103 protein-coding genes and 2 riboswitches (1 of these 105 only partly in view) are annotated in these 115343 nt (G+C 57.0%); of the genes, 23 read left to right on the plus strand and 80 right to left on the minus strand.

Annotated elements, in window-relative coordinates; translation table 11 throughout:
* The 3 genes from EV586_RS14230 to EV586_RS14240 all read right to left on the minus strand — a co-directional run.
* Positions 1 to 1794, minus strand: the 5' portion of a protein-coding gene (locus EV586_RS14230; protein ID WP_132945782.1) for a M4 family metallopeptidase. Its footprint begins 597 nt before the window's first position; 1794 of the gene's 2391 nt are visible here — the first part of the coding sequence; it begins with the start codon at positions 1792 to 1794; its stop codon lies off the left edge, out of view.
* Positions 1795 to 1976: 182 nt separating this feature from the next.
* Positions 1977 to 2744 carry a 2,4-dienoyl-CoA reductase gene (gene fadH / locus EV586_RS14235; protein WP_132945783.1) on the minus strand — a complete coding sequence of 256 codons (768 nt, stop codon included), beginning with the start codon at positions 2742 to 2744 and terminating at the stop codon, positions 1977 to 1979.
* Between the two features lie 163 nt (positions 2745 to 2907).
* Positions 2908 to 3717 (minus strand): DUF92 domain-containing protein, encoded by an 810-nt coding sequence (locus EV586_RS14240; protein WP_132945784.1) that lies wholly within the window; start codon positions 3715 to 3717, stop codon positions 2908 to 2910.
* 203 nt (positions 3718 to 3920) lie between these two features.
* Between EV586_RS14240 and EV586_RS14245 the strand changes: the two genes are divergently transcribed.
* The gene (locus tag EV586_RS14245; protein ID WP_132945785.1) at positions 3921 to 4232 is read left to right on the plus strand and encodes a zinc ribbon-containing protein; all 312 of its coding nucleotides are present in this window, start codon (positions 3921 to 3923) and stop codon (positions 4230 to 4232) included.
* Positions 4233 to 4320: 88 nt separating this feature from the next.
* On the opposite strand, the gene EV586_RS14250 is transcribed toward EV586_RS14245, so the two are convergent.
* From EV586_RS14250 to EV586_RS14270, 5 genes are all read right to left on the minus strand, one after another.
* A complete protein-coding gene (locus EV586_RS14250; RefSeq protein ID WP_132945786.1) occupies positions 4321 to 4920 on the minus strand; it encodes a C39 family peptidase in 600 nt (199 codons plus the stop codon).
* A 31-nt stretch (positions 4921 to 4951) separates the two neighbouring features.
* Positions 4952 to 5422: a hypothetical protein gene (locus EV586_RS14255; protein ID WP_132945787.1), complete on the minus strand. Its 471-nt coding sequence runs from the start codon at positions 5420 to 5422 to the stop codon at positions 4952 to 4954.
* A gap of 531 nt (positions 5423 to 5953) precedes the next feature.
* Positions 5954 to 7312 carry a SpoVR family protein gene (locus EV586_RS14260; RefSeq protein ID WP_132945788.1) on the minus strand — a complete coding sequence of 453 codons (1359 nt, stop codon included), beginning with the start codon at positions 7310 to 7312 and terminating at the stop codon, positions 5954 to 5956.
* Positions 7313 to 7329: 17 nt separating this feature from the next.
* Positions 7330 to 8502 carry a sporulation protein YhbH gene (gene yhbH, locus EV586_RS14265; RefSeq protein ID WP_132945789.1) on the minus strand — a complete coding sequence of 391 codons (1173 nt, stop codon included), beginning with the start codon at positions 8500 to 8502 and terminating at the stop codon, positions 7330 to 7332.
* Positions 8503 to 8597: 95 nt separating this feature from the next.
* Complete coding sequence (locus tag EV586_RS14270) at positions 8598 to 10496, minus strand: PrkA family serine protein kinase (RefSeq protein WP_132945790.1); 1899 nt, start codon at positions 10494 to 10496, stop codon at positions 8598 to 8600.
* Between the two features lie 285 nt (positions 10497 to 10781).
* Between EV586_RS14270 and EV586_RS14275 the strand changes: the two genes are divergently transcribed.
* Complete coding sequence (locus EV586_RS14275) at positions 10782 to 11351, plus strand: TetR/AcrR family transcriptional regulator (protein ID WP_165898606.1); 570 nt, start codon at positions 10782 to 10784, stop codon at positions 11349 to 11351.
* A gap of 67 nt (positions 11352 to 11418) precedes the next feature.
* On the opposite strand, the gene EV586_RS14280 is transcribed toward EV586_RS14275, so the two are convergent.
* The 7 genes from EV586_RS14280 to EV586_RS14310 form a co-directional block, all read right to left on the minus strand.
* Positions 11419 to 13494, minus strand: coding sequence for a YhgE/Pip family protein (locus EV586_RS14280; RefSeq protein ID WP_165898607.1), 2076 nt, complete (start codon positions 13492 to 13494; stop codon positions 11419 to 11421).
* Positions 13491 to 14117, minus strand: coding sequence for an ATP-binding cassette domain-containing protein (locus tag EV586_RS14285; RefSeq protein WP_165898608.1), 627 nt, complete (start codon positions 14115 to 14117; stop codon positions 13491 to 13493). Before EV586_RS14285 ends, EV586_RS14280 begins: the two co-directional genes overlap by 4 nt.
* A 153-nt stretch (positions 14118 to 14270) precedes the next feature.
* The gene (locus tag EV586_RS14290; protein WP_132945794.1) at positions 14271 to 15563 is read right to left on the minus strand and encodes a tetratricopeptide repeat protein; all 1293 of its coding nucleotides are present in this window, start codon (positions 15561 to 15563) and stop codon (positions 14271 to 14273) included.
* Positions 15564 to 15791: 228 nt separating this feature from the next.
* A complete protein-coding gene (locus EV586_RS14295; RefSeq protein WP_132945795.1) occupies positions 15792 to 16511 on the minus strand; it encodes an HAD family hydrolase in 720 nt (239 codons plus the stop codon).
* 32 nt (positions 16512 to 16543) lie between these two features.
* Positions 16544 to 17002, minus strand: coding sequence for a tRNA (uridine(34)/cytosine(34)/5-carboxymethylaminomethyluridine(34)-2'-O)-methyltransferase TrmL (gene trmL, locus EV586_RS14300; RefSeq protein WP_132945796.1), 459 nt, complete (start codon positions 17000 to 17002; stop codon positions 16544 to 16546).
* 107 nt (positions 17003 to 17109) lie between these two features.
* Positions 17110 to 17907 (minus strand): HD-GYP domain-containing protein, encoded by a 798-nt coding sequence (locus EV586_RS14305; protein ID WP_132945797.1) that lies wholly within the window; start codon positions 17905 to 17907, stop codon positions 17110 to 17112.
* A 133-nt stretch (positions 17908 to 18040) separates the two neighbouring features.
* Entirely contained in the window at positions 18041 to 18991 is a 951-nt protein-coding gene (locus tag EV586_RS14310) for an amidase domain-containing protein (RefSeq protein ID WP_132945798.1), read from the minus strand.
* 200 nt (positions 18992 to 19191) lie between these two features.
* Between EV586_RS14310 and EV586_RS14315 the strand changes: the two genes are divergently transcribed.
* The 4 genes from EV586_RS14315 to EV586_RS14330 all read left to right on the plus strand — a co-directional run bounded on the left by EV586_RS14315 (position 19192) and on the right by EV586_RS14330 (position 24663).
* Positions 19192 to 19938: an IclR family transcriptional regulator gene (locus tag EV586_RS14315; RefSeq protein ID WP_132945799.1), complete on the plus strand. Its 747-nt coding sequence runs from the start codon at positions 19192 to 19194 to the stop codon at positions 19936 to 19938.
* Positions 19939 to 20049: 111 nt separating this feature from the next.
* Positions 20050 to 21990 carry an aconitate hydratase gene (locus tag EV586_RS14320; protein ID WP_132945800.1) on the plus strand — a complete coding sequence of 647 codons (1941 nt, stop codon included), beginning with the start codon at positions 20050 to 20052 and terminating at the stop codon, positions 21988 to 21990.
* Positions 21991 to 22100: 110 nt separating this feature from the next.
* Entirely contained in the window at positions 22101 to 23177 is a 1077-nt protein-coding gene (locus EV586_RS14325; protein ID WP_132945801.1) for an isocitrate/isopropylmalate family dehydrogenase, read from the plus strand.
* Positions 23178 to 23292: 115 nt separating this feature from the next.
* Positions 23293 to 24663 (plus strand): CotS family spore coat protein, encoded by a 1371-nt coding sequence (locus tag EV586_RS14330; protein WP_132945802.1) that lies wholly within the window; start codon positions 23293 to 23295, stop codon positions 24661 to 24663.
* A 37-nt stretch (positions 24664 to 24700) separates the two neighbouring features.
* Here the strand turns inward: EV586_RS14330 and EV586_RS14335 are convergent, their stop codons facing one another.
* The 5 genes from EV586_RS14335 to EV586_RS14355 form a co-directional block, all read right to left on the minus strand.
* A complete protein-coding gene (locus tag EV586_RS14335; protein WP_132945953.1) occupies positions 24701 to 25156 on the minus strand; it encodes a 2-thiouracil desulfurase family protein in 456 nt (151 codons plus the stop codon).
* 108 nt (positions 25157 to 25264) lie between these two features.
* Complete coding sequence (gene queG / locus EV586_RS14340) at positions 25265 to 26470, minus strand: tRNA epoxyqueuosine(34) reductase QueG (protein WP_243653046.1); 1206 nt, start codon at positions 26468 to 26470, stop codon at positions 25265 to 25267.
* Positions 26427 to 26858, minus strand: a complete 432-nt coding sequence (gene rnhA, locus EV586_RS14345) for a ribonuclease HI (RefSeq protein WP_207893918.1) — start codon at positions 26856 to 26858, stop codon at positions 26427 to 26429. Before rnhA ends, queG begins: the two co-directional genes overlap by 44 nt.
* The gene (locus EV586_RS21635; RefSeq protein WP_132945804.1) at positions 26858 to 27466 is read right to left on the minus strand and encodes a TetR/AcrR family transcriptional regulator; all 609 of its coding nucleotides are present in this window, start codon (positions 27464 to 27466) and stop codon (positions 26858 to 26860) included. Before EV586_RS21635 ends, rnhA begins: the two co-directional genes overlap by 1 nt.
* Entirely contained in the window at positions 27459 to 28625 is a 1167-nt protein-coding gene (locus EV586_RS14355; RefSeq protein WP_132945805.1) for a YhgE/Pip domain-containing protein, read from the minus strand. The genes EV586_RS21635 and EV586_RS14355 overlap by 8 nt, the downstream gene beginning before the upstream one ends.
* Positions 28626 to 28777: 152 nt before the next feature.
* Between EV586_RS14355 and EV586_RS14360 the strand changes: the two genes are divergently transcribed.
* Both EV586_RS14360 and EV586_RS14365 read left to right on the plus strand, forming a co-directional pair.
* Positions 28778 to 29977: an aminotransferase class I/II-fold pyridoxal phosphate-dependent enzyme gene (locus EV586_RS14360; protein ID WP_132945806.1), complete on the plus strand. Its 1200-nt coding sequence runs from the start codon at positions 28778 to 28780 to the stop codon at positions 29975 to 29977.
* A gap of 70 nt (positions 29978 to 30047) precedes the next feature.
* Complete coding sequence (locus EV586_RS14365; protein WP_132945807.1) at positions 30048 to 30716, plus strand: hypothetical protein; 669 nt, start codon at positions 30048 to 30050, stop codon at positions 30714 to 30716.
* Positions 30717 to 30763: 47 nt separating this feature from the next.
* On the opposite strand, the gene EV586_RS14370 is transcribed toward EV586_RS14365, so the two are convergent.
* The 5 genes from EV586_RS14370 to EV586_RS14390 all read right to left on the minus strand — a co-directional run bounded on the left by EV586_RS14370 (position 30764) and on the right by EV586_RS14390 (position 33516).
* Positions 30764 to 31099: a phage holin, LLH family gene (locus EV586_RS14370; RefSeq protein ID WP_132945808.1), complete on the minus strand. Its 336-nt coding sequence runs from the start codon at positions 31097 to 31099 to the stop codon at positions 30764 to 30766.
* A gap of 7 nt (positions 31100 to 31106) precedes the next feature.
* Positions 31107 to 31877, minus strand: coding sequence for an N-acetylmuramoyl-L-alanine amidase (locus EV586_RS14375; protein ID WP_165898609.1), 771 nt, complete (start codon positions 31875 to 31877; stop codon positions 31107 to 31109).
* A gap of 36 nt (positions 31878 to 31913) precedes the next feature.
* Positions 31914 to 32486 (minus strand): N-acetylmuramoyl-L-alanine amidase family protein, encoded by a 573-nt coding sequence (locus EV586_RS14380; RefSeq protein ID WP_132945809.1) that lies wholly within the window; start codon positions 32484 to 32486, stop codon positions 31914 to 31916.
* Positions 32487 to 32601: 115 nt separating this feature from the next.
* Entirely contained in the window at positions 32602 to 32814 is a 213-nt protein-coding gene (locus EV586_RS14385; RefSeq protein ID WP_132945810.1) for a hypothetical protein, read from the minus strand.
* Positions 32815 to 32913: 99 nt separating this feature from the next.
* Complete coding sequence (locus tag EV586_RS14390; RefSeq protein WP_132945811.1) at positions 32914 to 33516, minus strand: DUF2140 family protein; 603 nt, start codon at positions 33514 to 33516, stop codon at positions 32914 to 32916.
* A 110-nt stretch (positions 33517 to 33626) separates the two neighbouring features.
* On the opposite strand from EV586_RS14390, the gene EV586_RS14395 reads away from it, so the two are divergent.
* Positions 33627 to 33947 carry a DUF2614 family zinc ribbon-containing protein gene (locus EV586_RS14395; protein WP_132945812.1) on the plus strand — a complete coding sequence of 107 codons (321 nt, stop codon included), beginning with the start codon at positions 33627 to 33629 and terminating at the stop codon, positions 33945 to 33947.
* Positions 33948 to 33977: 30 nt separating this feature from the next.
* Here the strand turns inward: EV586_RS14395 and nth are convergent, their stop codons facing one another.
* The 3 genes from nth to EV586_RS14410 form a co-directional block, all read right to left on the minus strand.
* Positions 33978 to 34652, minus strand: coding sequence for an endonuclease III (gene nth / locus EV586_RS14400; RefSeq protein WP_132945813.1), 675 nt, complete (start codon positions 34650 to 34652; stop codon positions 33978 to 33980).
* Complete coding sequence (locus EV586_RS14405; RefSeq protein WP_132945814.1) at positions 34649 to 36079, minus strand: bifunctional metallophosphatase/5'-nucleotidase; 1431 nt, start codon at positions 36077 to 36079, stop codon at positions 34649 to 34651. The genes nth and EV586_RS14405 overlap by 4 nt, the downstream gene beginning before the upstream one ends.
* Positions 36080 to 36149: 70 nt before the next feature.
* Positions 36150 to 36329 carry a hypothetical protein gene (locus EV586_RS14410; protein WP_132945815.1) on the minus strand — a complete coding sequence of 60 codons (180 nt, stop codon included), beginning with the start codon at positions 36327 to 36329 and terminating at the stop codon, positions 36150 to 36152.
* Between the two features lie 107 nt (positions 36330 to 36436).
* On the opposite strand from EV586_RS14410, the gene EV586_RS14415 reads away from it, so the two are divergent.
* Positions 36437 to 36919, plus strand: coding sequence for a CBO0543 family protein (locus EV586_RS14415; RefSeq protein WP_132945816.1), 483 nt, complete (start codon positions 36437 to 36439; stop codon positions 36917 to 36919).
* A 95-nt stretch (positions 36920 to 37014) separates the two neighbouring features.
* Here EV586_RS14415 and EV586_RS14420 read toward each other — a convergent pair whose 3' ends face one another.
* The 4 genes from EV586_RS14420 to EV586_RS14435 form a co-directional block, all read right to left on the minus strand.
* The gene (locus tag EV586_RS14420; RefSeq protein ID WP_132945817.1) at positions 37015 to 37290 is read right to left on the minus strand and encodes a hypothetical protein; all 276 of its coding nucleotides are present in this window, start codon (positions 37288 to 37290) and stop codon (positions 37015 to 37017) included.
* A 15-nt stretch (positions 37291 to 37305) separates the two neighbouring features.
* The gene (locus EV586_RS14425; protein ID WP_132945818.1) at positions 37306 to 38391 is read right to left on the minus strand and encodes a tetratricopeptide repeat protein; all 1086 of its coding nucleotides are present in this window, start codon (positions 38389 to 38391) and stop codon (positions 37306 to 37308) included.
* Positions 38392 to 38668: 277 nt separating this feature from the next.
* Entirely contained in the window at positions 38669 to 39301 is a 633-nt protein-coding gene (locus tag EV586_RS14430) for a YktB family protein (RefSeq protein ID WP_132945819.1), read from the minus strand.
* A gap of 14 nt (positions 39302 to 39315) precedes the next feature.
* On the minus strand, positions 39316 to 40266 hold the full coding sequence (locus EV586_RS14435) for a D-2-hydroxyacid dehydrogenase (RefSeq protein WP_165898610.1): 951 nt from the start codon (positions 40264 to 40266) through the stop codon (positions 39316 to 39318).
* Between the two features lie 117 nt (positions 40267 to 40383).
* Between EV586_RS14435 and EV586_RS14440 the strand changes: the two genes are divergently transcribed.
* Positions 40384 to 41265 (plus strand): complex I NDUFA9 subunit family protein, encoded by an 882-nt coding sequence (locus EV586_RS14440; RefSeq protein ID WP_132945821.1) that lies wholly within the window; start codon positions 40384 to 40386, stop codon positions 41263 to 41265.
* Here the strand turns inward: EV586_RS14440 and EV586_RS14445 are convergent, their stop codons facing one another.
* Positions 41266 to 41796, minus strand: a complete 531-nt coding sequence (locus tag EV586_RS14445) for a mismatch-specific DNA-glycosylase (protein WP_132945822.1) — start codon at positions 41794 to 41796, stop codon at positions 41266 to 41268.
* Between the two features lie 64 nt (positions 41797 to 41860).
* Here EV586_RS14445 and EV586_RS14450 point away from each other — a divergent pair, with 64 nt between their 5' ends.
* Positions 41861 to 42196, plus strand: coding sequence for a cupin domain-containing protein (locus tag EV586_RS14450; protein ID WP_132945823.1), 336 nt, complete (start codon positions 41861 to 41863; stop codon positions 42194 to 42196).
* Between the two features lie 119 nt (positions 42197 to 42315).
* On the opposite strand, the gene EV586_RS14455 is transcribed toward EV586_RS14450, so the two are convergent.
* The 7 genes from EV586_RS14455 to EV586_RS14485 form a co-directional block, all read right to left on the minus strand.
* Positions 42316 to 42681: a hypothetical protein gene (locus EV586_RS14455; RefSeq protein ID WP_132945824.1), complete on the minus strand. Its 366-nt coding sequence runs from the start codon at positions 42679 to 42681 to the stop codon at positions 42316 to 42318.
* 122 nt (positions 42682 to 42803) lie between these two features.
* Positions 42804 to 43802: a biotin synthase BioB gene (bioB, locus tag EV586_RS14460; RefSeq protein ID WP_481937765.1), complete on the minus strand. Its 999-nt coding sequence runs from the start codon at positions 43800 to 43802 to the stop codon at positions 42804 to 42806.
* Between the two features lie 10 nt (positions 43803 to 43812).
* Positions 43813 to 44493 (minus strand): dethiobiotin synthase, encoded by a 681-nt coding sequence (bioD, locus tag EV586_RS14465; protein WP_132945826.1) that lies wholly within the window; start codon positions 44491 to 44493, stop codon positions 43813 to 43815.
* Positions 44445 to 45665, minus strand: coding sequence for an 8-amino-7-oxononanoate synthase (bioF, locus tag EV586_RS14470; RefSeq protein WP_132945827.1), 1221 nt, complete (start codon positions 45663 to 45665; stop codon positions 44445 to 44447). Before bioF ends, bioD begins: the two co-directional genes overlap by 49 nt.
* Complete coding sequence (bioA, locus tag EV586_RS14475) at positions 45655 to 47070, minus strand: adenosylmethionine--8-amino-7-oxononanoate transaminase (RefSeq protein WP_207893913.1); 1416 nt, start codon at positions 47068 to 47070, stop codon at positions 45655 to 45657. Before bioA ends, bioF begins: the two co-directional genes overlap by 11 nt.
* A complete protein-coding gene (locus tag EV586_RS14480) occupies positions 47064 to 47861 on the minus strand; it encodes a 6-carboxyhexanoate--CoA ligase (protein WP_132945829.1) in 798 nt (265 codons plus the stop codon). The genes bioA and EV586_RS14480 overlap by 7 nt, the downstream gene beginning before the upstream one ends.
* A gap of 147 nt (positions 47862 to 48008) precedes the next feature.
* Entirely contained in the window at positions 48009 to 48533 is a 525-nt protein-coding gene (locus tag EV586_RS14485) for an MgtC/SapB family protein (protein ID WP_243653047.1), read from the minus strand.
* A 173-nt stretch (positions 48534 to 48706) separates the two neighbouring features.
* Here EV586_RS14485 and EV586_RS14490 point away from each other — a divergent pair, with 173 nt between their 5' ends.
* A complete protein-coding gene (locus tag EV586_RS14490) occupies positions 48707 to 48844 on the plus strand; it encodes a YvrJ family protein (RefSeq protein WP_087455181.1) in 138 nt (45 codons plus the stop codon).
* 149 nt (positions 48845 to 48993) lie between these two features.
* Here the strand turns inward: EV586_RS14490 and EV586_RS14495 are convergent, their stop codons facing one another.
* The 4 genes from EV586_RS14495 to EV586_RS14510 all read right to left on the minus strand — a co-directional run bounded on the left by EV586_RS14495 (position 48994) and on the right by EV586_RS14510 (position 51461).
* Positions 48994 to 49245, minus strand: coding sequence for a helix-turn-helix domain-containing protein (locus EV586_RS14495; protein WP_165898611.1), 252 nt, complete (start codon positions 49243 to 49245; stop codon positions 48994 to 48996).
* Positions 49246 to 49250: 5 nt separating this feature from the next.
* Positions 49251 to 49805: an RNA polymerase sigma factor gene (locus EV586_RS14500; RefSeq protein WP_132945831.1), complete on the minus strand. Its 555-nt coding sequence runs from the start codon at positions 49803 to 49805 to the stop codon at positions 49251 to 49253.
* Positions 49806 to 50075: 270 nt separating this feature from the next.
* Positions 50076 to 50498, minus strand: coding sequence for a ferritin family protein (locus tag EV586_RS14505; RefSeq protein ID WP_165898612.1), 423 nt, complete (start codon positions 50496 to 50498; stop codon positions 50076 to 50078).
* A 153-nt stretch (positions 50499 to 50651) separates the two neighbouring features.
* On the minus strand, positions 50652 to 51461 hold the full coding sequence (locus tag EV586_RS14510) for a Cof-type HAD-IIB family hydrolase (RefSeq protein WP_132945833.1): 810 nt from the start codon (positions 51459 to 51461) through the stop codon (positions 50652 to 50654).
* A gap of 182 nt (positions 51462 to 51643) precedes the next feature.
* Between EV586_RS14510 and EV586_RS14515 the strand changes: the two genes are divergently transcribed.
* The gene (locus tag EV586_RS14515) at positions 51644 to 52258 is read left to right on the plus strand and encodes an RsfA family transcriptional regulator (protein WP_132945834.1); all 615 of its coding nucleotides are present in this window, start codon (positions 51644 to 51646) and stop codon (positions 52256 to 52258) included.
* Between the two features lie 33 nt (positions 52259 to 52291).
* Here the strand turns inward: EV586_RS14515 and EV586_RS14520 are convergent, their stop codons facing one another.
* The 13 genes from EV586_RS14520 to EV586_RS14580 form a co-directional block, all read right to left on the minus strand.
* Positions 52292 to 53827 carry an S-layer homology domain-containing protein gene (locus tag EV586_RS14520; protein ID WP_132945835.1) on the minus strand — a complete coding sequence of 512 codons (1536 nt, stop codon included), beginning with the start codon at positions 53825 to 53827 and terminating at the stop codon, positions 52292 to 52294.
* Positions 53808 to 54533: an ECF transporter S component gene (locus EV586_RS14525; RefSeq protein WP_132945836.1), complete on the minus strand. Its 726-nt coding sequence runs from the start codon at positions 54531 to 54533 to the stop codon at positions 53808 to 53810. Before EV586_RS14525 ends, EV586_RS14520 begins: the two co-directional genes overlap by 20 nt.
* A gap of 78 nt (positions 54534 to 54611) precedes the next feature.
* Positions 54612 to 56318 (minus strand): ABC transporter ATP-binding protein, encoded by a 1707-nt coding sequence (locus EV586_RS14530; protein ID WP_132945837.1) that lies wholly within the window; start codon positions 56316 to 56318, stop codon positions 54612 to 54614.
* The gene (locus tag EV586_RS14535; RefSeq protein WP_132945838.1) at positions 56319 to 57194 is read right to left on the minus strand and encodes an energy-coupling factor transporter transmembrane component T family protein; all 876 of its coding nucleotides are present in this window, start codon (positions 57192 to 57194) and stop codon (positions 56319 to 56321) included.
* On the minus strand, positions 57191 to 58474 hold the full coding sequence (locus EV586_RS14540) for a DUF4430 domain-containing protein (RefSeq protein ID WP_165898613.1): 1284 nt from the start codon (positions 58472 to 58474) through the stop codon (positions 57191 to 57193). The genes EV586_RS14535 and EV586_RS14540 overlap by 4 nt, the downstream gene beginning before the upstream one ends.
* A gap of 81 nt (positions 58475 to 58555) precedes the next feature.
* On the minus strand, positions 58556 to 59848 hold the full coding sequence (locus tag EV586_RS14545) for an S-layer homology domain-containing protein (protein ID WP_165898614.1): 1293 nt from the start codon (positions 59846 to 59848) through the stop codon (positions 58556 to 58558).
* 145 nt (positions 59849 to 59993) lie between these two features.
* Positions 59994 to 60184, minus strand: a riboswitch (cobalamin riboswitch).
* Between the two features lie 30 nt (positions 60185 to 60214).
* Positions 60215 to 60583 (minus strand): hypothetical protein, encoded by a 369-nt coding sequence (locus EV586_RS14550; RefSeq protein ID WP_132945841.1) that lies wholly within the window; start codon positions 60581 to 60583, stop codon positions 60215 to 60217.
* A 69-nt stretch (positions 60584 to 60652) separates the two neighbouring features.
* The gene (gene fabL, locus EV586_RS14555; RefSeq protein WP_132945842.1) at positions 60653 to 61411 is read right to left on the minus strand and encodes an enoyl-[acyl-carrier-protein] reductase FabL; all 759 of its coding nucleotides are present in this window, start codon (positions 61409 to 61411) and stop codon (positions 60653 to 60655) included.
* A 97-nt stretch (positions 61412 to 61508) separates the two neighbouring features.
* Positions 61509 to 65993: an SdrD B-like domain-containing protein gene (locus tag EV586_RS14560; RefSeq protein ID WP_132945843.1), complete on the minus strand. Its 4485-nt coding sequence runs from the start codon at positions 65991 to 65993 to the stop codon at positions 61509 to 61511.
* An 18-nt stretch (positions 65994 to 66011) separates the two neighbouring features.
* Entirely contained in the window at positions 66012 to 66560 is a 549-nt protein-coding gene (locus EV586_RS14565; RefSeq protein ID WP_165898615.1) for a class D sortase, read from the minus strand.
* 338 nt (positions 66561 to 66898) lie between these two features.
* The gene (locus tag EV586_RS14570; RefSeq protein WP_132945845.1) at positions 66899 to 67444 is read right to left on the minus strand and encodes a hypothetical protein; all 546 of its coding nucleotides are present in this window, start codon (positions 67442 to 67444) and stop codon (positions 66899 to 66901) included.
* Positions 67445 to 67524: 80 nt separating this feature from the next.
* The gene (locus EV586_RS14575; protein WP_132945846.1) at positions 67525 to 67965 is read right to left on the minus strand and encodes a hypothetical protein; all 441 of its coding nucleotides are present in this window, start codon (positions 67963 to 67965) and stop codon (positions 67525 to 67527) included.
* A gap of 67 nt (positions 67966 to 68032) precedes the next feature.
* Positions 68033 to 68548, minus strand: a complete 516-nt coding sequence (locus tag EV586_RS14580) for a DUF402 domain-containing protein (RefSeq protein ID WP_165898616.1) — start codon at positions 68546 to 68548, stop codon at positions 68033 to 68035.
* 118 nt (positions 68549 to 68666) lie between these two features.
* Between EV586_RS14580 and EV586_RS14585 the strand changes: the two genes are divergently transcribed.
* Positions 68667 to 69488 carry a metallophosphoesterase gene (locus EV586_RS14585; RefSeq protein WP_132945848.1) on the plus strand — a complete coding sequence of 274 codons (822 nt, stop codon included), beginning with the start codon at positions 68667 to 68669 and terminating at the stop codon, positions 69486 to 69488.
* 34 nt (positions 69489 to 69522) lie between these two features.
* On the opposite strand, the gene EV586_RS14590 is transcribed toward EV586_RS14585, so the two are convergent.
* The 4 genes from EV586_RS14590 to EV586_RS14605 all read right to left on the minus strand — a co-directional run bounded on the left by EV586_RS14590 (position 69523) and on the right by EV586_RS14605 (position 72768).
* A complete protein-coding gene (locus EV586_RS14590) occupies positions 69523 to 70956 on the minus strand; it encodes an NAD-dependent succinate-semialdehyde dehydrogenase (RefSeq protein ID WP_132945849.1) in 1434 nt (477 codons plus the stop codon).
* A gap of 18 nt (positions 70957 to 70974) precedes the next feature.
* Positions 70975 to 71406, minus strand: coding sequence for a hypothetical protein (locus tag EV586_RS14595; protein WP_132945850.1), 432 nt, complete (start codon positions 71404 to 71406; stop codon positions 70975 to 70977).
* 66 nt (positions 71407 to 71472) lie between these two features.
* Positions 71473 to 72210 (minus strand): YidC/Oxa1 family membrane protein insertase, encoded by a 738-nt coding sequence (locus EV586_RS14600; protein WP_132945851.1) that lies wholly within the window; start codon positions 72208 to 72210, stop codon positions 71473 to 71475.
* A 45-nt stretch (positions 72211 to 72255) separates the two neighbouring features.
* A complete protein-coding gene (locus EV586_RS14605; RefSeq protein WP_132945852.1) occupies positions 72256 to 72768 on the minus strand; it encodes a DUF4178 domain-containing protein in 513 nt (170 codons plus the stop codon).
* A 196-nt stretch (positions 72769 to 72964) separates the two neighbouring features.
* On the opposite strand from EV586_RS14605, the gene fabI reads away from it, so the two are divergent.
* On the plus strand, positions 72965 to 73735 hold the full coding sequence (gene fabI, locus EV586_RS14610; RefSeq protein WP_132945853.1) for an enoyl-ACP reductase FabI: 771 nt from the start codon (positions 72965 to 72967) through the stop codon (positions 73733 to 73735).
* Between the two features lie 134 nt (positions 73736 to 73869).
* On the opposite strand, the gene EV586_RS21190 is transcribed toward fabI, so the two are convergent.
* The gene (locus EV586_RS21190; protein ID WP_165898617.1) at positions 73870 to 74022 is read right to left on the minus strand and encodes a hypothetical protein; all 153 of its coding nucleotides are present in this window, start codon (positions 74020 to 74022) and stop codon (positions 73870 to 73872) included.
* 225 nt (positions 74023 to 74247) lie between these two features.
* On the opposite strand from EV586_RS21190, the gene EV586_RS14615 reads away from it, so the two are divergent.
* The 4 genes from EV586_RS14615 (at position 74248) to EV586_RS14630 (ending at position 78868) form a co-directional block, all read left to right on the plus strand.
* Complete coding sequence (locus EV586_RS14615) at positions 74248 to 74472, plus strand: hypothetical protein (RefSeq protein ID WP_132945854.1); 225 nt, start codon at positions 74248 to 74250, stop codon at positions 74470 to 74472.
* A gap of 714 nt (positions 74473 to 75186) precedes the next feature.
* Positions 75187 to 75756: a flavoprotein gene (locus EV586_RS14620; protein WP_132945855.1), complete on the plus strand. Its 570-nt coding sequence runs from the start codon at positions 75187 to 75189 to the stop codon at positions 75754 to 75756.
* The gene (locus EV586_RS14625) at positions 75749 to 76984 is read left to right on the plus strand and encodes an MFS transporter (RefSeq protein ID WP_132945856.1); all 1236 of its coding nucleotides are present in this window, start codon (positions 75749 to 75751) and stop codon (positions 76982 to 76984) included. The genes EV586_RS14620 and EV586_RS14625 overlap by 8 nt, the downstream gene beginning before the upstream one ends.
* A gap of 12 nt (positions 76985 to 76996) precedes the next feature.
* A complete protein-coding gene (locus EV586_RS14630) occupies positions 76997 to 78868 on the plus strand; it encodes a tetratricopeptide repeat protein (RefSeq protein ID WP_132945857.1) in 1872 nt (623 codons plus the stop codon).
* Between the two features lie 103 nt (positions 78869 to 78971).
* Here the strand turns inward: EV586_RS14630 and EV586_RS14635 are convergent, their stop codons facing one another.
* The gene (locus tag EV586_RS14635) at positions 78972 to 79205 is read right to left on the minus strand and encodes a hypothetical protein (RefSeq protein ID WP_132945858.1); all 234 of its coding nucleotides are present in this window, start codon (positions 79203 to 79205) and stop codon (positions 78972 to 78974) included.
* 158 nt (positions 79206 to 79363) lie between these two features.
* Between EV586_RS14635 and EV586_RS14640 the strand changes: the two genes are divergently transcribed.
* Positions 79364 to 80392: a glycosyltransferase gene (locus tag EV586_RS14640; RefSeq protein ID WP_132945859.1), complete on the plus strand. Its 1029-nt coding sequence runs from the start codon at positions 79364 to 79366 to the stop codon at positions 80390 to 80392.
* Between the two features lie 90 nt (positions 80393 to 80482).
* Here EV586_RS14640 and EV586_RS14645 read toward each other — a convergent pair whose 3' ends face one another.
* Positions 80483 to 81913: a tyrosine-protein kinase domain-containing protein gene (locus tag EV586_RS14645; protein ID WP_132945860.1), complete on the minus strand. Its 1431-nt coding sequence runs from the start codon at positions 81911 to 81913 to the stop codon at positions 80483 to 80485.
* A 15-nt stretch (positions 81914 to 81928) separates the two neighbouring features.
* A complete protein-coding gene (locus tag EV586_RS14650; RefSeq protein WP_132945861.1) occupies positions 81929 to 82807 on the minus strand; it encodes a flagellar basal body-associated FliL family protein in 879 nt (292 codons plus the stop codon).
* Between the two features lie 239 nt (positions 82808 to 83046).
* Positions 83047 to 83137: riboswitch (cyclic di-GMP riboswitch) on the plus strand.
* Here EV586_RS14650 and EV586_RS14655 point away from each other — a divergent pair.
* Positions 83118 to 83462, plus strand: coding sequence for a hypothetical protein (locus EV586_RS14655; protein WP_165898618.1), 345 nt, complete (start codon positions 83118 to 83120; stop codon positions 83460 to 83462). (Overlaps the previous riboswitch by 20 nt.)
* 122 nt (positions 83463 to 83584) lie before the next feature.
* Here EV586_RS14655 and EV586_RS14660 read toward each other — a convergent pair whose 3' ends face one another.
* The 6 genes from EV586_RS14660 to EV586_RS14685 form a co-directional block, all read right to left on the minus strand.
* Entirely contained in the window at positions 83585 to 84469 is an 885-nt protein-coding gene (locus EV586_RS14660) for a YitT family protein (protein ID WP_132945863.1), read from the minus strand.
* A gap of 101 nt (positions 84470 to 84570) precedes the next feature.
* Positions 84571 to 85302, minus strand: coding sequence for a FadR/GntR family transcriptional regulator (locus tag EV586_RS14665; RefSeq protein WP_132945864.1), 732 nt, complete (start codon positions 85300 to 85302; stop codon positions 84571 to 84573).
* Between the two features lie 54 nt (positions 85303 to 85356).
* Complete coding sequence (locus tag EV586_RS14670; protein WP_165898619.1) at positions 85357 to 86001, minus strand: SGNH/GDSL hydrolase family protein; 645 nt, start codon at positions 85999 to 86001, stop codon at positions 85357 to 85359.
* 250 nt (positions 86002 to 86251) lie between these two features.
* On the minus strand, positions 86252 to 87349 hold the full coding sequence (locus EV586_RS14675; protein WP_132945866.1) for a serine hydrolase domain-containing protein: 1098 nt from the start codon (positions 87347 to 87349) through the stop codon (positions 86252 to 86254).
* A 107-nt stretch (positions 87350 to 87456) separates the two neighbouring features.
* Positions 87457 to 94530: a non-ribosomal peptide synthetase gene (locus tag EV586_RS14680; RefSeq protein WP_132945867.1), complete on the minus strand. Its 7074-nt coding sequence runs from the start codon at positions 94528 to 94530 to the stop codon at positions 87457 to 87459.
* A 127-nt stretch (positions 94531 to 94657) separates the two neighbouring features.
* The gene (locus EV586_RS14685; RefSeq protein ID WP_132945868.1) at positions 94658 to 95302 is read right to left on the minus strand and encodes a Bax inhibitor-1/YccA family protein; all 645 of its coding nucleotides are present in this window, start codon (positions 95300 to 95302) and stop codon (positions 94658 to 94660) included.
* A gap of 377 nt (positions 95303 to 95679) precedes the next feature.
* On the opposite strand from EV586_RS14685, the gene EV586_RS14690 reads away from it, so the two are divergent.
* Positions 95680 to 95949 carry a hypothetical protein gene (locus tag EV586_RS14690; RefSeq protein WP_132945869.1) on the plus strand — a complete coding sequence of 90 codons (270 nt, stop codon included), beginning with the start codon at positions 95680 to 95682 and terminating at the stop codon, positions 95947 to 95949.
* 649 nt (positions 95950 to 96598) lie between these two features.
* On the opposite strand, the gene EV586_RS14695 is transcribed toward EV586_RS14690, so the two are convergent.
* The 9 genes from EV586_RS14695 to dpdE form a co-directional block, all read right to left on the minus strand.
* Positions 96599 to 97003, minus strand: coding sequence for a hypothetical protein (locus tag EV586_RS14695; RefSeq protein WP_132945870.1), 405 nt, complete (start codon positions 97001 to 97003; stop codon positions 96599 to 96601).
* 308 nt (positions 97004 to 97311) lie between these two features.
* The gene (gene dpdD, locus EV586_RS14700) at positions 97312 to 99549 is read right to left on the minus strand and encodes a protein DpdD (RefSeq protein WP_132945871.1); all 2238 of its coding nucleotides are present in this window, start codon (positions 99547 to 99549) and stop codon (positions 97312 to 97314) included.
* Positions 99546 to 100076, minus strand: coding sequence for a phospholipase D-like domain-containing protein DpdK (gene dpdK, locus EV586_RS14705; protein WP_132945872.1), 531 nt, complete (start codon positions 100074 to 100076; stop codon positions 99546 to 99548). The genes dpdD and dpdK overlap by 4 nt, the downstream gene beginning before the upstream one ends.
* A complete protein-coding gene (dpdJ, locus tag EV586_RS14710; RefSeq protein ID WP_132945873.1) occupies positions 100073 to 104662 on the minus strand; it encodes a protein DpdJ in 4590 nt (1529 codons plus the stop codon). Before dpdJ ends, dpdK begins: the two co-directional genes overlap by 4 nt.
* Before the next feature lie 5 nt (positions 104663 to 104667).
* Positions 104668 to 105408, minus strand: a complete 741-nt coding sequence (locus tag EV586_RS14715) for a hypothetical protein (RefSeq protein ID WP_132945874.1) — start codon at positions 105406 to 105408, stop codon at positions 104668 to 104670.
* Complete coding sequence (gene dpdH, locus EV586_RS14720; protein WP_132945875.1) at positions 105405 to 108533, minus strand: protein DpdH; 3129 nt, start codon at positions 108531 to 108533, stop codon at positions 105405 to 105407. The genes EV586_RS14715 and dpdH overlap by 4 nt, the downstream gene beginning before the upstream one ends.
* 5 nt (positions 108534 to 108538) lie before the next feature.
* On the minus strand, positions 108539 to 109447 hold the full coding sequence (dpdG, locus tag EV586_RS14725; RefSeq protein ID WP_132945876.1) for a protein DpdG: 909 nt from the start codon (positions 109445 to 109447) through the stop codon (positions 108539 to 108541).
* Entirely contained in the window at positions 109444 to 111912 is a 2469-nt protein-coding gene (gene dpdF / locus EV586_RS14730) for a protein DpdF (RefSeq protein ID WP_132945877.1), read from the minus strand. Before dpdF ends, dpdG begins: the two co-directional genes overlap by 4 nt.
* Positions 111905 to 115207 carry a protein DpdE gene (gene dpdE / locus EV586_RS14735; protein WP_165898620.1) on the minus strand — a complete coding sequence of 1101 codons (3303 nt, stop codon included), beginning with the start codon at positions 115205 to 115207 and terminating at the stop codon, positions 111905 to 111907. The genes dpdF and dpdE overlap by 8 nt, the downstream gene beginning before the upstream one ends.
* Positions 115208 to 115343: the final 136 nt, after the last annotated feature.

The raw sequence follows: 115343 nt of genomic DNA on the forward strand, positions 1-115343 counted from the left end.
GGAGATCGTGCCGGAAGCGCTGGTCGTGAATTTGAACCAGTCTTGGTCGGACGACGTGGAGATCTTGCCGTTGTAGACGGTGCCGGACGTGATCGGGCCGTACGCCGTCGCGCGGGAATCGTTCGGCTCATAGGCGTCGCCGGTGTTCGGTACGCCGACGCCGACAGCGGTCCATGCGTTGCTGACAGCGGTCACCTCTGCGGAGCTGGCGCCAAACAGGTCGGTCGCCGCTTGCACGGTGGCGTTTTTCGCGTCGATGAACTGCGAGTTTGAAGTCAGGTATTGCGTCAGGGCGCGGTACCAGACTTTTCCCGCGTTGTCACGGGTGATGCCGCTGGTGGTGACGAAGTTGTAGAACGCTTTGTTCGGGATGCCGGAGTTGGTGTGCACGCCGCCGTTGTCGCTGGAGGTGTTCACATATTGATCCATGTGTGCCGGATCGCCGTACAGCGTCGGGTTGGACATCGAGCGCAGTGCATCGTTAGCAATGCCCGGCGTGTAGATGTCTTCGCCGACCAGCCAGAGGTCGTCCGGCTTGTTTTCGATCAGGTTGCCCAGCACGTCCGACCAGGACTCGTTGAGCGCGCCAGACTGGTAGGAGTAGACGAGGTTTGCCGTGCGTTCGGTCACCCCGTGGGTGATCTCGTGGCCGACGACGTCGAGCGCTGCGGAGAAGGCGATAAAATCTCGGCCGTCGCCGTCGCCATACACCATCTGCGTGCCGTCCCAGAAAGCGTTGACGTAGTTGCGGCCGTAGTGCACGGTCGATTTCATCGTGCCGCCGACGCCGTCATACGAGTTGCGGTTGTGCTTGTTGTAGTAGTAGTCGTAGACTTGGCCGGAGTGATAGTGCGCATCCACAGCAGCCGGGTCGGTCCACACGTTGTCCGCATCGGTCATCAGCGTGCCCGGGTAGGTCGAAGTGTAGTTGGCGGTGTAGGTTTCGATCTTGCCGCCAGTTGCAAACATCGGCTTGCTGACGTCGCGCAGATAGTAGCCGCCGGAGTAGGAGTCGGTGTTCAGCGAGCGGGTTGCTCCGTTGACGCCGGTGCCGGTGCCGACCGCATGGGCATGAGCCGATTTGTTCAGCTTGTCAACCACTTTGCCGGTCTGTGCATCCACAAACACATCCCAATAGGCCGGCGCTGCTCCTTCCGTCGTGGAGAGTGTGACGAGATAGATGAGATGGTACTTGCCGTTTTTCGCCTGATAGAAATACTTGTCGCCTTTGGCGATGCTAAAGTTCTGGATGCCGGATAGCCCGGTATTAGCTTTGGCAGCAGCGATCGCTTCATCGACGCTGAGCTTTTCTTTCGCTTTCACGTCGGAGCGCTTCACTTCCGGATCGTAGTAGCCATTGATCGAGGTGACCACGCCGTTTTTGTCAGCGTGTACGATCAGCTCGTGACCGAAGACCGGAATGCCTTGGAACTGCTGTTGGAACTTGAACATCTTGGTGCCGAGCTCGTCTTGGGCCGAGGTGAGCAGGCTCAGCTCGCCTGTCGCCGAGTCCATGTCGAAGATCGATTTGTTCTCTTCGAGGAACGACACCGCATCGTTTGCGTTGCTCAGTTTCTTGTCGGACAGCTTGCCGGTCACAAACGTCGGAACGCCCTTGTTGTCGTTCCAAGAGACCGCTTGCGGCGCAATCTTCGAGAGCGCCTGCACTTGCTTCTCTTTTTTGTCGATCGCTTTGTCTTTGCCGGCCGGTGCGGCCGAGGCGTTTCCTGCAGCCAAAGTCAGCACCATGGTGGACATGACGGCAAACGCCGTCACTTTGTTAATCCGGGACATATAAATGACCCCCCTTTTTTTATCTGCGGAAATTCAAGGAATATTCTTCCTAATAAAAATAATATAACGATTTCAATCAAATGTAAACTAGGAATCACAATTTTTTATTAAATTAAAAACGACATTTTTCGTTCCCGCACGTCGAAAAAATGAAAGGCCCCTTGCAGAAGGGGCCTTTCGTATTAGAACGGCATGCGGTTGAGCCATTGCCCGCCATCCATCGTGATCGTGTCACCATTGATATACTCCGCTTGCGGCGAGAGCAGGAAGTAGGCGAGGTTGGCGATCTCCTCGACGCGTCCGAGACGGCCGAGCGGAACGGATTCCAGCGTCGCTTGGTGCATCGCTTCGGACAGGAACAGCTTTTCCGCGCCTCCCGTCTCGGCGATCGGGCCCGGCGCGATGGCGTTGACACGGATGCCGTAGCGGCTGCCCCACTCGACAGCCAGGGTCCGGGTCAGCGACTGCACGCCCGCTTTTGCTGCCGCCGAGTGAGCGACGCCGGCGCCGGCCGTCCAGGCGTAGGTGGCGAGCATGTTCAAGATGCTGCCTTTCTGCCCGTTTTCGATCCACTCTTTGCCCACCGCCTGCGAGCAGTAGAACGTGCCGTTGAGCACGATGTTGATCACCGAGTTCCAGGCGTTGATCGACATCTTCTCAGCCGGGACGATGAAGTTGCCCGCCGCATTGTTGACGAGAAAATCGATGCTGCCAAAAGCGTCCTTGGTCTCCTTGACCATCTTTTGCACCAGTTCCGGGTCGCGCACGTCCATCTCGACGGTCAACACCTGTCCGCCGCCAAGCGCTTCGATCTCCCCTTTCGCCGCCTCCAGCTTCTCTTTCGTCCGGCCGGTGATGACGACGTTCATGCCTTCTTGCGCGAACTTTTTCGCCATCGCTTTGCCCATGCCGCTGCTGCCGCCTGTGACGATTGCCACCTTGTCTTTCACAAGAACTCCTCCTTAGCAACGCTGCGTTTTATACTGACTAGTTCGACTAAAAAAACCAAAAACCTCTCCCGCATCGGGAGAGGTTATGATCGGCAGCAGACATTTATTTCTCCAGCTAGCAACTGGCTGGTTGCAGGGAAGTACAGATCCGCTTTGTCCTTTTTTACAGATTGTAAAACAAGATGTAACACCAGACCGCAACCGCGCCGCCAAACGCGGAAGCAGCGAGGTTGACCAGATCGTTCGACAAAAAGGGAAGGCCGCGCAGATGCAGGGTCGGCGTTTTGCAATGCTCGCGCCGCTCCGTCTCCTTGCCGCAGACAGGGCATTTGAACATCGCTTGCAGGGTCGCGCCGAGCAGCGAGTCGAACAGCGATCCGAAAAGTCCCGCCGCGCCGCCGATCCAGAGCAGCGCATAGCGGTGCTCCGCGAGGTCGGTGCCGAGCGACAAGCCCCAGGCCGATCCGCCGATGAACAGTCCGCCAAGCAGTGAAGCCAGCAGCCCGAGACCCGACACACCGCCCGAGGTGCCCGGCGCCACCTGGCGCAGCGTCAATAAAAAGCGCGGCGGTCGTTTGCTGAGACCGCCGACCTCGGTCGCCCAAGTATCGGCGTTCACCGTCGCCATCACGCCCAGAAACGCCCACCACCACAGCGGATGCGGCCAGAGCCAGGCCAGCAGGCAAAGCAGCACGCCAAGCCCGCCGTTGGCAAAGACCTGTCCGGCATCCCGTCGGCCGGTCTTTTCATAGTTGGCTTCCAGTTCGGACTTGGCGTTCGTTTTCCATTTCGTGAGCAAGGTGGAGGAGAGGAAAAACAAGATCAACGTGCCGAACCACGGCAAGCTGCCCGCCCCATACAGCACCGTGCCGACCAGCACGGCTGCCAGCGCACCGGACAGCGTCAGCGACCGTTTTTGATAAGCCAAAAAGGCGATCAGCGCGCTCCCGCAGAGCCCGAGTATCCAATTCATAGACCCCGCTCCTTACAGTCAGATTTGATTCATTATACACTAATTTTATTACCTAAAAAATATTGAAAACAGGACTTAAATTTGCTAGAATATGAGCTAGAGAAACCAACCTGTCCACTTGTGATCATTCTTCACGAGTAATGATAACTCTTCCGCACTGCGGAATCCTCAGGTATAGTGGAAGAAAAGGGAGGGAATGCCTCATGAATTCGAACATCTTGCGCTATGTACAAGAAGCCAAAGAAAACTTTGACCGAACGGTCGACTGCAAACACACCGCCTTCGATGATCTCTATCCGTTCATGCTGGAAGATCCGAACTTCTTTTGGTACAAGCGGCACGCAGCTTGGTCGCGCCTGCTGATGACCGTCGAGATCGCGGAACGTGAAGGCATGGAATGGCGCGAGCTGTTCAAACCCCTTCAGCAAGCGATGGTCTCCAACAAAGTCTTAAACCGCAAAGTGCTCGACTACTGGCTCGAACCGAGCATCACCGAAGTCGTCGAATCCGAATAGCACCACTCACCACACAAACAAGCCCGCTTCCGATGGAAGCGGGCTTTTCGTATCGCTTGCACGCTGTGACTTGCGTTCGCATACAAAGTCAAACGTTTTCCGCTCTGGCCGTCACGGCCTGTTTGCCGAGCAGTTCCCAGCGCTGTTCGAACAGGTCGCGGGGGTATTGCTCCGTCTGGCCGGTGTCCGGGTCGTTGATGTACACGTGCGCCTCGTCATACCCGATCATCAGCATGCAGTGCTGCGGCGAGATCCAGCGGACCTCGGCGCCGTCTTCCTCTTGCCAGACGTCCGTCTCACGGCCTTCGCGCAGCTTGAGCGTCGCCCAGACGATGACCGGACACCCGGCGTCGAGCGCCTCGTACACGCGCCCGATCGTACCGCCGCTGAGATCTTGCACCCTGCCCGGCAGGTAGGTATCCAGCAGCGCGGCGACCGGCCCGTGAAACACGCCGTAGCTCTCCTTCGTAAACGGGTCGCCGACAAATCCCTTGTTCGGATTGCCCCCGTACAGCTTGCCATCCACTTCGTGCGGCAGCGGAACTTTCGGCAGCGCACGGGCGATGTCGGTGTTCGCAGTCTCCACCCCCGCCCAGTTCAGCAGCATCGCCATCGCCGTCGCTTCACAACCGGTCGGCAACACCGGATATTGATAGATCACCGGAATCCCTTTGATCATATTCCCCATGTCGCTCTCTCCCTTTCAACCGTTCAGCCGTTCAGCAGTACTGCCCGTGCTCGTCGATGCCGATCGGGAAATACGGCAGTTTGGAAACGATGCGGTACAGCCCGTCATGCTCCTCCGCCAGCCAGTCGACCGTGAAATCCTTCGGGTTGGCGTGCGTCATGCCGTTAAAAAATTCGTCTTCGTCCCGCGCCGTCAACTGCGCTTCTTCCTGCACCATCGCCGCGTCTTCGCTGCCTTCTTCCAGTTCCTCTTCGATGTCCATCGCTTCGAACTGGGCGTTCAGCTTGTCGCAGGCGATCCAGTATTTGCGAAACACCGCGATCACCCGACCGGCCACCGCGACCGGCTGCCACGCTTCGGCCATCCATTTTTCCAATTCCTCTTCGCTGGTGAATTCAGCCCGGTTGCGCTCCCGGATCCGCTCGCGGCGTCCTTCCTCATCAGCCACGGCCTGTCCCAGCTCCGCCGCATACGCTTCAAACAGTTCTCTGTACGGATTCATAAAAGATAGCTCCTTCCAAGCAACAGTTCTTCAACTGTTCTCCATCACTTCATCTTTGTCCAATTCTACGCGTTTTATGAAAAACGTGCCAGCAGAAAGCAAAACGCTCTGCCCAAGGGCAGAGCGTCATTTGTAGATGATCTTGGAAAGTCGTACTGCATTTTCATACTGTGAAACGCCTTAGCAATCACATTTAATTACGGGAACGACTCCCGAAAAACCTTTCAGTCCCCTATATGTCGGGTCTGCATTGTTACCGACCTCGATCAACATGAGAAAACTCAGACGTGGCGCGGCTTGACGAGACGCTTCGTCCCGTCTGATTTAGCCATTTTTTCGAGGATCGACTTTTTGCATCAAAAGGCGGGGGATCCTCGAAAATCAGTTTCTGCTCCTCTTAGTATTTCCATTTCCAGTATAACTGATGCAAGGTGTGGAGAGAATAGAAGTTTTGAATTTGCTCTCCCACTGAAAGCAAAACGCCCTGCCGGGCCGGCAGAGCGTCATTTGCTGTATTTCCAAAGTTGCGAGTCATTGAAATCGGCGGTGATTCTTCTTGCCGTCGTGGGTGAAGACCACAGCCCGGCCGTCAAGTACCGTCTCCAGATGCACCGTACGGCCCCAGAGATTGTGTACGTGAGGCAGCGTTTTTTCGAGGTATTTCACGTCGAGCTCCGTCCCGTCAAAATGGTGCTTGATGTACAGCTCGCCGTTTTTTAAATAGTCGCCATCCTGCACGGTCAGCACCGGGAACCCGCCGTTGACGCGGGAGGCGCAGAGCATGTCGCGCACTTTCTCCCAGTCTTTCTCGACGATCTTCCACTCGTTGCCGACTTTTTGGTAGAGGTAGAGGTCCATCTCGTCGCACAGCTCTTGGGTCAGGTAGTTGCGCAGGAACGACGAGTCAGACTCGATCTCGCGGATCTCCCACATCGCGTCCCGTCCGAAGCGCTTCTCGATATCCTCCCACATCTTCAAGCCGACATGATAGGGATTGAGCGACATGCGCGACGGCATGATCACCCCGGCGTTCATCTTCGCAAACTCCAGCGTCTCCCCTTCGGTCAGATCGAGCTCGCGCATGATCCGCAAATGCCAGTATGTCGCCCATCCTTCGTTCATGATCTTCGTCTCCAACTGCGGCCAAAAGTACAGCATCTCTTCGCGCAGCACCGTCAAAATGTCGCGCTGCCAATCTTCCAGGTGCTTGGCATGCTCCATGATGAACAGCATCAGATCTTTCTCCGGCTGCGCGGGGAAACGCGGTGCGGGCGCAGGCTGATCCGCTTTTTTCACGTCGAGCTCAAACAGGTCGGCATACGGATCGACCGCCTCAAGCTCGCCCGAAGCGTTGGCAGGAGCTGCGTTCTTCTTGCGCAGGTTGCGCCCGACCAAAGTCGGATCGACATGCTCCTGAATCGCCAGCGCCGAGTCGATAAACTCCTCGACCGCCAGTTTCCCGTACTCGATCTCATACTGCCGCATCCGCTCCGCCGACGCGGCCATCGAGTCGACCATGTAGCGCGACGAGTTGTGGAAGCGGGCGTTGTGTTTGAAAAAATCGCAGTGCCCGAGCACGTGTGCCACGATCAGCTTGTTCTGCAGCAACGTATTGCTGTCCAGCAAAAACGCATAGCAGGGATCGGAGTTGATCACCAGCTCGTAGATCTTGGACAGCCCGAAGTCGTACTGCATTTTCATCCTGTGAAACGCCTTCCCAAAGCTCCAGTGGCTGAAGCGGGTCGGCATCCCGTACGCGCCGAACGTGTAAATGATGTCGCTCGGGCAGATCTCATAGCGCATGTCGTAAAAATCGAGCCCAAAATCGCGGGCGATCATCGTCACTTCATCGATCGCGTGTTCCAGCTGTTTGATGTCGTCATGTTTCACACACTGCCCCTCCTTTTCTACGAGGCCCGGATGGCGTCGCCGGCCGTGAAGAACGTGGTCAGTGCTTTGTAGACTTCGCTCTTCTCGCGGATCAGAACGTTTTTGAATTTCGGGTCGGTCAGGTTTTTGAACGCGCTCATCAGCGTGGAGCTTCTGTTGTACTGATTCACTTCGCCATAGCCAAAAATATTCGAGATCTCCATCAGTTGCTTGACGAGGCGCAGGCATTTTTCATTGTCGGAGCTCAAGTTGTCGCCGTCCGAAAAATGGAACGGGTAGATGTTGAACTTGTCGGGCGGATATTTTTGGCCGATCAGGTTGAGCGCCAGGTTGTACGCGGAGGAGCAGATCGTGCCGCCGCTTTCCCCTTTGGTGAAGAATTCGTGCTCGGTGACCACTTTCGCCTCCGTGTGATGGGCGATGTACTGGATGTCGACATGCTCGTATTTGGTGCGCAAAAAGCGGGTCATCCAGAAGAAGAAGGAGCGGGCGATGTATTTCTCAAACTGCCCCATCGAGCCTGACGTGTCCATCATCGCCAGCACCACCGCCTGCGAATGCGGGACTTCGATCTCCTCCCACGTCTTGTAGCGCAGATCGTCCGGGTGGATGCCGCCCTGCAGGCCCTGTTTGCCGGACAATGCGTTGCGGCGTACCGCCTCGATCAGCGTGCGGCGCTTGTCGATGTTGCCGCTGAGCCCTTTTTTGCGGATGTCGTTGAAGCGGATGTCCTGCGTTTTGATGTCGTCGAGCGTCTTGCGCTGCAGATTGGGCAGCTCGAGGTCTTTGAACAGCATGGTCTCGATCTCGTCGAGCGACACTTCCGCCTCGTAGTAGTCGACGCCCGGCTGCTCGCCGGCGCCTTCCCCTTTGCCCGGTCCCTTCTGCTGCTGGCCGCTGCCCGGGTCTTTGCCGAGCACATCGCCGACCGAGGAGGAGCCGTCGCCTTGTCCGCCATGCTGGCCTTTGTTGAAGTTGTAGCGGAAGCGGAATTCATCGAGCGAGCGGATCGGCACCTTGATGATCTGCCGGCCGTTTTGCATGATGATGCTTTCATCGGTGACGAGGTCGGCGAGGTTCTTTTTGATCGCGTCCCGCACCTTTTCCTGGTGGCGCAACTGGTCCTGATACCCTTTGCGATGCAGGGACCAATCGTCTTTGGAAACGACGAAATTCGGCTTGTGAACCATTCGCGCTCTCTCCCTTTCTGTGATTTTTGCTGATGTGCAGATTTGGAAAAGGGACAGGTGCGTGCGCTGTCCTGTCCCCCGGGTCGATGTGTCTGTTATCGGTTCAGCAGGCTGCCGGTGTAGCGGAGCAGTTCGTTCGCACAGACCGGGCAGTAGCCGTGTTCGTCGATCAGCTGTTTCGTCACTTCGTTGATCTTCTTCAACTGCTGCTCATCGGGCGTCTTCGAAGACGTGGTGATCTTCACGACATCCTTGAGGTCGGAGAACAACTTTTTCTCGATCGCTTCCCGCAGACGATCGTGCGAGTTGTACTCGAACTTCTTGCCACGGCGGGCGTACGTGGAGATGCGGATCAGGATCTCTTCACGGAACGCTTTCTTCGCGTTTTCGGAGATGCCGATCTGCTCCTCGATCGAACGCATCAGCCGCTCGTCGGGGTCAACCTCTTCGCCGGTGATCGGATCTTTGATCTTTTGCCAATTGCAGTAAGCTTCCACGTTGTCGAGGTAGTTCTCCAGCAGGGTCTTCGCCGACTCCTCGTAGGAGTAGACGAACGCTTTCTGCACTTCTTTTTTGGCCAGCTCGTCGTACTCTTTGCGGGCGATGGCGATGAAGTTCATCAGCCGCTCTTTGTCTTCTTTGGAGATCGAAGCGTGCTGGTCGAGCCCTTCCTTGATCGCGCGGAGCACGTCGAGTGCGTTGATGCAATTCGTGTCGCGGCGGATCAGGGCCGACGAGATGCGGTTGATGACGTAGCGCGGGTCGATGCCCGACATCCCTTCATCGTGCGACTCGCTCTTCAGATCCTGGATGTCTTTTTCCTTGTAGCCTTCGACGGCGGCTCCGTCGTACAGCTTGAGCTTCTTCAACAGGTCCATGCCCTGCTTCTTCGACTCTTTGAGCCGGGTCAGGATCGAGAAGATCGACGCCGTCTGCAGCGCGTGCGGCGAGATGTGCACGTGGCGCATGTCAGACTGCTGAACCAGCTTTTCGTAGATCTTCACTTCATCGCTGACCCGCAGATTGTACGGGATCGGCATGACGATCATCCGCGACTGCAGCGCTTCGTTTTTCTTGTTGGAGATGAACGTCTTGTACTCCGTTTCGTTGGTGTGCGCGACGATCATCTCATCGGCGGAGATCAGCGCGAACCGCCCGGCTTTGAAGTTGCCTTCCTGGGTCAGCGAAAGCAGGTGCCAGAGGAACTTCTCGTCGCACTTCAGCATCTCTTGGAACTCCATCAGGCCGCGGTTGGCTTTGTTCAGCTCACCGTCGAACTTGTAGGCGCGCGGGTCGGACTCGGAGCCGTACTCGGCGATCGTCGAGAAGTCGATCGAGCCGGTCAGATCGGCGATGTCCTGCGACTTTGGATCGGACGGCGAGAAGGTGCCGATGCCGACGCGCTCATCTTCGGAGAGCACGATCCGCTCGACCTGCACATCCTCGATGCGGCCGCCGTACTCGCCGGTCAGGCGCATCCGGCAGGACGGGCAGAGGTTGCCTTCGATGCGGACGCCAAATTCCTGCTCGAAGTCGGCGCGCAGCTCGTTTGGAATCAGATGCAAAGGCTCTTCGTGCATCGGGCAGCCTTTGATCGCGTACAATGCGCCTTCTTCGGTGCGGGAATAGCGCTCCAGCCCCTTTTTCAGCATCGTCACGATCGTCGACTTCCCGCCGGAGACCGGCCCCATCAGGAGCAGGATCCGCTTGCGCACATCCAGACGCCGTGCCGCCGAGTGGAAGTACTCCTCAACGAGACGTTCGAGCGACGCGTCCAAACCGTAGATTTCGCCCGAAAAAAAGTGGTATTTTTTTCGTCCGTTTTCGTCTGTCGTGATCCCCTCAGATGCGATCATGTTGTAGATGCGGGAATGAGCCGTCTGTGCAACGCTCGGCTGCTTTTTCACGAGATCCAGGTATTCAACGAACGTCCCGTCCCATCGCAATTGCTCCTCTTGAGCCCGATACGCGTTCAACCGGTTCAGCAGGTCCATGTGCACTTCCTCCTCCTTTTTTAGTCGGGCCCGTTGCCCAACTGTTCCGCTGGGTCCCTGTGGTTTTCAATAGGATATTCGGACAAATGCTTGCCCTATGAGTGTAGGAGGCAAATATTCTGAATATTAGATGAATAAAACTGCCAGTACTGTGGCGTTCGTAATCTATATCTATGCAAGCCCGTTTGATCTGTTGCGTCCTTGGGAAAATTGAAATGAGGCGGTATCTCTGCTATGATGTTAGGAGTGGTTATTAGTACTTACTTCTAAGTGGGTGAAATGTTCATGCGCAAAAGCAAGATGAGCCTGATCTTCCAGGCAGCCATCGATGTGTTCTCCGAAAAAGGGTTTGACAAAGCGACGATGGATGATATCGCGGCGCGCGCGAACGTCGCAAAAGGCACGATCTACTATCATTTTAAAAGCAAGGAAGAACTCTTCCTCTTCCTCGTCGAGGAAGGCGTCGAACTGCTCCGTGACGGCGTGGAGTCGAAGCTTTTGCCCGAGATGTCCCCGACGGAAAAATTGGAGTTAATCGTGCGTGAACAGATCAACTTCTTTGGACAATACCGCGATTTCTGCGTGATCCTGCTGCGTGAAACCTGGGGTGGCGAAGAACGTCAGCTGGAGTTCCGGAAGATGATCCGCTCGTATATGTATCTGATTGAACAAGTGATTCAACAAGGGATCGATGCCGGTGAATTTCACCCGGTCAATGCGGAAAATGCCGGTGCTGGCATCTTCGGCATGATCGCGATCTCCGCTTTGCACATTTTGCTCGGCCAAAGACCGTACGAAGAAGAAGCGTTGTTCCAAGATATGAAGCGCATGACCTTCACGGGAGTTGTGAAATGAAAAACGCCTCTGCACAGGATGAGTGCAGAGGCGTTTTGTTGTTTTTGCGTTTCTTCGTTTTCGCGCCTTAACCTGCCAGCTGGTCTTTATCGTGCAGGTCGCGCACGCGCAAGGTGCGGCGCGTGGTCAGGATGTGCACGAGCAGGACGCTGATCAGGATGCCGCCGAGGATCGACAGGTCGCGGATGACCTGTGTCTGATCGCCGGTCGAGATGATCGAACGCAGGCCCTCCACGCCGTAGGTCATCGGCAGGAAGTGGTGCAGAGTCTGGAAGAACTGCGGCACCAGCTCGATCGGGAACGTGCCGCCACTCGAGGTCAGCTGCAGGATCAGGAGCAGGATGGCGAAGAAGCGCCCCGCTCCGGAGCCCAGCCGTGCGATCAGCAAGCCGATGATCGCGATCGAGGTCAGCGAGATCAGGATGTTGAACAGGTAAAACTCGGTGAGGTGCAGCACCTTCAGCCCGAGCACTTGCGTCAGGAAGAAGGAGACGATCACCGCCTGCACGACGCCGATCACGGCGAGCGTGGAATACTTTCCGAGCACCAGCGATGGCGTGGAGACCGGGGACAGCGTCCAGCGGTACTCCTGCATCGAGAGGATGAAATACAGCATCAGCGCCCCGACCCACAACGACAGCGGGATAAAATAGGAAGCGAAGCCCATGCCGTAGGTCGCCACCTCATGCACCGGCTGCCACTGCGTTTCCAGCGGGTCGGCCATGATCGCCGCCTTTTGGTCCGGATTCTTGATCGTCGACTCGGACGTGGCGCGGGTCAGCTCATCGGCCAGCGTCTTGTTGCCGTCAGCCAATTCCTTTGCGCCATCGGCGAGTTTGGTGCTGCCGCTGACCAATTGGCTCGACCCGGCCGCCACCTTCCCGCTGCCCGCCGCCAACTCCGCCGAAGAGGAAGCCAGCGTGGCCGAGCCCGTTTTCAGCGCGCCAAGGCCGGTGTTCAGTTGGCCGGCGCCTTGGGACAGATCATTGCCTCCTGCGGCAAGTCCCTGTGCGCCGTCGCGCAGCGCCTGTTGACCGGCTGCGATCTGCTGCAGAGCGCCGACCGCTTGCTGCAGACCGGCTTTGGAGCTTTCCACGCCGCCGGCGCTGTCGCCCAGCCCGTTGGCGACGGCTGCGACTTTGCCCAGCGCCACTTGATAGGCCGGGTCTTGCTCCATGCCGTACTGCTTGCCGAGGTAAGCGAGCGACTGCTGCACCGTCCATTGCCGCGGATCGGCCGATGACGGCTGTCCGGCCGCAGTGCCGAGCGTGCCCTGCATCTGGGCCAGGCCTGCTTGCAACTGTTCGGTCTTCGGCAAGGAAGCTTGCAGACCGGCTTGCACTTGATTGACACCGGCAGACGCTTTGTCGAGGCCGGCAATCAACTGTCCGGAGCCGTCCGCCAGCTTCTTCGCACCCTCGGCAACCGCTGCGGAACCGCTGTAGGCATCGTTGATCCCTGCGGCGATTTTGTTCGCACCGTCGGCCAGCTTGGCGTTGCCGTCAGCGACTTGGTGCGTGCCGGAATCGACTTCTTTTGTGCCGTTTGCCAAGTCGCGGTTGCCGGTGGCGAGGTCGGCCGCTCCGCTTGCAAGCTTGTTCGCTCCGTCGGCCGCCTTGCTGATGCCGTTACCCGCATCGCCGATCACGTCGAAGATGCCTTTGAAATACTCTTCGCTGAACTTGTTGCCCAGCGTCTCACGCAGCTCCGACTCGAGGCGCGAGGTGATCGTCGAGGCGATGTAGTTCTTGCCTTCGTTCGGGGTGAACTGCAGCTTGGCGCGATGCGGATCGTCCCCTTCGACCGAACGCACGTCATCGGAGAACGTCGGCGGAATCGTCATCGTCAGATAATAGCGATCCCCCTCCAGCCCTGCCTGCGCAGTCTTGGCATCGACCACTTCGAAGCCGAATTTCCTGTCCTTGAGCAGCTCATCGACCAAGTCCTGCCCATATTCGCCGCGGTCTTGGTTGACGATCGCGACCGGGAACTGGTCGAGCTGCTTGTACGGGTCCCAAAACGCGTACAGATACAGCCCGCTGTACAACAGCGGGATGATCATTCCGACGACCACCGCCGCCCGCCCAATGCGCGAGCGCAAGAGACGTCGAAACTCTGTGCGGAAGATCCAAAACACATTCACGGCCTCCACACCTCCCCTTCCGGCAATGCCGCCACCAGATCGCAGCGGTCTGCCACCTGTTGCAGCACCGTCGTCAACAGCACCGTGCTGCCTGCATCGCTTAGTTTGCGCAGATCTGCATATGCGATGTCCCATTCTTCATTGGTCAAGCCCCGTTCCGGCTCATCGATCAGCACGAGCGCCGGCTTGTGCACCAGCGCTGTGGCAAGCCCCGTCCGGAACTGCTCCAGATGCGGCAGGTCTTTGACCCTGTACTTGCGCACCGCTTCCAGCTGATAGTCGCCGAGCAGCTCCTGCACCCGGTCTTTCGCCTGACTCACATGATGCAGCCGGGCCTGAAACAGCAAGTGCTCCTCCACCGTCAGCGTGTCAAACAGCGGCGACAGATCGGTGATCGGTCCCAGCCCAATCCGCTTCTTGTCAGGCTTCTTGCCGTCGATCTGCACCTCGCCTTTTGTCGGGAGCAGATGCCCGGAAGCCATCAGCAGCACGCTCGACTTCCCCGTGCGCGACGGGCCGTAGACCGCACCGATCTCCCCGTTGGCCAACCGGAAACTCAGATTCCGGTAGATCTGATGCCGGCCGTAGCTCAGCTCCACGCCTTGAAACAAAACGCCAGACATCGCGTTCGCCTCCTCACTCTGTATCATAAAACTGACTGGTCAGTATAAAAACCAAATGATGAACAGAATTATACGCCGCGAACTGACACTGTGTCAACAAGCAAATAAGCCCCGTTGCCGGGGCTTATTCCAAGACCTAGTATGCGAAGGAACCTACAGGACGATGCCTCGTTCCTTCAAGTTGCTTTCCATCGCGCGCTTCATCTGCTCCAGCGAGTGAATCGCCTTTTGCAGATCGCCTTGATCTTTGTAGATGTCGCCGAGCAGCGAGTACGATTTGGCGATTTCACGCGGCAGGTCTGCGATCTCGAACACGCCGACCGACTTTTCCATGAACTCGACAGCCGTTTCGAACTGGCCCTGCTCCTTTTTGATGATCGCGTAAGTGCGATAGACGTATCCGCGCTCCACTTCCGAGTCGCCGAGCAGTTGCAACGCCTCTTCGCAATGCTTGGAAGCTTCGTCGAAGGACTGGTTGGTCAGGTAGATGCGCGCCATTTCGCCGTGCGTGTGCGCCACTTTGTCCTTGTAGCCGTACTCCTGATACTCAGCGAGGCACTCGGCCAGGGTCTGCAGGGCGAGGTTGAGGTCCCCGCCTTCGCCTTTGGCGATGCCGTAGTTCTCTTTCACTTCGATCGCCAGCCTGATGTTTTTCAAGCCGCGGTACAGGGAGATCGCATGCTGCGAATACTCGCTGGCCCGGTCGAAGTCGCCGATCTCTTTGAATTTCTGGCCGAGGCGGCGGAACAGGTCGGCGATCGTGTTGAAGTTCGCCGTCTCTTCCAGTTGCTCATGCGCGCGCTTGTAAGCGTTCAGCGCATCGCTTTTCTCGCCGAGGTAGCCGTACACTTCGCCGAGCTCGCTCAAGATCGCCGAGGCGAGGAACGGATCTCTCTCTTCCAGCTTCTCGATCAGATCGAGCGCCTTTTGCCAGTGATAGATCGCCAGCGGGTAGTTGTGGCGCTTCTTTTCCACGAGGCCGAGCTTCTTCAGCGCGAGGATTTGCATGTACAGGTCCTTGCGGGTCGCGGCGGATGACAGCACGCGGTCGAAGCCGTCCATCGCCTCTTCAAAGAGGCCCATCTCGAGTTGGCATTCGGCGAGGTCGAATTGGATCTCCGCCGAGTGCAGCTGCGGAATGGAGTCTTCCATCAGTTCGGACAGCACAGGGACGGCTTGCTCAAACTCCCCGGCCTCCATCATGGCCCGTGCCACTTTGTATGTAGCGATCTGCTCGATTTGCATCTGCATATCGGTCAGGAAGTATTCGATCGGCGTCTCCAGCTTTTCAGCGATCGCCTGCAGCAGTTTATGCGACGGGTTGGCTTTGTCCGCCTCGATCTGGGAAATCATCGACGGCGTGACCATACCGGAGCCGAGGTCACTCTGCGTCAAGCCTTTCTGAATGCGCAATTCTTTGATCTTCTGTCCTAATGTTGCCGGCATACACACATTCTCCTCTCATTCGAGCCTACAGTCCTGCGTTATTTGCAATGAGCGTTAACTTTGGGGTGAATTAATTTGCGCCTTTACCCGAACATTATTAACGGAGTTAATTCATTCTATACATTTCTGCTCCCGAATAGACCAAATTTTTTAAGCAAGCACCTCTCCCATTCACAATGCAGTCAAGAGAAAAGACTGTGCGCGGGCACAGTCCATCGCAGTCCTGCTCTATCGCAATGCCGGGAGTTCTGCACGTACGTACTCCAGCAGGTCTTGCAGCGTTCCTTGCTGGTCAAACGGCAAGCGCTGTTCCGGCGCCGCCTCCCCGTTTTGCACCCAATAGGTCTGCATTCCTACCGTTCCCGCAATCAGATCTTCGTACGCATCATTCCCGATCATCATACATGATTCGGAAGACACGCCCAATTTCTGTACGATCTCGCGGTAATAATTTGGATTGGGTTTGCAAAAATGGCTGTCTTCGTAGGTCGTGACCAACGCAAACGGCAGATCGTCGATCCCAGCCCAGCGCATTCGATGCAACGTCGCCTGGCGCGGGAACAGCGGATTGGTCGCCAGCACCAGCTGATAGCCTTTGTCGAGGGCGGCCAGCAGGATCTCGCGGGCGAGCGGGGTCGGTTCGGACAGGTGGGACAACTCGCCGAACTGCTTGGCGTAAAACGCGTCGATGATCGGGAAGAACGCCGCCTCATCGACAGGCAGACTTTGCAGGAAGTCCGCTTTAAAGACCTGCTCGTTGGAGAGCAGAGCGTCGTCGCTTTTCACCATCGCCTTAGTCGAAGCCCAGACTTGGGCGACGAACTGTTCCGGCGGCAGCAGGTGGGCGACGCTTGAGGCGAGGTGCTTGAAATACCCTTTGGTAAAGCGGTCGTTATCCATCGGCAGCAGCGTGCCGTCCAAATCAAACAAAAGCGTGGTCAGACCCATCAGGCTTCCCCTTTCTGTCTCTCGCTGTCTGTTTACTTCAAATCCGGAAACCCTTGCTGGCGGAGCGCTTCAAACACGACTACAGCCACTGCGTTCGACAGGTTGAGCGAGCGCGCGTCCGGCAGGATCGGAATGCGGATGCACGTCTCCCGGTTCGCTTCGATCAGCTCATCGGGCAGCCCTCGTGTCTCTCGTCCGAAGACAAAAAAGTCGTCCGGGCCATACTCGATGTCGGTGTACGACTTGTCCGCTTTGGTCGTGGCAAAAAAGAAACGGCCCTGCGGGTACTTCGCGCGCAGGTCTGCAAAACTGTCATGGTAATGCAAATCGAGCAGGTGCCAATAGTCCAATCCGGCCCGCTTTAACTGCTTATCGTCAACAGAGAAGCCAAGCGGCTTCACGAGATGCAGCGTGATGCCTGTGCATGAGCAGGTCCGGGAGATATTCCCAGTGTTCGCTGGAATTTCCGGTTCGACGAGTACAATGTGCATGGAAGTGGGAACCCCCTTTTTTAAATCGCAGGGTTAAAGCCGTTCTAAGATACTAGCATACAAAAAGGAACAGCCAATCGCAACTGCGAAGGCTGTTTCCATTGAATTTAGGATATATTCTTATATTTTTGTAATTGTAAGGATTCGTACTCCAGCACTTTCGCTTCCTCCTGCACGCGCGTCAGTTCGGTGACCGGAATGCGTAGAAACGCATCCGCACACAGTGAACAAAACTGAGTGCCGATATGCTTCATGATCTCTTCGCGCGCGTATTCGATCGACTGCGCCTTGCGGTACGGCCGGTCTGAGGTGATCGCGTCGAACGTGTCGGCGATGGCGAAGATGCGGGCGAGCAGCGGAATGTTCTCCCCTTGCAGCTGTACCGGATAGCCGCGCCCGTCGATGCGCTCATGATGGTAGAGCACCACGTCGTGCCCTTCTTTGAGAAAATCGATGTCTTTGACCATCAAATGTCCCATGTGCGGGTGTTCTTTCATCACCGCCCACTCCTCGTCGGTCAAAGCGGACGGTTTTTTCAAAATCGAGTCGGGCACGGCGATCTTGCCAATGTCGTGCAGCAAGGCGCCCCATTCGAGCTGCTGCAGGCGGCGTGCATCCAGCCCGACGCGTTCGCCGATCATCACCGAATAGCGCACCACGCGCTGGCAGTGTCCGTTCGTTTCATCATCTTTGGCGGCGACCGCATTGGCCAGCGCATTCAATGAAGACTGGTAGGAACGCAACAGCTTTTGATTCTTGTCGCGCAGCACTTGCAGCACCACGCCAAACCCTAATCCGATCCCGGCATATATCGCAATATCTATGATTGATGATTCATGAATAAGTCCGTAGCCGAGTCCGAGTAAAAATCCAATCAATCCGTATGCATAGTGAATGATAGCCATAGGAACCCCTCCTTCCACTTTGAATTTTGACTGAATTTTTTATCGGTTTATTATTTCGATGGCTGAAGGAAGACTCCTGCTCTCTTTCGAGGAAAGCTGACAAAAATTTCACATTTCCAAACCGATTGCATCGTCAAAAATTGTCCGGGATGTGGTAAAACACGTACTTGGTGCGCGCCGTATAGGCATAGCTGTCCCGATAATCCCAAAAGCGGCGATGCGAGGCGATGGTGTGCGCGTTGACCAGCGGCCGGCCGTACGCGTCAAAATCGACGACGACCGTGTTGTGCTGCCAGCGGTCGTCCCCATCCCAGTCGTAGCAGATCACATCGCCTACTTTTAACTGGCGCGGGTCGGCGACTTCCCGGGCGTGCAGCAGGCGCGTCAAAGCGAGCTTGAACGAATGGGCGACCGTCCACGAGTAGCTCCAGTTCCGTCCCCGGTACCACCAGCCGTTCGAGCGGGAGGACGCCTGAATCATCGGCATACCCCCGGCGTGCACGACCTGCGAGATGTAGTTGGTGCAGTCATTGCCTTCCATCTTTGCATACGCCGGGTTGAACCCGTTCCACCACAGCTCCGCATATTTAAACGCCCGCACCCGGTCATAGCGGCCGCGCAGCAAACGGCCGGGCGCTTCCTCCTCCGGGGCTTTGGGCGCCGCTCCGCCTTGTGGCGCCTCGCGCAGCAGCTTCGGCTCCGAATTGATGGTGTCGCGGGCCACCTTCCACGAGCCGCCCTCGTGCAGCAGGGTCATGCGGTGCACACTGCGCCGTGCTTCGTGGCCGATCTCCTCGCCCTGTTCATAGAAAAAACGCACATTTTCGATCAGATCGACCGTCGCCGTCTCACCGTCCGGGTTCCATTTGCTCTGCAGCACCTGCAGATGGGTCTTCGCTTTCCGATACTTGATGTCGCGGGCCGGGACCGCCTGGCGCAGCGCACGCACCTCCTGAAAGGAATGGCAGTCGGCCGGCGTGCCCGACACAAAGTGCAGCAGCGTCCCTTCCTCGCCTTGTAGCCAGACCCGGTTTTTCTCCCGAAAAAACTCTTCGACTGCCTTCAGCCAACCTTGACGATCCATCGGGCAGACCTCCTGTCTGAATTGTATTCCTGCTCGGATGAGACAATAGCGAGTGGAAGCGTTCAACAACTACTGATATGCGCCGCAGCTTGCCCTCCTTCCGAAAAAAATATCTTTGAACAATTTCGCACTCATGGTATACTATAAAATGAAACAGGGTTTCATCTACTGAAACACTCCAAGCGAAGGAGGTGGGGAGCATGGCGGCAGAAGGTGAAAAAGGCACGGTCCGCGCGGTGGAACGGGCGCTCGATATCCTGCTCTGCTTTTCCGGCTCGGACACAGAGCTTGGACTGTCTGACATCGCCAAGCGAATCGGGCTGCACAAAAGCACCGTGCACCGCTTGCTGGCATCGCTTGAGAGCAAGGGGTTTGTCCGGCGCCACCCCACCACCGAGAAGTACCGCCTCGGCTGGAGCGTGCTGGAACTGGTTTCGAACATCAACCGGTCGGATGATCTGTCATCGATCGTCCGCCCTGAGATGACCAGGCTTCGCGATCTGCTCGGCGAGACGATTTCGCTCTACGTCCGGGCAGGCATGGAGCGCATTCGCATCCAGGCGGTGGAGAGCACCCAGCCCGTGCGGCGTGTGGCCGACATCGGCAAACGCCTGCCGCTGAATGTCGGCGCCTCGGGAAAAGTCCTGCTCGCCTATGCGGAGGAGCCGCTGGAGGAGATTTTGTACGATCCGAGCTGGCCCGCTGATCTCAACCGCGAAGAGTTCGCCAAGGCGATTCAAACGGTGCGTGATCAGGGCTATGCGGTGTCGATCGAAGAGCGGGAGTTGGGAGCGGCTGCTGTTGCAGCGCCGATCTTCTCCCGCGCAGGCCAGATCGTGGCAGCTCTGTCTGTCTCCGGCCCTGTCGACCGCTTCACTTCGGACGCGGTGGTCCTTTTCGCCGATGAAGTGCGCAAGTCGGCCGAACTGCTCAGCAAGTTCGTGTAAAAGTATCGCGATGATCACATTTATCATGTTTGTTTTTCCTGTTGGTCTAGGCTCCCTTTAGGGTACGCTAGATGGCAGAGACTCATATGAGGTTTATGGGAGGTTTTTGGAATGGCAAAGAACCTGGTTCAAAAGATTCTGGAAGCACACCTCGTCTCCGAAAAAGGCGAGTGGACTCCGGGCAAAGAAATTGCAATCCGCATCGACCAAACACTGACGCAAGACGCTACCGGCACCATGGCGTACCTGCAATTCGAAGCGATGGGCGTTCCGCAAGTCAAGACCGAACTGTCCGTCTCCTACGTGGACCACAACACCCTGCAGTCCGGCTTTGAAAACGCGGACGACCACCGTTTCCTGCAAACGGTTGCTGCGAAGCATGGCATCCACTTCTCCCGTCCGGGCAACGGTATCTGCCACCAGGTGCACCTGGAGCGTTTCGCGAAGCCGGGCAAGACCCTGCTCGGTTCTGACTCCCACACCCCGACTGCGGGCGGCATGGGCTCCATCGCCATCGGCGCAGGCGGTCTCGATATCGCAGTTGCCATGGCTGGCGGCGCTTTCTACCTGAACACGCCGAAAGTTGTGAAAGTTGAACTGAAAGGCAAGCTGCAGCCGTGGGTAGCAGCGAAAGACATCATCCTCGAAGTGCTGCGCATCATGACCGTTAAAGGCGGCGTTGGCAAAATCGTTGAGTACACCGGCGAAGGCGTTGCATCGCTGACCGTTCCGGAGCGCGCTACCATCACCAACATGGGCGCGGAGCTGGGTGCTACCACCTCCATCTTCCCGTCTGATGAAAACACCCGCGTCTACCTGGAAGCACAAGGCCGCGGCGCTGACTACACCGCTCTGGCTGCTGACCCGGATGCGACCTACGATGAAGAGATCATCATCGACCTGAACACGCTGGCACCGAACATCGCACAACCGCACTCCCCGGACAACGTGGCTCCGGTTCCGGAACTGTCCGGCCAAAAGATTCCGGTCAACCAAGTAGCGGTCGGTTCCTGCACCAACTCCTCCTACGTTGACCTGATGCGTCTCGCGGCGGTTCTCAAGGGCAAGACCGTACACCCGAACGTATCCCTGGTTGTGTCCCCGGGCTCCAAGCAAGTGTTCGAAATGATCGCTCGCAACGGCGCACTGGCTGACATCCTCGCTTCCGGCGCTCGTATCCTCGAGTCCGCTTGCGGTCCGTGCATCGGCATGGGTCAGGCACCGTCCTCCGGCGCAGTATCCGTACGTTCCTTCAACCGCAACTTCGAAGGCCGTTCCGGCACCGCCGATGCAAAAGTATACCTGGCATCTGTTGAAACCTGTGCAGCAGCAGCTGTGACCGGTTACATCGCAGACCCGCGTGAACTGGGCGACCTGCCGTCCGTGGAAATGCCGAATCAATACCTGATCGACGACCGCCTCGTGCTGGCTCCGTCCGAGCAGCCGGACAGCGTCGATGTTGTCCGCGGCCCGAACATCAAGCCGCTGCCGGTCAACACCGAGCTGGCTGAAGCGCTGACCGCTCCGGTCTCCCTGAAAGTCGGCGACAACATCACCACCGACCACATCATGCCGGCCGGCGCGAAAGTGCTGCCGCTGCGCTCCAACATCCCGGCGATCTCCGAGCACGTATACGTGCGCGTTGACCCGAACTTCCCGTCCCGCGCGAAGGAACTGGGCAAATCGGTGATCGTTGGCGGCCACAACTACGGCCAAGGCTCTTCCCGTGAACATGCTGCGCTCGCTCCGATGTACCTCGGCGTGAAAGCGGTCATCGTGAAGTCCTACGCTCGTATCCACCGTGCGAACCTGATCAACTTCGGTCTGCTCCCGCTCACCTTCGTGAACGAAGCTGACTACGATGCGATCGAACAAGGCGACGAAATCGCAATCGACAACCTGCGCGACCAGATCCTCGCAGGCAACGAACTGACTGCGAAAAACGTCACCAAAGGCACCGAATTCAAGGTAACCCATGACCTGACCGGACGTCAGATTGACATCATCCTGGCAGGCGGCCTGCTCAACTACACCAAATCGCAAGCGGTTTAATGAACGGCTGACGATTTGCTCACACTAAGGGGGAGCGACAAGCTTCCCCCTTTTCGTTGCAAAATTGCTCCCTTCGACCGATTGCTTATCAGACATATGAGGTGAACACCATGGAAAAATTCACAGTTGTAGTAATGGAAGGCGACCAGACCGGTCAAGAACTGCTCGAGGAAGGCCTGCGCGTCCTCGACCCGGCGCTGATCGGCGTCAATCTGGAATTGGCGCGTTTCGACCTGTCGCTTGAGAACCGCCGCGCGACCAAGAACCAAGTCGTGCATGACGCAGCGGCTGCGATGAAAGAAAGCGGCTTCGGCTACAAAGCAGCGACGATCACGCCGGAGATCCCGGGCGACGTCGGTTCCCCGAACGCGATCCTGCGCAAAGGCATCGACGGCACCGTCATCGTCCGCACCGGCCGCCGCATCCCGGGCATCACGCCGGTCGCAGGCGTCTACGCTCCGATCTCCGTCGTCCGCATGGCGGTAGACGATGCATACGGCGCAAAAGAATGGCGCGAAGGCGAAGGCGTCGACGAGATCGCGTACCGCACCGAGAAGATCTCCCGCAAGATCTGCCGCGGTGTGGCGCAATACACGTTCGAACAAGCCCGCAAGACTAACGCGAAAGTATTCGGCGGCCCGAAATTCACCGTTTCTCCGGTCTACGAAGGCATGCTGAAAGAAGAGATGGACCTCGCTTCCAAGAGCTACGCTGACGTTAAATACGAGCCGCAGCTGATCGACGCGACCTACGCGCTCTTGATGAACACCTCCGGCGAGCCGCTCGTCATCCCGGCGCTGAACCGCGACGGCGACTGCCTGTCCGACCTCGTGCTGCAGATGTTCGGCTCGATCGCAGGTTCCGAGTCGATCCTGCTGGCGTTTGACGAGCAGCAAAACCCGAAAACCGTGATGGCAGAAGCGCCGCACGGCACCGCACCGGGCCTGTTTGGTAAAAATGTGGCCAACCCGATGGCGATGATCCTCGCAGCAGCGTCCCTGCTGACCTTCTTCAATACCAAAGAAGCGGATCTCGCATCCCGTGCGATCTACGAATCGACCCTCGAAGCGGTCGTGGAAGGCGTCCGCACCGCCGACCTCGGCGGCACCGCATCGACCACCGAATTCACCGACGAAGTCATCCGCCGCATGAAAACCAAACTCGAAGTATGGAAGACCCTCGCGTAAGCACACGCAACAAAAGACCACCCGGCGCACTGCCGGGTGGTCTTTTGTGTATGCGCAATGCTTGGCACCTTGTCATATGCTGTAGATACAGACAGTACGACGGAGGTGAGATCGAATGGCGGACAACAAAAACGCCGATTGGCTGAAGCAGCTCTTCAACGAAGTGATGCGGCCCCCCAAGTGGATGAAAGAAGGCAAACGCCCGGGAGGAGCCAAAAAGCCATCCGGGGATGGAAAAAAGACTGAGGCTGACGTTTCGCACAAGCCGCAGAAACGTCAGCCCCCTGCCTGGTGGTCCTGGTCCCAATCGGACGGGGTACCCAAGGTGCGGCGCCGCAAGCGGGGGCGTTCCCAGCGCCTCCCGCAGCAAGTCCGAACATCCAAACCGGCCGTGAAAAAAGAGCGCATCTCCAACTCCCAAGGACGCCTGTCGCAAAGCGACCTTGGGAGCGCTCTTCCCGGCTCGGCAAGCGGCCTGCAGGCGCAGATCCGCCGCCATGGGTTCCATCCGTCTGTCTGCAAGTCGTTCGGGATCACACCGACCAAGGTCGAACCATTCGGGCCGGTGCTCCGCCTGCGCACCCAGCAAGGGCTGGTGGCCCTCAAGAAAAGCTACCTCCCGCCCGCACACATCCAATTCCTGCACCAGGCCTTTTTGTATTTGGAGCAAAAAAAATTTACCCGCTTCTCCCCGTTTGTGCTGACGCCGGACGGCAAACCTTACGCCACCGTCGGCGGTGACACCTACTATGCCACCCGCTGGATCCGCGGTCAGGAAGTCGATTTCCGCTCCATGCCGCAACTGGCATTGACGGCCAGAACCCTGGCCGATTTCCACGCTGCGTCGCGCGGCTTCGAGCCCAGCGGCTATGCCCCGCCGCCGATCTTCGACATGGTCGACCGGTTCAAAGACCGCCGTGACGAGCTCACCGAATGGAAGCGCCGGGCGTCGATCAAATCGCGCCCCGACGACATCGACAAAATCTACCTCAAACATGCCGACCACTACATCTCCCAAGCGGATCAAGCCTTGACCTTGCTGCGTCGCCCGCAGGTGCGGTCACATCTCCTGTTCGAAGAAGACGACCCGCCCTTGCTGCACCTCGACCTCACGCCGTACAACATGATCTACACGCCGAACCACCAAGTCGCACTGATCGACCTCGACTTTGCGGCGTTCGGCCCGCGCACGCTCGATCTGGCGCACTTCATGCGCCGCGGCCTGCAGCGCCAAGACTGGGACGATGCCGTATCCCGTCACGTCCTTGTCAACTACAATGCGGCGTCGCCGCTGCAGCCTGCCGAATACCAGATCCTGAGCGGCCTGCTGCGCTTCCCGCATCGATTTTGGCGAATCGGCTATCAGCATTACGACCTCGGCCATGACCCCAACCACCTCGGCTACTTCCAGCTTGCCGAAGCGGAAGAGAAAAAGCGCCTCGCCTTCCTCGACAAGTTCGATAAACAAATAACCCGGCCTTTCTAATCATGGAACTGAAAGGCCCGGTCCTCCGCTCTTGCCATCAGCGATCTTTCCCAAACGTCTCTTCCGAATACACCGCAATGCCATGGCGTCTCAACAACGCCGACGTCACACCGTCCCCTGGCATTTTCGCACCGGAGAAGCTGCCGTCATATATCACAGACGACCCGCACGACGGGCTCCGCTCTTTCAATATCGCTTCCTGTGCACCGACCAGTTGAGCCATCTTCAACGCCTGTTCCGCGCCCTTCACAAACTCCGCCGTCACATCCTCGCCCTGATCGGTCACCACCTTCGCCTTGCCGTCCAACACGTCTTCCCCTGTCCCGCCTACGATCTGCGCGGGAGGGCGCGGCGTGGACAAGCCGCCCAGTTGTTCCGGACAGACAAAAACAGCTTCTCCCTTTTCGACCATCTCTTGAAACTCGCGAATCAGATTGTCATCCCCGTCATACCGGCACTGACAGCCCACCAAACATGCGCTGATCACCTTCATCTTCCTGCTCATCCTCTCTCGCTCCCAAGCCATACTCTCCTGCAGATTCATCAATCAAAATCCTTCGCCCAAGGCGACTCTCTAAAACCCTGCCTGCAGCATAACCGATCACGCCTCGGGCGCTTCTTCCACCGCCCAAGCCATCTCCTGCCTGATCTCCTCATCCGGCTCCCGCGCATATGCTGCCGCGACCAGAGCCCGCGTGCCTTCCGGGTCGATCTTCTGCAGCGCCCAGGCAATCGTCCCGCGGATCTCCCGGCGCTCGTCCTGCTCCAGCATCTCGAGCAGTTTCGGCAGCGCCGCCTGCTCCCGCATGTTGCCGAGCGCGATGATCGCATTGCGCTGCATCACCTTCGCCCCGCGCCATGCGGCTGCCGACTCGCCAAACTCCCGGCGAAACTGCTTGTTCGACAGCGTCAACAGCCGCATCAGATCGGGAAACGCATACTCCGGCTCCGGATCAAACTCGATCGCCGTCCCAAACGCCACTTCCCGATTCTTCGGACAGACCACCTGACACGTGTCACAGCCCCACAAACGCCGCCCCAGCTTCGCCCGGTACTCCAGCGGGATCAGCCCTTTCATCTGCGTAATGTACGACAGACACTTGCTCGAATCGGTCTGAAAAGGATTGACCAGCGCCTTCGTCGGACATGCCTTCAAACACAGATCCGGACAATCCTCACACTGCGGCAGCAGACTCGGTTCGCTCGGTTCAATGTCAACATCGCAAACCAATTGCCCGAGAAATACCCACGACCCGTGCTTCTCCGTGATCAGTGAACAGTTCTTGCCAACCCAACCGATCCCCGCCCGCTGCGCCACCGCCCGGTCGACCAAGGGACCTGTATCCACCGAGTTGTGCACCGCGATCGGCCGCCCGGCCTCCTGCTCCAAGCGGGCCGCCAACAGCTCCAGCTTCGCCTTCAGCACCTTGTGGTAGTCCATCCCCCACGCATACACCGACATCTGCCCGCGCAGACCTTCCGGCTTCTTCTGCCCGGCATACTTTTCTGTGCGATACGCCATCGCGATCGCCACAATCGACTTCGCCTCCGGGAAAAACGCCTTCGGATCGACCCGCTCTTCCAGCACATCATGCTCGAAGCCCGACTCATGCCCCGACTCCCGGTACATCACCAGATGCTCATGCACATCGTGAAACGGTTCGGCCGTCGTCACACCGATCCCGTCGATGCCGAGCTCCTCGCCGAGGCGCAAGATCGTCGCCCTGTCGATCTCATACTTCCTCATCGCCGCTTCACCATCCTCACTTCGGAACGGCTGCCCGCGCCAATTCATCACAGCGCTCATTCCACTTGTCACCGCTGTGCCCTTTCACCTTAAAAAACGTCACCTTGTGCGTCCGGTACAGCAGCAGCAGCTCTTCCCACAGATCGCGGTTCGCCACCGGCTGCTTCTGCGAGTTCAGCCAGCCGTTCTTCTCCCAATTCACATACCAGCGCGACTTGAAGCAATTGATCAGATACGCGCTGTCACTATACACATCCACCTTGCACGGATACTTCAACAGTTTCAGCGCCTCAATCACCGCCAGCAGCTCCATGCGCTGATTCGTCGTCTCCTGCTCGCCGCCGGAGATCTCCTTGTGATGACTACCTGCCATCAGCACCGCGCCATACCCGCCCGGCCCCGGATTGCCCGAGCAGGCGCCGTCCGTGTAGATCACAACTTCCTTCATCATCCGCTTCCTCTTTCGCTCTCAGTAGTATTCGCCCCGAGCCCGCGCAATATATACTGCTGCGTCTCGCGAATCTGCTCTTCAAACGTCACCTCTTCCGGATCAAACAGATCGAGCACAAACTGCGGCACCATCTTGGGGTACAACAGCGTCCCCATCATCTGCAGCATCGCCGCTTTCAGCGACTGGAAGGAAAACAACCCATGCTCCCGTCCCTCGGCCAACGTGTCGCGCAGCCGCTGCCAGAACGGCAGCGGGTACTGCCCGAGCAAATGATGGCGGTCCGACTTTAACATGATCTCCTGCATCAGGATCTTTTGCACATCGCTCTCCTGCTGCGACCATAGCATAAATCCTTCCACATAGCGGCGCAACCGCTCGACCGGGTCTGCAATCCCCTCGATCTCCGCATACAACTCCTGCCCTGGAAACGCCGAATCGAGCACGGCGAACAACAGCTTTTCTTTGCCGCCGAAATGATAAGAGACAAGAGCCACATTGGCCCCTGCCTCCTCGCATATTTGCCGCACCGAAGTCGCCTCAAAGCCTTTGTCTGCAAAAAGGCGCTTCGCCGCATCAAGAATCCGTGTTTTCACATCTTCACTCATGTGCTCCCACTACCTTCTGTCCGTTCTGAATCTGCACCGCTTGATCCCGATGAATCAGCACACCGATCAACGTGACGCCATACGCCGCCAACGTGATCCAGAGCAGCCCGGCGACAGCGCCGCCCGTTCCTGTGCCGCCAAACAGCAAGTTCATGTTGCCAAGCACCGCATACGTTGCGGGCAAGAAATCGCCCACCTTGTGAAACGTTTCAGACAGCAGTTCCCGCGGCAGCATCGTGCCCGAAGTGGCCAACTGCAAGGACAGCGCGATGATGTTAAACAGCATCCCGGCCTGACCAAACAGGAACAAAAACATCTGCGCGAACGCCAGAAACGAAAACAGCGTCAAGATCAGAAAACCGCTCAGTTCCAGGAACCCGGCCATCGGCTCAACATCAAACAGGAACAAGATCCCCGTCGCCGCGAGCCCGATCCCCACCGCTGCCCCCGCATTGATGATCTGACGGGCCACAAAACGCTTCCAGCGGTTGGTGCGGCTCGCAATGATCGTGGCCGAAGCGGTCAATTGCATCGACAACAGCATGCTGCCGACGTACGACGCCAGCACCACCATCATCGGCACCATCTGATAGGAGAAATTCGTGATCGGATTGAGCGCCGTATATGTGCCTTCCACACGGTCGGTCACGCCCGCCGCAATCCCCTGCGCCTGTTCAGCAGGCAGGCGAAGCTGACTGAGCGCCGTCACAATTCCATTTTGCGTAACCTCACGATTAACATTCTTCGTCACTTCCCCCAACACCTGCTGCCCCACAGTCTTTACCATCGCCGGGTTGGACTCGTTGACCAGCACTTCGATCTTCGCCTTCTCGCCCTGCTGTTGCAGCTGCGCCGAAAAATCGGCCGGGATATAGATCACCGCCTGCAGTTCGCGCGCGTTGAGCCGGTCTTTTGCCTCCGTCAGACTCTTCGCCGTTTCCATCTCAAACGGCAGGCTGGACACCAGATTGTCAGCGATCTTCGCTCCGGTGCCGTGGTCGTCACTGACCACGCCGATGTGCAGCTGGTCCATCCGGCTCGTCACACCGTCATAACCGTTCATCCAGACCACCGCAAACACCAACTGGAAAAACAGCATCGTGATCAACCCGACGATCGTCGTCTTCTGCTTAAAAAACTGTCGCAATGTCTCGCTCATGTTTCCCTCACCCCATCTTAAACGTCCGTATAAATCAAACGTTTGTTTAAATATCTTGTTTCTAAGTATATGCAATATTTCCCTGCTGTCAACAAGAAAACTCCGATTTGGGGCATCCTACATGAGACCTATCTCGGAGGAGGAAAGAGATCATGCTGAAAGCAGACAAGCTCAAAGGCCTGCCCCCCTACATATTTGCCCGCCTCGATGAGCGGGTGTACAAACTGCGCGAGTCGGGCGTCCGCGACATCGTCGATTTTGGCAAAGCCGACCCGGACCACTCCACACCGGAAGCGGTGGTCAAACGCCTGCAGGAGACGGCAGCCGACCCGGAAAATCACCACTACCCGGCCTTTAAAGGCTCGCTGTTTTTCCGCGAACATGTCGCCCGCTGGTACCAGGAGCGCTTCGGCGTCACCGTCGACCCGGAGACAGAAGTGATCGCGCTGCTCGGCTCCAAAGAAGGGCTGTTTCACATCTCGCTCGCCTACATCTCCCAAGGCGACATCGGCCTCGTGCCCGACCCGTCGTTCCCGGCGTACAACGACGGTGTCTTTTTCGCGGGCGGCGAGGTGCTGCGCCTGCCGCTGACCCGGGCAAACGGCTACCTGCCCGACCTCGACAGCCTGGACGAGGCGACCCGCAAGCGGGCGAAAATCCTGTTCCTCAACTACCCGAACAACCCGACCGGCGTGTTTGCACCACCCGAATTTATGGAACGTGCCATCCGTTTCTGCCGGGAGCATGAGATCCTGCTCTGTTACGACCACGCCTACAGCGAAGTGTATTATGACGAACACAACAAGCCGAAAAGTCTGCTCGAATACCCCGGCGGCCAAGACGTCGGCGTCGAATTCTTCACTTTCTCGAAAACATTCAACATGGCTGGCTGGCGCTTGGGCGCCGCGGTCGGCAACAAAGAAGTGATCAATTCCCTGCTCGTCGTGCAAAGCCATATCAACTCCGGCATCTTTGCGCCGATCCAGTTCGCCGGCGTCACCGCCTTGACCGAAGTGACGCATTCGAACTTCCCGCAGGAACAGCGTGCAGAATACAAACGCCGTTTCGACTACGCCTTGGGCAGATTTAAAGCAATCGGCTGGGACGTGCATCCGCCCGAAGGCACCGTCTATCTTTGGGTGCCGACGCCAGAGCATCTCAACGGCGAAGAGTTCGCCAACCTGTTGCTCGACGAGTACCATGTCGTCGTCGCACCAGGCACCGCATTTGGCGAAACGGGCGACCGCTACGTGCGGCTGTCGCTGACCACCGAGTACGAAAACGTGGTCAAAGGCATCGACCGCATCTGCGACGCTTTACAGAAACAAGTCGAGCCTCCAGCGCTTCCCTGACATGAAACCCTTCTTGCAGACAGATGCTAAGTCCAGAGCATAAACGCCTGCTGTGAGGAGGTATTGGGTTATGAATTCCTGGCGCAAAGGCTTGTCTTCCCTGTTTCTGCTGACCTTCGTCGCCACGGGCCTGTGGGGCTGCGGCCATCAAGCGCTTCCCGACCGGTTAGACGATGATCGCGGCGGACGAATTCAATCCGGTCCTGAGAACCCGCGTGTGCCGGACCGGCTGATGAAAGATGCCTCAAGCAATGGCATCACAGCTGCGAACACAGTCGCGCAAAAGATCAACAACATGCCGGGCGTGCAAAACACGACCGTCCTCGTCTATGGCGATGATGCGTTTGTCGGACTGACCAACATCAGCACCGAAACACCGAAACAGGATGCTCAGATCAAGCAGGACTCCTGGGTCGGCGAAAGTCCGTGGGGCACCACGGAGCGTCCAAAATCTGCTGCCGGGATGACGGTGGAACAGCTGCAGGCGGAAGGCATCCGCAGCAATGCAGCCACCCTCGAAGGTCCCCGCACTACCGTTTCCGGGGACCTCTCCGACACTTTGAAAGCGGAGATCATCGCCCGGGTGAAGCAGCAGCTGCCAAACGTAAAAAACGTCCACGTCACCGGCAACCTGCAAGTCACGCAGCAGCTCAGCGGATACAAGTATTTCATCTCGCGCGGCGGTGACATGCGGCCGTTCATGAACGATTTCCTCGGCGTCGTGGGCAACTCGTTTTAAACGCCAAGAGAGACACACCTCCGGAAGGTGTGTCTCTCTTGGTGTGCTTATTTCGTTTCCGCCCATGCCTTCTCAATCACCGCACGGATCTCCGGATAGGTCACCTGCAATCCCTGCCGGTCGCTTCGCTCCAGCACATATTTCACCGCTTCATTCAGCTTGGCCGGGCCGTCATAGTGCGTAAACACGCGCTCAGCGTAATGAAACGCCTCTTGCCCGATCAGGCTCAGCCATTCGCGCTGGCGGACGGACGTCTTGGCGCGATAGTAGCGGGCCGCTTTTAATTTCCACCGATGCAGTACCACGAGAAAGACGAACAGACCCAGTTCCATCCCCACAAGCAGGATGTCTCGTACAGCGATGTGTACGCCTGTTGATTCCACTCCATCTTCACTCCCCCCTTGTCAAGCTTACTGTGTGCGTTTCATTGTCCCAGTTGATCGCGCAGCCGAGCAGCTCCGCCAGCTCGCGCACCGGAACATACGTCTTGCCTTCGATCAATCGACCATGCTGTACAAGCGAAGCCCCGTTGACTTTCACCGTCACAAGGGGTTCGCGGCGCAGCGCAGTCGAAGCGTTCGCAGTCGGCGCGATGTAGCGGTAGTCAAATATCTTACACAGCGCTTCGGCCGCCGCTTCCGCCTGCTGCTGCAAGAAGCGGTCATCATCCATCCGCGCCTCTTCCAGGCTGTTCGTGATGAACCCGCCTTCGACCAACAGCGCGTCCATCATCGTGTCGCGCAGCACTTGAAAATCGCCGAGGTACACACCGCGGTGCTTCTGTCCGGTCGCCGCTGAGATGTGGTGGCAGAGCAGGTCTGCTTTGTGATAAGCGCTCTTGTCCTTTTGCGACGGGTGGATCCACACCGACACGCCGTGCACGTTTTCGTCCGCGCTGGCATCGTAGTGCCACGAGACGTAGAGGTCGGCCGAGTTGGTGTTGGCGAGCATCGCCCGCGCCTTCAGATCGACCGTCGAGGTCACGCCCGGCACCCGTTCCGTGTCTTTGTCGCGAGTCATCAGCACCTGAATTCCGGCCCGCACCAGCGCGTCGCGCAAGTACAGACAGACCTTGAGATTGACATCTTTCTCTTTCAGCCGCTGGCCGACAGCGCCGGGGTCGCGGCCGCCGTGGCCCGGGTCGAGCACAATTCTTGGCATCTTCATTCCTCCTTCACCCTTTCCTATGCAGCGTCCCTAGGAGATCGGGGACAGCCTCGGCAACACTTTCAGAATGCCCCGCGCCGCGCCTTGCGCCTGCGCCTGCAAAAAGTCGGGATTCTTGCACAGCTCCAGCTCATGCGGGCTGGACAAGAAGGCGCCGCGGATCATCAAAGCCGGGGTTTGGACCAGGGACAGCACTTTGTCGCTGTCTTGAAAGACGCCGAGCATGATCTGCCCGGTCACGTCGACGATCGCCTCGCCAAGCGCTTCAAAGTCGATCATGCGGCTTTCGTCGGCCGTCTCGCCGATCCACAGCGACACCCCGCTGACTTCAGCATCTTCCAGATAGTCGCAGTGCCAGGACACGAACAGGTCGGCTTCCATCGCTGCCGCCAGCTCCGCGCGCCGCACCGCCGAGACGTCAGTGTCTGCCGTGCGGGTGAGCAGCACGTCTACGCCGTACGCTTCCAACAGCGCCTGCAAGCGCAGGCAGACTGCCAGATTGATCGTCTTCTCTTCTGCTCCCTCTGCGGTAAAACCGCTCTCCGAACCGCCGTGGCCGGGATCGAGGACTACATGCCATTGTTGTTTCGTTTCGAACGTCATTGCCGGAATTGCTCCTTTCAAATAAAAAAGACGCCATGACAAGCGAATGCTGTCTGCTGACTGCACGCGCTGACAAAGCGTCCTCCGGGTCTCGGTCGGACCATGTACGTAAGCTTTATTTTTTCTCGCGATAATAAGTGGTCGCTTCCATCACACAGGAGAGAATCTGTCCATGATGCGTCTTGACGGTGCGGGTGTCGAACTCGCCCAGCTTGATCTCATCAAGAATGCGTCCCCGGTCGACAAGGACCAGCTTCGGACCGTCATCCACTCGCACAGACTGATAGACTGCTGCTGATTGCATTTCTTGCTGCAGTGCTTTCTTCATGCATTAACACCTCTTTTGAGTACGACCTTGCACATTAAGAATAGCACATATGTTCGCATTTTCGCAAGTCCTATTGTTGTAAAATACGAACACCTGATCTCATTCCCGAATCAGGATCTCCAGCTGAATCTTCTCCCCGCCCCAGTCGATCTTCTTGATGCGATAGGAATATTTTTCGCTTGGGCGCTCCGAAAAAGCCACCCCCAGCGTGTGTTGCTCCGACTCCACATGCACCCACGGCGGCCACGGCATCCCCTCCAGCACGGCGAACAGGGTTTTCAGCGGAATCGAATAGCCGCCGACTTTGGCGTCTTCCGCAACCAGGGTCAGATCGCCGTCCTTCTGCACCTGCGGGCGCATCCACATCGCCAGGTCCATCTGGCGGCCGAAAAAGCTCAGCGACGTGTCGGTGCGCACCAGCCCTTTTTCCAAGGAGAGCTCCGCTTTGCTGATCGGCGTCTCTTTTTTCGCGAGCTGCATGGCGAGGAACTGGTTGATTGCATCGACCGTCACGTTCGCTTCGACCGGCACGCCGGCTGCTTGCGTCTCTGTCGGGGCAGGCAGGCCGGTGCTTGGCCCAGACGAGGTGATGTCAAACCACAGATAGAGCAGCAGGGCGAGCAGAATCAGCAGGAATCCTGCCAGCAAGAAAAATGAAAAGCGCCATGGATTGCGCAGAAAACTCGATTTGATCGTCGACAAGGCGGACTCCTCCTCTCAGCGCTCCCTTTCACAGTTCCTTCATTGGACAAAGCACCTGCAAGTAGGGTAGCATGGGTAGTAGACTCTGCATAAAAATGAGGGATTTTCAAATGAAGCTGAACCGTTTGCGCAACTGGGCGCTGGGCTTGATTTTTCTTGCGTTTATCGTCATGTACATCGGCGTCTTTGTGCCGGTGCTGATGCCGTACCTCCTGATCATCGGCATCATCATGATCTTGATCTCCGTGTTTATCTATTTCCGCGTCGGCGCGATGTCGATGCAGATTCCTACTTTAGAATGCCCGCATTGCCACAAAAAGACCAAAGTGCTGGGCGTGGAAGACGGCTGCATGTATTGCCAGGGCCTGATTCAGGTCGAAATGGCCGAAGACGGCGGGCTGTACCTCGTGCCGCGCAGCAAAACAACCTGATCATGGTGAGTATATGAAAAAAGACCCTGTCTATTCGACGCGGGTCTTTTTTCTTGCTTTAAACTCCCGGCAAAACGGGGTCAGTGCGCAGGCTTCGCATTTCGGTTTGCGCGCCTCACAGACTCGCCGTCCGTGCCAGATCAGCCAATGGTGGGCGTCTGTCCACTTGGCCTTGGGAATCCGTTTGGTCAGCTGCGTTTCGATCACGACCGGATCATCGCTCTTCGCAAGCCCGATCCGGTTCGAGACGCGTTGCACGTGCGTATCGACCGCCATCGCCGGAATCCCGAACGCGTTCGACAGCACGACATTGGCCGTCTTGCGCCCGACGCCGGGCAGTTCGACCAGGTCTTCCATCTTCGCCGGTACCTGCCCGCCGTGCTTGCTGAGCAGCAGGTGGCAGGTGGCGAGGATGTTTTTCGCCTTGTTTTTGTACAGGCCGATCTCTTTGATCTCCTGCTCCAGCTCCGTCTGAGTGAGTTGCAGGAACGCCTCCGGACCGGGGTATTTCTGAAACAGTCCCGCTGTGATCTGATTGACTTTTTTATCGGTCGCCTGCGCGGAGAGGATCGTCGCGATCAGCAGTTCGAACGGATTGCGAAAATCCAACTCGCAATGCGCCTCCGGATACATCTCATACAGCGTGTCGAGAATCTTCGTCACCGGCACGCGCGGCAAGGTCACCTTCTGCTCCGTCCCGCTCATCGCATTGTCTCCCGGTACTGATAGCGCAGTGCCTCATCCGACTCGCCGGCTCTCTGTAGTTCCTGCCCGAGCAGCTCCCGCAAAAAGGGCAGTTCAAAGCGGGTCGAATGCCCTTGTTTAAACTCCTCGTACACCGGCGAGAAGTACAGATAATCGACGGCGCAGACCTCGTAGATCGCCTCGGGATCGAGCGGCTGTCCGGCGAGCTTTGCGCCGACCTCATACGTATCGTCCTCGTTCACGTTCACCAGCACCGTAAGTCCCGAGACTTGAATCCCGCCGACATAATGCCCGCGGAAGCCGTATCCTTTGCCGACGCGTTCAACATAGGCCGGATCGAGCCCTTTGTGCAGCACCGAGAGGATCTGCGCGCCCGTCAGCTCGATCACCACCGGGATGCTCGGCCCCGGAAAGCAGGTCAGCAGGTCAGCGCGGGTGACCGGCCCTGCGATCAGGCCATGCGAGATCAGCCCGGCGTTGATCATGGCGATCGGCGCGCCCGTCAAACGGCGCATGCCGTCGGTCAGCACGTTCGCCAGGGGAGAATCCCCGGCCAGCGCATGCTCCAGCGGCCGGTCAAGCTCAGCGACGACCTGCGTCAGCTGCTCCGCCGCATGCTCCTGCCAGTGGGCGAGCAGATGCAAGAGATCGGCATCGGGCGGCGTGCTGTCATCGCGCGGCACCGCGCCGCCTTCATAGGAGACGATCTTACCTGCCGCTTCATCCCATTCCACCGCCAGATGCCCGTAATGCGAGCCGTAGCAGCCGGCTTGGCAGATGAGCGTGTTGCCGACCCGCTCCGGTTCCCGCAGCACGTGGTGCGTATGCCCGCCGAAGATGATGTCGATCTCCGGGAGCTCCTCCGCGATCTGGCGGTCGCTGTTCAGCCCCAGATGGGACATCAGCACGATCAGATCGACCTCCTGGCGCTTGATCTCCGGGAGCAGCCGTGCGAACGTCTCTCGGGGATGCTCAGCGTGGACGCCAAACATTTTGTAAAAATCAGAAAAGGCCACCGTCAGCCCCAGCACCGCCACCCGCACACCGCCGCGCTCGATGATCACATACGGCTCAAACTCCGCGATCGGCTCTCTTGTCTCCATGTCGAACAGGTTGGCGACCAGCACCGGCACTTCCGCCATGTTGACCAGGTCGGGCCAACTGCCCTTGGGCAAGGTCAGCCCTTCGTTGTTGCCAAACGTCCACGCATCGTATTCCATCTGCTTGAGCAGCGCGGCGTTGGTGCGCCCAAACGTGCCTTCCGTCTCCATCCGCTTGCGGTCGGCATGATCGCCGATCTCCAAGGTAAACACCGTTTCGCCTGCCGCCAAAGCGGTTTCGCGGCGGCGGCGCAGTTGGGTCGCGACTTGCAGATACTCTTCAAAATGGCTGTGTACATCGTTCGTATGAAAAAAGTGGATTTTCATCGCTCCCACTCCCGTTTCCCCACTGTTTTCCTTATTTTATCATAAAAAAGACCACGCAAACGCGCGGTCTTTAGTCATCCGAACCGTTGTCGTTTTCATCGAACGACAAGCGGCAGACCATCGTCGTATCGCCTTGCTCCCGCTCCTGCCGGGTGGCCGGGCGCTGGAACTCGTCATCCTCCAGACCGGGCGCCACCGTCGGCTCCTGCTTGCGGTGGTAGAGCTGCTCCTGATGCTCGTTCTGCTTCATCAACCATCACCTCCGTCACCTGTAGTATCTCTAAAAAATGTTGTTTTACCAGTTGGCATCAAGGGTAAGATAGAGTCGTCCAATGTTCAAGGAGGTTAGGTTGTGCCGTGCCCTTCATCATCATGTTTCTCGTCTCTTGGACCGCTTTCTTCCTGTTTGCCGACCGCTCCCGCTGGCGCAGCTTGCTTCCAGCTTGCATGCTCGCCAGCTTAATGAGCCTGACGTCCGACGTGCTGGTCACCCATTACCCGATCTGGAGCTATTATGACCTGTCGCATCACAAGATTCCGGTGTGGCTGAAGCTGCTCGACGACTTTGGCATCTATCCGGTGACGACCTACTTGTTTTTGCAAAATTATCCGCTGGCGGCTTCTCGGCTCAAAAGGGTTCGGTATTTCATATATTGGACATCCTTCACGATCACGCTTGAGCTGCTGTTTTGCCTGATGGACTGGATGGTGCATAGTCAAAGCTGGTCGCTCCCGCTGTCGTACGCTGCCGACTGGATGATCTTCTTTGTCCTGCTGCGCTTCTTCCTGCTGGTCAACCGAACGATTAAGATTTTCTCAGGTAAAACCCTTGAACGATAGCGCAAAAAAGAAAAAGTGAAAAATGAAAAACTCCTTGCGTCCAGCAGGAGTTTTTCTGTCCCCCATATCCCATTTTCCTCCGTTAGGAATCTGAATTATCCGACAACTACTGCGATCATTGGCTCCGGCGGCTCGGTCTGTCCGACAACAGGCGCGCCCATCGGCTCCGGCGGTTCATTTTGTTCCAGCAGCGCCGGAGACATCGGTTCCGGCCGCTCGATGGCCTCCGGATTATAAGTAAACTCAGCCTTGACAGCTGAGACTCCATGATTTCCCCCAAGTGTTGCGTCTGTTGCTCCCCCAGCCAAGAGTCCCCCACTCATGAGAAGAAGACTTGCGAATGTGATTCCCATCCAAACTTTGATTTTCATAGGAACTACCTCCTCTTAACCAATTAGTTGGACTGCATTCTGGCTGTACTGCTTTGCAAGTTCTTCGAGACCGACTCTTTCGCAATCGTTGGCGATCTTTTGCAACAGCGAGACGACTTTGTGCTGCGTGTCATCGCTGCCGGCCAGGAACGTGGCACGAGAAGCGCAAACTTCCAGTTCATCGTAACGCCCAAGCGCAAACAGGATTTGCGCCCAAGACTCCAGGCAGACCACCTCTTTGTCCTGCAGACGGTACTGATGGCAGATCGCGATGGCTTGCGTGATGTAGTTCATCGCCGCATACCAGTCATTTTCCGAGATCAGGTATTTTGCGATCGAATGCAGCGTGGTCGCCTGGCCGGAGAAGTCTTGAATGCGCTTCTTCATCTCCAGCGACATCCGCCATGCGGCGATCGCTTCCTCCATGCGTCCCAGATCCCGCATCAGTTCCGCGTAATTGTGCCACGTGCGCGCAAGGTGCAGGTAGTCCTTGTGCTTTTCAAAACCGCCTCTAGCCCGCGTCAAGTACTCATACGCTTCATCGAAACGCTTCTGCTCCTTGTAGCAGATGCCAAGAAGCATTTCCATCAGCGCAACGTCATGCTCTTCGCCGTAATCTGCAAACCATTGCAGAGCGCGGCCGGCATATTCGACAGCCGAGTCGTAACGGCCGAGATATTCATAGACGAGCGCGATGTTTTGCCAGAGAATGGCGAGGTCCCGGCCTTGCGGACGGTTCGAGCTCTGCCCCTGCTGTTCGACCGAGAGCAGGAAGGAAAGCGCCTCGTTGTACATCCCCACTTTAATGTACATGCGGCCCTTCATGCGCAGCGCGGTCAACACCAGATCCTGCTCGGCTTCCCCTTCCGCTTGCGAAACCCAATGAAACCACGAAAGCGCCAGCCAATGTTGGCGTAACTTTTCAAGAAGCTTGCCGATGCGAAGTGCCAAGGAATAGTCAGCGTGAAGCCGTACGATCGATTCCCAAGCGGTCAGTTGATCGCCGATCAGTTCCAAAACTGTATCAGAGTCGTTCTCAACCAACAGCTCCAGCTTGTTAAGTTCTTGCACTAACTCTTGCGCAGTACGGATTGTAATCATGGACTCCAACACTCTCAGCTCCTTCCGACTTCATCTTGTACTCGGCGTTTTGCGTCCTGCTGTCTGTTCGCCTTTTTGTTTGGTCTTGCGTGTTTAGAACTATAATATGTGTTTGTAACTACTTTATCAAGAGATTCCTGACAACTTATTATAATCTGACTAAACTTCCTATTATTCTCGTTTATTCGACAAAAAACTCGAAGCTGAATGATTTGATATTCATTAGAAAGAAAGACGCTTGTATACCGTTACGGTAGACAGGCGTCAAATTCCTCTGTTAATTTGTGGAGAATGCCAATCGATACAGGGGCAGCAATGTTTCAAACGTCGTTTTCGCCTGCTCCATAAATTCTGCGGGGCTCATCTCGACCGCTGCTTGGCGGGGTATTTTGATGCCGATCATCACTTCCCCGTTCTTCTGCTTGGCGAGGCGCTGGGCGATGTTTTTAAAATCGGCCTGCTTCATCTCGCTTTGCACCATGCCGTTCGGATTCATATGATCCGGGTACCACAGGTAATGCGAGGGGATCGTCGCTTTGATGTCTTTGAGATGTTTGATCATCTGCTTGGCAAAGACGCCTTTCATCGGCGACTCGTAGATCAGGCCGAACTGAATGAACGCGTGCGTCTCCCAAGCGCCTATCTGAAAGTGCGGGTACATCTTGTAGCCGCGCTTGTTTTTGCTCCATGCCACCCAGGAGTCGCTCGGCGGGTTGGTTTTGCGGCGGGCATGTTTGGCGACGTGCGCAAACATCTCTTCCCCGGTCAGCTCGCTTAAGATCGGCACAAAGTCATCGCCAAGCTCCGTCAGCTTTACACGCAGGTTGGCGATCAGCGCAGCCATGCGCTCTTCGAGTCCCTCTACATTGAATACGTCAAAATCTGCTTCGGTAAATCCGGTAAAGTTCAAATCGGCTTCGCTCCTCAATACCCTTTTTTCACGTCGATCACGTTTTGCATCATGCCGGGGGCTCCCGCATAGATCGCCAGGTTGTGCAGGAAGATCGCTTGCGCACGCTCCATGTATTTGGGCGAACGCGAGGAGATGTGCGGTGTGAGGACGACGTTGTCCAACTCCCAGAACGGATGATCTTCCGGCAACGGCTCCTGTTGAAACACATCGAGCCCGGCGCCGCGGATTTTCTTTTCCTGCAAGGCGGTCAACAGCGCCGCTTCGTCGACCACGTTGCCGCGGGCGATGTTGATCAGCACGGCGCTTTCTTTCATCAAGCCGATCTCGCGCGCGCCGAGCAAGCCGTTCGTCTCGGCGGTCATCGGCACGATCACCACCACGTAGTCGGAACGGGTCAGCACTTCATCGAGCCCGCTTCGATCAAACAGCTCGTCGAACTCAGGCAGGCTGCGCTTCGCAGTCGCGACGCCAAGCGTCGTCATGCCGAACAGCTTGGCCCGTTCGGCGATCTTGCTGCCGATCGCGCCTGCGCCGATCACGCCCAGCGTCTGGCCATCCAGCTCATCGATGCGGATCGTGCGGTCCCAGTCGTGCGCTCGCTGCTTGTGGAACATCTCGACAAAGCGACGGGAGAACATCAGGATCAGGCCAAGCGTATATTCGCTCATCGGGCCGACATGAATGCCCCGCGCGTTGGTGACCAGAATGTTTTGCTGCTCGATCTGCCCGAACGGCATCAGTTCCAGACCGGCCGACAGCACATGAATCCATTTCAGTTGCGGGCACCCCGCCACGATCTCCGCCGTCAAATCTTCTCCATATGTAATCAGAATCTCTGCCTCAGGCAGTTCCGGCAACGCTTCGGCGATGCTCGGGAACACGCGAACGTCCAGCTCCGAGGCGATCTCTTTCATCTTGGCAACATGCCGGCTGCTGACCGGACAGGTGGTGACGAGTACCATGCTTTCAGCCCCTTCGCTTTTCTCTTTCTCCATTATGGAAAAAGTCGCGCGGGTACGCAAGCATCGGCAGGTGTTGTAAAATAGAGGAAGCTTACTAGAGAAGGGTGAGGTGGCAGCATGAAGGTGTTTCTGACCGGGGCAAGCGGATTTGTCGGCCGGGAGATCGGAAAACGGCTGCTCGAAGCGGGCCATGAGGTGCGGGCGCTGGTGCACAGCAACAGCTCCCTGCCCTCTGGCATGCAGGCGGTGCAAGGGGACATTTTGAACCGGGAGAGTCTGGTCGCCGCTATGCAAGGCTGTGACGCGGTGGTGCATCTGGTGGGTATCATTCGCGAGGCACCGCGAAAGGGCGTGACCTTTCAGCGGATGCATGTGGAAGGAACACAGAACGTGGTCGATGCGGCGATCGAAGCCGGGGCGCAGCGCTTTCTGCAGATGAGCGCGCTCGGGGCGCGGGCAGGCGCAGCCAGCCCGTACCACAAAAGCAAATGGGCGGCAGAAGAATATGTGCGCAATAGCGGTCTGGACTGGACGGTGTTCCGCCCCTCGGTGATCTATGGCCCGGGCGACGGCTTTGTGACGCTGCTCGCAGGCGTTCTGAAACAAGCGCCCGCCTTTCCGATCTTCGGACATGGGCGCTTTCCCCTCTCGCCGGTGGCGCGGCATGATGTGGCGGAAGGATTCGTGCGGGCGCTGGAGCGTCCGGAGACGGCAGGTCAGGCCTATGAGGTCGGAGGACCGGAGCAGATCCCTTATCGCGACGTGATCCAAGGCATCGGCCGCGCGCTCGGCAAACGGCGGGTGCTCACGTTCTCCGTGCCGGTCGCGCTGGTGCGGCCTGTGGTTTCGCTGCTCGAAGGGTTCTCGTTCTTCCCGATCACCTCTTCCATGCTGACCATGCTGCTCGAAGGCAACGCCTGCGACGCCGGCCGCTTCGCCGCCGATTTCGACCTGCAGCTGACCCGCTTTCAAAGCGGGATCGGCTACGTTCGCGACTGATCATTTGCCGGTCGGGACCAGCGTCGCCAGCTCGCGGTAGATCTCGAGAATCTCTTCATATTTCATCCGCACGAGGCCGCTTGATGACGGGGCGACAAAATCGATCACGCCGGTCACAGCCGGCTCTGGCTGCACGCCCCACGGGATGCTGCGGTGGCCGTTGTACTCTTCATAGACGCCTTTGCCGACAAAACAGGCGACGTGCGGCTTGTAGGCTTCGATCAGTTGGCGCAGGCGAACGCGTCCTTCCGCATATTCAGCCCGGGTGATCTCATCGGCGCGGCGGGTCGGACGGGAGACGATGTTCGTAAAGCCATAGCCGATCTCCAGCAGTTCGCGGTCTTCCGTCGGCTTGATCAGCCGCGGGGTCAGGCCGGAATCGTGCAGCAGGCGCCAGAAGCGGTTGCCCCGACCGGCATAATTATGTCCGATCTCACCTGAGGTGAGCGACGGGTTGTATCCGATAAACAAAATGCGCAGCCCCTGCGTAATCGAGTCAGGGATGCCCTGTTGATGCTCATGGTCTGTCATACATGTACCTCCCTCATTTACACATACTAGGTTCATCTGCCAGCCATAAAGGAGGAGCTTTGGGATGAACCGTGCAGAAACTGTGTTCCAAAACCCGGCTTTCGGGGATGAAAGCGTCGGCAAAGTGAACAACTTCACCGGCACCGCTTTGACCACCAACACCTATTATTTCAAACCGGGGCAAATTCTCGATTATCAAAATCGCTTTGTCAGCGACCAAGTGTATGTCGTGCTTTCCGGCGAAGGACAATGCACGCTGGACAACGGGCAACAGGAAACGATCAACATCGCGACCGGCTCAGTCGTATTTGTACCGACCGGCGTACAGTTTAAGATGACCAACTCGGGCAGTGAACAATTGATCTGTACCGAAGTCTGCCATCCGAACCATCAACGCTAAAAAGTGTCTATCTCTAATGTACAATAGAAAACCCGACATTCCTTTCTGGAAGTCGGGTTTTCCTTTTTTTTTTGTAATTCCCATTTAATCGCTGGGATTTGAATCGCCTAATAGTTGGCCTATGCAATCGTCAAATACTTCGCGAGCAGGTTGGGCAGTTCCAGGGTCAGCTTGGAGTTGGCAACCACTTCGTCACACCCTGCCTCTTCCGCCGCCCGGCGCGCATCGACGTTTACGTGGGGGCCATAGGCGAGGACCGGAACACCTGTCGCCTTTGCTTTGGCCACCGACTCCTGCCAGCCGTCGGTGACGGCAGTCAGATCGAGAATCAAAAGCGATGGGTGAATGTCAAGCTTCTCAACGATTTCCTCTTTCGAATTGACCAGAATCACATGACCGCCAAGCTGGCTCGCCACCTCACCGATCCGAACGGAAAACATCAGATTGTTGACCCAAGCCAATATCGTCTTTACAGCTGCTTCCATGTACACTCTCCTTTCTCCCCAACATAATAGGAACGTTCTCTTAAGGTACGTATTATATAGCCTATCGAATTTTGACGTTCCCCGCAAGTGCCACAGGCATTCTTTTTATTCTTTAGACGAATTTACAGCGCGCATTCTTCGATTTCAAAGCCGAGATCTTCGATCATCTTCCAGTCGGAAGTCGGCTCCTGTCCTTGCGTGGTCAGGTAGTCGCCGACGAAGATCGAGTTGGCCGCGTAGAGGCCCAGCGCCTGCAGCGAGCGCAGGTTGATCTCGCGCCCGCCGGACAGCCGAATCTCTTTGGCCGGGTTGACGAAGCGGAACATGGCGACCGCCTTCAGGCAATGGCGCGGGTTGAGGTGCTGCACCCCTTCCAGCGGCGTGCCGTCGATCGCGTTCAGGAAGTTGACCGGGATCGAGTCGGCGTCAAGGGCGCGCAGGGAGTAAGCGATCGCGACCAGTTCCTGATGCGACTCGCCCATGCCGATGATCGCGCCGGAGCAGGGAGACATGCCGGACGCTTTGGCATTTTGCACGGTGTCCACTCGATCCTCATACGTGTGGGTCGAGCAGATCTTGTCATAATTCTCTTTGGACGTGTTCAGGTTGTGGTTGTAACGGTGCACGCCGGACGCAGCCAGTTTTTGCGCATGCTGCTCCGTCAGAAATCCGAGGCAGGCGCAGATTTTCAAGGAGGTGTTCTCGCGGATCTCCTTGACCGCTTCCACCACGCCGTCGAGCTCGGCGTCGGTCGGACGGCGGCCGGACATGACGATGCAGTAGGTGCCCGCTTTGCGGTTGATCGCTTCCTGTGCGCCGGCGAGGATCGAGTCTTTGTTCAGCAAGGTGTATTTTTCAACGGGCGCATCGGACACGATCGACTGCGAGCAGTAGCCGCAGTCTTCCGGGCACAGGCCTGATTTCGCGTTGATAATCATGTTCAGCTTCACTTTGTTGCCGTAGTAGTGCTTGCGAATCTGATACGCCGCGTGCAAGATGTCGAGCAGGTCGGCGTCGGGCGCTTCGAGGATCGCCAACGCTTCTTCTCGGGACAGCTCGTAACCTTGCAGGATTTTGTCGGCCAGTTCGCGGTAGTTGACGGTAAGCTGTGTGCTCATCAGAGAGTACCTCCTAAAGGGTGATGGAATCGGCAAGAAAGTCGGTCGCCGCCCGGACGGTTTCCAGGCTCGGCGTGTCGCCAAGCCAGGGAATGCTGCCGAGCACAGGGACGCCTGCGTATTCTTCGATGTAGGCAGGGTTGTGCGCTTCGGCGATGTCATGGCCGCGCCGCCCTGCCCCGGAGAGGATGACGCCGCAGATGTTCAGGCCATAGCTTTCTGCGTACCGCACGGTCAGCACGGTGTGGTTGACAGTTCCAAGCCCGGCGCGGGCGACGATCAACAGCGGCAGCCCGAGGTCGGCTGCCAGCTCGGCGACCGTCGTGTCGGCGGTGAGCGGAACGGCCAGACCGCCAGCCCCTTCGCAGAGCAGATGCCGGTGCAGCTGTGCCGCCTCCCGATGATGGGCGAGCAGATCGCGCCGGGTCAGCTGTGCTCCGGCCCGCTCGGCGGCGAGGCGCGGGGCCAGCGGTTCAAAAAAAGCGTGCAGGCAGATCCGATCGACCGGGTCGGGCAGCTCGCCGAGCGCTTGCAGCCTTTTGGCGTCGCCCGTCGGGTCGTGCAGAAGCTCGCCGGACTGCAGCGGCTTCCAGCAGCCGACATCCAGCCCGCGCCGCCGCAGCGCATAGGCGAGCCCGCCGGTGATCAGAGTTTTTCCGACCCCGGTGTCGGTCGAGGTGATAAAGACTGACATGACAGCAACTCCTTCCTTTCTTCTGCGCGCGCCTGGTGAAACGCCGACAGGATCGCCGCGCAGTCCGCTTCGGTGTGGCGGGCAGTCAAAGTCAGCCGGATGCGCGACGTTCCGGCCGGCACGGTCGGCGGGCGGATCGCCGGTGCGAAAATGCCCGCCGCCTCCAGCCGCCGGGCGAACCGTACCGCCGCTTCCGCTTCCCCGATCACCACACCAAGGATCGGCGTTTCCCCCGGCAGAACGCGAAAGCCCGCTTGGCGGAGTGCGCTGCGCAGACGATCGGCAAGCTGCCGGACGTGCTGTCGGCGCTCCGGCTCCTGCCGCACCAGCTGCAGCGCCTGAAGAGCTGCCCCGATCACTGCAGGACTTTGCGCCGTCGAGAAGATGAACGGACGCGCCCGGTTCAGCAAAAAGTCAATCAGGCTGCGGCTGCCAGCCAGATAACCCCCTTCCGCACCCAGCGCTTTCGACAGAGTGCCCATCTGCACGGCGACCCGCCCGCGCAGGCCGAAATGGTCGACCGTGCCAGCGCCATTTGCGCCGAGCACCCCGGTGGCGTGTGCGTCGTCGACCAGCACCTCCGCGCCATACGCTTCCGCCAAATCGCAGATGCCAGGCAGTGGCGCGATGTCACCCTCCATCGAAAACACGCCGTCGGTGGCGATCAACACGCGGCGGTGCTTGTTTCGCGCCACGGCCAATTTTCGTTCCAGATCGTCGAGGTCGCCGTGCTCATAGATCTGCACCTCGGCGCGGGACAGGCGCGCACCGTCGATCAGCGAGGCATGGTTGAGGCGGTCGCTGAGAATCAGATCGCCCGCGCCGGTCAGTGCTGACAGCGCGGCGAGGTTGGCCATGTAGCCTGTGTTGAACAACAGCGCTGCTTCCGTGCCTTTGAACGCGGCGAGCTCCGCTTCCAGCCGCTCGTGCAGCGCGGTGTTGCCGGTCGTCAGCCGCGAGCCGGAGCTCCCGGTGCCGTACTCCCGCACCGCGTCGATCGCCGCCTGCGCCAGACGAGGGTCGTCGGCGAGCCCGAGATAATTGTTCGAGGCGCACATGAGCAGCGTCCGCCCCTCGACGGTCACCGTGCGCGAAGCAGCCGAGTCCATCCGGCGCAGGCGGCGCTGCAGGCCTTGTGCCTGCAGTTGCTCCAACTCCTGCTTAAAGTCCATGCGGCAGCAGCTCCGCGCGCACTTTGACTCCCGCTTCCGTCACCTCGAGGATCGCTTGCAGCAAAATGTCGATCATCTCGTCAAGTTCCTCGAGCGTCGATGCGAGCGGCGGCATAAACACGACGACATTGCCGAGCGGACGGAGGATCATGCCCAGTTCGCAGGCGCGGCGGGAGACGACCAGGCCGATTTTGTCCGACCAGTCGTATTCGGCTTTCGTCGCTTTGTCTTTGACCAGCTCGATGCCGGCCATCAACCCGCGCTGGCGGATGTCGCCAACATGCATACGCTCGCGCAGCGGCGCGAGACGGGCGGCGAGATGTTCGGACTTGCGGGCGACATCCTCCACCAAGCCGCGCTCGCGGAACAGCTCGAGGTTGGCCAGCGCCACCGCACAGCCGAGCTGGTTGCCGGTGTAGGAATGGCCGTGGAAAAACGTTTTCTTCTCCTCGTAGCCGCCGAGAAACGCGTCGTAGATCTCATCGGTGGCCAGCGTCGCCGCAACGGGCAGATAGCCGCCGGTCAGCCCTTTGGCGACACACATCAGGTCGGGCGTGACCCCGTCATGCTCACAGGCGAACATCTTGCCGGTGCGGCCGAATCCGGTCGCCACTTCGTCGCAGATCATCAGCACCTCATACGCGGTGCACAGCTCGCGCAGCCGCTTGAGAAATCCCTCCGGCATGGTGATGATCCCGCTTGCCCCCTGCACGACCGGCTCGATGAGAAAGGCGGCGATCTCCGGCCCTTTTTCCTGCAGCAGCCGTTCTACCTGATCGAGGCAGGCGAAGGCGCAGTGCGGCAGCTCTTGACCGAGCGGACAGCGGTAACAGTAGGGATAGTCGACGCGGTACGAGGGGAAGAGCAGGCTGGCGTACGCTTTGTGGTAGATGTCGATCGCCCCGACCGACACCGCGCCGATCGTATCCCCGTGGTAGGCGTTGTTCATCGTGAGGAACGAGCGCTTTTCCGGCTTGCCTTTGTGCTGCCAATATTGAAACGCCATCTTGATCGCGATCTCGACCGACGTGGCGCCGGAGTCGGAGTAAAACACTTTCGCCAAGCCCGGCGGCGCGATCCCCACCAACTGCTCCGCCAGTTCGATCGCCGGCACGTTGGCCATACCGAGCAAGGTGGAGTGAGCGATCTTGCCAAGCTGTTCGGTGATCGCCGCATTTAGTTCCGGCACGTTGTGCCCGTGGACGTTGAGCCAGACTGACGATACGCCGTCATAGTACTCGCGCCCGGTCACGTCGCGCAGCTTAACGCCTTGCGCCGACTCGATGATCAAAGGCTGGTCTTCGTTGTAGCCCTGCATTTGCGTAAACGGGTTCCAGAGATACTTTTTGCTCTTCTCGCTGAGCGCTTGATAACTGCCTGTCTGTTGGTGGCCGTTCACTACCACACGCCCCTTTCTGCTGTCGCGTCTTCAATCAGCACCGGCACTGCCAGCACCGCTTCGTAATCCTGAACATTCCGAACACCGCGAACGAAAAAGACCCGTCCGCCGAGCGGGCTGCCCGGCTCTTTGAGCTGTGCAATCCGCACGTAGCCGATGGTTGCGGCTGCCACATAGCCGCCGACATAGCCGGGATCGTCCGACCAGCAGAGCTCGGCGACGGTGCCAGCCTGCGCTGCGACTTTGGTCGCCAGCGCCAGCGCTTCGGCGACCCGCACCTGATCGAGGCCAAGCGGCTCCACGCGCCGCTTCCAGCGGGCCAGCGCATCAGGCGCCCAGTCGTGCTGGGCCACGCGCACGCCACGCCCCGGATCACGCTCCAGGCGCGCGCCCGTGTCGGCGTCCATCACGACAGCACCGCGCATCACGCCGCCGTCCGGCGCCGGGCCTTGCACGAGCAGCGCAACGCCTTTTTGCGCGGCAGACAGCGCCACTCCGGCCTGCACGAGCAGTTCGACCGCTGCGGCGTGACCTTCCGCAACGCTGTGCGCTACCCGCTGCGAAATCGGGAGCGCCTCCAACTGCCCGATGTCTGCCCGGGCGACTTTTTCCACCGTCAGATTGACAAAATCGGGCTGGCCCAGCTCATGCGTCATCGCCCGCCGGAGCAGCGTTTGCACCGCCGCCTCCAGTTCCTCCTTGCAGACCAGCCGTTCGCCGCCGGAGATATGCCGTCCGCCCGCTTCGTGCGCGCCGCCGTCTGCCGCCCGCATCCGCACGCTGTAGTAGTCGTCCATCGGAATCTCCTCCTCGATTGTCAACTTATATGTATTGGTAAGTTAACATTACGAAAGAAATTGTACCACCCTCTACCAGATGCGGCAAGAACCTCCCCCATGACAAAAAAAAGACAACTTCGCAGAACTGCGAACTTGTCTTGTCTTTTAGTAGTCTTCCTCTTCTTCTTTCTCCGGGTTCGACTTCGAGTGCGTCGTTTTTTCAAACAGGCGCGGGAACAGGTGATGCGCATCAAGAATCACAAACGCCAGCACCGCCGACAGCAGACCGCTCATGTACATGCCCGCCCCGATCATCAGCCCGATCGCGGCTGCGACCCACAGGCCGGCTGCGGTGGTCAACCCGCGGACAAAGCCACGGCCGTCCTTGATGATCGTGCCGGCCCCGAGGAAGCCGACGCCTGCGACGACCTGCGCTGCGACCCGGCCCGGATCATAGGTGGCACCGGTGGTCGGGAAGCCGTATTCGGAAGCCAGTGCAAACATACACGACCCCAGACAGACCAGCGAATAGGTGCGGAACCCCGCGCCGGTGTGGAACTTCCCGGTCTTTAAGTTCTTTTCGCGCTCCAGCCCCATGATCGCTCCGGCGATGAAAGCGATCAAGAGGCGAATCGCGACCACATCAATATTGGCAAATTCAGCGACAAGATCATTCCATATCCCAGACAATTGCGAAACCCCTCTTCACATGCTATTTCAAACGAATGATAGTGAGTATGATGTTCCATCATACCACAAAATTTGTCCTGACGGTTGTACTAATCGTCAGAAAACTCCATCTAATAGGTAATCTCCGGGAGATCAAAGGTATGAACATCCAACACAACAAGGAGGTTTTCCACATGGATTGGGTACAACTGGTCAGCAACTACGGGTTCCCCATCGTCGTCAGCCTCTTTCTCCTCACCAAGACTCAACAGAAGTTGGAAGAAGTCTCTACCTTGCTCGCCCGCATTGACGAAGCGCTCGACAATCGCTAAGGTTTGCCCCGCCATCGTGTTCAACTCCCCGAGAGAATGAAAAAGGTCGCCATCCTTCCTCCCCCAAGGATCAGCGGCCTCCTTTTTTTTGCGAGTTTTTGTACACAAAAAAATCGACATACCCCCACTGTATGCCGATCGAATCTCCCCTATGAATTTGTTTTCTGAAGTTCTTTCTCGACGAGGTCCATAAATCCATACGGCAGCTCCTCTCGGTACGAGCGTACGAGCGTGATCAGGCGCAGCGTCAGTTCCTGCTCCAGGTCTTTGGCATCAGATGCCGGCGCTTGGCGGACGTACTTTTGAATCAAGGGCCGAAACTTCTGAATCACCTCGGCCAAGGCATCCCCATCGCCCGCTTTGGCCCGCTGGATGAGGGAGCGCAGCGTTTCTTGCGCCATGCGGCTCACCTCGCTTCCAAAAGGCGTTTGATCTCGGCAAGCGCCTTCCGTTTGCATTTGTTGACCGCCTGCTGCGAGATCTCCAGCACCTCCGCCGCTTCCTGCTCGGTCAGGCATTCGACGAACAGCAACTGCAGGATCAGCTGCTGTCGCGGCGACAGCGACTGCAACGCCCGATGCAGCCCTTCATGCGGCGTGATGTCTTCCAGCGCATCGGTGCGCGCGATCACCTTGTCCTCCACCGACTCGGCCGGGTCCTCGATCAGATCGAGCGCCTCCAGGCCTGTCCCTTCCTCATCGCCGACCGTCCGGTTCAGCCAGAGCGGTTCAATCTGCTGCTTGGTGCGCGTTTTGCGCAGCAGATGCTGTGCTTCATAGTGAATGTGCTTGCGGATAAATCCCAGGAAACGTATCTCGAAGTAGTGGTCCGCAAACCGCCGTTCCAACTCTTCGCGTGCACCCGCACCGTACAGGCGCTGGTTCTCCGGCTCTTCCAAAAAGCACTTCAGCAACGGATTGCTGGCCAAAGACTCGACGGGCAACTGTGCATGCTGAGCCATCCGAACTACCTCCTTTTTCTTCCATAAGCAACTACTAAGTAAATGTTAGATGACAGTTACAAAAACAACCACCACCCTAACATTGCGGGATTTTTCCAAATTGCAAAACTATTATCGAAATGCAAGTTGGAAATCCATTTAATTCTTCTTATTCACTAATGTATTCGCTTATACTATTTATTTTTCCTGCTGGAGGAAAATTTTTCTAACCCTAGTTCGATAGCTCTAGTGAAAGAACCCCTTCCGCTTCCGGAAGAGGTTCTTTCGCATTTACAACTCCGCCCGCAGATACGCAAACCGGGTCGCATGCTCATACTCGTCGGTGAACAGCTGGAACAGCACATCGCGCACCCATTGCAGTTGAGTCATCAGGTACATGTCGCGGTAAAGCTCCACCGCTTCCAGTTCGTCTTCAAAAGCGCCGCGCAGCGCCGTCTGAAAGTCGGGGATCTCCGGACGCGGAGGATAGGCCACTTGCGGCTGTCGGCCGGTCAAGGTGTGGTAGAGATGGCTGAGCAGACGCTCGTGCTTCACCTCATCGTTGTAGGCATGGCGGATCTGCCGTTTTTGAAAGGGGGTCACGGCGCGGACTTCGAGGTCGCGGTACAAGAGCTGCGCCTCGCGCTCGTTGTAGATCGCCTTTAGCACCAGCTGCAAAAAGCGCTTCCGATCGGCAAACGGAGCCACTGACATCTCTTGCGGGTTCCTCACGAAATGGGCATATTCAACAGGCCAATACATGCCGTGATACATGAGCAGAGACCTCCTCCTTACAGATCTTTCTCTGCCCAAGATATTCGCCTGCCTACAGGCTGGTCACCCGCCCGATAAAAAATAGGCTCCTCCTCAGAGAAGCCGTTCCAGCATCATGGCGATGCCGTCGTTGTCGTTCGTGTCGCAGATGACGTCAGCCATCGCTTTCAATTCCGGGTTAGCGTTGCCCATCGCTACACCGGTGCCCGCGTATTGGATCATCTCGAAGTCGTTGTCCTCATCGCCAAAGGCGATCACCTGCTCCCGTGCCACACCGAGGCTCTCGGCGATCAGCGAGAGGCCGGTCGCCTTGTTCACGCCCGCTTTCATCACTTCGATCACGTTCCACGGCGTGCCCCAATAGCGGTGCTCGACGACGTGGGCGTGATGTTCGCGCAGGTGTTTGCGCAGCTCGGGGATGCCCGCTTCCTGCGCCTGGATCAGCAGCGAGGTCGGATGATCCTGCAAAAGGTCGTGGATCACGCCGATGCCCAGCGGTTCGCGTCCGTCGGCGAGAATCTTCAGGAACTGATGGTCATGCTGCTGGAGGTAATAATCGTCTTTGACCTCCGCCATCACATTGTGGATGCCATAGCGTTCGCAGATGTCGATCACGCAAAGCGCCGTCTCGCGGTCCAGCGGAAAATGATGGTGGCCCCACGCTTCATCGGTGACGTGGTGCACCAGCGCGCCGTTGAAGTTGACCATCGGAGTGACGAGACCGAGTTCATGGTAGTAGTTAAGACTTGCCCGCGGTGGGCGTCCCGTTGCGATCACCACGTGGTGGCCGAGTTGTTTCGCCTCTGCCAGCATCCGTTTGGTGCGCGGCGAGATCACCTTTTGCTTCGTCAGAAGCGTCCCGTCCAGGTCGAGGGCAATCAGTTTTCGTGCAGCTTCGTTCATCGGTACCCCTCCTCTAGTCCTAAGTATAGAAAAACTTTTTCTCGTTTTCCACTAAGAAAAGTGACAGAATGCGCAGAGTCTTTCATATGAATGGAGTAGTCACCTAAATTTCGTGGATGAAAGTGTATCAATCTCCCAACTGCGGGACATACAGATAATATACGAGTTTGGAGGCGATATTGATGGAAACTGTAGAACGTTGGACCACACGTTCTGACGCATGGACACCCGAGGACGATCTTAAACTCGCCGAGATCGTTCTGCGTCATATACGAGAAGGCAGTACCCAGTTGAACGCATTCGTAGAGTCGGCCAATCTGCTGGGCCGCACGCCGGCCGCTTGCGGCTACCGTTGGAACGGCGTCGTGCGCAAAACGTACGAAGACAAGATCAAAGAAGCGAAACTGGCCAAGAAAGAAAGGCTTTCCATCCGCCAGCAAGCCAAACAGCGCCGCGCCTACGGGCCCGACCTCGAAGATCCCTCGATCGACGGCATCATCCGCGCGCTGAAAAATCATGAGCGCGAATTTTTTAATCTGCAAGAGAAAGCGCGCAAGCTCGAAGAGCGCGTCGAAGAGCTGAAGGAGCAAGTCGATACCCTGACCGAAGAAAACAGCCTGCTGCGCGGCGGCGAAACAACGCTGTCCCGCCCGGCGAACGAACTGCTCGGCGAAGATTCGAAAGCGCTGCTCGAGATCATGGACCGGGCAAAAAAGATTCTCGAACTGGAACAGCAAGGCTACAAACCGCGCTTTAAAATGGACGATCAAGGCAATCTTGAACGGGTGAGCGAGTAATCGCCCCGTCATCCACGAAGAAAAGGGAGGGTCCTAGTTGGACGCTCCCTTTTTATATTCCGCGTCATAGTAACGCATGAACGCATAGCCCACTTCGGCGCGGGACGCATTCTTTTTCGGATCGAATGCCGGGTACCACAACCCCTGCTCCTTGGCGATCTGGATGTGCCCGTCATACCAGTTCTTTTGGTTCGGGCGGGCCAGCGCCTCGCTCTCCAACCCCAGCATCCGCACGAGGATCGCCATCACCTGCGCCCCGGTCACATTCCCGGCCGGATCGAAGGTGGTGTCGGACGTGCCGAAGATGAATTTGTTTTTGTACGCGACCGCAATGTACGGGTTCGACCAGCGGTCGCTTTTCACATCGCGGAATCTCGTGATCTTCGGGCCGACCTGATCCTGCAGGTGCTGGCCGTTGACCAGGATCGTCGAGAACTGCTCGCGGGAGACGTTGTCGTTCGGGCCGTACGTGCCGTTCGTGTGGCCGACGACCACGCCGAGGTTGACCAGCGCGATGTTCTCCTCATAATACGGATGCGAGAACGGCAGATCGGCAAACAGCGGCTTCCACGCGCCCGATTTGCCGGCGTTTTGGTCGTGCAGTTGCTCGTAGACCGACTCCCCCTTGAGGTAGTCGGACAGCGCCAGCGCGACGTTTTGCGTGGCGAGAATGTTGGAAGCGGTGCCTTTTGCGTAGGCAAAGGCGCCGTCGGCGTTGCGGAAGGCCAGCATGCTGGAGATGACATCGCCGGAGCCTTTTTTCCATGAGGTCGGATCGATGTCGTGCATCAGCAAGGCTTCGGTGACGATCGAGGAGCTGTCCGGGTTCTCCACGCCTTCGTTTTTGAAGCCGCCGAAGTCGCTTTGGATTTGTTTGAGGTAGCCCAGCGCTTTTTGGACGCTGGCGTGGCTTTGCTCCAAGCCCAGCGCTTTCATGGCGATCAGCGCCATCGCTGTCACGTCCGCATCGGAGCGCGGGTTGCCGTTCGACCAGTTGAAGCCACCGTCCGCATGCTGCTTGGACAACAGGTAGTCGGCCGCTTTTTGTTTGTTCGGGATCTCCACGCCCGCTGCGTACAGCGAAATAATGCCATACAGGTGCGGGTTGAGCAGGTCGTCGCCAAAGCCGTAGATCGTGTCGGCGAACTTGCCGTTGTCCTGCTGCGCAGACACCACCGCCTGCACGAGGTCCCGGCGGCCATAGGCGCGCGGGTTCTTCCCGGCGGCGAGCGCGCCGAGCAAGGTGCTTTCGAAGTCGGTGGTCGCGTCGGTGATGTTCAGGTTCTTCTTGAGGTCTGCTTCGCGCCACGTCACGCCGTTTTGTCCGGCCGCAGTGGTCCATCTGGCGCCGGTCGGCGACTCGCCGGCCGCATAGATCGTCAGCGCCGGCCAGTCCATGACGTAGCGGAAATTGTTCTGCGCGAGCTTGCCGCGCAGGTAGTTGAGGGCGCCGTCGCGGACGCCGGTCAGCTCCGCGGTGGTCGCCGCTTGGGCTGTGCTGACCGGAGCGGCGAACAGAGCCACGGCGAGCGCACCGGCAAGCCATTTGCTAGTGTTGGATGTTTTCATCAGTCTGCACCTCCAGCGAGATCGTCGTAAGTTTTTTCCGAAACCGGTAGAGGATCGGGAGAAACGAGCGGGTCAGCAGCAGCGCGAACAGCACGTTGGCCGCCGCGTGCGACACGTCAAACCAAAACGAAGCGGCGTTTGCTGCGACAAAGGTCGTAAAGTTGAGCGGGAAAAAAGTGGTCAGCCAGACCCAGGCGTTCATGATCCAGCCGAACAGGAAGCCCCAGACAGCGCCGAAGACGGCGAGTTCCAGCGGATGCACCTTCTCGCCCCGCCATCTGCCGTACAGCCCCGCCGTGGCCCCGACCAGCCCCCAGGCCATCATCTGCCACGGCGTCCACGGCCCTTGCCCGAAAAACATGTTCGAAACGAGCGCGACCGTCGCACCGACCATGAACCCGGCCCGCGGGCCAAACACAAAACCGGCGAGCAGGATCAAATAGGTCGTCGGCTTGAAATTGGGAAACGGAGCGAAGATGATTCGCCCGACGACCGCCAGCGCCGCCAGCGAGGCGATCAAGGCCATCTCTTTGGAGGAGACTTTCGCCCGCTCGAAGCGCAAGTAGAACAAGCCAAGGCCGAGGAAGAGCAGGACGAATGAGGTCACCGCCCAATTGAGGTCTTCCGTCGGCCAGAGCGCATAGGCCAAAAATGCAAGTCCGGCGGCGACGAGGATCAGGAGCCAGGATATGCCGTTACGCTTCATGAATCATCCCTCCACGCCATTCATCGGTCAACCTTCGGGCCGCAGCCAAAGACTTGAAAAAGACGCCTCGATTCCGCTTCATTGGCGTTCCTCTCCTTGCGTGAGGAATTTCACTCCGTCTTGCAAGGTGACGATGTTTTCGGCGACGCCGCGGAAGACGCGGCCGACTTGGGGGGCGTAGAACATGCCACGGGTCAGCATTTCCTGCGGGGGGCCTGCCGCCGCAACCGTGCCGTCGTCGATCAGCACGATCTGATCGGCGTACTCGGCCGCAAATTCCACGTCATGCGTGATCAGGACGACCGTCCCCCCTTGCTCGAGAAAGGAGCTGAGCCACGCGCCCAAGCTGTCTTTTTGCCCGGCATCAAGCCCGCGCGTCGGCTCGTCGAGCAGGAGCAGCTGCGGATGTTGCACGAGCACGGCGGCCAGCGCAGCACGCTGGCGCTCACCTCCGCTCAAGTCGCGGGGATTGCGATCCTTGTGCCCGAACAGGCCCAGCGAGCGCAGCACTGCACCGATCTCTTGCTCCGCCTCCTCCCCTGTTGTGGAGAGCCCGATCAGTTGGCGCGAGAACTGGCACTCCTGCCATAGCGTGTCGTGGAAGAGATAGTCGCTCGGGTTTTGCGAGAGGTAGCCAACCTCCCCGGCCAGATCGGCCGGGTCGAACTGTCGGCTGTCCCGCCCGTTGATCTCAATGCGGCCCGCTGTCGGCTTGATCAGCGCCGCAAACTGGCGGAACAACGTGCTCTTCCCGGTGCCGTTCGCACCGAGGATGGCGGTGAGGCGCCGTTTGCCGATCTCGAGGTCAAGGCCTTTCAGCACGTCCTCCCCTTCGGGATAGGCAAAGCGCACGTTTTTCGCCACCAGCGCCGGCGTCTCGCTTTTGCTGCGGGGGCTGAACCAGTTCAGCAACCGCTTGCTGCCACGCGGCGCAACCGGCGGTGCGGGCTCCTGCAGCGCAAACGCTGACGTGACCAGCTGCCGCCCTTCCTTGACCGTCAACGGGCGATGCGGAGAGCCCGCCTCCACGAACAGCCGTGTCACTGGAGCCAGCAGTTCTGGGCGCACATCGGCCGCATGGCGGGCAAACCCGGCCGGGTCGCCGTCATACTCGATCTCCCCACCGTACATCGCCGTCACGCGGTCGGCGAGATGCAGCACGCGGTCGAGCCGCTGTTCGACGAGGATGACGGTGATCCCGAGCTCTTCATTCAAGCGCTTGATCAGATCGAGGATCTCCTGCGCTGTGCCCGGGTCGAGCTGCGAAGTCGGCTCGTCAAGCAGCAGCACGTCCGGCTGCAGCGCCATCACCGATGCGATGGCAACTTTTTGCTTCTCGCCGCCGGACAGGTCGTCCGTCTTTTGGCGACGCAGCGCCGTCAGGTCGAAGAACGACATCACTTCCGCGACCCGGCGGCGCATCTCCGCCTGCGGCACGCGCAAATTTTCCAAACCGAACGCGATCTCGCGCTCCACTTCGGTCATCACGAGCTGCTTCTCCGGATCCTGAAAGGTCATGCCGATGTGCCGGGCGATGCCGCGCTCCGGGAACTCGGACAAGTTCTTGCCGCGAAACGCTGCTGCCCCGGCGATCTTGCCCCCGTAGAACTCCGGCACGAGACCGTTTAAGGCGCGGAGCAACGTCGATTTGCCGCAGCCGGACGGGCCGGCCAGCACCACAAATTCGCCGCGCTGCACACCCCAGGTCAGGCGGTTCAGCGCAGGGCGGTCTGCATCGGGATAGCAGTAGGTTAGATTGGTCAGTTGAATCTCTGCGGATGCCATCTAGTTCGATCTCCTTTGTATCAGCAGGGGCACGGTGGCGAGCAGCGCGCCGAGCAGCAGCGCTCCGCCCCAGGTCAGGCTTCCTTCGGCGAGCAAAGGCGTCAGGCGCGGGTAGAATTCGTACGCCGCAGCGCCGAGGTCGGCGAGCAGGAGCAGGACGGCAAGCGCCGCCAGCATCACCGCCCACGTCAGCCAGTCGCTGCCGCCAAAGCGTTCCCGCGAGTACGAGCTGCGGTGACGAGACCCGAAGCCGCGCGCTTCCATCGCTTCGGCGACCTGCCACGACCCTTCCAGGGACGAGATCAGCAGGACGTTCAGCATCCGGCTGTGTTTTTGCAGGCGTTCGCGGGTGCTGCCTTCCTGAAAGCGCACACCGCGCGTCTGCATCACTTCGCCGACGCTTTTCGCCTGCTCAGACAGATATGGAATCAGCCGGGCGGTGAGCATCGCGACCACCGCCGAGCGGCCGGCCCACTTTGCCATCAGACCGAGCGCGCGGTCGGGTGACAGCCAGACGATGTACAGGTTGCAGGCGGCCAACACGATGAACAGGCGCAAGGCCATGATCAGGCCGAACAGCACCGCCTCCAGCGTGATCCGGAGCGTTCCGAACAGGGGCAGGCGCGGCCCGTCATAGAGCACGGTCGCCCCGTTTTTCGAGATCAGCACGTTCAGGATCAGGATGATCAGCAAAAACGGCCAGGTGAACCGCATCATCCGCAACATCGATTTCGCTCCCCCGCCCGCCCGCAACGCGTACAGGGTCACAGCAAGCAGCGCGGCGAGGTACAGCGGATGCGGCGTGATCATCGCCAGCACGATCAGGAGCAGCGGATAGACGGCGAGCGTGGCGGCATGAAAGCGCTCAAGCCTCATGGTGCGACCGGAACTCCGACCGCCGCGCCGTTGCTCAGTACGACGCCGATCTTGCCGCGAAGTTTGCCTTTGGAACTGACCAGCGTGTTCACCGCCGCGTCGAGGGCCGGTTCGTCCATGCCGATCAGCAGCCAGGTCGGCGTGGTGTCGCCATTGCCGGTGCCGGTCGCGGCGATCAGCGCCTGGCCGGTCTGGCCGGACTCATCTCCGGTGTAGTCGAGCATCTGCACCGCACCGTTCTCGATGTGGGCATAGATGCCCGTGCGGGTCGGCGCACTGAACAGATCCTGCACCGACGACTGGCCCTGCAGCTCCGGCCAAGTGCCAAGCACGATGACGTTGGTGGTGTTTTCGATCAGGTTCTGGTTGCCGTACGCAGCGGTGCGGACATTGCCCGCTCCGAAGCCGCGCAAGGCGGTGGCGAGACGGTTGGCATCGTCCGCATGGCTGCCGCTGTAGTAGATCACCGTGCCCGGCCGTGAGCCGTTGTAGCCGACCGTAAACGGGTGCGGGTACGCGCCGACGACGCTCGGCGTGTTCGACCCGGAGCCCGACCAGTCGTGGTAATCCCACCACACCGTATCTCCCGTTTGCGCGCTGTACGCATCCGCACCGACGCCTGCGACCGAACCGTTGACGTAATAGAACCAGTCGCGCTTCTTGCGGGTGAAGATCGACTTGTCCGTATAGCCTGATGCGACGCCATTGATGCTGTTCACAAAACCGCCGCCGTACTTGGTCTCCACTTCCAGATGTGCATGCATGACATCCATCACAGAGTTGCCTTTGTAGTAGTTGAGGTTCTGGCTGAAGACGGACGAGCCGCCAAAGTTGTGTGTGACCAACATGTTGAAGCTGCCCGCCGGCTGTGCTTTCGGCGGAGTGGACGGCTGGGCCGGCTTGGCGGTTCCCGCCCCGCTTCCCGTGCCGGCCGTACCGCCGGTGCCCGTCTTGCCGCCGCCGGACGGCGTCCCTGCAGCAGGCGCTGGCGGGTTCGCCCCCGGCTTCACGGACGGGGTGGCGGTGTTTGGCTGCTCCGGTTGTTTTTCTGCGCCCTGCGCGGTTGACGGCTCTTTGGCGTCGTCTTTCCGGTCGGCAGGCTGTTTCTCCTCGGCTTGGCCTGTTTGTTCCGCTTTCTTGGGGAGCATTTCCTGCTCCGGGAGCTGCACGACCTGTTCCGGCAGCTCGGATTCTGGTTGCTTCGATTCGTCTGCGCTGCCGCAAGCGGTAACCAAGAAGGCAAGCGCAAGAAAAAGTCCAAGGCGTGTAGTGAGCTTCATGGTGCCTGTTCCTCCTGTTCCGTTCGTACCGTTGTAAAAAGCGGGGAGGCTCAACATCTTGAGCCTCTCCCGTACAGCGTACTATTTGCTTTGTTTGTTGATGACATTGACGATCGCCGTCGCCACTTCCGCGCGGGATGCGACGTCATGCGGACGGAAGGTGTTTTCCGCGTCTCCTGCCAGCAGCCCTTTATCGACCGCCGTCTTCACGTACGGCTGTGCCCAGCCGCTGATGCTGTTCCGGTCGTAGAACGGCAGCAGGTTCTTGGTGTTCGAGAGCTCGACGCCGGAGAAGTTGACGAGGACGACCGCCAGCTCTTCGCGGGTCAGGCCGGAGTTCGGACGGAAGGTGCCCGCTTTGTCGCCGCTCATCAAGCCGCGCTCGACCACCGTTTCGATAAACGTCTTGTAGCCGTTCGTCGCTTTGACATCGGAGAACGACTTCGTGCCGCCAAAGTTCAGGTCGCCTTCTGCCAGCGCAAGGATCTTTGCCAGCTCGGAGCGGAGCACGGCGCGCTTCGGCTCGTATTGACCGTTGCCGTTGCCGCTGACCACGCCTTTTTTCGCCAGGTCGAGAATCGAAGATTCCGCCCACTTGAAGCTGCCGAGATCGTCGAACAATGCGTTCGGGTTGCCGACGAGCAGGTTCAAGGTGCCGGTGCGCAACAACTGCGGCACGCCGGTCACGCTGTCCGTCTTGTCGATGTAGAGCTGCAGCAGACCGGCCTGATCCGCTTGCAGCGTCGCCGTGCCTTCTGCGTTGGTCTCGGTGAGCTTGCTGCCATTAGATGCAGTCCGCACGTCCGCTTTGTCGATCTTGACGGTGGAGATGATCGGGTTCCACTCTGCGTCATAGGTGGTCTGCTCCGCCGTGACGTTTACGGTGAACGGAGTGCCGACGGTCGGGGACTTGGTCGAGAAGCTGACTTCCGGGAACAGGGTCTGCGTGTAGTCATAATAGCCCCAGACCACTTCGTCGCCGTCTTTGAGTTCAAACGTTTCGGCAGCAACGCCCGGCGGCTTGCCGTTGACCCAGACCGACCAGCCGGAGTTGGCGTTGAGCTCTTTTTCGGCGAGCTTGCCAACCTTGGTGATATAAGAGCCAAATGAAAGCGTTTTCGCTTCGTAGGTTGTGCCGTCTTGAGCGAGCAGCTTCATCAACGCGCCCATCGCGGTCGGCTGTTGCATGGTGATCACTTCACCGACGTTGTTTTTAAAAGAGGACTGGCCCACATTCAAGAGAACTTCCTTGTGGTCGCCATTGAGGCCGGCCAGGCGGACTTTTACCGTCGCAGTATCGTCCGCCGCAAATACGGATGCTTGCGGGGCGAGCAAGACGGTCGCGAGCAACAGGCTCGCGATACGTTTTTTCATCTTCATAATCTCCTTTCGGGATCGAAAAAATAAAAACTCCCGCCCTTGGGGGCCGGGAGTTGACGGTGTCGTAGGAGCAGGGTATTTGGGCATCACAATCCATGCAAAAAATAGCCTGGTTCCTGTACCTTCCCGCCGAAAGCACCAAGGGACTTGTTAGAAGCAGGTTTCCTGGCTGACGGGTCTGCCGCGTGCTCACACCTTCTCATCCGTCACCCGGACAATGGCATCTGTGAGTGCGTCGCCGTTTACAGTAGCGGGGGCTGCAGTGGATTTGCACCACTTTCCCTTCTCTTCTAACTACAGTGGTAGTTTATCATTTCGCCCGTTGCTAGACAAGAGAAAAGACCAGCCCGCAGGCCGGTCTTACTGTTCCTCAAAGCGGTCTTTGCGCATCTCCGGCACAGCTCCGAGCGGCAGGAAGGCCGCGCGGGAGTTGATCAGAGAATGGTCGATCAGCGAATTGTAGTTGTGCACCATGTCGAGGACTTTTTTAAAATCTTCTTCGGTGTTGAACTCGCCGCGCAGATGGGTGTCAAACAGGGACAATGCGAACTTGCGGTCCGCTTTCGCCTTGTCGATCGCGCCTTGCATGCGAGCGGCCCGCTCGGTGTCGCCGAGCGCTTCCTGCCCTTGCTTCTCGATGGTAAACGCGCCGATGGCAAAGTTAGCCGCTGCGACCGCCGCCTGGATGACCATAAATTCGTTGGAACGGAAAAGTGCTTCGGTAAGCATGAGAATCACCTCGTAGGTAGCTTTCTTGGTTTCAGTTTAGCCGAGTACGGGGTGCAGGTCAAATGTACCTCAGCCGATCAGCGAATAGCCGCCGTCGATGATCAGCGTTTGGCCGACGATCATTCGCGACTGCTCCGTGCAGAGGAAATGCACCGAGTTGGCGATGTCTTCCGGTGTGACCATGCGACCGGCCGGCGTGCGGGTGATCGCATCGCTGATCATCTCGTCGCGGTTGGGGAAATGGGTCAGGGCGTCGGTGTCGACCGCCGCGCCGGAGACGGCGTTGACGATGATGTTTTTCGCCGCCAATTCTGCGCCAAGGTAACGGGTCAACGATTCCAGCGCCGCTTTCGACGTGCCGACCGCCGTGTAGTTTTTCAGAGCAAAACGCGAGCCGAGCGAAGAGATCGCCACGATCGAGCCGCCGCCGCGCGCTTCCATCAGCGGCACCGCTTGCTGGGCGAGGAACAGGAGGGCTTTGGCATTGATGTTCAGCGTCCAGTCCCAATGCTTTTCTTCCACTTCCATCGCCGGGAGCTGCACGCCCGATGCGGCGTTGGAGATCAGGATGTCGAGGCCGCCCATCGTCTCTTTGATCTCGTCGAAGAGCAGGTGGATCTTGTCGAGGTCGCCGACGTTTGCTTTGATGATGTGGCATTTGCGGCCCATGCTCTGGATCAGCGCCTGGGTCTCTTCGGCCGGCTTGCGGTTGCGGAAAAAGTTGATCACGATATCAGCGCCTTCGCTGGCCAGTTTCAGCGCGATCGCTTTGCCGATGCCGCGAGAACCGCCGGTGATGAGTGCTGTTTTGCCTGTGAGTGTGGACATGATGAAGGAATCCCTCCGAGTTAGTAGTTGGTCATAAGAGCAAGTATATCATAAAAAAGCTGCTTCTTCGCAGAAAACGAAGAAGCAGCGATTCTCGTTACGCGTATTTGCGGTAGAGCAGCGCTCCGCCGGCCAGCAGGCACAAGGCCAGCCCGACCCACGGCAGCATCGGCGGCTCTTCACCCGTTTGCGGCAGCGTTCCTCCCGGTGCCGGTTGCGGCTTCGAACCTTCACCCGTGTTCGGTTTGCCCGGCTGCGAAGGTTGGCCGGTCGGTTGACCCGGTGACGGATTCTTCGCTTTGACCAGACCCGCGCCGATCGAAAGGTTGGTCTCCCCTTCGCCGAGCGTCACCGGAGCAGTCCAGCCGGTCGGTTTGGCGTTGGAGTCCGCATTCGGGTCCGAGCCCACGCCGTCCTTGGTCAGGCCGTAACCGGCCGGAACGATAAATTTCAAGCTGTATTCGCCTTTCGGAAGATCAAGGAACTCATAGAAGCCGTGCTGGCCCATGAACATCTTGGTCTTCGTTGTGGCGATCAGCTTGCCTGTTTTGTCATACAGTTCGACGGTCACACCGTCCATGCCTTGTTCAGACGGGTCATGAATGCCGTTGGCATTGGCGTCGAACCAGACAAAGCTTCTGATCTTGCCGAGTTTCAGTTTCGGCGGCTCTTCACCTTTATCCGGCGGCAGGCCGAGCTCGATCAGACCCGCATCGATCGAAGTCTTTGCTTCGCCGATGCCGAGCACGAACAGTCCGGTGCGGCCGGTGGCAGGATTCGCATCCGAGTCGAGGCTGCGCGATGCGCCCATGCCCGGTGTGGTAAATTCAACAGTTGCCGACGGCAGCACGAAGCGGACTTCATAGCTGCCTGCCGCCAGCTTCTCGAATTGGTACCAGCCCGCTTTGCCGTTCATCGTGCGGGTGACGGTCGAAGCGATCAGCTGGTTTTTGTCGTTGTACAGTTCGACGGTGACGCCGTTTTGGCCGACCTCATCCGCATCTTGCACGCCGTTTTTGTTGGCATCGATCCAGACGCGGTCGCCGATGCTGCCCTTCGGCAGCTCAGGCTCAACCACGACAGGCGGCGTGACCGGCGGCACGACCGGCGCTTTGTAGTAGCCGGCGTCGATGCCGGTGAGATGCTCGCTTTGCCCGAGGGCAAACACGTTGGTCTGGCCGTTCGCGTTGGCGTCAGAGTCCACGCTGCGGTCTGCGCCCTGCATGGTCTTCGTTGCCGGGAACGGCAAGATGAACTTCACGTAGTAGTTGCCGGCAGCCAGATTCTCGAAGGAATAGTAGCCGCTGGCGCCTGCGCGGTCAGCGGTGACCGTCGTGGCGATCAGGTTGTTCTGATCGTCATACAGCTCGACGGTGATCAGGTTGACACCGTTTTCGCCAGGATCTTGTATGCCGTTGTTATTCTTGTCTTCCCAGACGAAGTCGCCAATCGACGCGTCGCTCGGCACGTCGTTGATGCCTGCGTCGATCGCCATGTTCTCCTCGCCTTGCGCCAGAGTCACAGTGCGCGTCGACGGAGTGGTAAACGCTTTTGTCGGTGCCGGCAAGGTGAAGCGAACTTCATAGGTGCCCGGATTCAGCTTTTCGAACAGGTACACGCCGTCCTTGCCGCCAATCGTTGCGGTGGTCGTCGTGGTGAGCAGTGTGCCGCTGTTGTTGTAAAGGGAGACCAGCACCCCGTTCACGCCGTTTTCACCGGCATCCTGCACGCCGTCACCGTCAGCATCGAACCAAACGGTGTCGCCGAGCTTGGCCTTTTTCGGGACGAGCGGGAAATCGGCGTTCAGATGCTGTTCGCCGTCAGCCAGCGTGATCACGCCCGTTTTGTCAGGTTCATACGCAGCAGGCGGCACGACAGCTACCACATAGTCGCCCGGATCGAGATCCGGAAAGAGATATGCACCCGGGTTGCCATTGAAGTCATTCCCGGTCATCGTTTCCGAAATCTTCGTGCCATCCGCGTCGCGCAGCTCCAGTTTAATGCCGTTGATGCCGGTCTCCGCGCCATCCATCACACCGTTCTCGTTCTGGTCATACCAGACGAAATCGCCGATGCTCGCCTTCGGTGAGGAGAGGATGGTAACGCCGACCTTCAGCGGTTCGGAAGCGAGGAGCGACTCGCCCGTCGCTTTGTTCATCTTGTACGCAAAGGAGTTCCACGCCACTTCCCCGCCGGTCGGTGCGCCGACCGGCGCTACCATCGGCCACTCGAGCGTCGTCATGTTCAGCGGGTCGATGATGAAATCGGGATCAAATTGGAATTTGATCGCGGTGACCGACGTGAGATCGGCCGGCGGCGTTGCCAGCCAGACCCCGGTGTCAACACCGTTCGAGTCCATCGTGATATTCGGCGTCGTGGAATAGGCCACCGTCACATAGTTGGGCACTGTGACCTCACCGGTCAACAGCGGGCCCCACTGGCTGCCGCGCGGAGTCGACACCCGCACCCCGGTGTCCCCGATGCGCGAGAACTTGTTGACGATCTTCAAGTTCTTCGTCGGCACGTTGCCCACGTTTTGAATCTCCAGACGATACATCGTTCGTCCGCCCGGCGTGGTTCTGCCGACAGTCGGGAACTTGCTCCAGTCGTTGTCGAGCTCGCCTTTGATCAGCAGCTCCGATTGCAGAGCGGTCGTTTCGTCGACGCTGACACTTGCCTGCGATTCTACTGTGTAGTAACCGCTCGACCCACAGGTTTTGCAGCCCATATTTTTGAATCCCGAGTCGTTCAAGTAATGCGGAGACCTGACCTGCATTTTGTTGATCAGGTCTCCTTTCGGCGCACCCGGTTTGACGATCGCGGTGAACTTGATAGTCACCTCTTCGCCTTTGGCGAGAATGTACGGGTTCGAAGCATCCCAATACCAATTCAGCGTGGTGGTGCCATCCGGCTCAGCGGTCGGCGTAAAGTGCGGCGCAGGCACCCCGGCTGTCGTCACGCTCCAACTGCCCGGCTTGTATTCCAATTGGGCCGGGAGCAGGTCGACGATCGAGGGATTGTCGAGCGATTTACTCGTGAACTCCGTATTCGTCACTTTCAGCGTATACTCGATCTCGTCCAAGGGCCGAACATCCTTCTTGTTGCTGCTCTTTTCCATATTGAGCAACGGACGGTCATCGACGATGTAAACATACGTATTGTCGTTCATCGTTTTCGTATCGCCATTGAAACTATAGGTCAGCTTCGCAATGTTTTCGACGTTCGTGTTGATGTCTGGAACCACGAAAGTCTCCGGAATGTGATAGACCAGATCAAAATTGGTGCTCTGGAAGGCGCTGATCGGTACAGTGGCGAAGCGGAACTGCACGCCAGCGACCCGGTCCGAGGCTGCGAGCGAGAGATCTGCCACGTTCAGCGTGGTGGATGCCGTCCCGCTTACGTTTTGCCAAAGCTTCCAGACTCCAAGGTCTTCCTTGGTCGAGTAGTACACATCATAGTCCGGAATATCTTTGAAAATCGCCGTTCGCACCGTTTTCAATTGGAGGTCGATCGGTACGATTTGCGTCGACTGTGCCGACGTATGTGTCGGCGTCATGTCTTCAATGATGGCATTGGTGAGCGGTATGTTCGCCTTCGAGTTGAACTCGGAGATGTAGAATGTTACATCTTGACCCGGTGAACGTTCTCTCAGCTTTGGATCCACCCACTTTTCAATCAAAACGCCATTGTCGACCGGCTGGGTTGCAAACCCATGCGTGACCTCACCGTTCACGCTGGTTCGGGGCTGCCCGAGCGGCGTGAACGCTGCTTCAACCCGGTTGGTGACGGTGGAGTCGGGGAACGACGCCGGATAGTTGACGGTGACGTTCAGCAGGTACGTCCCTTTTTGAAGGTCCCCGAGATTCCAGACCACCGTGTTTCCAACCAGCGTGCCGCCCTGAGTCGCGGATACGAAGGTCGCGTCATCCGGCAGCGTATCGGTCACGACCATGTTGGCGGAATTCAAGCGACCATTTGATGTCGGGAAGTTATCCTTCAGTTCGATTTGATACTCGACGTTAGCCCCTTTGTACGGTTCCGGCACCGGGCGGTGTTTCGTCTTCTTAATCGTCCATCTGGCCTCGCCATTCGAAGTGACCGTCACATCGTCGGAGTCCAGCGTGACCGGAGTGCCGTTGACTTCTGCGTTGAACGTGGCCTTCGTCGTCGCTGTCGTGCCGTCCGGAGTCACATAGTTGTCAAAATATGCCCGGACAGTCAACTCACCGCTCGATCCGGCCGGCAAGGTGTTGCCTGCAAAATTGAACGTCACAACTTTCGTAATGCTGTTGTACGAACTGGTAATCGCCGCACTGTGCGACTTAGACGCGAACGTCATGCCACTCGGCACAACAAACCGAATCTTCGGATTGGTAAAATTCGCAATGTTGCTGGAGGCGCTGTATGAGATTTTGTAATCGAATACTTCGCCTGAATCAACGACAGATTTGGATGCGGTGATGTTCAGATCCAAGCCATCCGTCTCCCCGGCGGCGATGATGCTGCCCGGAGCGACGATTTGGATGATGAGCATGAAGATCAGCATCCAGAGCGCCACCTGGCGCCGTGATTTCCTCTTCACAATGTCTACCCCTCACTTTTACCCCTTGAGCAGGGTCGCTTTAACAATTAACCGATGAGTCGGGTTGCGCATGGGATGGCATGTGATCAAGGTCAATTCCGCTTCGTTCGAACTCGCGGTCAAGACGCTGAGATCATCAGGCTCCACAAGAAAGGAACGTTCGACCCCGTAGCTGAACGTGCCTTTCGACGATTCGATGACGATCTTGTCGCCTCGCTCCAACTCCCCCAGACGGTTAAAGTGCTTACCCGGCTTTAGGCTGCGATGTCCCGCCAGCACTAAATGATCCGTATCAGCAAGAGAACTCGTCGTTTCCAGCACCCCGATGCCAAGATCCAGCGGCTCCGGCCCCGCGCCCTGCAGCAATGGTTCACGCAGACCGATCTTTTCGATCACGATCGCCCCCATCACAGGAATCCCGTCGATGTTCTTGTACTGGGGTGCAGATGCGGTCGGAGCATCGTTCGCTGCAGAAGGTTTCTCTTGTATCTGTTCCTGCGTCCAAACGGTCAGCAGCTCATCTTGTTTGCGCTGTTGGTTCCATTCATCGTACGCGGGCCATATCATCATTCCCGCTCCGATCAACAGGACAAGCCACAAACTGATGTGCAACATGCGGTTCTGTATCCAAGACGCTCTCGACATCGGGTCTACCTCCTTTCTTCCAATTTGAGTCTACTAACAAATAGATTGTATCTTATTTTTCTATTGAAGAGTTGTACAACTTTTTCTAGATTGTGAATTTATTTTTCAACTTTACATCCGATTAATCAGTGCATAATTTAGACATTAAAAAGCCGACCCAAAAGAGGATCGGCTTACTTGCATCTGCATGTGAGCGTTTGATCTCCTGAACGGCGTTCAGAATGATTCCAAGAACGGATCAGCTGCCAATGTCGCCAAATTTACTTCAGCTTGGTCAATTCCTTCTGCAATTCCTTATCGGCCGCTTGCAGCAGTTTGACGATCTGCTGCTGGTTGGTCTGGAGCTTGGCGAACGTCGCTTTGATCTTCGCCTTATCTTTGGCGTCGGCTGCTGCGCGGAGCTCCTGTTTCAAATCGCGGTATTCCTGCTTCGACTCTTTCAGCTGACCCATGATCGTGCGGAACGGTTCGAGGTCCGCTTTGACTTGCTCTTGCAGCTTCTTGTCTTTCGAAGCGTCCACCTTCTCGTGAATCGCTTTGCTATGCGCGCGCAGGTTGTCGAACTCGGCGCGAATCTGGTCATGGTTGGCATGCAGCTGCTTCAGGTCGATGCCTGCGTCGAGCAGCGCTTGTTTCTGCTCTTCGGTCAGGTGCTTGTGCTGGTGCATTTGCTTGTGATGGTCGTGTCCTTCGTGATGCGTTGCCGGGACGTCTTGGGTGCCCGCCGGGTCGGCCGCCTGTGCGGTGCCGGTCAGGATCAGCGCGGTGGCCGCTGCGGCTGCGAACATCGTTTTGAATTTGTGCATGTTGTTCAACTCCTTTGTCAGGCTTACTATACCCAAAAAAAGCCTGCCGCAATCGGCAGGCTTTTCCTACTGGCTCCTTCTTACACGAGTTGAACATACTCGCAGTCCGCTTTCAGCAGCTGCGCGATATTGTCCATGCGCCCGCTGTCCCGGATGACGGCGAGCACGTTGCCGCGCTGAATCTGCTCGGTGCATTGATCGACGGTAGACTCGGGGATCCCGTAAGATTCGAGGCGGTCTTCGATGCCCACCTGGGTGCGCTGGTTTTGGTAGCCCGGCAACACGTTCAGCTGCGGCGCTTCGATCTCGCCCTGCACCGGGCCGTCGATCACGCTTTGGATGTTTGGCGTGATCGTCGGGTAGAAGCCTTCCACGCCGTCGCCGTTTTCATCGCCTTTGTTTTGCAGGTACAGGACGGAGAAGTCGTTGATGCCTGCACGGTGCAGCTTTTGCATCGTCTCGTGCGCGTTCTGATAGCTCGGGAACGCCGCGACGAGCACCTTTTTGTCGACGAATTCCATGTCAGTGTCACCTCTTCCTCGCTTGTCAGAGCTAGTGTTTGTGAAGAGGCGGCCTCTCATGCATGGATCAGTTCACCGCGTCCAGCCAGGCCTGCGTCCAGCGTTTGCGCGCCTCCGGATCGAACGGGCCTTCCTGCGCTTCGAACAGCGCGACGAGCTCGGCGGTCGCTTCGGCGATCTTGTGCAGGATTTCCTGCGGGTATTTCATGGCGTGGGCGTGCTCGGTCAGCTCTTCTTCATCGACCACTTCCGAAACGCCGTCTTCGCTCACGATCAGGTCGACGTCATAATCGATAAAGCGATAGAGCTGGTGCTCGCTGTCATATTCGATCGGTGACGCGATGTTGCAATAGTACCCGGTGCCCGTCTCCTTGCAGAGGATGGCCACGTTGTACCACTTCTCAGGATGCACCCAGTAGATGACCGGGAACGGCGAAGACCAGTCGGAGCCGTCCGCTTCGATCACCGGCGTGTCCGGGTCGATCCAGAGCACGCCCGGCTCGCCGGGCACTTCGTAGAGTTTGACCCATTTGCGGTGCTCGCGTCCATCGTGCTTGTAGCTTTGCATCCAAACTTGTTTCATCGGGCTTCCCCTCCAAGATTTGTGGGTCGATCTTTTGATAGACTCCATGCTAGAATCAATTCTTGTTGACATAACATGAACCAACCAAACTCATACATGCGAAGGAAGGTGACTCTCGATGTTGTTCATGTTGATGATTGTGGCTGTGGCTGTGGCCATCGCTTTGTTGTTGTCGTATGCGCACTGGAACACGTTCCGCCCGGTCATCCGTGAAGTCGAGATGACCTTGGAGAAGGACGGCGGGTTCGCGGAGCTGCGCATCGTCCAGCTGTCCGATCTGCATATGGAACGCCAGTCGATCTCTCCGGCCCGCCTGACGAAAGCGATCGCCGACGCCGATCCGGACATGATCGTGATGACAGGCGATTATCTGGATAACTATAAGAATCTGGACAAATTTATGCTCTATCTTGACGCGATTGTCGCCATGCAGCCCAAGCACGGCATCTGGCTGGTCTGGGGCAACCATGACCACTACCTCGGCGACCGCATCGAAGACCTCGGCGCGATGATCCGTGCCAAAGGCGTCAACGTGCTGGAAAATGAGTCCTCGTCGATCCTGTTTGGCGACAAACGCCTGAACATCATCGGCATCGACGACTTCTGCCTCGGCAAGTCGGACATCCCGCGTTCGTTCCGCGGCGTGCAAGACGGGATCAACCTCGTCTTGTCGCATGACCCGAATATCGTGCTGGAGATGGAAGAGCACCCGTTTGACCTGATGCTCTCCGGACACTTGCACGGCGGCCAGTTCAAGATCCCGGGCGCATTCAAACTGTTCCCGATGGGCGAACTGCCGAAGTCGAACGTGATCTCAGGCGCGCACAACGTCTTAGGCAAAAACATCTACATCTCCGACGGCATGGGCCAAGCCGGTTTGAACGTCCGCCTCGGCACCCGACCGGAGATCACCATTCACACTCTGCGCAGCGCTGCGTAGAGTGTTTTTTCATGCCTTTTGAACCCCACACCTTTTAAAACGCCAATGAGATGTACTTGGTCTCCAAAAATGGGTCGAGGCCGTATTTGCCCCCTTCGCGGGCGAGACCGCTCTCTTTGAACCCGCCAAACGGGGCCTGGATCGCCGCAGATGGCGCCGGGTCGTTCATCCCGATGATGCCGTAGTCCAACCCTTCCTGCATCCGGGTGACGCGCCCGATGTCGCGGGTGAACACATAGGCGGCCAGCCCGTACGGCGTGTTGTTGGCGCGGGCGAGCGCCTCCTCTTCCGTCTGGAAGGTGAACAGCGGCGCGACCGGCCCAAACGTCTCTTCGGTCGCAATCTGCATCTCTTCTGTCGCGTGGTTCAGCACCGTCGCTTGGAAAAAGTAGCCTTTGTCGCCTTCCCGCCGTCCGCCGGTCAAAAGCGTCGCGCCTTTCTCCAAAGCGTCCTGCACATGGCGCTCCACTTTTGCCAAGGCGTGCTCGTCGATCAGCGGACCGATGTGCACGCCTTCGCGCATGCCGTGGCCGACGCGCAGCTCTCCGACCGCTGCGGCGAGCTTGTCGGCAAAGATCTCGGCGATGCTCTCCTGCACATAGACGCGGTTGGTGCAGATGCAGGTCTGCCCCGCATTGCGGTATTTGGACGCGATCACCCCTTGGACAGCGAGGTCGATGTCCGCATCTTCAAACACGACAAAAGGCGCATGACCGCCCAGCTCCAACGAGACGCGCTTGATCGTGTCGGCCGCCTGACGATAGAGCAGTTTGCCGACTTCGGTCGAGCCGGTGAATGTAACTTTGCGCACGCGCGGATCGGTGGTCAGCACCTCGCCCACTTCGGCCGGACGGCTCGTCGTGACCAGATTGATCACCCCCGGCGGCAACCCGGCTTCTGCGGCCAACTCGACCAGGCGGATCGCCGTCAGCGGCGTCTGCTCGGCCGGCTTGAGCACGACGGTGCAGCCGGCAGCCAGCGCCGGCGCGACTTTGCGCGTCACCATCGCCGCCGGGAAGTTCCACGGGGTGATCGCTGCGACGACTCCGACCGGCTGGCGCAGCACGGTGATCCGCTTGTTCGGCTCATTGGACGGTACGGTGTCGCCATAGATCCGCTTCGCCTCTTCCGCATACCAGAGCACGAAGTTGGCTGCAAAGCTCACCTCGCCCTTCGCTTCCGGAAACGGCTTGCCCATCTCGCAGGTGAGCAGGGTGGCGATCTCGTCGCGGTTCTCGAGGATCAGCTCATACCAGCGGTAGAGCAGCTTGGAGCGGCGCGGCGCTGTCGCTTTCGACCAGTCCGGAAAAGCGGCGTGGGCCGCTTCCACCGCCTGCAAAGCATGGCCCTTGTCGCCGTCCGCCGCGTCGCCGACGATGTCTCCCGTCGCCGGGTCGAGGATCGGAAAGGTGTCAGCAGCCGAAAGCCAGCTGCCGTTGATGTACAATTTATTAGAAGGTGCAGTCATCAGGCTCACGCTCCTCACTCATTGATGTTGCAGCATCAGCACGCGGTACCCTTGCTCCCACCAAGCGGTGAGCAGGGCCAGGCGGTCACGCTGCTGCTCTGTGCTGTTGATCGCTTGCACTTGCTCCTGCCGCTCCGCCAAGACGCGCAGGCAGTCTTCAGGTGACATCAAAAAGTCGAAAAAGTTCTCCGCACAGTGCGACAAGCGCAGCTCGGTGCCGTCGATGACCAGCTCCCGGCCCCGCTCGTAATCAAAAATGCCGCCGGCCGCGCAGAACTCGCTATCTTCCTCCGAAAGCAGGGCGTTTTCTTTCAAGGATGGCAACAGGCGCGGATGCAGACTCTGCACCGCTTTTTTCCACTGCTCGCCGTCCGCCCCGTCGAGGGGCAGATGCTGTGCGCCGAAAGTCAACGGCTCATCGCGGATGATCGGAACGACCGTGTAACGCATCTTACCCTCTCCTTTGATCACAAATGCGAATTTTGCGTATGTAAAAAAACGAGCGCAGCCACAAGGCTACGCTTTTTTTGTTTCGTCTTCTGAGGCGGGGACTCCTCCCTGCCCGCCCGAGAAAATGGCATCCGGGTCGAGGCGGAAGCGGGCCACCGCAAACTTGCTGCGCAAAAACGTGCGCTCCAGCATCCCCCAGACGGCGGTGGTGCTCATGTACAGCGAGATCGCCACCGGCGCTTTCCAGAGCACAAACAGCATGATCGGCAGCATCATCATCATCGGCGTCATCTTCTTCAGCATGGCGGCCTGCTCGATCCCTTCCGGCTGGATCAGCGGCACCAGCGCGCCGCCTGCGGTAAACAGCGCCGCCAGAATCGGCATGGCGTGCGTCGGGTCGCTCACGCCAAGCGCCGACGACCAGGGCACCAGAAACGAGGTGATGTCACTGCCGAAGTGGTAGAACAGCGCATAGACGGCTGCGAAGACCGGCATTTGCAAAATCGCCGTGCCGATCGCGCCAAACGGGTTAAACTTGTGCTCCAAGGCGAGCTTGGTCGTCTCTTCGCGCAGCTTCTCCGGCTTGTCGCCCAGCTTTTTGCGCAGTTCCATCATCGCTTTGGAAAACTTGCGGTTCTTCCAGGCGAAGCGGGCCTGGCGAACGGAAAACGGGAACAAAATCATACGTACCAACAACGTGAACAAAATGACAGCCAGACCCCAGTCATGGACAAAACTTTCGATCGTGGTCAGCACAGGGTGCAGCACCCCGGCCAGAAATTGAATGACTCCCCAGTTGCTCATCTTTCTCCCTCTTCCCGTTTCTTATTCATCAGTTGCTCCATGTGGTTAGGAAGCTGCGAAGATTGTGATGTGTTCAGGCTTGACCGGTGCGCCGATGCGGAAGATCGTCTCGCCGTTTTGCCATTCGATCAGCATTGCCTGTCCGCTGTCGGCGACGTGCATCCACCAGTAGACCGGATCGACCGTGTTAAAGGCGCTGTGGCCGACCGTGTTCACGTTCGACTCCCCGCGCACTTTTTCAAAATAAGACTCGTCGTCGTAGATCATCTCGTAGTTGACCGCGTCCGGATTCTCCAGACGGGCCTGAATCGTATCGTACAGGTACGCGCGGACCGTTTCCTGGCTTTCCACCAGCAGGAAGCGCTTGCGCCCTGCATCGTTCAGCAGGTAGCCGATGCGCTGGCGGGGGCCGCCGCGATAGACGGTGAAGCCCTCGACTTCATAATCGGTCAGGTCGCAGGAGACAATATCGCCAACCTTTAGATTTGCCAGGGTGCGTTTTTCCAACTCTTTCTTCTCAGCACCGAAGATCCCTTTGATCTTATCGAAAAATCCCATAGACTGACTCTCCTTGTCACAGCATTCTCACACAGGTCTGCAGGTAGTATACGGGCGAACGCGGCAAGAGTTTCACCTCATATTCGTTTCGCCTGCGAATAAAATATGGAAAAGGCGGGGCTTGTCCTTTGCGCGGAAATCAGTCAATATAGTACTAGGTACTAAAAGTGCATTCTACTCACAAAGGAGATTGAATATGAACCAACTGTTAGCCGGTAAGAAGTTCTTGATCATGGGCGTTGCCAATGACCGCTCCATCGCTTGGGCGATCGCGAAACAGCTGCACGAAGCGGGCGCGACTCTCGCGTTCAGCTACCAGGGAGATCGTTTGGAATCCCGCGTGCAGAAGCTTGTGGAATCGACGATGCCCGGTTCGCCGATGATTTCGGTCGACGTCACCCGCGACGAAGAGATCACCGCTGCGTTTGGGCAACTCAAGGAACAATGGGGCACGATGGATGGGGTCGTTCACTCCTTGGCATACGCAAAAGCGGAAGACCTCGAAGGCACGTTTGTCGACACGTCCCGCGAAGGCTTCCATCTGGCGCATGACATCTCCGCTTATTCGCTGGTGACGATCGCACGTCAGGCGAAAGAGCTGATGACAGAAGGCGGCTCGATCATCACGATGACCTACATCGGCGGCGAGCGCATCGTCGGCAACTACAACGTCATGGGCGTGGCGAAAGCAGCGCTGGAGCACAGCGTGCGCTACCTGGCCAACGACCTCGGCCCGGCGGGCATTCGCATCAACGCGATCTCCGCTGGCCCGATCAACACCTTGGCTGCTCGCGGCGTGAAGAACTTCACGTCGATCCTCCCGCAAGTGGCGGAAAAATCCCCGCTGCGCCGCAACATCACCCAAGAAGAAGTCGGCAAGACCGCACTCTTCCTCGCCTCCGACCTGGCGAGCGGCATCACCGGCGAAACGATCCACGTCGACGCCGGCTACCACATCATGGCTTAACTCGCACCAGCCAAAGCGGTGTGCAGGACAACCCTGCACACCGCTTTTTCATGGGCCAATCCGCACGTTGCCGCGATCCTGCTGCGAACCAGACGGTCGCTCTTCATCGTTTGGCCGCCAGATCGCCTGCGTGCTTACAGCCGGATCTTGTCTGGAATCACAAATCCGGCCGCCCGGATGCGGTACACCTGCTCTTCGGGATCATAGTCGATCTTCAGCGGCTCGTCGACGAAGAACCAGGAACTTCTGTCCACGACGACCCGGAGGCCGTCACCTGCGTCGATCACTTCATCGTCTGCTCTTGGCTCATCCAGAGCCAAATCATAATAGGTCGTCGCGCTTCAGCCGCCTTCTGTCTCGATATAGAAGCGCAAAGTGAGCGCTTCACCTTCCGTCTTGTAGGCGAAGAGCGCCGCTTTGGCGCGGTCGGTTACGGTGATCACATCTGCTTCCCCCTTTGGGATAGTGTATCTCCCTGCGGCACATCCTAGCTACTGCAGGAGGTGACGCGAATGTACGTTGGACGCACACTCAATGAATTGCAAGACGTTCCTTACGAAAAATGGACCCTCGAAGAGCTTGCTTATCATCAAGATACGATGAACCAGCTCAAACGCTGCCTCAATGCGGCAGGGCAAACCATTCTGCAAAAAGTGCTGGCGGAGATCGAGTCGCGCGGCGGAATTCCCGTCTACGGCGGCGACTACGACCATCCGTCCACCCTCCACTATGACTAAACAAACCATCACGAAGATCACCGTCCACAGTACCAGAGAACTGCCGCTTTTGGGAAGCGGCGGTTTTTTTTATTTTCAGCAACGCTTACAGACAGGAGTTTCATTTTGTTGTGTAGAATTTATTTATTAGAACATGATTAATTAATTCATTTCCCAAGGGGGGAGGTGACCAGACATGGAGCGCAACATCGCAGTCGGCGACATCAACATCTGGATTTGCTAGTTTTCAGGTCCGAAAAGCCTGGTTTTTTGCGAAGCCAGGCTTTAATTTTTCATTTTTGTACTTTTTCAAAATATTTTCATTTTACGGTAGGATTTTGAGAAGTTGTGTGGTATTTATATCTACAGGAGCTTTAAATAAATATAAGGTGGTGACAAACATGCGTGATCCGGTCTATCTGTGCTAGTTCCAACTTGGCCTAAAATCTGACTGGGAGGTGACAAACATGGCGTCCTACGAGCCGATCTTCATCTGCTAGTTTGCGATATGTCGATAGATACTTTGAAGCGGAGGTGACCACCAATGATCGTAGTAACCGATCCGATCTTCATCTGCTAGTTTCCTTGCTTCGATTCGATAAAATGACGCAGTTCGGAGGTGACAAGCATGGACGATCAAGTTTGGGTTTGCTAATTGCTTGACTCATAACATGCATCTTTGAAAAGCCTGGATGCTGCCATCCGGGCTTTTCTTCCATACACGGAGGGGATTTTATGGACATCAAAAAAGTACTCGTCGGCATTTCCGGTTCCATCGGCGCCGTTGAAATTCAAAACTATCTGGCCGCGCTGCGCAGCACCTGGGGCGCCAGCGTCCACGTGATCATGACCGAAAGCGCGGCGGCGATGCTGCAAAGCAAAACGGTCAACTATTTTATCGATGGAAACGTATTTTTGAAGTCGACCGACTCGACCGACCAATTTAAAATTCCGCACATTCATCTCACTTCGTGGGCCGACCTGATGGTGATCATCCCGGCCAGCGCCAACATCATCGGCAAAGTCGCCAACGGCATCGCCGACGACCTGCTTTCCACCGCGGCGATGGCTGCGAAATGCCCGGTCGTCTTTTGCCCGAACATGAACGAACACATGCTCAACCGCCCTGCGATGCAGCGCAACATGAAGCAGCTCAAAGAAGACGGTTATCTGATCATCGAACCGGGAGAAGAAGAAGCGATTCAGCTGTCGACCGGTCAGAAAGTACAAGGTGCGATGCCCGGCTTCAGCCAGTTCATCCCGCGCCTCGAAGAGACCTTGAGGGGGCAGGGCCTGTATGTCTAACTTGCAGACACAGCCTGCACAACCTCAGCCAAAGCCTGGCAGCGCCCGTTTTTATTACCTGCTGTTCGGCCTTTTGTTTTCACGACTTGGCAACAACATCTATCTGCTCGCCCTGCCTTGGCTGGCTTATGACCTGACCGGGTCGTCCGTGCAGATGGGGACGGTGTTTGCGTTTGAGACCTTGCCGTTCATCCTCTTGTTGCCGCTTGGCGGTGTGATCATCGACCGTTCTGATCGCCGTATGATCATGATGGTCTGCGATATAGCACGTATGGCACTGATCATTTCTCTTCCTCTGCTCTACTGGGCAGACCTTTTGACGATGGCGTATATCTTCGTGCTGTCGTTTGTGATTTCTTCGCTTTCCTTCTTCGTCGACATTTCGATGTCGGCGATCATTCCGAACCTCGTCAACAAAGAGCAGCTGATCAAGTCGAACGGCCAGCTGCAGCTCGTCGACAACACGGTCCGCCTGCTCGGTCCGATCCTCGCCGGCACCTTGCTGGCAGCGATCGGCACGCCCTTGTCGATCTTCATCTGCGGCTTCTCCTACCTCGTGATGGCATTCTGCGTGCTTCTGATCGGCAAGATTCCCCGTCCCGACGCCAGCGGACAGGAGCCGAAGACGATCTGGCAGGACATGCGCGAAGGGTTCGCGTACGGCTGGAACCGCATCGACCTGCGCGCGATCGGTGCGATCTCGATGCTCGCCAACTTCGGCCTCGGCCTCGTGATGTCCACTTTGATCTTCTACCTGCGCGACACGCTCGGCACCAACGAGTGGCGCGTCGGCTTCGTCTTCTCTTCCGTCGGCATCTTCGGCATCATCGGGGCGCTGATCACGCCGCAACTGACCAAACGCTTTCGGCGCGGGTTTCTGCTCAGCTTCATGATGATCTTCGGCGGCGGCTTGGGCGGCGGACTGATCGCCCTGGTGCCGTACTGGATCGCCACCGGGCTTGGCCTTGGCATTCTGCTTGGCAGCGTGGTCGTGATGAACGTGATCCTGAACGCCTACAAGCAAGGCAACATCGACAACCAGATGTTCGGCCGTGTCGAAGGCGCGATCACCTCGATCTCCAACTGCTGCATTCCGCTGGCCGGTGTAGTCGGCGGGATCACGATCGGTCTCAGCTCCGGCTCGGTGATCACCTACCTGCTCGCCACGGCGATGATCGTCGGCTCAGGTCTGATTTCTTTCTTCACCCCATTACGCAAGATCGCATAGGAGGTACGCTGCATGAACGTGATGCTGGATCAAATCATCTCGACCGAAGTTTCCGCCGCCGTCAACGCGCTGTTTGCAGGCAGGTCGTCCGGCAAGACCATCTGGGTCGAAAATGGACAGCCGTCCGATCTCGACGCTGTGTTTGCCGAATTTGCCGGCATGGACGGCGTATTTTTCCGCACCACCCTGCCGCTGCTCGACCGCAACGTGTTTGGCCCGATCCGCCAGCTGCTGCAACAGACGCGGGCAATCTGGTCGCAATGGGAGTGGGTTGAGCAGGACTATTTCCGCGAAGTGAACGGCCTGTTTCCCAACACGTACGAAGGCAAGCAAAGCGTCTTTCACGTCTCTTATTCGTGGTCGGAACTGCGCTTGAACCGCGACATCCAGTGGGGCTTCCGGCTGATGCATTTCGCCGCGCTCGTGCTCAAAGAGCTGGCCCAAGTGAAGCCGCTGGTCATCGCGATCCACGACGTGCAGCATGCCGACCGCCTCAGCCTGCAGACTCTGTACCATCTGCTGCACAACCTGAAAGCGGACGGCATCGTGCTGATCCTGCAAAAAGGCACGTATGACCATGACGGCCGCCCGGTCACCTCCGACACCGGCCAGTCGATCGAAAAACTGCTCTGTGTGATCGCCGACGCGCTGCAGCCGCTGCGACTGATCGGTTCGAAGACGGCGCCTGTACCCGCACCGGCATTGGCGCTGGACGGCGATCCGCCTGTCGACCACATCCGCGCGATGATCGGCGAGCTGCAAAACGGCTTCTGGGATGCAGAAGCGATCAAGAAAAAGCTCGACGGCGTGATGTCGGTCTACAGCCTCGACAACGTGCTGACGCTCGGCGATGCGGTGCTCGCCCACCTGCCGGAGCTGTCTGCCGAAGACGAGCGCGCGATCCGCTTCCACGTCTGGCGCAAAAAGGGCGTCGCCCTCGCGTTTATGGAGATGTATCCGGAAGCGATCCACGCCTTTACGCTGATGCACGACTACGCCGGCAACATGGCCGACCGCACCAAAGCGTATCACCTGCTCGCCCTCTGCTACGGCAAGCGCGTCGGGCGCTGGGACATCGCCAAGCAGTTCCTGCATGAAGGCCTGCGCATCACCGAGGGGCGCAGCGACTTCGACACGGTGTATGAGCGCTGCTGGCTGTACAACTTCCTCGCCTACGTCACCTACCTGCATGATCGCGACATCCCGCTGGCGCTCGAATATGCCAACTCGGCGTACGAAGGCATCAAGCCGTTCTCGCACATGACCAAAGGCAACGTCATGAAAGAGCTGGAAGATCCGAAACTGCCGCTCCGCCTGTTTTACAACCTGTCGATCAACATCTCCTACCTGCATTACTTTGCCAAAGACTACGAGGCGGCAAAAGACCTCTGGCAAAATACGGTCGGCGAGTCGGTCAAAGACATTCCGGACATCTTCAAAAAAGAGTTCTTCTACTTCGACGGCAACATCCTGAACCGCCTAGGCGAGTATGAAGACGCCGTCACCGCCTACCAGCGCACCTACGAGATCTGCGTCACGCACGCTGACTCGTTTAACGCCGAGATCGCACTTCGCCCGCTGGCGAGCACTTATTTCCAGATGGAGCGCTACGAAGACGCGCTGCACTGGTATGAGCGCATCTTGCAGTTGAAGCGCGAAACGGGCGATCTGCGCCTCACCTCGACCTACCAGTCGATCATCCTCTGCCACCTCAAGCTCGGCCATGTGGAGCTGGCGCAGAGCGTGTTCCAAGAGGCGCAAGAGCTGCTCCCGCCGCGCTTCGCCGAGCTGTTCGTCAAAGGAACGTTGGCCGCCCACGCCGCCGAATTCCTCGAGTACGGCCCGTACATCATCAACCAGTCGATCACGCAGATGATCATCTAAAGGCAACGCCAAAAGCACGCATCCGGAAACGGACTGCGTGCTTTTTCTGGTTACAAAAAGAAAAGCCGCTTTCCTAAGGAAAGCGGCTTAGCCGGATGGCAGGTTACGCTTGTTCGGTTTGGTCAAAAACGCCCATGCTGCGCAGCACGCGCTTGCGAATCATGAAACCGATGCCGGTCATCAGCACGGCAGCCGCGAGCAAGACGCCTGCGAGCGCGTAATGGAACATCGAGAAGGTGATCCCGACCAGCGCGAACGTCGTCATGATCAGCAGCACGTACGTGAAAAAGAACACCTGGGCCTTCTTCGGCATCGGTGATTGAAACCACAGTGACATGTTTCTCACCTCGTTCATGAAAAAGGAGTTGATGTTTTCATCATATCACAAGTTGGCCCGAAATCGCGGCAAAACGAAAAAAATGTAGTTCAGGTGACAGTAGTGAACAGAAAGTCAGGGTAAAGTAGTAGCATTAGCGTACGAAAGGAACGATCCCCATGAACATCCTGATTGTTCTTCCGCCGAACCAGCCGTCCGGCGGCAATTGGACTTACTCGGGGCGCTTGCAACGCAACTTGCGCCCGTACGGCATCGACATCACGATCAAACCGCTCGACCAAGTGTCCGACCCGGACTATGCGGCGGCCGATATCATACACTCCTACAACGCTTATGTGACCGGACGCCACATCGTCAAGGACGCTAAGCGCCACAAGAAGCCGCTTGTGCTGACGATGACCGGCACCGATGTCAACGAGCATCTCGGCCATCCCGACACGACCGAAACGATGACCGAAGCGGTCGATTACGCGGCGGCGATCGTCTTCTTGACAGAAGAAGCGAAAGAGCGCCTCGCGACGCTGCGCCCGTCGGCGGCTGCCAAGTCACAGGTGATCAACCTCGGGATCGACCTGCCGCAAGGGGCGGGCAAAACGCGGGCCGATTTTGGCTTGGCGGACGACGAATTCCTGTTCCTGCTCGTCGCCGGCCTGCGCCCTGTGAAGCGCCCGCTCGACGCGTTCGAGCCGCTGCAAAAAGCGTATGAGCAGTTGCCGCAGGTGCGGTTTGTACTGGTCGGCCCGGTGCTCGATGACAAGGTGAAAGCGGAAGTCGATGCCGCGTTTGCCGGCAGCCCGTTCGCCCGTTACCTCGGCTCGGTGCCGTATGAAGAGATCGCCGATCTATACCGGGCGGCCGATGTGGTGATGAACACGTCTTCTTCCGAAGGCCTCTCCCACGCCCTGCTCGAAGCGATGTCGATCGGCAAGCCGGTGCTGGCCTCTGACGTGCCGGGCAACCGCGACCTGATCCGGGACGGTGTGAACGGCTTCCTCTACGACAATGGCCCGGAACTGACCGCCAAGGCCGTCCAACTCGTCACCGACCCCGACATGCGCGCGAAGCTCAGCCAAGGGTCGCTGCGCACCATCGCCGATCATTACTCGCTGGAACGCGAGCGCGACACCTTCCTCGCGATGTACCGCGCGATCTGCAACGCCGCACCTTGCGGCGCTCCTTCCAACTAGCAAAGCAAAAGGGACTCGATCTCCGAGTCCCTTTTTTCATGCACACAACTTGTTACCTCTGTGACCTCAATCTCCGGCAGGCTGGGCGGCCTAGTTAGAAACGCTGTTTTCTCCCTGATGCATCTCGATATCCTTTTGCAGCACCCGCTCCAGCAAGAACGGCGGGCGCTTGGAATTCGCTTCGTTTTTATTGAGAACGGCGCCGAGGATCTTGGCGCTTACCTGGCGCAGGCCGGCTACGGCGGTGGCGGCGGCCTCGCGGGCGACTTTGCCGCTCTTGATGACGAACAGCACGCCGTCCGCATGGCGGGCCAAAGCGTTTGGCAGCAGCGAAGAGTTCATCGATCCGCTGTCGATCAGGATGATGTCGTAACGGTCGCGCAAGACCGGCATCACGTCTGTTAGGCGCCCTTCTGCCACCGAGCGCAGCGCCTGCAGCGAGGCCCGGCCCAGCGGCAAAACATCAAGGCCTGCGATCACCGACTGGCGGATCGTCTCGTCGAGCTCTGCCGCTCCGAGCAGCAGATCGCACAAGCCCGCCTCTCCCCCGCCCGGCGCAAGGCCGTGCAAGACCGGCTGCTCCGCATTGGCGTCGAGCAGCAGCACGGAGTGCCCATGTTGCGCCATCAGGATGCCAAGGTGGGTCAAGATCGTCGTTTTGCCTTCCTTGTCGTGCGTCGAGGTGATGACGATCGTGCGCACATCTTCCATCGTCAGCACCGGCAGCAGGTTGCGGTACAGATGCTGATAGCCATCCAGCACGCGACGGTTGCGCTTCGTCGGGTTCAACTTCAGCTGCGGCAGTTCGCTTGCTGCTGCGACATCTTGTTTCAGCCCCCACCAGCGCCGCTTCGGCGACCACGTGCCGATCTCGCCGATCGTCGCCAGCCCGGTCTCAAACTTGATCTCCTCGCGGCTCTTCATCGTCGGATCGAGGTATTCCCGCACACCAAACGCGCCGATCGCCGCCATCGTCGACAAGATCAGAGCGATCGCCACGTTCATCGTTACATTGGGAGCCGTTTTCGAAGACGTCTGCATCGTCGCCCGATCGACGACGACCACATTGTCGACCTGCATCAGCTGTCCGATCTTCAGCGTAAACACGCGGGCCAGTTCATTGGCGATCACGATCGCCGCTTCCCGATCCGGATAGGTGACGGTGATCGTGAAGATCGACGAGTCGGTGTTGTTGACGATCTTGATCTTCGTGCCCAGCTCATCGGGCGACATCTGCAGGTGCAACTTGTCGATCACCTCTTGCAGCACGAGATGGCTTTTGATGATCTCATTGTAGGTCTTGATCACCTTCTGGTTGGTCAACACTTCATTGAGCAGATATTCGGCCGAGATCGTCGGGTCGGTGTTGACGAGGAGCGCCGTCGTCGCCTTGTACGTCGGCGTCACCACGAACATGCTCAGGTAGGTCGAGGTGCCGACCGCAAAGCCGACGATCAAAACCAACAAGCCGAGGCGTTTCTTAACGGCATTGTAGTACTTTTTCCACAGATAGCCTAACATGCCGGTTACACCTCCTTATTTGCCTGCTCCGGTCACAGCCGTATGCGTGTTGAAAAACATCCAGACCGGCTCGGCAACGAGCGGGTTCATCAGGTTCGGTTCATCGACCACAAAACGCGCCTGAATCGACAGCTTGTCCTGCTCCGCCTTGTATTCGATCAGCTTCTTGACCAGCTTCGGGTCTTTGACTTCATCTGGGGCAAACCTCATCTCCAGCATCCGCACTTCGCCCGGCAGCCACTCGTCAAGCGGCCCTTCAATCGTTCCGTTAAAAACCACGCCTTCATAATAGTAGGCGCTGAGGACGATTCGCTTCGGCGTGAAATTGCGCAAATAGCCGTTGTACAAAAACATCTTTACGCTGACGGCACCGGTATCGTCCATCTGCAATTTGCTGTCGCCGGGGATAAATAGCAGATTGAAAAAACCGGAGACAAAATACCGCCCCGTCGGCATCGCCGCCAGGTGACTTTCCACGTCCCGGCGCTCTTTTTCTGACAATTCCTCGAGCTGTTTCTTGTTCCAGACCACCGTCTTTGGCAAAAAAGTGGTCACCGCATCGGCCGGTTTCGCCGGCTCCTCCGCGTCTTCGGAAACGACCGGCGGCTGCTCAACCGGCGCCGGAGCGGCTCCCTGCTTGAGGAAATACATGGCGCCGAGACCGATGTTGCCTAGCAGCGATGCGCCGATCAGCATCAGGAGCCAGCGCGGCAATTTCCAGCCCGCACTATGCTTTTTGACCACCTGCGCCCTGATGCTGCGCGGCGCTAACCGTTCCGCATCGGTCGGCAGGCTCAGCGCCCCTGCCTGCTCCTCGACAGCCTGAAGCGCTTCAAAAAATCCTGCCTCTTGTGAGGCGGAGCGGAGCTTGTCTTTACGCTCTTCAGTTCCCATCGTGCTACCTGCCCCTTTTCCGCTCTATAAATCAGAATCATCCCTGAGATTTAATGTTTTAAATCAAATTTGGTACTCCAGAACTATTGAATCGATTCTCGAAAGAATAAAATCATCTAAATCATAGGCAATAAGTCCTGCTGATGTCTTGACTTCGCTTTAATTATATCCTACTATGAAACTATCGTCATAGTCATAGTATAAAAAATCATCTATCATATGTCGAATTTTGTAAAATCCACACGAAATGGCAAACCGCTCGAAAGGGCGGGACGCAAAGCTGCGGGCCTACAGCGGGTGACCACTCGCCATGGCAGCCGGGTTGCCGAAGGGAGAGAGAATTGTGCGTTTCCGTTTACCTGTTTCATTGATGCTAGGCGTACTCGCCGGTTCGATGTCTGTCATGCTGAACGTGCCTGACATGATGTCAAACGCGGAAGGCATTGGATTCACACAGTCTGTTGCCCTTGAATCTGAACAACTGAAATCGTTCATGCAGCGTGACCACAACTTAGTCCTCGAACAGAATCGTTTTTATCAAGAGAACCGTGATCTGTTCGACAACTGGGAATTATTGCAACAACATTCCGAATTATTTTCCATTTATCAAGAAAAGCTCAATGAACTCTTTCAAGATAATATCCAACTGTTTTAACACCACGAATCTGACATCCGCCCTGTTGCCTTTCCGGCAACAGGTTTTCTTTTGATTATACATAAATAACAGCCCCTGTTCCATGAGGAGGACAGGGGCATTTTTGTCAAAAAACGGTCACTTTAATGAATCGCTTTTTTCTTAAAGCGTCCGCCCATCACGTCGGCGACATGCTCGATCGCGATAAAGGCAGCCGGGTCGTATTCGAGTACGATGTCTTTCAGCTTGGCAACCTCCAGCCGGGTGACGATCACGTAAAGCAGTTCTTTCGGTTCACCGCTGTAGCCGCCTTTGCCGTACACGTGCGTCACACCGCGCCCGAGGCGGTTGAGGATCGCTTCGGAGATGTCGTCCGGATAGTCGGAAATGATCGTGACCGATTTCGATTCGTCGAGTCCTTCGATGGTGATGTCGATCATTTTAAAGGCGATAAAATAAGCGATCAGCGAATACATGGCATGGTCCCAGCCAAAGACAAATCCGGCGCTGCCGAGGATGAACACGTTAAAAAACATCACCACTTCGCCGACGGAGAACCCCGACTTGCGCGAGACGAGGATGGCGACGATCTCCGTACCGTCGAGCGACCCGCCGTAGCGGATGATCGTGCCTACGCCGATGCCGATCACCACACCGCCGAACACGGTGGCGAGCAGCAGATCGTCTGTAAACGGACGTGCACCGTGCAACAGCGTCACGAAACCGGACATCAGGATCACGGCGATCAAGGTGGTAAACGCAAACGTGCGTCCGATCTGTTTGTAACCGACGAGTAAAAACGGCAGGTTGAGCAGGATCATGTAGATCCCAAACGGCGTGTTTGTCAAATAGGCCAGCAAGATGGAAACGCCGATGATCCCGCCGTCGATCACCGAGTTGGGGACGAGGAAGATCTCCAGCGCCACCGCCACCAGCAAGGAGCCGAGCGTGATGAAAAACAAGCGCTTCAGCTTGGCGGCAAGCGATTTCTTGCGGTGCGCGCGCCGGGTTGTGGTCTGTGCGTCCATAGGAGCCTCCTACAAGATTGATCCTCCTAATCGTTTCCTACTGCCCCCGTTTTATACCTAGCAAAAAGCACCCGGTCTCCTCGATGGCGAGCGGGTGCTTTTTATGTTTTGCGGACCAGGATCTGGCGTTCGCCGTGCTCCAGATGGGCATGAATCAGCAGGGCGGCCCGCTTTGCGTCACCGGCTGCGATCGCTTCGTACAGCAAACGGTGCTCGCGGATCGACGCTTCCGGGTCGGCAGCCGTCTCATGCGTGGCGCGCAAGGTGCTGCGCAGCGCTTCGGACAGCGTGTTCATCAGGTTGAGAAGCACGTTGTTGCCGGACGCTTCGGCGATGGCGATGTGAAACTGCAAGTCGCAGGCGACCTGCTCCTCAAGCGTATGGCGGGCTGTCTCCTGCCCTTCCAGCGCCTGCTTGATCCGCAGGAGCCCTTCCTCCGTCCGGCGCTCGCAAGCCGCCTGTACGGTGCCGGTCTCCAGCAGGCGGCGCATCTCCAACAGGTCGCGGAGGTTGCTGCGGCCAAGCAGGAGCGCAGCGTTCATCGGCTCGATGATCATCGTCTGCACGTCGATGCGCTGCACGAACGTGCCTTCGCCGTGGCGCAGGTCGATCAGGCCCATGCCGACCAGTGAAGAAAACGCTTCGCGCACCGCCGCGCGGGACACGCCAAACTGTTTGGCCAGTTCGGTCATCGGCGGTAGTTTGTCACCTGGGGCGAGCACGCCGTCCTCGATCATCCGCTTGATGTGGCGAGCCACCTCTTCATAGATCTTCGTCGGCTTGGTTTTGGACTTGGCTTTCGGTGTGGTTGGTTTGGCCGGTTTCGTATTCACAGGCGTACCTCGACTCAGATGAATTTTGATTTATTATATTATAACACGATGAAACTACCGAATGTAAGAAGCGAGGTGGCGGGCGATCATAGCATGACCGGCGTTATTCGGGTGGATCGGGCGGCGGAACGGGCGCAAAGCGTCTTCAATCCGGCCGTTGCGGTACCCGAAGATCAGCGCAGGCTGACTGCCTTCGAACCATTCGTGAACGGGTGCCAGCTCAGTGCCGAGGCGCTTGGCGCTGTCGGCGGTGCTCTTGTTGAGGGCGGCGACTCCTTCGACGGCGACGGGGGAGTTGGGGAACGGATTGTACTGGGTGCAGAGGATGATACAAGCCTTGCTGTGCTGGCGGACGGAGGCGACGATGCGCTCCATGTTGCTGCTGTAGCTTGCTAAGCGTCCTGCGATCGCCGTCTGCACGGGACGCCCCCCGACGACGATGCCGGCTGCGGCCTGCAGCAGATCGTTGCCACCAATCCAGATCGTGATGGTGGTCGAGTTGTGCAGCAGCCCGGCCGCCTCAGGTGCGACACAGCGAAGCGCGCTGCTCGTCCAGCCGTTCTGGGCGATCACGCCGAGCTTTGCCTCTTTGCCCCGCTCTTTCAGGCTGCGCATGATGCATGACGGGTACGCCAAGGACGGGGCAGATGCGTTCAGCCCGGCCGTGATCGAATCGCCCATGGCAGTATACAGGATCATAGTTTCACCTCCCCGCAGTTTTCCCGGATAGTAAAGCATATGACTGCACAGTCAAAACGGCGTGGACGAACGCCTGCTCCGGGGAAAAACGCAAAGACTCTGCCCGCCTAGGACAGAGTCTCTTTTTACACATGCGCGGCACCCGGTTCATGCCGAACGACTTGGCGCGGGCGATCGAGAACAGGCTGTGAATCTCCTGCTTCGCCAGCTCCGCTTCCAGCCCTGGCTGCCGTCCCCTTTTGGCTGCCGGTCAGTCGTTAAACACCCTTTTGTGAACGGCCCGCGTCCAGTCGTACAAGCCGTCGCTTTGGCTGCCTTGCGCAGCGTTCGTCAAGATGACTGACGTAAGTTTGCGCACCGGGTCGCACCACAGAGAGCAGCCGGTCGTGGAGAGCTGGCCGTAGGACAAGAGCGGCGCGCGCTCCCCGGCCGGACAGTCGGCCGCAGCCGTCTCCCAGCCGAGGCCGAAGCGCTGCCCCTGCCAGACGGCGTGCGAATTGACTGCGAGCGAGACCAGCGTGGTGTCCAGATAACGCTGGCGCTGGTGGATGCCTTTGCGCACCCACATCTCCGCATAGCGGGTCAGGTCGAGCGCTGTGGAAAACAGCCCGGCATGCCCGGCGACCCCATCCAGTCCGTAGAAGGCGTTCCCGTCCTGCGCTTCTCCGCACAGCACGTGGTCACGCCAAGGAAAGGAAGCGTGCCGGCCTGCCGCCACTACGCGCCGCTGCTCCTGCTCATTGCCCGGCTCCGTCACCGCGCACAACTCCGGCGGCAGGCCGTCCCCTTCGGCGAACGAGGTCTGGTACAACTCCAGAGGGCCAAAGACCAGCCGTTCGCAGACCTCCGCAAACGGGCGGTCCCAGATCCGCTCAAGCGCAAAGGCGAGCAGCATGTAGCCGAGGTCGCTGTTGATCAGCCGCTCGCCCGGCACCGCTTCCAGCGGCGTGTCGGCCATGGCGCGCAGATACGCTTTTACCCCGCGCGCTTCGAGGAACAGCGGCTTCCACGCCGGCAGACCTGACGCGTGCGACAAGAGGTGGAACAAGGTGATCTGTCCTTTGGCATGACGGTCGACGCCGGTGGCCAGCTCCGGCAGAAAACGGGCTACCGGGTCGACGAGCGTGCATTTGCCGAGCTGCACGGTGCGCAGCACGGCGGGCAGCGTCGCCACGACCTTGGTCAGCGTGGAGATGTCAAATCGTGTCTCGATCGACATGGCGCGCCCCTGCGCGGGGTCGGACTCGCCGTGCGCTTCGAAAAACAGCGGGTCGCCGTTGCGCGCCACGCAGACGACCGCGCCGGGGAACATGCCTTTGGCGACACCTTGCATGATCGTATCTCGCATTTTCTCGTCCCTCCCAAATGAATTACTAAGATCCTATGCGAGAGGGACGCCTGATAAAACAAAAACCTCGTCCCCCGGCAAGCGGCGGGGACGAGGTGGGCAAGCGCTTAGAACAGATCGTCGAGCGTGTCTTCGAGACGCTCCAGCTCAAACTGCTCCAGCCGTTTCTCCGGCTCGGTGACAAACTGTTCGAGCACATAGAGGAACTGGTTCAGCAGGCGGTCGATCGTGTCGACGGTGAATCTTGCGTTGTTATAGTTGGTGCGGACCCAGAGATGGTCGCCTTTTTCAAACACTTCGACATGCAGGTCGAACGGGTAGCGCTCCTCATTCAGGCTCATCTGGTCGCGGAGCAGCTCTTCATAGGCGAACTGCTCGGCAGTGAGGTCATGGAGCTTGAAGCCACCCGTGTGGACGTTTTGCCCGACCAGCACGATCGAATAGAGCGGATCGCTTTCCGGACGGTGCGGGCGCAGGTCTTGCACGAGCAGGTCGTACGGATAATCCTGGTTCGCGTACGCTTCCAGAGCGATCGTCTTCGTGCGCTCCATCACCTGTTCTGCGCTCGGGTTGCCCGACAAGTCGGTGCGCAGCGCCGCCGGGTTGACGAGGACGCCGATCACCGGCTCCAGCTCCGGGTTGGTGCGGCCGGTCAGCGGCGAGCCGACCACGACGTCGGTCGTGCCCGAGACGCGGGACAGCCAGATGTTGAACGCCGCCACGACGGCGAGGAACGTGGTGGTGCCCTGCTTTTGCGCAAGCTTGCGCACGTTTGCGGTCAGCTCCGGCTCGACCGTCGTGTGACGCGTGAGCATCGGCTCCGGGCGCTCCACTTCGTCCGGCGCAAAGTCGTGCGGCAGCTGCGGCGGCGAACCGGCACCGGCCAGACGCTGCAGCCAGTACGCCTTTTGCTCGTTCATGTCGCCGTCGGCGAGCGACAGCGTCTGCCACGCGGCGTAGTCCACATACTGCAGCGCATCCGGAAGTTCCGGGTCGATGCCTTCCACCGCCGCTCTGTACAGCGCGGCGAAGTCGTTCATGTAGACGTTCGAAGACCAGCCGTCATAGACGATCGCATGCGTCGAGCGCACCCAGAGCGCTTTCGTCCCGGTCAGCTTGATCAGCGCCGAGTAGAACAGCGGGCCGTTGATCAGGTCGAACGGCGTGCGGTAGACGCGGCCGAGATGCTCGGCCAGCTTCGCCTGCTGCTCCGCTTCGGACAGCATCGAGAGGTCTTCGAAGCTGCACGGCACGTCAAGGTCGTCGCGCACCACCTGATACGGCACGCCTTCCGCTTCGAGGAACGTCGTGCGCATGATCGTGTGGCGCTGCACCAGCTGTGCATACGCCTGCAGGAACGCTTCGACGTTGAGCGCGCCATGCAGTTCGCTTACCATCAGCGGGCCGTACGCCGACTCCGGATGCATCACATAATCGAACCAGAAGCGCTGCTGGGCGTTGGACAGCTCATAGCGGTCGCGCTTGGGCGCTTTTTTGACCGGTTTGAGCCGGCCTTGCGCACCGCTGTTGCGGACTTCATCCACGCGCTTGGCGAGGCCGGCGACAGTCAGCGTCTCAAACAAGGCGCGCAAAGGCAGCGCAGTGCCGAGCTCGCGGTTGACGCGGGACATGATGCGGGTCGCATCGAGCGAGTGTCCGCCGAGGTCGAAGAACTTGTCGTAGACGCCGACCTCTTTCAGGCGCAGGATCTCCTGCCAGATGTTCGCGATCGTCCGCTCCGTCTCCGTGCGCGGCAGGATCAGCGCCCCTTCGAGGTCCGGGCGATCTTCGCCCGGATCGGGCAGCAGCTTGCGGTCGAGCTTGCCGCTGACGGTGGTCGGCAGGGCGTCCATCGCCACGAAGCGCGCCGGAACCATGTACTCCGGCAACAGCGCCAGCATGTGTTCGCGCAGCCCTTCGGTCGACGCGGTCAGGCCCGGCTCGGACTCGTAGTAGCCGACGACATAGTAGCCGTTCGGACGCTTGTGTGCGACGACGGCGCATTCCTTGACCGCCGGATGGGTGACCATCACCGCTTCGATCTCCGCCAGTTCGACGCGTTGGCCGCGCACCTTGACCTGATCGTCACGGCGGCCGAGGAACATGATCGAGCCGTCGGCGCGGTAGTAGCCGCGGTCGCCCGTCTTGTACACCACTTCGCCCGGCGCAAACGGGTGTGGGAGAAACGCTTCCGCCGTGCGCTCCGGGTTGTTCAGGTAGCCGCGGGCGAGGCCGATTCCGGCGAGGTAGAGGTCGCCCGGCACGCCGACCGGCACCGGCTTGAGCTGCCCGTCAAGGATGTAGACCTGGTTGTTGTCGATCGGACGACCGACAGAGACGATGCCTTCTTCGTGCGCATCCGCTTCGGTCACCTCGTGGCAGGTCGAGTCGATCGACACTTCGGTCGCGCCCCACTGGTTGAACAGTCCTGCCTGTGGCAAGCTGTGCAGGAACGAGCGGACGAGATCGGCGCGCAAAGCTTCCCCGGACGAGATCACCACGCGCAGCGCGTTCAGCTGCGCGCGCTTCTCTTCCGTGACCGCGTCAAGGAACAGGGAGAGCATCGACGGCACGAACTGCAGCACGGCCGTCTCATAGCGGACCGCCGCGTCCATGATCGCCAGCGGGTCTTTGTGCAGCTCCGGCTCCAGCATCGCGATGCGGGCGCCGACCATCAGCGGCCAGAAGAACTCCACCGCCGCATCGTCGAAGGTCAAGGTCGTTTTTTGCAAAAGAGTTTCGGACGCCTGCAAGCTGTAGCGGCGCTGCATCCAGTTCATGCGGTTGACCCAGCCGAAGTGTGTCGAGCAGACCCCTTTCGGCTTCCCGGTCGAACCGGAGGTGTAGTAGATCGAGACGAGATGCTCCGGCTGCACGTCCACGTCCGGCTTGGTCACCGGATGTTTCGCGATCTCCGCCGCATCCCCGTCGACAAACACGTAGCGGACCGCGCCCTGCGGCAGCTTGTCGGTCAAGCTGGACTGCGAGAGGCAGACCGGCGCCTGCGCGTCTTCGAGCACCTGTGCCTTGCGGGCCGGCGGAGCGTCGGTGTCGAGCGGCAGGTAGGCGCCGCCCGCCTTCAGCACGGCGAGCAGGGCGGTGACCATCTCGACGGAGCGCTCCACCGTCACGCCGACCGGCACATCCGGGCCGACGCCAAGCGCGCGCAGGTGGTGCGCCAGCTGGTTGGCCTGACGATCCAGTTCGGCATAAGTCAGCGTCCGTTCGCCGAAGATGACGGCGGTGTTGTCCGGCGTCTTCTGCACCTGCTCCTCAAACAATTGGTGCAAGCAGAGCTCGGCCGGATAGTCGGCCGCCGTGTCGTTCCAATCGCTAAGCAGTTTGCGCTCTTCTTGCTGCGACAGGAGCGGCAGGTCGCCGATGCGCGCTTCCGGCTCGGCGATGACGCCGCGCAGCAGGTTGATCCAGTTTTGGATCATGTGGTCGATCGTGTCCGCTTCCCAGAGGTCGGAGTTGTACTCCCAGTTCACGGTGATGCCTTCGTCTTTCAGCTCGCCTTTGCCGCGCACGCCAAGGCGCTTCGAGTGGCGCGGGATGACCATGATGTTCATGTCAAATTTCGCCGAGCCGTTGTTCAGCCCCTCGTGGATGAACATCTCCACGCCCGGGATCTCCAGCTCCGGCATCGGGGTGTCGTGCATCGAGAACATCACTTGCATCAGCGGGTTGCGGTTCAGGTCGCGTTCGATGCCGAGCGCACCGATGACTTTGTCAAACGGCACGTCCTGGTGGTCGTACGATTCCATCGACGCCTGGCGCACCTGCTCGACGATCGCTTTGAACGTCGGGTTGCCGCCGAGCTGCGTGCGCAGCAGCACGTTGTTGACGATCATCCCGATCAGCCGCTCCGTCTCTTTCAAGCGGCGGTTGGCGATGCCGGTGCCGACGAGGATGTCCTCCTGACCGGAATAGCGGTACAAGAGCACGTTGTACGCCGCCATCAAGGTCATGAACAGCGAGACGCCGTTCTTGCGCGAGAACTCGCGAACGCCCTGGCAGACTTCGTACGGGATCTGGAAGCGGAACGCCGCCCCTTTGAAGCGCTGCACCGCCGGACGCGGATGGTCGAGCGGCAGTTCGAGAATTTCCGGCGCCCCGGCCAGTTTTTCCTTCCAATAAGCCAGTTGGCGGTCGCCTTCCGGGCCTTCCATCATCTCGCGCTGCCAGTCGGCAAAGTCGACGAACTGGATCTCCGGCTCCGGCAGCGGCGATGCGTCACCCGTCAGGTACGCATTGTAGATATGCACGAAGTCGTAGAGGAAGACGGAGAACGAGAATCCGTCATGAACGAGATGGTCTTCCACATGGAGCAGCGTGTGCACGTCTTTTTCCAATTTGAACAATGTCCAGCGCACCATCGGCAGTTCGTCGAGCTTGAACATCTTTTTGATCTCCACGTCGACGACCGCGTCCATCTGCGCTTTCTTTTCAGCTTCCGGCAGCTCGTGCAGGTCGAGCACGCGCAGTTTGACCGGCTCATACGGCATGACCACTTGCGCCGGTTCGCCGTCATACGCCTGGAACGTCGTGCGGAAGATCTCATGACGGCGCAGAATCTCGTTTAGCGTGCGCTCCAAGACCGCCACGTCAAATTCGCCTTTGAACGTCAGCAGGCAGGACGCGCTGTAGGACAGGTTGTCCGGAAACAGCTCGCGCAGGAACCAGATGCGCTCCTGTGCGTACGACAGCGGCATGCGCTCGCGGCGCGGACGCTTGGTCAGCGGGGTGAGCGTTTCGACCGGCGCGCTGCGCAGCTCGGCAAGCTCTTCGACCAGCTCGGCGACGGTCGGCTTCGCAAACAAGGTGTTCAGCGGCATCTCCACGCCGAACAGCTCGCGCACGCGCGCCACCACTTTGGTGGCGAGCAGCGATTCGCCGCCCAGTTCAAAGAAGTGGTCGTGCACGCCAACCTGTTCCACGCCGAGCACGTCGCGGTAGATCGCAGCCAGCGCCGCTTCCTCCTCGTTGCGCGGCGCGACGTACGCTTCATCATGCAGCGCGCGGTCGGCCGCATCCGGCACCGGCAACGCCCGGCGGTCGATCTTGCCGTTTGGCGTCAGCGGCAGTTCGGGGAGCATGGCAAACGCGGTCGGCACCATGAAGTCGGGCAGGCGCGCGGCGAGATAGCTGCGCAGGTCGCGCACCGAGATCGCCGCGCCGTCCTTCGGCACCACATAGCCTGCGAGGCGTTTGACGCCCGGCGTATCTTCGCGGTCGATCACCGTCGCCGACAGCACGTCGGGATGGGCGAGCAGCGCCGACTCGACTTCGCCAAGCTCGATGCGGAAGCCGCGGATCTTCACCTGATGGTCGATCCGGGCGATGTATTTCACCCGTCCGTCCGGCAGATAGCAGCCCAAGTCGCCCGTCTTGTACAGGCGCGGCGCGATGCCGTCAGCAAACGGATTGGCCACAAATTTTTCCTGGGTCAGCTCCGGGCGGCCCAGATAGCCCCGCGCGAGACCCGCCCCGCCGATGCAGATCTCGCCCGGCACGCCGACCGGAACGGGCTGCATGTTTTGGTCGAGCAGATAGACGATACCGTTGATCAACGGACGGCCGACCGTCACCGCTTCCTCCGGTTGGCAGACGCCGATCAAAGCGCCGACCGTGCCTTCCGTCGGACCGTAGCCGTTGACAAACGTACGGGTGGACGCAGACCATTTCCGCACCAGTTCCGCCGTGCACGCTTCCCCGACCGACACCACCACCTGCAAGTGCGGCAGTTGGTCTTCCGGCAGCAGCGCCAGCACAGACGGCGGCAAAGCGACATGGGAGACCTGCTCGCCGTTCAACAGCTCCACGAGGCCCGGCCCCGGCATGATCTTGTCTTTCGGAGCCAGCAGCACGGTGCTGCCGTGCATCAGCGCCGGGAAGATCTCCGCGACCGACGCGTCAAACGAAAAGGCGGCGAACTGCAGCATGACCGACTTATCATCGAGGAAAAAGCGTTCCGCCAGCGCCGCTGACATGTTGCAGACGCTGCTGTTTTCGATCATGACGCCCTTCGGCTTGCCGGTCGAACCGGACGTGTAAATTACGTATGCCAAGTTGTCCGGCTCGACCTCATAATCCGGGTTGTCTGTGCTTTCCTTGGCGATTTCCGGCCAGTCGCGATCGAAGCAGATCTTCCGCTCCACCGGCACGGTGACCGCATCTTGCAGGTGTTCCATCGTCAGCAGCAGTTGCACGCCGGCATCTTCCACCATATATGCGAGACGCTCCGCCGGATAGGACGGGTCGAGCGGCAAATAGGCGGCACCCGCTTTCAAAATGCCGAGGATGCCGACGAGCAGCTCCACCGAGCGGTCGACGCAGAGCCCGATCAACTGCTCCGGCTGCACCCCTTGGCTCCGCAACGCGCGTGCCAACTGGTTGGCGCGGGCGTTCAGTTCAGCATAGGTCACGCTGGTGCCTTCAAAGCGCAGCGCAGTGCGCGTCGGTGTTAATTCGACTTGCTTTTCAAACAATTTATGAATCACATCATGAGCTAGAGGAACGGCCGGACCTGACGTCCACGTTCTGAGCAGTTGCTCGCGCTCCGCTTCGGTGATCAGGGGCAGCACGCCGATCGGCTGTTGGCTGTCGGTCAACGCTGCCTGCAGCAGCACTTGGAAATGACCGCCCATGCGCTCGATCGTCTCTTGCGCAAACAGCTCGGCGTTGTAGGACAGGATGAGCACCAGCCCCTCCGCTTCTTGACGGGAGATCAGCGCCAGATCGTAACCTTTCGCCTCAGGCAGCACGCCGTCCAACGCGGCCAGCACCTGCAGGTCGGCCGCGTCGGCGACAACTGCTGCCGACTGCGCCTGCTCTACGTCAGTCTGCACCGACTTCAGCAGCGCGGCAAACGATTGCTCGAAGCTCAGTTCGCCATACAGCAGACGCGCTTTTCCAGCAGCATCGACCAGGCCGATCGGCAGTTCATCCTGGCCCGAATAGCGGGCCAGCAGCGTTTGAAAGGACGCCAAAAGCAGAGCGGAGGCAGTGACCCCTTCACGGGCGGACGCTACGGTCAGCGCTTGCGAAAACAGTCCCGGCAGTGCAAACCGCACTTCCGCTTCCTGAAAAACAGCGGTTGCAGGACGCGGGCGATCCACAGGCAATGTCAGCAGAGGAATCTCGGAAACTCGTTCTTTCGTGGCATTTTGGACCAGCACGTGTACTCTCAACTCCTTAAATACTATGACTTTCTTAATATGAATCCTATCAGTAGTAATAGAATGGAGTCAATAAAAAAAAGCCTCGTTCATATTGAACGAGGCTTTTACAGTTGCGGACTGATACTTAGTCGTCCGAGCCCAAGTTGATGCCGAACAGACGCAGCACGAAAAGGAACAGGTTGATGAAGTTCAGGTACAAGTTCAGCACCGCCATCGGCACCATCTCTTCCGGCACGCCGTGGCGTGCGATGTTGGAGATGTCGTACAAGGTGAAGCCGATGAAAATGAAGATGCCAAGCAGCGTGAAGCCGAGGTACATCGTGCCACCGAGCGGGAAGAACATGTTCCACAGGGACAGGCCGATCAACGCGATCAGGCCGACCATCAGGAAGCCGCCGAGGAACGAGAAGTCAGCTTTCGATTTCCAAGCGTACAGAGCGGTCGCGCCGTATGCGAGGGTGGAGACGCCAAATGCGGCCATCACCATGTTGCCGCCGATGCCCATCGTGTAGTGAGCGAGCACCGGATACAGCGTGATCCCGCTGATAAAGGTGAACAGGTAGAGGAAGGTGTAACCGACGCGGCGTTTGCGCATAAACATCGCCACGATCAGCATCCCGATTTCAACAATCGCCAGCGGCAGGAACAGCGCGGTCGGCACCTGCGTGCCTACGATTGTGCCAATCAATGCGAACAGAAGGCTCAGGAAGAACATCGGCAGCACGCGATTGATGCCAACCGTACGACTTCCGGAATAAGACGGATTCATGACATGACACTCCTTTCAAATATCTCTACAACATTATACAACCTTATACGCAGAAAAAGAAATTAAGTTTCAGACAACTGACTGGAAAAGAAAGAGACCTCCAAACGTGATCAGAACTGTGACCCACACGATGGACACTTTGAAAAAAGTGAATTTCTTGTGGGTCATTTCTGTTTATAATCAGACTATCGAAAAAGAACGAGAGGTTCAGAACATGAGGAAAAGACATCGATTCACCGACCATGAGATGCGGCGTCTTGAGGCAAACCCGAATGTGGCATATGTAACGGACAAAAGTATTACTTACTAGCCATCGTTCAAGATCGCTGCCGTTAGAGCGTATGCATATGGTAAAAAAACGATAGATATTTTCCTCGATGCAGGCTTTGACCTGGACACCATTGGTCATCAGAAGCCAAAGAGCTGCCTTAAGCGTTGGCATGATGTATTTGAAGCTCATGGGGAGGCAGGACTTCTCGAAGAGAGATGCGGAAAAGGAAGCACGGGGGCGAAAGCCAGCCGTTTATGTATCAGCAGAAGAGAAACTAAAACGTGCGGAAGCGCGGATCAAACTGCTTGAGGCGGAAAACAATTTCTTAAAAAAGCTCGACGCGCTCGAAAGAGATGCTATGGAGAGGAAACGCTGACACCCTTCGAGCGCAATAGTCTCATCAATCTTACGATTCGTACGCATGGTTTGAAACGAATGACACGACTTTTATGCAAACTGTATGGCGTCAGCCCGAGCGGCTATTATCGGTGGCTAGGTTCTGAGGAGGATCGACAAATTCGAGAGAATGCAGATAAATGCGACTTTCTCCTCATCAAAGCTCACATTGACCGGTTCCTTGGAAAAGCTGGTGCTTTGGTTATCAAAATGCAGCAGTTCCCATTGCGGGACATTGATTGTTTGAAACCAGCTTCCCTGATCCGTTCAAGAAGCGAGAGATGGGTATAGTGTTCGCCTTGGTCTGAGTGTAAAATGGCTTCAGGATGGATGTTTCCATCAAGTCGTTCGAGCAGCCGGTCAATGGTTTGTTGCACAAATTGAGGGAAACACGTTACGTGATGATTCAAATGACGCACGAACGTGCTCCCTTTTCTGGAATTTATTCTGCCCGTTTGGGTCAAACCTGAATCCCTGATTTTCCGTGGAGGAGCTCATATTATTTAGAACACCCCAAAAGATGGAAAGCTTTTCTGCTGCGGTTGGGCCAGTGCCAATGCTCTTTTTTCCTGTTTTTTGCCTTCGGCAAACAGTTTACGAATTATATCATATAGATTCTGAGTTCCTTTTTAGAACAGTTCAGAAACCTTTTCCTGCAGATTTTGAATGCTTAACTCCGCCATCTTTCGTGATTCCCGCTCAGCTGTTCCCACAAGTCGAAGATCATCTTCATGGGCTTTGATATGTCCTTGGATTTCTTCGATCCCTTTATGTATTACATTATGGCAAAGATCAAGATAGCGGATTACTAGGCGGTCGAAATCAGCCATTTTCGACACGGCTGATTTTAAACTGATCAGTGCAGAATGATGATGCGCGGTTTGAATGACTTCTTTGAGCGGTATGCCAAACAAGCTTTCCTCCCATAAGGTTTGTACGCTCTCCTGAACCTCCACAGCATCCTCGATATACTTCTGCCATCGTTTCCCCATCGCCTCTTCCGCGAAATCGACGACCCCCCCCATGCTGCTCAAGGTCAGGCAATTCCCCGTAAGCGCTCTCCAAGTGTTCGGCTTAATAAAATCCCCCCTACAGAGCTTCCAGCCATTGGTCGGTCTGTGCAGAGGTAAGGCTGCGCTTGTGTTTCCCTTTCGAATCTTTCAACAAATCTGGCGTTGCCTTCAATTCCTCCCAAAATGATTGCTGCTTTTGAAGCAAACGCAACACTTCTTGGCGTGTTGTTTCGATAAATTAATCGTGCATCTCAAACTCCCCCTCAGACTCTGTGTCAGGAGCGAAGAGAGGCTCCCGTACAATTCCAGAGAACCTCTTTTCAGTTTCCTTACCGGTCATGCCGCTCTAAATACTCGTGCAAGGCACGAATAATACCGGAACTGCCTTTGCCCTCTGGATAAATCGGTTGCCTGCCTCTGGTCGAATAACGATCTGCAAGTGAGACTGTCGCAGCGTGTTTGGCACTCTGCCACGAGATGATCAACAGGTCCGATGCATCTGCCAATGTCTCCAGAGAAGCCGTGTTGACCTTCGAATGGTCGACAATAAATTTTGAGTCAGGCGCGTGGGACTGGATCATAGATTCCACCTTACGGGCGACTTGACGGGTTAACGTATACAGCCCGACAGTCCGTCCGGAAAGCTTGGCCCAAATAGACACTTCCCGTTTCAAGTCTATTCTGTCAAGGTCAAATTCCTGAACCAGTGCCGGCCACGCGGCCTCCATCCCAAAATCCTGATACAGTAGTTTTAACAACTCCCACTGCGTGTAAGATACATGCCGCTTGTATTGCCGAAACTTCTCGGTAATGAGTTGCAGATACTCTACGCGAAGTTCACGTCTCGGGCACTGGTTGAGAAAAATCATTTCCAGATATTCCATTGCCCAGTTGAGATGCGGGAAATCACCGTAATCCGTAAACATGTCGACGGCGGCGTACAACACTGTTTCGTATACCGAATCGCTGATGTTTGTTTTTAAAAGCCCCTCCGTCAACTCGTAGAGCAGATAGAAATCATTGACATGCCCATTAGTGCTGAGTATGATCCACTCAATCAGCTTCAAATACACGGGCTGAAGTCGTTCATTCGGCCAGCGGGGATCCCGTTTTAGCAGCTCAAGCGCATGCGGCACGGCTGAAAATACCAGGTCTTGCGTCTCCTTCTTGTTGAAACAACGATCCATACCGTCAATGAAACGCTGCATATGATCGGCCGAATTAAGCAGTTCTCCCTCAGGCCAATCGGCAGGGTTGAGATACACCAAATCAAAAAACTTCACCTGTTGCTGGTTTTCCACACGCTCCAGCCAGTCAAGCCAGCCAGAAGGAGGCGCTTCTTCCTCCGTATCATTCGCCGGAAAAATTTGCTCAAGGAGGCTCTGCAGAGTCTTCGAAGATTTCAGTTGTTGATGTTCCTCTACCGACAATTGCCCCATCATCTCTGACACATATTCGCGCGCTTCAGTCGTGCGTAGCTTAAAGGCAATCTGAATGCCATACTGAACCGCCTCCAGATTGCACCGCGTCGGTTTCAACCATCGCAGTGCCGATTCATAGGAACCGATGCTGAAGTCTGCCTGCGCTTTCTCCATTTCGGTCATATGATGAGGGGGCAACTCTTGAGGCAGAAATTGAGACACTGCTTCAAGGAACTGCCTGTCTTTGGCATCAAGACTGGGGGTCGCAAGTATTTCGTTGCACAAAAGCAACTGAACAGGCTGTACTGCCACCGCGCGCAGCATGAAACTTTTCAGCGCTTCAGGGCTTTGCATTTGCCCGCGATGCGTGTAAAGGGCACCAAATTGCGGCCAAACTTCATCACGAAACACATCCAGAACTTTTGCGGGCTGATGCTCCCACTTGGCCAAGAAATGATGGTACACCGCTTGAATCAACGATTCTGTCACACGCTGCGGACGTTTGAGCGCCAACAATGTACCCATCTGACGGAGTTGCACCACTTCATCCCACTTTTCCATTCCGGTCAACATATGAACCCGCAAAAACAGGAGATTGTCCGCGTTTACGTAGTGGCGGGCTTTCAATTCGTTCAGCAACTCTTCTGCCGACGAGCGCTGTCCCACTTGCACCGCCACATAGAAGTCCCGTAACAACCGCCCTACCGTTTTCGAGACATCCACTTTCTGGGAGGATTTTCCCTTTCTCCAGAGTTGACCCATCAAGACCACAGTGGCAGTTATTTCCGCCGAGTTCCCATGAAACCGATAGTATCGTCCTTCTGTCAGCCCATTGACCATCTGATCAAAAGCAAGTGAGGGGTTAGGAACTGCACGCCGTCCTTGAAAATCGGAATATGAAACTCCTATGAAACTCTGCAATTGCTCTCCCAGCCATTGCATGTCCTCCTCAGAAAAAGCGACTCCGTACCAATAGACCCTGTTACCGTCGAGCGGTTTAAAGGGCAGTATTGTAGGTTGCGGCGGATCTTGGGCAATCCGGCTCGTGAAGTACATCAACTCATTTTGTTCAAGCCTTTTCAACGTGATACCGTTAAAAGCCGGATCGTAAAAACGGGAGAACCAATCTTTCCGGGGGTTGCTCATCGGATGCTTCCCCCCCATTTCGTTTCGAGATGGTTGCGGTTGGTCGCCACTTCAGCAGCATCTGTAGTAAAATGAATCTTCTCTTCGTTTATCGTGATTCCCGAGTACGTAAAGTTCATGGAGCCGCTCAGAAAATATCCATCTCCAAGCAGCCCTTTCACATGCAGCAATGCGCTTGTTTTCATCATCAGCCTTGGATCATTGTCGCCAAAACGCCCGCGCATCGACGCTAAAAAGGGGCGCGTGTAAACATTATCTCTGGATATGATGTGAACATGTGTATTGTTTTCCACCATGCGCGAAATAACTTCGGACAATCTGAGTTTACGATGCGGCCAGTGTGGTTCAAAGGTGAAAAACTGACCGCCCCGATTGTCCAGAATGTCGATGTCATAGATCCACGGTGAGACGAGCCAGAGTGACCGGCTCGGCCGTACCAACTCTGCGGTAAACAAGGACTGCAGCAGTTCACCTGCTTCTCGTGTTGAGTTATGGGTGTAAATGATGCGGGGCTGATATTCACTCATTGAATCGCCTCCCGTAAATCAAGCGCCACAAGGTAATGATCGCCTTCCCGCTGCAAACCTTCGACTCGCGGATAGAGGTGCAGGTACTCGATCTCAATCGGATTGACCAATAATTGAAGGATCGCATGACGCAACTCTTCATGTTGGGACAATAACGCGCGCAATCGTACAGTCCCGCAGTTGAGCAGCGCATCCCCGATTTTCTTCATACGGTCCGGGTCAGAGAGATCGACCGTCACCCCTCCGGAGACATCTCGCAACAGAAGCATTCGCTCCGCTTGAATATCTTCCACATATGGATTATACGAACTGAGGTTCTTTGAGCGGATTGAGTTTCCTCTCGCCCAGATCAAGCTGTAGATCAACTGATAGCGCCAATTTTCATCGTCAACCAGATTGGAATCGATGTGTGCGAGGGCTGCCTGAAAACGGTCATAGATTTGCGAACTTGCACTGGCAACGTACGCAAATACGCGCGCATCCAGTTCTACGCCAAGCCGGGCTTCTTCCGCGTTCCATGTTTCAATCAGGTCATACAAAAGTTGGTCGGATTGCCTGGAGCTTGCCGGTTTGAGAATTCGATTGAAAATCGAACTCATCACCGTATGAGTGGTAAGCGTTCCCCTGTCTTGCAGATTATTTTGCAAGGTCTGCAAAGCAAGTTCCTGCTCTCGATAGTTCTCCGCCAACCGCACTTCTTCGAGAAGGTTTGCCGTTTCTTGATCGTGAATTGCAAGATGCAGCGTACGAGACAATTCAGTGTCTGCCAATTCAAAATCTGAGGGGCCAAGTGCGCTTTCAACCAATCGAAAAAAACGGCGCGGATCTTCTTGATACCCGCGAATCACCTCTTCGATTACGCCCCCGCCACCTGAAGTATTTTCAGTAATCCAGATGTCATGCCGTTCATTAGGGTTCTCCGCTCCTCCTAGCGGCGAACTCCCCCCACTTATATCTAATCGCAAATCCTCGCTGCCAAATTCGGAAGCGAGTTCTTTGCAGGCTTGAAGTACTGCGCCCCCCAATGTAGCCAGCCATCGCTGCTCAGCCCACTCTTGCCAACGATGGTCTGGACGATCCCATAAAACGGTCGCCAGTTCATGCAGCACCACAAAGACAACATCATGTTCCAGTACCTTCTTCATCCTTTGATGCGACCGAGAAAGCAGCTCATCATCCGCCTCATCCAAATCGTCATCCCGCTCCCCATCTGCCGCTTCATCGAGCCGAACAGATCGAAGCACGACCGCGAAGACCTTATCGAGTCCACCTCTCCAATTCGCCGTATTCCATTTGGAATTGGCTTCTACCAACGAGCATTGATCTTTGCTTGCCGTTGCGATCAACCCGTCCAGATAAGCTTCACTAAGCAAGTCACGCGCAAAGATATCCGTTACCTTAGACAGCCGTTCATCTTGCCGCACCAAGTGGCGAAATAGCGCTGTGCGATAAGAACGAACCGTGGCTTCGTCGTGTTCTCCCGGGAGCAGCAATGGCTTGTTCGGCAGTTGGTACTGAATCCGGATTGCATCAACTTCTTGCGAAAACCCAAGCGCCACAGGCTGCTCTTCGCTAGAATAGCGAATGCGAGAAATCACCTCTTTCCCGTCTTTCATTCGAATCGTAGCGTCCGACCCCAAAGCAAAGCGGCGGACGGTCACCGGGGATTGATCGGTGTGCGTATAAAACTGAATCCCTTGCACATATTTCAACCACGGCGATCCTGCGGGAAGTTCTGCAGATAGACCCGATGCAACGTCAGGTCCTTGCCGGAGCAAAACGGCTGGAAAAATTTGCGTTTTCCAGATCAGAAACGCATTGGAAGTTGTTTTGACTTCTCGTGGCACCAGAGCAGGCTTGATCAATAATGGACGAAGGGCACGAACCGATACTGTTCGACCGTCCGTTTCATATTGGTACTCCCCCAGTTCTTCTGTTTCTGGATAGAATTCCTGCATCTCCAGATACTGTGCCTCTTCTGTGTTCTCAAAGGAAGGCGGTTGAACCCAATGGCTTACTCCACTGCGGTGGATGCCGAACCGCCGAGTAGCGCGTCCCGGCGCGAACGATTTCAACGCAGGCAGAATCTGCATGTCATGCCTTTCCCCTCCACTTTTCCGTTTTGAATCTAATGGCAATTCGATCAAGACTTCTGGCAAGCTCAAATCGCTAAACAACGTCGACGGGATAAACTCCGGAAGCGGAGAGTCTGACACCCATAATTCCATGCTTTGATCGTATCGTTTCCAACCTTTGCGCAGACGGCGCAGCATCGTCGGCAACACATGAAGCATGAGAGAACGCGGCGACTCCCAAAACAGCGCGTCCGCCTGTTCATCCGAGATATTCAAGGCTGCACGAAGATGCGTTTTAAACTCCTCACGCGAATGAGGCCGGTCCAACAAACTTGCCACTGTATCCGCGATTAACTTCTGTACTTTCTCCGCCCAATCTCGGACATTCGAATCAGTCGCCCCTGAAGCCGGTTGGGACAGATTGAACCAGACATTTGAATTATTGACCTCAATCACTTCGGACAAATAGTCCATCAAGCAGTAAACAGCCTGCATGCGCAAAACATAGCGATTATGGATCGGGAGATCGCGCCGCTGCAGTTTCGGATCAAAAATCGCCTCGTAGAATTGGTACGATGTTCGGTCTCTGCCATAGTCGGACAGCACCGTGATCGTCCAGGGCCGCATGCTCCGCTTACGTCCTGCCCGACCTTTTCGCTGTAGGAAAGACGCCATATCCAAAGGAGCTTTATGCTGAATCACCGCCCCGACAAATGGATCGTTATACCCGACCTCCAACGAAGCCGTAGCAACAATAACATCGGCATTGGGATTCACGCCTTTGTCCTGTGAACTGGTGCGTCCAATGTCGAGTTTGTGAGATAAATCGTGCCCGATTTCCAATGGAAAGTCCCAGAGTTGCCCTTCCTGTGCCCGTTCAGACTCCTCGTGTGGCATGGCATGCTTGTTTCGGTCACGCAAACGCGCCAAAGTGTCCTTTTTGCGTCTCGAGTCTTGTCCTTCGGCATCCTTTAAATCATCATACAGCCGATTCGTAACGTCTAAGTCGTCCGTAAATACAAAAACGCGTTTGCCGTTCCAGCCATTCGACGGATTCTCCCAATCCACATCGAGCATCCGGCGCATCAGCATGATCGTCTGGATGGTGGTGGAGAGCAGCGATGCGTTTGACGTCGGGTCCCCGCGCAAGATCAATTGATACTCGCGCCCTTCCTGAATCAGCGGATCATCATGCATATCGACTGCAGTCACCTGTTCCAACCCGAGACCCGTCAATTGAGCAAAGAACTGAACGGGCTCCTCCAGGGTTGCCGACAAGCCTGTGAAGTGTACCGGCTTGGTGACCGCATTGTGCCAACGGCGGATCAGCAAGGCAACCTGCGCGCCGTGCACACCCGTGTACGTATGCACCTCGTCGAGCAGCATGAAACGAACCGGGTGTTCCGCGCCAATGCCGATCACACGGTGATACTGTTTGTTGCTCATCAAGCGATTCAGCATCTCGGTGGTGGTAAACAGTACATCAGGCTGATTGTCTCTCATCCGCTCTCGCGTCAGCACGATTTCATCCGATTCAATCCTCTTGGCGCATTTTCTTTGGGTACAGGATAAAGCTTCATATCCCCTCACAGCATCCTGCTTTATCCACACCATCTCCGACCCGCAATCCGGGCAGATGAAATAAGGGCAGAGGTATCCCTGATATTGCTGCTCATCCTTCCATTTTATCTGTTTATGGTTTTTCGGAGTGTCCCCATAGAAAGCTCCAATCAGCAATTTGCGTCCGGAAGTCTCTTTCAATCGTGCATCCAGTTTCCGCGCCTCTTCGTAGGTCTCCATAAACTGATCCTTTAAGAGTTCACTCCGCGGATAAAGCGCAATCGCCTTTGTATAGGGCTTGGGCTGTTGCTCAATCTGATCAGCAATAGAGGTTAAAGCCGGGAGATAGAAGGACAAAGTTTTGCCTGTACCTGTGCTGGCCAAAACGATCATCCCTTGGCTTTTACGTTCTCGAATACTGGAAAACATCCGCATGGCCGCACGAACTTGAAACGGCGACAACAAAAACGGCTTGTCCGGTTCACCACGGGAAAGCAAGGTGGCAAGGATCTCGAGTTGTTCAGAGGCAAGACCCGAACGTTTCGCTTGTTCAATCACAGTCTCCGTTGTGATGTTTCGCTCCGGGTACCGGCGTTTCCGAATCCCAAAGCGAAAGTCAGAGACAAGTGTAGGCGCCACATTCCAGTCCTTTTCATCAAAACGCTGTCTCAGGCGGGCAAGCAGACGGACGGTTTCCGCCATCCTCGTCCGCCAGATGGTACGTCCGCCCATGTTTAATTCCAACAGCATCTTCTGGTTCGAAAGCGTATCGATAAGTTCCTCAACCGAATGCGGGCATTCCGATTGCTCTTGCAAAGATAGCCACTCATACGCTTTATCATGAACGTCCGGTTCCGTAAACCCACCGTCTACATATCCCCAAGACAGAAACTTCGCTTCTTCTTCCTCTAAGAAACTGAGCAGATTCCCTGCGTATTCCTGAAGCGTCATTACGATTACACCGTCCCTCCTGTGGAAATCCGGATGCTGAGTTGAGATTGGACATTATTTTTACTCAACCATTCCTTTACAACATCGGTGTAACTGTCGAGGCTCGCCCCACTGCCTGTACCGGCTGCTTTCAGAAAATCCAGAACTTCATCCGGCACACTGTCGGAGGATAGTTTCACCCACGCCTCATTCATCCGCGAGAGATGCCTCTCGAACAACTCCAAGTCTGTCTTGGTTCTTGGCATAGTCTGCGAAAGAGGCGTCAATTGGTTCTTGCAGGTTCGAATTGTCTGCACTTCCTGCTGGAACGACTTCACATTTTCCATCGCTGACAAAAACGAATCTGATATTTGGGGAACTTTCTGTTTCGTATACGACCCCCATGCATCCTTTATACAATCATCAAACGATCTCACGAAGCTTTTTACCCCGAAGCCGACCGTGTTCATCGTGTCGGTATCAATGATCGAAGCGTTGTTTGCGGCAAATCCCTCCTGCAGACGCTGCAGCAGTGACTGGAGTTTTTTTACTTCTCGATTGGAAATCTCAATTGAGATTCCGTGCTGTTGGAACATCGCCAGCGTCTTCGTGCGGGTTAGCAATTGATTTTTCCAAGAGGTCATCGTATCCAGACGGGTCTTATACCTTTCCGCGTCTGCGCGTTCTTGTTCCGCATCTTTCAATTGCTGAGTCAATACGACGATGCAGCGTGACTTCTCCTTCAGTGCATTGGCGGCGCTGCTCATTCTGCGACCTCCTCATCCATCCCTTTTACCAAGCGAAGCAATTCTTCAAACGTGTTGGCAATCTCTTGCTTTAGAACTGCTGCTGAACGGAATTCACCTGGAGGCTTTACAAAGCCGATTGTTTGTTTAATCTTATCGATCGATTCATTCAATAACTTGTCGGCCGACTTTACGAAGATCTCCACTTCTCCCATTTCCCGAACAGGAAGCGAGGCTAAGGCATCCAACCGATCAAACACTGAGAGGTCTCGCTCCAAGCCTGCTGCCGTTTGCAGCCAGAATTCAAGTATAGAAATCTCTGTGAAAGATTCAGCCTGCTTTTGCAATGTCTCCATGCCGGTGACGGCCATGCCTTCACCTTCCGCTTTGGTAATGGCTTCGATCACATCGCGGCTGGTACCTGCCAAATCGGGTTGTTCGCCTGCAATCGCAACCATTTCCTTATGCCAGGCAAGCTTATGCCGGCTCTCCGCATCAATTGCAGGATGCAGTGTCGCATAAAGCGATTGATACATCGTATCCAACTTTTTGAATGCTTGGATCGAAGGGGATTTGTTGATACCATGATGCAAAAAGCCTTTTTCACGAAGCGTATCCAACACGGCAATCACTTGGGTGACATCCAAAAACTTATAATTCAACTTGCCGCCTTTGTTACTGGCCGTATGAACCGCCAGCAGATGAACGGCTTCTGCCTGAAGGTCCCGCAACGAGTTGTACAGGTCATTCCATTGTTGGGAGCGGTACTGAGAGGATTGAGGCATCGGCATAAATAGACTGTTGACCTGACCGACAAGGTCCGCACCCGCCGGAAATTCGCCGGACATTTTCGCTCCCAGCGCCAGCACTTCAACAGCACGCGAAACCGGGTCGTACTTCTTTCCATCTGCAAGCTTTAATGTTTGGCACTGGCTCAGGACTTCGGCGCTCCACATCTCCAGATAACGGGATACATACCGCAGATACTCCAGACCATTTGAGAATCTCCAATGCTTGTAATGTTCAAAATAGACAAGCCCCTGCAGAGCGAGCACAGTTTCACGCTCTTGTTCTTGCTGCATCGGCAGTCGGAGTTGTATCGTTCTCGAGCGCGTTTCCGTGGTTTGTCCGATAAACGAGATGCTTGTTTTCAGCCAGTGGGCAGCACGAACCCATGAGCCTTGCAGCATCGCACCGTCCCAGTCAATTCGGAAATTGATCATCGGATACAGCAAGTCGCGGAGATCTTGTGTAACACTTTGCGGAAGAGCCATGCCCTTCTCCCAATCATTTAAAGCATCGATTCGCATTTGAACTTTTGGCGGAAGTTTTTCTTCATTCGTTGTTGTTGCAACTGAACCTGAAGGCTTCGCTTCGTTCTTCACCGCTTCCCCCGCGGGTTCGCCATCCAACGGCTTTACGGCAATTGAATCCTTCTCCGGCAAGGAGGCAGGCTCATCCGTAATCTTTTCGAACGGTTGTTTCCTGAGCACTGGCAATTGGAATGCTTCATGGATCACCGGATGCAGATCGATCAGCATCTCCGTGTCGCTCCACAATTCCAGCATGACTTCACGCCGATCCGCATGCGTCCGGTCTTGCCGAACCAGTTCATTGATTACGCGAGGCACCAGACGCTTGCGTTCTCTTCCCCCCATCGTTGTCAACAGCGCCGGCGGCGGGAAGTTGCCTTGTTCGATGTGCTGACCGTAGTTTTTCAGCGTTTGTTTTAACACATCTTTGATCATCAGACGCGGATTGAACCGGCTTTTGTTGCTGTCCGGCAAACGCTCATACATCGTCCGAATGGCTACCTGGTTAAACGGATATAGTCCAATGCCGTTCACGGCGCCAAATGCGCCATGGCATTGTTCCGCCAATTTGCATCCGCTGCATGCGGAGGGCATTTCCCGTACGCTTCCCTCTGCAATCTGCTCAGCATGCCAGGTTTTGATGGTCGATTCCGGGACACGCAAGGCGTTTAAGTAGCGAGAGACAAACTTTTCAATCTCCCGGGCGGAAATTAATTGTTCGTCCTCTAAGATGTCCAAGTCTACCCGAAACTCAATTCGGCGCTGTACCGTCGGCGGAAGCGTACCAAAATAACCAGTCGTACAGGCCATCGCCACGCGCAGGTTGCAGAGCAGACGGTCACCGTCGCCGCGGGGCTTAGTAAGCAAGGCATCGAGCAATTGGAAATCGATCCCCTGCAGGACAGCGAAATCCTCGATCAGCAATACCAGTTCGATCTCTAAACGCGCCAGTTCCTCCCGTACATCCTTCATCAGTTCCATCAGATCAGATCCGTTAAAACTGAGCATTTGAGCGATCGCATGATCCAAATTCTTGTTGATCCACTCAATCGCTTCATCTCTTGCAGCCTCATCGTCCAAAAGAAAGGTGAAAATATCTTGTGCCGCTGCGCTGGCCTTCTCAATGTGCGAAGCCCGCATCGGCAAATCTTCCACCTTAAATGTCCGCCGTTCCTCGCGTCGTTCCGCATCTTGTGAATCACCGGCGATATGGTCGGTCAAGCGATCGATGATTCCTCCGTCTTCCAGAAAAATCAAACGAAAATGCGGGTCGCGAAAAAGAGCGGGCAGCTGTTCCGCAAAGTACTTCTCCATCGGCTTCAAATCTTGCATGCGGTGTTGCCCATTTTCGCTGATGGAAAAAGCGATGTGATCGATCAACATCTCGCGTGCCTGTTTCATCGTGAAAGCAGCCGACGAATGTTTCAGCTTTTCGCGATATTGATCAAACTTTGGCCCCTCCATCCCCTGCAGGATCAACTCGATCACCCGCTTCAGACTGGAGCCTTTTGGCACTAACAGCACACGGCGTTGCGGCGTTTCGGGAACCTGCGCGTGCACCCAGCGAATCAGATGCGACTTGCCTACACCCGATTCTCCTAAAATCGCAACAAATATATAATCCTCCTGCCCCAAAAACTCCTGCAGAAACTGGTTCTCTTCGAAAACAGTCCCGGTTCCCTGCTGCGTGGAAGTTGCCATCTGACGATACATTTTGACCGGGTGGTGCGTCGCGGAAAATAGATGGTCAAATACCTGCAGCGCATCGGTGTCCAAGATACGGTCCAGCATTTTTTGGTTCCAGCAGACCTTTCCTTTCATACTGAGAGCCATCGACCTTACCCCCTCTGGCCATGCCAAGTGATGTGAGTGATGGAACGGTATCCGTTATCATCGGCCACCAACATGGCAGGAGCATCCGACTCGTGCATAAATTCAAGAACCCCTTCATCCTGCAGCCGATGCAATGTGAAGGAAGTGACAGAGGAAAGCCGCTTGTCGAGAAGAACGCCAACTTCGTAATCGCGCTCCAGTCGTTTGCGGAAGCTCCCCCCTTCAAATACCGGACTCAGTTCCGCCAAACGATTCATAAATTCTTGGATCGGCAACGTGTTCTGTTCCTGAAAAATGCGTGGCAAACAATACTCGATGTGCCGTGTCGGGTCTGGCATCAAGCGGGCCGTTCTGTTTAATTCAAAACCATACGTCCATGCCAATCCGCAGTAACAAATCCAGTCTTCAAATTGCCCGTAACGAGCATTGTTCGTGAGTAAAAGACGATCGTTTTTTAACTGCTTCAGCAACTCCGCCTCGCATTCATCCCAATTGCTAGGCGCATCGAGGACATCCTTCGTCAAATACCAGGCAAACAGCATGGCAATATCGTGATTTTTGTCGTTTTCGTTTGAGAAAATCAAGTCGGTCAACGCCAATGGAAACAGCTGGTCTCCCGTTTGGGGATTGCGCAGGTCTACTTCCAAAGTTGGCGACAAGACCATATCATCCCCCTCGGTTTGGGCAACACCAAGCGTTTCCAATTCATTTAGGACATGCTTCACCATTTCCGCCGGTTCTTCTTCCTCTTCCGTCCGCACCTTTTCCTTGGGTGAATAAGCGGCCAGAGACTTTGGGGACAGCAACTGCTCCATGACAGAACGAGGGAGCCGCTGCCCCGGCGTATGCAGCAAAAGTCGATACGCCGCGGTGATTCGGCTTGGACTCGCGTAGATTTGGGTAAGTAAGCTCATAGACGAACCTCCGTTAGAAAAGCTTCCAATTCATAGGATCTCAGCATCGTGATATCGCGATATGTGCGGTTCGGATGCTGCGGATCAGGCAAATGTTTAGGCAGCAGGAACACGCAAATGCTGCATTGCAGGTCACCTTGAAGAGCAAATTGTATTTGCGGATGAAACGCTTGCGGATCGGACGGATGAACCAATACTGTAGGAACTTCTGGCCAATCGCTGCGTCGCGGCGTCCGCGACAGTTCAGACGAAAAGACCGGTTTCTTGCTCGCAAATGTCTGGCTGCTCAATTCCGTTACAAAGTCAGCGTCGCCAACAAAATGACGAATCCCCTGGTCGGCAAACCAACGCATTAGTTTCCAAAAATTCCGGTGCTCCCGATCATAAAAGATGACCAGTCTGCCGTTCTCCCCAACCAAGTTGGTCATCAAATAGGAGTCTTGTGTTTGCTCCGGTGTATCCCACCGGACCAGTTGCGAACTCGGCGCAAGGCCTGAAACCTCCGCTCCCGTTTTTCGACAATGGGCGCAACCGCCGCAAACAGGCGTCACCCGAACCCCCCGATCAGAGATGGTATACAGGTCCTGCAAGGAAGCGGACACACAGCGCCTGTCGCGCAAAACTTCAAGCATGAGATGATAATTGCGCTTGTCCGAACGAATACTCTCCTCACGGTACTTCCCTACATGCGCTTCCCAATACCGTGCGATGCGATGATCTGCATCGAGGATTCGGATCAGACTGCTGTTTTTACGCGGCGTTGCCTCCCAGTCAAACTCGATCAATCTTGCGCGAGCCATTAAGGTCAGGGTTCGAACATTCCAAGCCTGGTTGCGCATGTTGTTCATGTCGAGATCCTTCCCTTTGTTGCCGGGGTTAACATCGGTGGAAACATGGTAGGTGCGGGGCGCTCCGGGAATTTCCTGTTTGCTGCGAAACATCTGCGTCCACCGTTCCAATCCGCGCTTGACACCGATCAACTTCTTGGAATTCATTCTCTTGGCTATCTGCAGATCTTGTGAAGTGTAGAGCATCAGGGATAAGGAGGCCCTGCCGTCCCGTCCCCCCCGCCCGACTTCCTGGTAGAAACGATCAAGGCTTTCCGGGACACAAGCATGGACTACTGCCCGAATATCTGTTTTATCGACACCAAGCCCAAATGCGGATGTGGCAACGATAACATCGAGTTCATCCTCTCGCCATTGCTCAAGAAGGTGCTCCCGCTGCTCAGATTTGGTGTTTCCGGTGAAGGAGGACAAGCGGGAGTAACCCATTTCCCGCAACGTTCTTGCCCAGTATTCCGCGTCCTCTACTTTCGTTGTATATAGAATCAAGGGTCTCGGCAAATGATTGATCGCCTCAATCAGCCGCTCCTGCTTGATCACATCGTCTGCACAACAGCTGTTCCAAAAGGAAGGCTCCGACCGAAGTCGCACCGATGCCAGTTGATGCAGCGGTTCAGGCGAAGCGAAAAGCGTTTCTAACGTGTACAGACAGGACTCCGTAACGGTTGCGGACAATAGCACGGTCGTGATCGCAGGGCATACCCGCATCAGACCGCGCCGCCACCCGGCCAGTTCTTGGAAAGAGGAGCGGAATTCATCTCCCCAAGCATCCACGATGTGCGCCTCGTCGATCACAATACGCTTAATCGATCCAGACTCCGCCGCCTGATGAAGACTCGATTGAAGAGAATTGAGCAAACTTTCAGGTGATGTAAACAGAATCCGCTGTGTGCCCAATTCAATCCGCTCACGAATCGCCCGGTTGACGGCCTCACGCCCGCTTCCTTGAAAATAAGCGGCTGGGTGACCGATAAACTCTTCAATCCGACTCCCTTGATCAATCGTCAATGCGACCGTCGGAACCACAACGACGGTCAACTCTTCCGATTCCTGATCGAGCAGTGCGGGCATGTGCGCCAACAGGCTTTTTCCCTCACTCGTTGGCAGGTTTACCAGTAGCGAACTCCCGGGAGGCATCGTCAATACGGAGCGCATGGCATCCCTTTGGGCTGTTGAACGGTACCTATGAAGATTCATCCTCCGGAGAAACGGATCTCCTCCTACACTTTGCTCTTTTCGCTTGCTTGTCGTTTGAAACAAAGGTGTATCCGGCGGGTTAAGCTGAGACCCCCGGAGCCAGTCCGGCCGCCAAGGATTCGCTTTTATTACATAACCGTCTTCAAGTTCATTGACGAGTTCCATCCCCGCTGCTTTCCATTGTTCCAAATTCGGCCATCCGAGCTGTTTCGGCACTTTCAGCATTTGGGGATGCCCTTGTTTCTCCGATTCAAAGCGCAAAGCAGACCTGACCAGGGCGGTCAGATCAAGCGGAGCAGGGCGACGATGACTTTTCCTAGCCAGAATCAATCGTCTCAAAAATAGCGATTCCACGGCACGATGATCCAATACGGATACCGATTGACTCCAAACCGCGTTTTGAAGCACGTGCAACTCATCCACGAGCGGTCACCCGATCCTTTTTCAATATTCGGCCTGACAAGACAAAGAATCCGACAGAATCCAACCGGAATCGAGGGTTGAGTATCCCTCGAATCAAAGTTTCCTGAATCTCCTGTTCCTGTTCTAAATCCGGCAGGTCCCCGTACGAAATGTCCGGGTTGAGTTCCATGACTCTGGAACGTGCAGCCAAGTTTCTTCTGAACATTTCCAAATCAGCAGTCGCCCGCCGGGCCGTCTCTTGGCAAAAACTCTGCATGGTATCGCTCATTCTCAAATGCCGTTCCGCCTGGTCGCGCGTGTGATAGCAGGTTGCCGGCCAATATTCGCTCGAAATAATTTGTTCGACAACCTCAAGCCGATCTTTGATGATGTTTGTGTCTTTCCCGCCGTATTCCCGCTCTTGGAAAGGCTTTTGCAGGTGCTCTAAGAGTTGCGGATCCTCAACAGGTCTCCCGTCCAGATCTAAGAAGATTTTCTCTAAACGCGGCGGGAAAAAGCGATCCATTTTTCTTTGCAAAGCTTTGGAGCTGTAAGGGATCGCACGCTTCTGATACACGTGCTCCGCTTCTGCAATCTCGCCTTCCACCAGAAATTCAAAACAGAAACCAGCCCATTCACTGCCTTCACGCGTATCCCAGCCCGGTACCTGCCGCCAGATCGCAAATGCCCGTCCACGGTCATCCCAGTCCAAATAGGCGGCAAGCTGCTCCAAAAAAGGATGTCCAATGCGCAAGAGCGAACCGCTTCCGCTCGCGGCCAGTTTGCGCCGAAATGTCATCGTCTCACTTGATGTGAGATGCAGTGGTGACAAATATCTGGCCGGAACTAATGTCTTATTGCGTTTGGCCTGATAGCGGAACATATCCCCTTTGGCACCTTGTGAAATTCGGGAAAAATCCAGTGTATCTACCACCCAAGAGTTAATCCCGTCTTCGATTGTTTCTTCGGTCGCCTCGTGTTCGAAAAGGGACTTGAAGAAATCGGATGCTTGTTGTTCGCGCGCGTCAATTCCATCCAACGCATACTGCTCCGATAATTTCAGCTGTTCCTCTACGATCTCGCCCGCCAACGTATCGAGCACGCGATGGAGCCCTGCTACTCCGGACAGATAGGCGGCTTTGTGCAACGCCGGCAGCTTTTCATCCACAAAAAACTGCAAAGAGGCAACAGATGTTTGGAAGATCTTGAGCCCTTTTTGAAGAACCTCATACCATCCGTAGGAAAACGAGTGAGCGTGATCCGGTCCAACAAATACATAAGACCGGAACGGCTTCGTCCTTCCGATGCGGTCCAAACGCCCGATTCGCTGCTCGAGCCGGTTCGGGGAGAACGGGACATCAAAGTGAATCAAAACGTCTGCAAATTGCAAATTGCGCCCTGCTTCAATCGAACGGTCGCATACCATGATGAGGCATTCCGCATCTTCCTGAAAAGCTGCGATGTTTTTCTCCAGCAAGTCACGTGACACCCCCCCGTGACAGCCTGTGACCGCGTGTGCCCCCATCAGCTTTTGCAGGTATTCCAGGATCTCGCGGCATACGCTGGGAAACTGTGAGAAAATCACAATTTTCTTGCCCTCTTTAGATGTGGGCGTCTGTTTGAGCAATTGATTCAAGCGAAATAGCAAAACTTCCAACCGCTCATCTTCGGACGGCTGATCCAGCGCATCGATCATGTTTTTGAGGAGCAATTCTTCTTCGGGGAAGGAGGGGGCGCTGACCAAAGCTTCACCCCCCGCAGTTCCGAGGTCTGTTTGCAGTTGGGCAGACGCTTTGCCCGTCAATCGGGCTTGCAGCACCTCTTTTAACAATCGCCAGCTGCTGCCATATGTCTCAACCATCGCCAAATAGACTTGCATCAGATCGGTGGTCTTTACGTCCGGGTCCTCCCAATTGTGCCGCTCGCTCGCCCAAGCAGATTCTCTCCAGTCCTCAAGCAGGTCGGCGACATTTTCGATCCGGACATCCATATCAAACTCTATATCTGTTTTCGAATTCGCTCTGCCGTAAGGAAACAGATCGTCGAGAACTTCTCTTCGATTTCGCAATAAGCGCCGATGCAGGCGATACGTGTTCGAGAGATGCACTCTGATCTGTTGAATCAATTCTCGAATTCGATCCGTATCTGTTGGTTCCTCCAATAAACAGCTTTCCAATTTATCCGCCAGTTCTTTTAAGATGGAATCTTCGGGAAACATTGCCTGCAATCTGGGCAATGCACGCTGAAGGACAACCGGCGGCTTGTCTTCCCGGAAGGACAGCAGGAATCGCCCTACTTCTTGCCGCTTCTCCAAACGCAATTTAAACGAATCCATGTCGTTCAAACTGTATGTCTCCGGATCGAGTAGGTGCAGCATCGCCAAAAACTCTTTCTCATTGTTGAGTACCGGTGTGGCAGACAAGAGCAGCAGCCCTGCCGTAGCCTGTGAGATTTCACGAAGCGTTTCAAACTCGGAACGCTCTTGTTCAACGTTTGAGTTTAACTTGGCAGCCAGCAGATGCGCCTCATCCACCATTACCATGCCAAAAGAAGGGGGCGAGTTCTCAAACGCCAGATGGAGCCGTTCCTGTTCGACCCAAGCCACCCGATCCTCGTAATCAGCGAAACCGAATTTGGTATCCATCTCATGCTGCCATTGGTCCAACAGAAAGCCTGGCACAACCAGTAGGACTTTATCGTGCTGAGTGTCCAGTAGATATTGGCGCAAAATTATGCCCGCTTCTATCGTCTTCCCGAGCCCAACTTCATCGGCCAGCAAATATCTTTGAATCGGGTCTTCCAAGACGCGTCGAACCACTTCTACCTGGTGGGGAAGCAGTTCGATGTTGGAAGATACTAAACCTGTCATCCCGCGTGCGGCTGCACGCTGATCCAACAGCGTGTTATAGAATCTGGAGCGATGTATATGGAAAAAGGCAGTCTCCTGCCCTTTTTCTACCAATACCTCTGTCGGGTCTTCAAGAGGGGCGTAACAACGGACATGCAAATGGCGCTCCGCTACATAACACGAGTTTTTGTCCGGAAAATCAACCTCGTACTCTCCGTCGACATACCCTTTGACACGCCCAGTCACCCAGCGATTCTCGCCCTCAAGAAAGATATAACATTTGGTTTGCATTTCGATATACGTTCTCGAAATATCGGAACCAAACACGACCTGCTGTTCCTGCTGTGCGATGGAATGAAAAAATTCTACAATGACTTCATGATGATCCAAGACACGCACGATCTTGCCGATGCCAAGTTGAGAATGCTTAACTTTGACAAAGGAACCTACACGTACACCATTCCCCATTGCATGTTCACCCTCATTTCCCGGTATCAATCGCGACATTCATGCAATACATTATACTACAAAACAACTTGATTTCGTTGATATAGTAGGTATGTTAAATAGGTGAAAATTATTAGTTTTAGAGAAAGAATCCTAC

Origin of the sequence: Tumebacillus sp. BK434 (assembly GCF_004340785.1) — a bacterium.
Taxonomy (GTDB): domain Bacteria; phylum Bacillota; class Bacilli; order Tumebacillales; family Tumebacillaceae; genus Tumebacillus_A.

What these genes read in the sequence shown, in the direction of transcription:
- EV586_RS14240 (WP_132945784.1), bottom strand. Translation starts at nt 3,717, where the DNA reads ATGAATTGGATACTCGGGCTCTGCGGGAGCGCGCTGATCGCCTTTTTG.
- EV586_RS14245 (WP_132945785.1), top strand. Translation starts at nt 3,921, where the DNA reads ATGAATTCGAACATCTTGCGCTATGTACAAGAAGCCAAAGAAAACTTT.
- EV586_RS14250 (WP_132945786.1), bottom strand. Translation starts at nt 4,920, where the DNA reads ATGGGGAATATGATCAAAGGGATTCCGGTGATCTATCAATATCCGGTG.
- EV586_RS14255 (WP_132945787.1), bottom strand. Translation starts at nt 5,422, where the DNA reads ATGAATCCGTACAGAGAACTGTTTGAAGCGTATGCGGCGGAGCTGGGA.
- yhbH (WP_132945789.1), bottom strand. Translation starts at nt 8,502, where the DNA reads ATGGTTCACAAGCCGAATTTCGTCGTTTCCAAAGACGATTGGTCCCTG.
- EV586_RS14270 (WP_132945790.1), bottom strand. Translation starts at nt 10,496, where the DNA reads ATGGACCTGCTGAACCGGTTGAACGCGTATCGGGCTCAAGAGGAGCAA.
- EV586_RS14275 (WP_165898606.1), top strand. Translation starts at nt 10,782, where the DNA reads ATGCGCAAAAGCAAGATGAGCCTGATCTTCCAGGCAGCCATCGATGTG.
- EV586_RS14285 (WP_165898608.1), bottom strand. Translation starts at nt 14,117, where the DNA reads ATGTCTGGCGTTTTGTTTCAAGGCGTGGAGCTGAGCTACGGCCGGCAT.
- EV586_RS14290 (WP_132945794.1), bottom strand. Translation starts at nt 15,563, where the DNA reads ATGCCGGCAACATTAGGACAGAAGATCAAAGAATTGCGCATTCAGAAA.
- EV586_RS14295 (WP_132945795.1), bottom strand. Translation starts at nt 16,511, where the DNA reads ATGGGTCTGACCACGCTTTTGTTTGATTTGGACGGCACGCTGCTGCCG.
- trmL (WP_132945796.1), bottom strand. Translation starts at nt 17,002, where the DNA reads ATGCACATTGTACTCGTCGAACCGGAAATTCCAGCGAACACTGGGAAT.
- EV586_RS14305 (WP_132945797.1), bottom strand. Translation starts at nt 17,907, where the DNA reads ATGGCTATCATTCACTATGCATACGGATTGATTGGATTTTTACTCGGA.
- EV586_RS14310 (WP_132945798.1), bottom strand. Translation starts at nt 18,991, where the DNA reads ATGGATCGTCAAGGTTGGCTGAAGGCAGTCGAAGAGTTTTTTCGGGAG.
- EV586_RS14315 (WP_132945799.1), top strand. Translation starts at nt 19,192, where the DNA reads ATGGCGGCAGAAGGTGAAAAAGGCACGGTCCGCGCGGTGGAACGGGCG.
- EV586_RS14320 (WP_132945800.1), top strand. Translation starts at nt 20,050, where the DNA reads ATGGCAAAGAACCTGGTTCAAAAGATTCTGGAAGCACACCTCGTCTCC.
- EV586_RS14325 (WP_132945801.1), top strand. Translation starts at nt 22,101, where the DNA reads ATGGAAAAATTCACAGTTGTAGTAATGGAAGGCGACCAGACCGGTCAA.
- EV586_RS14330 (WP_132945802.1), top strand. Translation starts at nt 23,293, where the DNA reads ATGGCGGACAACAAAAACGCCGATTGGCTGAAGCAGCTCTTCAACGAA.
- EV586_RS14335 (WP_132945953.1), bottom strand. Translation starts at nt 25,156, where the DNA reads ATGAAGGTGATCAGCGCATGTTTGGTGGGCTGTCAGTGCCGGTATGAC.
- queG (WP_243653046.1), bottom strand. Translation starts at nt 26,470, where the DNA reads ATGAGCGCTGTGATGAATTGGCGCGGGCAGCCGTTCCGAAGTGAGGAT.
- rnhA (WP_207893918.1), bottom strand. Translation starts at nt 26,858, where the DNA reads ATGAAGGAAGTTGTGATCTACACGGACGGCGCCTGCTCGGGCAATCCG.
- EV586_RS21635 (WP_132945804.1), bottom strand. Translation starts at nt 27,466, where the DNA reads ATGAGTGAAGATGTGAAAACACGGATTCTTGATGCGGCGAAGCGCCTT.
- EV586_RS14355 (WP_132945805.1), bottom strand. Translation starts at nt 28,625, where the DNA reads ATGAGCGAGACATTGCGACAGTTTTTTAAGCAGAAGACGACGATCGTC.
- EV586_RS14360 (WP_132945806.1), top strand. Translation starts at nt 28,778, where the DNA reads ATGCTGAAAGCAGACAAGCTCAAAGGCCTGCCCCCCTACATATTTGCC.
- EV586_RS14365 (WP_132945807.1), top strand. Translation starts at nt 30,048, where the DNA reads ATGAATTCCTGGCGCAAAGGCTTGTCTTCCCTGTTTCTGCTGACCTTC.
- EV586_RS14375 (WP_165898609.1), bottom strand. Translation starts at nt 31,877, where the DNA reads ATGCCAAGAATTGTGCTCGACCCGGGCCACGGCGGCCGCGACCCCGGC.
- EV586_RS14380 (WP_132945809.1), bottom strand. Translation starts at nt 32,486, where the DNA reads ATGACGTTCGAAACGAAACAACAATGGCATGTAGTCCTCGATCCCGGC.
- EV586_RS14385 (WP_132945810.1), bottom strand. Translation starts at nt 32,814, where the DNA reads ATGAAGAAAGCACTGCAGCAAGAAATGCAATCAGCAGCAGTCTATCAG.
- EV586_RS14395 (WP_132945812.1), top strand. Translation starts at nt 33,627, where the DNA reads ATGAAGCTGAACCGTTTGCGCAACTGGGCGCTGGGCTTGATTTTTCTT.
- nth (WP_132945813.1), bottom strand. Translation starts at nt 34,652, where the DNA reads ATGAGCGGGACGGAGCAGAAGGTGACCTTGCCGCGCGTGCCGGTGACG.
- EV586_RS14405 (WP_132945814.1), bottom strand. Translation starts at nt 36,079, where the DNA reads ATGAAAATCCACTTTTTTCATACGAACGATGTACACAGCCATTTTGAA.
- EV586_RS14410 (WP_132945815.1), bottom strand. Translation starts at nt 36,329, where the DNA reads ATGAAGCAGAACGAGCATCAGGAGCAGCTCTACCACCGCAAGCAGGAG.
- EV586_RS14420 (WP_132945817.1), bottom strand. Translation starts at nt 37,290, where the DNA reads ATGAAAATCAAAGTTTGGATGGGAATCACATTCGCAAGTCTTCTTCTC.
- EV586_RS14425 (WP_132945818.1), bottom strand. Translation starts at nt 38,391, where the DNA reads ATGATTACAATCCGTACTGCGCAAGAGTTAGTGCAAGAACTTAACAAG.
- EV586_RS14435 (WP_165898610.1), bottom strand. Translation starts at nt 40,266, where the DNA reads ATGGTACTCGTCACCACCTGTCCGGTCAGCAGCCGGCATGTTGCCAAG.
- EV586_RS14440 (WP_132945821.1), top strand. Translation starts at nt 40,384, where the DNA reads ATGAAGGTGTTTCTGACCGGGGCAAGCGGATTTGTCGGCCGGGAGATC.
- EV586_RS14445 (WP_132945822.1), bottom strand. Translation starts at nt 41,796, where the DNA reads ATGACAGACCATGAGCATCAACAGGGCATCCCTGACTCGATTACGCAG.
- EV586_RS14450 (WP_132945823.1), top strand. Translation starts at nt 41,861, where the DNA reads ATGAACCGTGCAGAAACTGTGTTCCAAAACCCGGCTTTCGGGGATGAA.
- EV586_RS14455 (WP_132945824.1), bottom strand. Translation starts at nt 42,681, where the DNA reads ATGGAAGCAGCTGTAAAGACGATATTGGCTTGGGTCAACAATCTGATG.
- bioD (WP_132945826.1), bottom strand. Translation starts at nt 44,493, where the DNA reads ATGTCAGTCTTTATCACCTCGACCGACACCGGGGTCGGAAAAACTCTG.
- bioF (WP_132945827.1), bottom strand. Translation starts at nt 45,665, where the DNA reads ATGGACTTTAAGCAGGAGTTGGAGCAACTGCAGGCACAAGGCCTGCAG.
- EV586_RS14480 (WP_132945829.1), bottom strand. Translation starts at nt 47,861, where the DNA reads ATGGACGACTACTACAGCGTGCGGATGCGGGCGGCAGACGGCGGCGCG.
- EV586_RS14490 (WP_087455181.1), top strand. Translation starts at nt 48,707, where the DNA reads ATGGATTGGGTACAACTGGTCAGCAACTACGGGTTCCCCATCGTCGTC.
- EV586_RS14495 (WP_165898611.1), bottom strand. Translation starts at nt 49,245, where the DNA reads ATGGCGCAAGAAACGCTGCGCTCCCTCATCCAGCGGGCCAAAGCGGGC.
- EV586_RS14500 (WP_132945831.1), bottom strand. Translation starts at nt 49,805, where the DNA reads ATGGCTCAGCATGCACAGTTGCCCGTCGAGTCTTTGGCCAGCAATCCG.
- EV586_RS14505 (WP_165898612.1), bottom strand. Translation starts at nt 50,498, where the DNA reads ATGTCAGTGGCTCCGTTTGCCGATCGGAAGCGCTTTTTGCAGCTGGTG.
- EV586_RS14510 (WP_132945833.1), bottom strand. Translation starts at nt 51,461, where the DNA reads ATGAACGAAGCTGCACGAAAACTGATTGCCCTCGACCTGGACGGGACG.
- EV586_RS14515 (WP_132945834.1), top strand. Translation starts at nt 51,644, where the DNA reads ATGGAAACTGTAGAACGTTGGACCACACGTTCTGACGCATGGACACCC.
- EV586_RS14520 (WP_132945835.1), bottom strand. Translation starts at nt 53,827, where the DNA reads ATGAAAACATCCAACACTAGCAAATGGCTTGCCGGTGCGCTCGCCGTG.
- EV586_RS14525 (WP_132945836.1), bottom strand. Translation starts at nt 54,533, where the DNA reads ATGAAGCGTAACGGCATATCCTGGCTCCTGATCCTCGTCGCCGCCGGA.
- EV586_RS14530 (WP_132945837.1), bottom strand. Translation starts at nt 56,318, where the DNA reads ATGGCATCCGCAGAGATTCAACTGACCAATCTAACCTACTGCTATCCC.
- EV586_RS14535 (WP_132945838.1), bottom strand. Translation starts at nt 57,194, where the DNA reads ATGAGGCTTGAGCGCTTTCATGCCGCCACGCTCGCCGTCTATCCGCTG.
- EV586_RS14540 (WP_165898613.1), bottom strand. Translation starts at nt 58,474, where the DNA reads ATGAAGCTCACTACACGCCTTGGACTTTTTCTTGCGCTTGCCTTCTTG.
- EV586_RS14545 (WP_165898614.1), bottom strand. Translation starts at nt 59,848, where the DNA reads ATGAAAAAACGTATCGCGAGCCTGTTGCTCGCGACCGTCTTGCTCGCC.
- EV586_RS14550 (WP_132945841.1), bottom strand. Translation starts at nt 60,583, where the DNA reads ATGCTTACCGAAGCACTTTTCCGTTCCAACGAATTTATGGTCATCCAG.
- fabL (WP_132945842.1), bottom strand. Translation starts at nt 61,411, where the DNA reads ATGTCCACACTCACAGGCAAAACAGCACTCATCACCGGCGGTTCTCGC.
- EV586_RS14565 (WP_165898615.1), bottom strand. Translation starts at nt 66,560, where the DNA reads ATGATATGGCCCGCGTACGATGAATGGAACCAACAGCGCAAACAAGAT.
- EV586_RS14570 (WP_132945845.1), bottom strand. Translation starts at nt 67,444, where the DNA reads ATGCACAAATTCAAAACGATGTTCGCAGCCGCAGCGGCCACCGCGCTG.
- EV586_RS14575 (WP_132945846.1), bottom strand. Translation starts at nt 67,965, where the DNA reads ATGGAATTCGTCGACAAAAAGGTGCTCGTCGCGGCGTTCCCGAGCTAT.
- EV586_RS14580 (WP_165898616.1), bottom strand. Translation starts at nt 68,548, where the DNA reads ATGAAACAAGTTTGGATGCAAAGCTACAAGCACGATGGACGCGAGCAC.
- EV586_RS14585 (WP_132945848.1), top strand. Translation starts at nt 68,667, where the DNA reads ATGTTGTTCATGTTGATGATTGTGGCTGTGGCTGTGGCCATCGCTTTG.
- EV586_RS14590 (WP_132945849.1), bottom strand. Translation starts at nt 70,956, where the DNA reads ATGACTGCACCTTCTAATAAATTGTACATCAACGGCAGCTGGCTTTCG.
- EV586_RS14595 (WP_132945850.1), bottom strand. Translation starts at nt 71,406, where the DNA reads ATGCGTTACACGGTCGTTCCGATCATCCGCGATGAGCCGTTGACTTTC.
- EV586_RS14600 (WP_132945851.1), bottom strand. Translation starts at nt 72,210, where the DNA reads ATGAGCAACTGGGGAGTCATTCAATTTCTGGCCGGGGTGCTGCACCCT.
- EV586_RS14605 (WP_132945852.1), bottom strand. Translation starts at nt 72,768, where the DNA reads ATGGGATTTTTCGATAAGATCAAAGGGATCTTCGGTGCTGAGAAGAAA.
- fabI (WP_132945853.1), top strand. Translation starts at nt 72,965, where the DNA reads ATGAACCAACTGTTAGCCGGTAAGAAGTTCTTGATCATGGGCGTTGCC.
- EV586_RS14615 (WP_132945854.1), top strand. Translation starts at nt 74,248, where the DNA reads ATGTACGTTGGACGCACACTCAATGAATTGCAAGACGTTCCTTACGAA.
- EV586_RS14620 (WP_132945855.1), top strand. Translation starts at nt 75,187, where the DNA reads ATGGACATCAAAAAAGTACTCGTCGGCATTTCCGGTTCCATCGGCGCC.
- EV586_RS14625 (WP_132945856.1), top strand. Translation starts at nt 75,749, where the DNA reads ATGTCTAACTTGCAGACACAGCCTGCACAACCTCAGCCAAAGCCTGGC.
- EV586_RS14630 (WP_132945857.1), top strand. Translation starts at nt 76,997, where the DNA reads ATGAACGTGATGCTGGATCAAATCATCTCGACCGAAGTTTCCGCCGCC.
- EV586_RS14635 (WP_132945858.1), bottom strand. Translation starts at nt 79,205, where the DNA reads ATGTCACTGTGGTTTCAATCACCGATGCCGAAGAAGGCCCAGGTGTTC.
- EV586_RS14640 (WP_132945859.1), top strand. Translation starts at nt 79,364, where the DNA reads ATGAACATCCTGATTGTTCTTCCGCCGAACCAGCCGTCCGGCGGCAAT.
- EV586_RS14645 (WP_132945860.1), bottom strand. Translation starts at nt 81,913, where the DNA reads ATGTTAGGCTATCTGTGGAAAAAGTACTACAATGCCGTTAAGAAACGC.
- EV586_RS14650 (WP_132945861.1), bottom strand. Translation starts at nt 82,807, where the DNA reads ATGGGAACTGAAGAGCGTAAAGACAAGCTCCGCTCCGCCTCACAAGAG.
- EV586_RS14655 (WP_165898618.1), top strand. Translation starts at nt 83,118, where the DNA reads ATGGCAGCCGGGTTGCCGAAGGGAGAGAGAATTGTGCGTTTCCGTTTA.
- EV586_RS14660 (WP_132945863.1), bottom strand. Translation starts at nt 84,469, where the DNA reads ATGGACGCACAGACCACAACCCGGCGCGCGCACCGCAAGAAATCGCTT.
- EV586_RS14670 (WP_165898619.1), bottom strand. Translation starts at nt 86,001, where the DNA reads ATGATCCTGTATACTGCCATGGGCGATTCGATCACGGCCGGGCTGAAC.
- EV586_RS14675 (WP_132945866.1), bottom strand. Translation starts at nt 87,349, where the DNA reads ATGCGAGATACGATCATGCAAGGTGTCGCCAAAGGCATGTTCCCCGGC.
- EV586_RS14685 (WP_132945868.1), bottom strand. Translation starts at nt 95,302, where the DNA reads ATGAATCCGTCTTATTCCGGAAGTCGTACGGTTGGCATCAATCGCGTG.
- EV586_RS14690 (WP_132945869.1), top strand. Translation starts at nt 95,680, where the DNA reads ATGCAGGCTTTGACCTGGACACCATTGGTCATCAGAAGCCAAAGAGCT.
- dpdD (WP_132945871.1), bottom strand. Translation starts at nt 99,549, where the DNA reads ATGAGCAACCCCCGGAAAGATTGGTTCTCCCGTTTTTACGATCCGGCT.
- dpdK (WP_132945872.1), bottom strand. Translation starts at nt 100,076, where the DNA reads ATGAGTGAATATCAGCCCCGCATCATTTACACCCATAACTCAACACGA.
- dpdJ (WP_132945873.1), bottom strand. Translation starts at nt 104,662, where the DNA reads ATGACGCTTCAGGAATACGCAGGGAATCTGCTCAGTTTCTTAGAGGAA.
- EV586_RS14715 (WP_132945874.1), bottom strand. Translation starts at nt 105,408, where the DNA reads ATGAGCAGCGCCGCCAATGCACTGAAGGAGAAGTCACGCTGCATCGTC.
- dpdH (WP_132945875.1), bottom strand. Translation starts at nt 108,533, where the DNA reads ATGGCTCTCAGTATGAAAGGAAAGGTCTGCTGGAACCAAAAAATGCTG.
- dpdG (WP_132945876.1), bottom strand. Translation starts at nt 109,447, where the DNA reads ATGAGCTTACTTACCCAAATCTACGCGAGTCCAAGCCGAATCACCGCG.
- dpdE (WP_165898620.1), bottom strand. Translation starts at nt 115,207, where the DNA reads ATGGGGAATGGTGTACGTGTAGGTTCCTTTGTCAAAGTTAAGCATTCT.